Source organism: Thermithiobacillus plumbiphilus (genome assembly GCF_038070005.1).
Classification (GTDB): domain Bacteria; phylum Pseudomonadota; class Gammaproteobacteria; order Acidithiobacillales; family Thermithiobacillaceae; genus JBBPCO01.
In genome coordinates, this window is the sequence record NZ_JBBPCO010000010.1 from 1 (window position 1) to 112,982 (window position 112,982).

Annotated in this window: 109 protein-coding genes; 65 read left to right on the forward strand and 44 right to left on the reverse strand. The window is 61.6% G+C overall.

What is annotated here, in order from left to right:
- Positions 1 to 723 precede the first annotated feature (723 nt).
- The 12 genes from WOB96_RS10325 to WOB96_RS10380 form a co-directional block, all read right to left on the reverse strand.
- Entirely contained in the window at positions 724 to 3,411 is a 2,688-nt protein-coding gene (locus tag WOB96_RS10325; protein WP_341371213.1) for a sigma factor-like helix-turn-helix DNA-binding protein, read from the reverse strand.
- 8 nt (positions 3,412 to 3,419) lie between these two features.
- Positions 3,420 to 3,806: a hypothetical protein gene (locus WOB96_RS10330; RefSeq protein WP_341371214.1), complete on the reverse strand. Its 387-nt coding sequence runs from the start codon at positions 3,804 to 3,806 to the stop codon at positions 3,420 to 3,422.
- A 2-nt stretch (positions 3,807 to 3,808) separates the two neighbouring features.
- Entirely contained in the window at positions 3,809 to 5,788 is a 1,980-nt protein-coding gene (locus tag WOB96_RS10335) for a hypothetical protein (protein ID WP_341371215.1), read from the reverse strand.
- A complete protein-coding gene (locus WOB96_RS10340) occupies positions 5,785 to 5,982 on the reverse strand; it encodes a hypothetical protein (RefSeq protein WP_341371216.1) in 198 nt (65 codons plus the stop codon). The genes WOB96_RS10335 and WOB96_RS10340 overlap by 4 nt, the downstream gene beginning before the upstream one ends.
- On the reverse strand, positions 5,979 to 8,111 hold the full coding sequence (locus WOB96_RS10345; protein ID WP_341371217.1) for a DEAD/DEAH box helicase family protein: 2,133 nt from the start codon (positions 8,109 to 8,111) through the stop codon (positions 5,979 to 5,981). The genes WOB96_RS10340 and WOB96_RS10345 overlap by 4 nt, the downstream gene beginning before the upstream one ends.
- Positions 8,095 to 9,102: a DNA-methyltransferase gene (locus tag WOB96_RS10350; RefSeq protein ID WP_341371218.1), complete on the reverse strand. Its 1,008-nt coding sequence runs from the start codon at positions 9,100 to 9,102 to the stop codon at positions 8,095 to 8,097. Before WOB96_RS10350 ends, WOB96_RS10345 begins: the two co-directional genes overlap by 17 nt.
- 216 nt (positions 9,103 to 9,318) lie before the next feature.
- A complete protein-coding gene (locus WOB96_RS10355) occupies positions 9,319 to 9,906 on the reverse strand; it encodes a transposase (RefSeq protein WP_341371219.1) in 588 nt (195 codons plus the stop codon).
- Between the two features lie 68 nt (positions 9,907 to 9,974).
- Complete coding sequence (locus WOB96_RS10360; RefSeq protein WP_341371220.1) at positions 9,975 to 10,391, reverse strand: hypothetical protein; 417 nt, start codon at positions 10,389 to 10,391, stop codon at positions 9,975 to 9,977.
- An 82-nt stretch (positions 10,392 to 10,473) separates the two neighbouring features.
- A complete protein-coding gene (locus tag WOB96_RS10365) occupies positions 10,474 to 12,222 on the reverse strand; it encodes a hypothetical protein (RefSeq protein ID WP_341371221.1) in 1,749 nt (582 codons plus the stop codon).
- A 179-nt stretch (positions 12,223 to 12,401) separates the two neighbouring features.
- Entirely contained in the window at positions 12,402 to 13,547 is a 1,146-nt protein-coding gene (locus WOB96_RS10370) for a ribonucleotide-diphosphate reductase subunit beta (protein ID WP_341371222.1), read from the reverse strand.
- Positions 13,548 to 13,603: 56 nt separating this feature from the next.
- On the reverse strand, positions 13,604 to 16,390 hold the full coding sequence (locus tag WOB96_RS10375; protein WP_423229739.1) for a ribonucleoside-diphosphate reductase subunit alpha: 2,787 nt from the start codon (positions 16,388 to 16,390) through the stop codon (positions 13,604 to 13,606).
- Positions 16,391 to 16,715: 325 nt separating this feature from the next.
- Positions 16,716 to 17,072 (reverse strand): hypothetical protein, encoded by a 357-nt coding sequence (locus tag WOB96_RS10380; RefSeq protein ID WP_341371223.1) that lies wholly within the window; start codon positions 17,070 to 17,072, stop codon positions 16,716 to 16,718.
- 227 nt (positions 17,073 to 17,299) lie between these two features.
- Here WOB96_RS10380 and WOB96_RS10385 point away from each other — a divergent pair, with 227 nt between their 5' ends.
- Complete coding sequence (locus tag WOB96_RS10385; RefSeq protein WP_341371224.1) at positions 17,300 to 18,979, forward strand: cation:proton antiporter; 1,680 nt, start codon at positions 17,300 to 17,302, stop codon at positions 18,977 to 18,979.
- Here the strand turns inward: WOB96_RS10385 and WOB96_RS10390 are convergent.
- The 4 genes from WOB96_RS10390 to WOB96_RS10405 form a co-directional block, all read right to left on the reverse strand.
- Entirely contained in the window at positions 18,972 to 20,489 is a 1,518-nt protein-coding gene (locus WOB96_RS10390; RefSeq protein ID WP_341371225.1) for a YifB family Mg chelatase-like AAA ATPase, read from the reverse strand. The two genes, WOB96_RS10385 and WOB96_RS10390, sit on opposite strands and share 8 nt — an antisense overlap.
- Before the next feature lie 5 nt (positions 20,490 to 20,494).
- Positions 20,495 to 20,845, reverse strand: a complete 351-nt coding sequence (locus WOB96_RS10395; RefSeq protein WP_341371226.1) for an accessory factor UbiK family protein — start codon at positions 20,843 to 20,845, stop codon at positions 20,495 to 20,497.
- Positions 20,846 to 20,918: 73 nt separating this feature from the next.
- Positions 20,919 to 22,136, reverse strand: a complete 1,218-nt coding sequence (locus tag WOB96_RS10400; protein WP_341371227.1) for a UbiH/UbiF/VisC/COQ6 family ubiquinone biosynthesis hydroxylase — start codon at positions 22,134 to 22,136, stop codon at positions 20,919 to 20,921.
- Positions 22,123 to 23,367 carry an FAD-dependent monooxygenase gene (locus WOB96_RS10405; protein ID WP_341371228.1) on the reverse strand — a complete coding sequence of 415 codons (1,245 nt, stop codon included), beginning with the start codon at positions 23,365 to 23,367 and terminating at the stop codon, positions 22,123 to 22,125. The genes WOB96_RS10400 and WOB96_RS10405 overlap by 14 nt, the downstream gene beginning before the upstream one ends.
- Before the next feature lie 266 nt (positions 23,368 to 23,633).
- Between WOB96_RS10405 and WOB96_RS10410 the strand changes: the two genes are divergently transcribed.
- From WOB96_RS10410 to WOB96_RS10515, 22 genes are all read left to right on the forward strand, one after another.
- Positions 23,634 to 24,380, forward strand: coding sequence for a TorF family putative porin (locus WOB96_RS10410; RefSeq protein WP_341371229.1), 747 nt, complete (start codon positions 23,634 to 23,636; stop codon positions 24,378 to 24,380).
- Positions 24,381 to 24,416: 36 nt separating this feature from the next.
- Entirely contained in the window at positions 24,417 to 24,755 is a 339-nt protein-coding gene (locus WOB96_RS10415; protein WP_341371230.1) for a P-II family nitrogen regulator, read from the forward strand.
- Between the two features lie 14 nt (positions 24,756 to 24,769).
- Positions 24,770 to 26,185, forward strand: a complete 1,416-nt coding sequence (locus WOB96_RS10420; RefSeq protein ID WP_341371231.1) for an ammonium transporter — start codon at positions 24,770 to 24,772, stop codon at positions 26,183 to 26,185.
- A gap of 94 nt (positions 26,186 to 26,279) precedes the next feature.
- Complete coding sequence (locus WOB96_RS10425) at positions 26,280 to 27,074, forward strand: TatD family hydrolase (RefSeq protein ID WP_341371232.1); 795 nt, start codon at positions 26,280 to 26,282, stop codon at positions 27,072 to 27,074.
- Positions 27,049 to 27,786, forward strand: coding sequence for a tRNA threonylcarbamoyladenosine dehydratase (locus WOB96_RS10430; protein WP_341371233.1), 738 nt, complete (start codon positions 27,049 to 27,051; stop codon positions 27,784 to 27,786). The genes WOB96_RS10425 and WOB96_RS10430 overlap by 26 nt, the downstream gene beginning before the upstream one ends.
- A gap of 118 nt (positions 27,787 to 27,904) precedes the next feature.
- Positions 27,905 to 28,291 carry an SCP2 sterol-binding domain-containing protein gene (locus WOB96_RS10435; RefSeq protein ID WP_341371234.1) on the forward strand — a complete coding sequence of 129 codons (387 nt, stop codon included), beginning with the start codon at positions 27,905 to 27,907 and terminating at the stop codon, positions 28,289 to 28,291.
- A 17-nt stretch (positions 28,292 to 28,308) separates the two neighbouring features.
- Positions 28,309 to 29,142 carry a phosphate/phosphite/phosphonate ABC transporter substrate-binding protein gene (locus WOB96_RS10440; RefSeq protein ID WP_341371235.1) on the forward strand — a complete coding sequence of 278 codons (834 nt, stop codon included), beginning with the start codon at positions 28,309 to 28,311 and terminating at the stop codon, positions 29,140 to 29,142.
- A gap of 358 nt (positions 29,143 to 29,500) precedes the next feature.
- Positions 29,501 to 30,355 (forward strand): type II secretion system protein N, encoded by an 855-nt coding sequence (locus WOB96_RS10445; RefSeq protein ID WP_341371236.1) that lies wholly within the window; start codon positions 29,501 to 29,503, stop codon positions 30,353 to 30,355.
- 88 nt (positions 30,356 to 30,443) lie between these two features.
- Complete coding sequence (gene gspD / locus WOB96_RS10450) at positions 30,444 to 32,627, forward strand: type II secretion system secretin GspD (protein WP_341371237.1); 2,184 nt, start codon at positions 30,444 to 30,446, stop codon at positions 32,625 to 32,627.
- Positions 32,624 to 34,213, forward strand: coding sequence for a type II secretion system ATPase GspE (gene gspE, locus WOB96_RS10455; RefSeq protein WP_341371238.1), 1,590 nt, complete (start codon positions 32,624 to 32,626; stop codon positions 34,211 to 34,213). Before gspD ends, gspE begins: the two co-directional genes overlap by 4 nt.
- Positions 34,214 to 34,249: 36 nt before the next feature.
- Positions 34,250 to 35,464, forward strand: coding sequence for a type II secretion system inner membrane protein GspF (gene gspF / locus WOB96_RS10460; protein WP_341371239.1), 1,215 nt, complete (start codon positions 34,250 to 34,252; stop codon positions 35,462 to 35,464).
- Between the two features lie 43 nt (positions 35,465 to 35,507).
- Complete coding sequence (gspG, locus tag WOB96_RS10465; RefSeq protein WP_341371240.1) at positions 35,508 to 35,936, forward strand: type II secretion system major pseudopilin GspG; 429 nt, start codon at positions 35,508 to 35,510, stop codon at positions 35,934 to 35,936.
- A 14-nt stretch (positions 35,937 to 35,950) separates the two neighbouring features.
- Positions 35,951 to 36,466, forward strand: a complete 516-nt coding sequence (gene gspH / locus WOB96_RS10470; protein WP_341371241.1) for a type II secretion system minor pseudopilin GspH — start codon at positions 35,951 to 35,953, stop codon at positions 36,464 to 36,466.
- Positions 36,467 to 36,483: 17 nt separating this feature from the next.
- Complete coding sequence (gspI, locus tag WOB96_RS10475) at positions 36,484 to 37,041, forward strand: type II secretion system minor pseudopilin GspI (protein ID WP_341371349.1); 558 nt, start codon at positions 36,484 to 36,486, stop codon at positions 37,039 to 37,041.
- Positions 37,031 to 37,651 carry a type II secretion system minor pseudopilin GspJ gene (gene gspJ, locus WOB96_RS10480; protein ID WP_341371242.1) on the forward strand — a complete coding sequence of 207 codons (621 nt, stop codon included), beginning with the start codon at positions 37,031 to 37,033 and terminating at the stop codon, positions 37,649 to 37,651. Before gspI ends, gspJ begins: the two co-directional genes overlap by 11 nt.
- The gene (gene gspK / locus WOB96_RS10485; protein WP_341371243.1) at positions 37,648 to 38,574 is read left to right on the forward strand and encodes a type II secretion system minor pseudopilin GspK; all 927 of its coding nucleotides are present in this window, start codon (positions 37,648 to 37,650) and stop codon (positions 38,572 to 38,574) included. The genes gspJ and gspK overlap by 4 nt, the downstream gene beginning before the upstream one ends.
- Entirely contained in the window at positions 38,574 to 39,815 is a 1,242-nt protein-coding gene (gene gspL, locus WOB96_RS10490) for a type II secretion system protein GspL (protein ID WP_341371244.1), read from the forward strand. Before gspK ends, gspL begins: the two co-directional genes overlap by 1 nt.
- The gene (gene gspM / locus WOB96_RS10495) at positions 39,812 to 40,312 is read left to right on the forward strand and encodes a type II secretion system protein GspM (RefSeq protein ID WP_341371245.1); all 501 of its coding nucleotides are present in this window, start codon (positions 39,812 to 39,814) and stop codon (positions 40,310 to 40,312) included. Before gspL ends, gspM begins: the two co-directional genes overlap by 4 nt.
- A complete protein-coding gene (locus WOB96_RS10500; protein ID WP_341371246.1) occupies positions 40,309 to 41,106 on the forward strand; it encodes a type II secretion system protein N in 798 nt (265 codons plus the stop codon). Before gspM ends, WOB96_RS10500 begins: the two co-directional genes overlap by 4 nt.
- A 38-nt stretch (positions 41,107 to 41,144) precedes the next feature.
- Entirely contained in the window at positions 41,145 to 42,608 is a 1,464-nt protein-coding gene (ubiD, locus tag WOB96_RS10505) for a 4-hydroxy-3-polyprenylbenzoate decarboxylase (RefSeq protein ID WP_341371247.1), read from the forward strand.
- A 197-nt stretch (positions 42,609 to 42,805) separates the two neighbouring features.
- Positions 42,806 to 43,381, forward strand: a complete 576-nt coding sequence (locus WOB96_RS10510; protein ID WP_341371248.1) for a rhodanese-like domain-containing protein — start codon at positions 42,806 to 42,808, stop codon at positions 43,379 to 43,381.
- Between the two features lie 39 nt (positions 43,382 to 43,420).
- Positions 43,421 to 44,125, forward strand: coding sequence for an MBL fold metallo-hydrolase (locus WOB96_RS10515; RefSeq protein WP_341371249.1), 705 nt, complete (start codon positions 43,421 to 43,423; stop codon positions 44,123 to 44,125).
- A 78-nt stretch (positions 44,126 to 44,203) separates the two neighbouring features.
- On the opposite strand, the gene WOB96_RS10520 is transcribed toward WOB96_RS10515, so the two are convergent.
- The 13 genes from WOB96_RS10520 to gpmI all read right to left on the reverse strand — a co-directional run bounded on the left by WOB96_RS10520 (position 44,204) and on the right by gpmI (position 59,394).
- Entirely contained in the window at positions 44,204 to 45,859 is a 1,656-nt protein-coding gene (locus WOB96_RS10520; protein WP_341371250.1) for a diguanylate cyclase, read from the reverse strand.
- Positions 45,860 to 45,943: 84 nt separating this feature from the next.
- Entirely contained in the window at positions 45,944 to 46,336 is a 393-nt protein-coding gene (locus WOB96_RS10525; protein WP_341371251.1) for a response regulator, read from the reverse strand.
- A complete protein-coding gene (locus tag WOB96_RS10530) occupies positions 46,333 to 48,672 on the reverse strand; it encodes a response regulator (protein WP_341371252.1) in 2,340 nt (779 codons plus the stop codon). Before WOB96_RS10530 ends, WOB96_RS10525 begins: the two co-directional genes overlap by 4 nt.
- A 74-nt stretch (positions 48,673 to 48,746) precedes the next feature.
- Positions 48,747 to 49,763, reverse strand: a complete 1,017-nt coding sequence (locus WOB96_RS10535) for a hypothetical protein (RefSeq protein ID WP_341371253.1) — start codon at positions 49,761 to 49,763, stop codon at positions 48,747 to 48,749.
- A gap of 138 nt (positions 49,764 to 49,901) precedes the next feature.
- A complete protein-coding gene (locus WOB96_RS10540) occupies positions 49,902 to 50,225 on the reverse strand; it encodes a putative signal transducing protein (protein ID WP_341371254.1) in 324 nt (107 codons plus the stop codon).
- Between the two features lie 71 nt (positions 50,226 to 50,296).
- Positions 50,297 to 52,543: an ATP-dependent Clp protease ATP-binding subunit ClpA gene (gene clpA, locus WOB96_RS10545; RefSeq protein WP_341371255.1), complete on the reverse strand. Its 2,247-nt coding sequence runs from the start codon at positions 52,541 to 52,543 to the stop codon at positions 50,297 to 50,299.
- A gap of 6 nt (positions 52,544 to 52,549) precedes the next feature.
- A complete protein-coding gene (clpS, locus tag WOB96_RS10550; protein WP_341371256.1) occupies positions 52,550 to 52,858 on the reverse strand; it encodes an ATP-dependent Clp protease adapter ClpS in 309 nt (102 codons plus the stop codon).
- Positions 52,859 to 53,090: 232 nt separating this feature from the next.
- A complete protein-coding gene (locus tag WOB96_RS10555; RefSeq protein WP_341371257.1) occupies positions 53,091 to 53,420 on the reverse strand; it encodes a DUF3579 domain-containing protein in 330 nt (109 codons plus the stop codon).
- A 141-nt stretch (positions 53,421 to 53,561) separates the two neighbouring features.
- Positions 53,562 to 54,338 carry a peptidylprolyl isomerase gene (locus WOB96_RS10560; RefSeq protein WP_341371258.1) on the reverse strand — a complete coding sequence of 259 codons (777 nt, stop codon included), beginning with the start codon at positions 54,336 to 54,338 and terminating at the stop codon, positions 53,562 to 53,564.
- Positions 54,339 to 54,472: 134 nt separating this feature from the next.
- Positions 54,473 to 55,024, reverse strand: a complete 552-nt coding sequence (locus WOB96_RS10565) for a DJ-1 family glyoxalase III (protein WP_341371259.1) — start codon at positions 55,022 to 55,024, stop codon at positions 54,473 to 54,475.
- Positions 55,025 to 55,034: 10 nt separating this feature from the next.
- The gene (locus WOB96_RS10570; protein WP_341371260.1) at positions 55,035 to 56,510 is read right to left on the reverse strand and encodes a S41 family peptidase; all 1,476 of its coding nucleotides are present in this window, start codon (positions 56,508 to 56,510) and stop codon (positions 55,035 to 55,037) included.
- Between the two features lie 60 nt (positions 56,511 to 56,570).
- The gene (locus WOB96_RS10575; RefSeq protein ID WP_341371261.1) at positions 56,571 to 57,839 is read right to left on the reverse strand and encodes a murein hydrolase activator EnvC family protein; all 1,269 of its coding nucleotides are present in this window, start codon (positions 57,837 to 57,839) and stop codon (positions 56,571 to 56,573) included.
- A 7-nt stretch (positions 57,840 to 57,846) separates the two neighbouring features.
- The gene (gpmI, locus tag WOB96_RS10580) at positions 57,847 to 59,394 is read right to left on the reverse strand and encodes a 2,3-bisphosphoglycerate-independent phosphoglycerate mutase (protein ID WP_341371262.1); all 1,548 of its coding nucleotides are present in this window, start codon (positions 59,392 to 59,394) and stop codon (positions 57,847 to 57,849) included.
- A gap of 57 nt (positions 59,395 to 59,451) precedes the next feature.
- Here gpmI and WOB96_RS10585 point away from each other — a divergent pair, with 57 nt between their 5' ends.
- From WOB96_RS10585 to WOB96_RS10625, 9 genes are all read left to right on the forward strand, one after another.
- Complete coding sequence (locus tag WOB96_RS10585; RefSeq protein WP_341371263.1) at positions 59,452 to 59,913, forward strand: ArsR/SmtB family transcription factor; 462 nt, start codon at positions 59,452 to 59,454, stop codon at positions 59,911 to 59,913.
- 146 nt (positions 59,914 to 60,059) lie between these two features.
- Positions 60,060 to 61,457 carry a TolC family protein gene (locus tag WOB96_RS10590; protein WP_341371264.1) on the forward strand — a complete coding sequence of 466 codons (1,398 nt, stop codon included), beginning with the start codon at positions 60,060 to 60,062 and terminating at the stop codon, positions 61,455 to 61,457.
- Between the two features lie 33 nt (positions 61,458 to 61,490).
- Complete coding sequence (locus WOB96_RS10595; RefSeq protein WP_341371265.1) at positions 61,491 to 62,588, forward strand: efflux RND transporter periplasmic adaptor subunit; 1,098 nt, start codon at positions 61,491 to 61,493, stop codon at positions 62,586 to 62,588.
- Entirely contained in the window at positions 62,581 to 65,886 is a 3,306-nt protein-coding gene (locus WOB96_RS10600) for an efflux RND transporter permease subunit (protein WP_341371266.1), read from the forward strand. Before WOB96_RS10595 ends, WOB96_RS10600 begins: the two co-directional genes overlap by 8 nt.
- Positions 65,887 to 65,974: 88 nt before the next feature.
- The gene (locus WOB96_RS10605) at positions 65,975 to 66,391 is read left to right on the forward strand and encodes a rhodanese-like domain-containing protein (RefSeq protein ID WP_341371267.1); all 417 of its coding nucleotides are present in this window, start codon (positions 65,975 to 65,977) and stop codon (positions 66,389 to 66,391) included.
- Positions 66,392 to 66,402: 11 nt separating this feature from the next.
- Complete coding sequence (gene grxC, locus WOB96_RS10610) at positions 66,403 to 66,663, forward strand: glutaredoxin 3 (RefSeq protein ID WP_341371268.1); 261 nt, start codon at positions 66,403 to 66,405, stop codon at positions 66,661 to 66,663.
- 47 nt (positions 66,664 to 66,710) lie between these two features.
- Complete coding sequence (trxC, locus tag WOB96_RS10615; RefSeq protein ID WP_341371269.1) at positions 66,711 to 67,148, forward strand: thioredoxin TrxC; 438 nt, start codon at positions 66,711 to 66,713, stop codon at positions 67,146 to 67,148.
- Between the two features lie 54 nt (positions 67,149 to 67,202).
- Positions 67,203 to 67,658, forward strand: a complete 456-nt coding sequence (gene secB, locus WOB96_RS10620; RefSeq protein ID WP_341371270.1) for a protein-export chaperone SecB — start codon at positions 67,203 to 67,205, stop codon at positions 67,656 to 67,658.
- A 10-nt stretch (positions 67,659 to 67,668) separates the two neighbouring features.
- The gene (locus WOB96_RS10625) at positions 67,669 to 68,670 is read left to right on the forward strand and encodes an NAD(P)H-dependent glycerol-3-phosphate dehydrogenase (RefSeq protein ID WP_423229740.1); all 1,002 of its coding nucleotides are present in this window, start codon (positions 67,669 to 67,671) and stop codon (positions 68,668 to 68,670) included.
- Positions 68,671 to 68,676: 6 nt separating this feature from the next.
- Here WOB96_RS10625 and trmL read toward each other — a convergent pair whose 3' ends face one another.
- Together trmL and WOB96_RS10635 are read right to left on the reverse strand one after the other, a co-directional pair.
- Positions 68,677 to 69,141, reverse strand: a complete 465-nt coding sequence (trmL, locus tag WOB96_RS10630; protein WP_341371272.1) for a tRNA (uridine(34)/cytosine(34)/5-carboxymethylaminomethyluridine(34)-2'-O)-methyltransferase TrmL — start codon at positions 69,139 to 69,141, stop codon at positions 68,677 to 68,679.
- A gap of 10 nt (positions 69,142 to 69,151) precedes the next feature.
- Entirely contained in the window at positions 69,152 to 69,829 is a 678-nt protein-coding gene (locus WOB96_RS10635) for a double zinc ribbon domain-containing protein (protein WP_341371273.1), read from the reverse strand.
- Between the two features lie 130 nt (positions 69,830 to 69,959).
- On the opposite strand from WOB96_RS10635, the gene WOB96_RS10640 reads away from it, so the two are divergent.
- The 18 genes from WOB96_RS10640 (at position 69,960) to WOB96_RS10725 (ending at position 85,569) form a co-directional block, all read left to right on the forward strand.
- The gene (locus WOB96_RS10640) at positions 69,960 to 70,427 is read left to right on the forward strand and encodes a hypothetical protein (protein WP_341371274.1); all 468 of its coding nucleotides are present in this window, start codon (positions 69,960 to 69,962) and stop codon (positions 70,425 to 70,427) included.
- A gap of 3 nt (positions 70,428 to 70,430) precedes the next feature.
- The gene (bioB, locus tag WOB96_RS10645; RefSeq protein ID WP_341371275.1) at positions 70,431 to 71,477 is read left to right on the forward strand and encodes a biotin synthase BioB; all 1,047 of its coding nucleotides are present in this window, start codon (positions 70,431 to 70,433) and stop codon (positions 71,475 to 71,477) included.
- Between the two features lie 9 nt (positions 71,478 to 71,486).
- A complete protein-coding gene (gene bioF, locus WOB96_RS10650; protein WP_341371276.1) occupies positions 71,487 to 72,659 on the forward strand; it encodes an 8-amino-7-oxononanoate synthase in 1,173 nt (390 codons plus the stop codon).
- Positions 72,649 to 73,434, forward strand: coding sequence for a pimeloyl-ACP methyl ester esterase BioH (gene bioH / locus WOB96_RS10655; RefSeq protein WP_341371277.1), 786 nt, complete (start codon positions 72,649 to 72,651; stop codon positions 73,432 to 73,434). Before bioF ends, bioH begins: the two co-directional genes overlap by 11 nt.
- Entirely contained in the window at positions 73,431 to 74,309 is an 879-nt protein-coding gene (bioC, locus tag WOB96_RS10660; protein ID WP_341371278.1) for a malonyl-ACP O-methyltransferase BioC, read from the forward strand. Before bioH ends, bioC begins: the two co-directional genes overlap by 4 nt.
- Complete coding sequence (gene bioD, locus WOB96_RS10665) at positions 74,309 to 74,977, forward strand: dethiobiotin synthase (protein ID WP_341371279.1); 669 nt, start codon at positions 74,309 to 74,311, stop codon at positions 74,975 to 74,977. Before bioC ends, bioD begins: the two co-directional genes overlap by 1 nt.
- Before the next feature lie 94 nt (positions 74,978 to 75,071).
- Entirely contained in the window at positions 75,072 to 75,413 is a 342-nt protein-coding gene (locus tag WOB96_RS10670) for a DUF2173 family protein (RefSeq protein ID WP_341371280.1), read from the forward strand.
- Between the two features lie 23 nt (positions 75,414 to 75,436).
- The gene (locus WOB96_RS10675; protein ID WP_341371281.1) at positions 75,437 to 75,769 is read left to right on the forward strand and encodes a DUF2173 family protein; all 333 of its coding nucleotides are present in this window, start codon (positions 75,437 to 75,439) and stop codon (positions 75,767 to 75,769) included.
- Between the two features lie 21 nt (positions 75,770 to 75,790).
- On the forward strand, positions 75,791 to 76,129 hold the full coding sequence (locus WOB96_RS10680) for a DUF2173 family protein (protein WP_341371282.1): 339 nt from the start codon (positions 75,791 to 75,793) through the stop codon (positions 76,127 to 76,129).
- A 356-nt stretch (positions 76,130 to 76,485) separates the two neighbouring features.
- The gene (ccoN, locus tag WOB96_RS10685) at positions 76,486 to 77,922 is read left to right on the forward strand and encodes a cytochrome-c oxidase, cbb3-type subunit I (RefSeq protein WP_341371350.1); all 1,437 of its coding nucleotides are present in this window, start codon (positions 76,486 to 76,488) and stop codon (positions 77,920 to 77,922) included.
- A 64-nt stretch (positions 77,923 to 77,986) separates the two neighbouring features.
- Positions 77,987 to 78,964 (forward strand): cytochrome-c oxidase, cbb3-type subunit II, encoded by a 978-nt coding sequence (gene ccoO, locus WOB96_RS10690; protein ID WP_341371283.1) that lies wholly within the window; start codon positions 77,987 to 77,989, stop codon positions 78,962 to 78,964.
- Positions 78,965 to 78,973: 9 nt separating this feature from the next.
- On the forward strand, positions 78,974 to 79,204 hold the full coding sequence (locus WOB96_RS10695; RefSeq protein ID WP_341371284.1) for a cbb3-type cytochrome c oxidase subunit 3: 231 nt from the start codon (positions 78,974 to 78,976) through the stop codon (positions 79,202 to 79,204).
- Positions 79,188 to 80,096 carry a cytochrome-c oxidase, cbb3-type subunit III gene (ccoP, locus tag WOB96_RS10700; RefSeq protein ID WP_341371285.1) on the forward strand — a complete coding sequence of 303 codons (909 nt, stop codon included), beginning with the start codon at positions 79,188 to 79,190 and terminating at the stop codon, positions 80,094 to 80,096. Before WOB96_RS10695 ends, ccoP begins: the two co-directional genes overlap by 17 nt.
- Positions 80,097 to 80,234: 138 nt before the next feature.
- Positions 80,235 to 81,671 carry a cytochrome c oxidase accessory protein CcoG gene (gene ccoG, locus WOB96_RS10705; RefSeq protein ID WP_341371286.1) on the forward strand — a complete coding sequence of 479 codons (1,437 nt, stop codon included), beginning with the start codon at positions 80,235 to 80,237 and terminating at the stop codon, positions 81,669 to 81,671.
- The gene (locus tag WOB96_RS10710; RefSeq protein WP_341371287.1) at positions 81,661 to 82,167 is read left to right on the forward strand and encodes a FixH family protein; all 507 of its coding nucleotides are present in this window, start codon (positions 81,661 to 81,663) and stop codon (positions 82,165 to 82,167) included. Before ccoG ends, WOB96_RS10710 begins: the two co-directional genes overlap by 11 nt.
- A gap of 6 nt (positions 82,168 to 82,173) precedes the next feature.
- Positions 82,174 to 84,702, forward strand: a complete 2,529-nt coding sequence (locus WOB96_RS10715; RefSeq protein WP_341371288.1) for a heavy metal translocating P-type ATPase — start codon at positions 82,174 to 82,176, stop codon at positions 84,700 to 84,702.
- Complete coding sequence (gene ccoS, locus WOB96_RS10720) at positions 84,699 to 84,935, forward strand: cbb3-type cytochrome oxidase assembly protein CcoS (RefSeq protein WP_341371289.1); 237 nt, start codon at positions 84,699 to 84,701, stop codon at positions 84,933 to 84,935. Before WOB96_RS10715 ends, ccoS begins: the two co-directional genes overlap by 4 nt.
- 181 nt (positions 84,936 to 85,116) lie before the next feature.
- Positions 85,117 to 85,569, forward strand: coding sequence for a hypothetical protein (locus WOB96_RS10725; protein WP_341371290.1), 453 nt, complete (start codon positions 85,117 to 85,119; stop codon positions 85,567 to 85,569).
- Here WOB96_RS10725 and WOB96_RS10730 read toward each other — a convergent pair.
- From WOB96_RS10730 to WOB96_RS10750, 5 genes are all read right to left on the reverse strand, one after another.
- A complete protein-coding gene (locus tag WOB96_RS10730) occupies positions 85,566 to 87,971 on the reverse strand; it encodes a GAF domain-containing protein (protein ID WP_341371291.1) in 2,406 nt (801 codons plus the stop codon). The two genes, WOB96_RS10725 and WOB96_RS10730, sit on opposite strands and share 4 nt — an antisense overlap.
- A gap of 165 nt (positions 87,972 to 88,136) precedes the next feature.
- A complete protein-coding gene (gene prmB, locus WOB96_RS10735; protein ID WP_341371292.1) occupies positions 88,137 to 89,048 on the reverse strand; it encodes a 50S ribosomal protein L3 N(5)-glutamine methyltransferase in 912 nt (303 codons plus the stop codon).
- Positions 89,041 to 89,805: an exodeoxyribonuclease III gene (locus tag WOB96_RS10740; RefSeq protein ID WP_341371293.1), complete on the reverse strand. Its 765-nt coding sequence runs from the start codon at positions 89,803 to 89,805 to the stop codon at positions 89,041 to 89,043. Before WOB96_RS10740 ends, prmB begins: the two co-directional genes overlap by 8 nt.
- Before the next feature lie 6 nt (positions 89,806 to 89,811).
- Positions 89,812 to 90,126, reverse strand: a complete 315-nt coding sequence (locus tag WOB96_RS10745) for a DUF2322 family protein (RefSeq protein WP_341371294.1) — start codon at positions 90,124 to 90,126, stop codon at positions 89,812 to 89,814.
- Positions 90,127 to 90,172: 46 nt separating this feature from the next.
- Entirely contained in the window at positions 90,173 to 91,003 is an 831-nt protein-coding gene (locus WOB96_RS10750; RefSeq protein WP_341371295.1) for a 23S rRNA (adenine(2030)-N(6))-methyltransferase RlmJ, read from the reverse strand.
- A gap of 69 nt (positions 91,004 to 91,072) precedes the next feature.
- On the opposite strand from WOB96_RS10750, the gene WOB96_RS10755 reads away from it, so the two are divergent.
- The 12 genes from WOB96_RS10755 (at position 91,073) to hemH (ending at position 101,062) form a co-directional block, all read left to right on the forward strand.
- Positions 91,073 to 91,882 carry a tetratricopeptide repeat protein gene (locus WOB96_RS10755; protein ID WP_341371296.1) on the forward strand — a complete coding sequence of 270 codons (810 nt, stop codon included), beginning with the start codon at positions 91,073 to 91,075 and terminating at the stop codon, positions 91,880 to 91,882.
- Between the two features lie 63 nt (positions 91,883 to 91,945).
- Positions 91,946 to 92,566 (forward strand): DUF4124 domain-containing protein, encoded by a 621-nt coding sequence (locus WOB96_RS10760; protein ID WP_341371297.1) that lies wholly within the window; start codon positions 91,946 to 91,948, stop codon positions 92,564 to 92,566.
- 6 nt (positions 92,567 to 92,572) lie between these two features.
- Entirely contained in the window at positions 92,573 to 93,178 is a 606-nt protein-coding gene (locus WOB96_RS10765) for a glutathione S-transferase N-terminal domain-containing protein (protein WP_341371298.1), read from the forward strand.
- Between the two features lie 75 nt (positions 93,179 to 93,253).
- Entirely contained in the window at positions 93,254 to 93,499 is a 246-nt protein-coding gene (locus WOB96_RS10770; RefSeq protein ID WP_341371299.1) for a type II toxin-antitoxin system Phd/YefM family antitoxin, read from the forward strand.
- Positions 93,489 to 93,776, forward strand: coding sequence for a type II toxin-antitoxin system RelE family toxin (locus WOB96_RS10775; protein WP_341371300.1), 288 nt, complete (start codon positions 93,489 to 93,491; stop codon positions 93,774 to 93,776). Before WOB96_RS10770 ends, WOB96_RS10775 begins: the two co-directional genes overlap by 11 nt.
- The gene (gene rhuM, locus WOB96_RS10780) at positions 93,773 to 94,726 is read left to right on the forward strand and encodes a RhuM family protein (RefSeq protein ID WP_341371301.1); all 954 of its coding nucleotides are present in this window, start codon (positions 93,773 to 93,775) and stop codon (positions 94,724 to 94,726) included. The genes WOB96_RS10775 and rhuM overlap by 4 nt, the downstream gene beginning before the upstream one ends.
- Complete coding sequence (locus WOB96_RS10785) at positions 94,723 to 95,457, forward strand: HipA family kinase (RefSeq protein WP_341371302.1); 735 nt, start codon at positions 94,723 to 94,725, stop codon at positions 95,455 to 95,457. The genes rhuM and WOB96_RS10785 overlap by 4 nt, the downstream gene beginning before the upstream one ends.
- Positions 95,454 to 96,296 (forward strand): DUF3037 domain-containing protein, encoded by an 843-nt coding sequence (locus WOB96_RS10790; RefSeq protein ID WP_341371303.1) that lies wholly within the window; start codon positions 95,454 to 95,456, stop codon positions 96,294 to 96,296. Before WOB96_RS10785 ends, WOB96_RS10790 begins: the two co-directional genes overlap by 4 nt.
- A gap of 349 nt (positions 96,297 to 96,645) precedes the next feature.
- Positions 96,646 to 97,410, forward strand: a complete 765-nt coding sequence (gene xth, locus WOB96_RS10800) for an exodeoxyribonuclease III (protein WP_341371304.1) — start codon at positions 96,646 to 96,648, stop codon at positions 97,408 to 97,410.
- A gap of 197 nt (positions 97,411 to 97,607) precedes the next feature.
- Complete coding sequence (locus WOB96_RS10805) at positions 97,608 to 97,946, forward strand: hypothetical protein (protein WP_341371305.1); 339 nt, start codon at positions 97,608 to 97,610, stop codon at positions 97,944 to 97,946.
- Positions 97,947 to 98,073: 127 nt separating this feature from the next.
- Positions 98,074 to 99,810 (forward strand): bifunctional metallophosphatase/5'-nucleotidase, encoded by a 1,737-nt coding sequence (locus tag WOB96_RS10810; RefSeq protein WP_341371306.1) that lies wholly within the window; start codon positions 98,074 to 98,076, stop codon positions 99,808 to 99,810.
- Positions 99,811 to 99,964: 154 nt separating this feature from the next.
- On the forward strand, positions 99,965 to 101,062 hold the full coding sequence (hemH, locus tag WOB96_RS10815) for a ferrochelatase (RefSeq protein ID WP_341371307.1): 1,098 nt from the start codon (positions 99,965 to 99,967) through the stop codon (positions 101,060 to 101,062).
- Here hemH and WOB96_RS10820 read toward each other — a convergent pair.
- The 7 genes from WOB96_RS10820 to WOB96_RS10850 all read right to left on the reverse strand — a co-directional run bounded on the left by WOB96_RS10820 (position 101,031) and on the right by WOB96_RS10850 (position 109,173).
- The gene (locus tag WOB96_RS10820; RefSeq protein ID WP_341371308.1) at positions 101,031 to 101,969 is read right to left on the reverse strand and encodes a cation diffusion facilitator family transporter; all 939 of its coding nucleotides are present in this window, start codon (positions 101,967 to 101,969) and stop codon (positions 101,031 to 101,033) included. The genes hemH and WOB96_RS10820 overlap by 32 nt on opposite strands.
- Before the next feature lie 81 nt (positions 101,970 to 102,050).
- Positions 102,051 to 102,737, reverse strand: coding sequence for a phosphatase PAP2 family protein (locus WOB96_RS10825; protein WP_341371309.1), 687 nt, complete (start codon positions 102,735 to 102,737; stop codon positions 102,051 to 102,053).
- A 3-nt stretch (positions 102,738 to 102,740) separates the two neighbouring features.
- Positions 102,741 to 103,337, reverse strand: coding sequence for a DedA family protein (locus WOB96_RS10830; protein ID WP_341371310.1), 597 nt, complete (start codon positions 103,335 to 103,337; stop codon positions 102,741 to 102,743).
- Positions 103,334 to 106,375, reverse strand: coding sequence for an efflux RND transporter permease subunit (locus tag WOB96_RS10835; RefSeq protein WP_341371311.1), 3,042 nt, complete (start codon positions 106,373 to 106,375; stop codon positions 103,334 to 103,336). Before WOB96_RS10835 ends, WOB96_RS10830 begins: the two co-directional genes overlap by 4 nt.
- Entirely contained in the window at positions 106,372 to 107,394 is a 1,023-nt protein-coding gene (locus WOB96_RS10840; RefSeq protein WP_341371312.1) for an efflux RND transporter periplasmic adaptor subunit, read from the reverse strand. Before WOB96_RS10840 ends, WOB96_RS10835 begins: the two co-directional genes overlap by 4 nt.
- Before the next feature lie 10 nt (positions 107,395 to 107,404).
- Complete coding sequence (locus tag WOB96_RS10845; RefSeq protein ID WP_341371313.1) at positions 107,405 to 108,760, reverse strand: TolC family protein; 1,356 nt, start codon at positions 108,758 to 108,760, stop codon at positions 107,405 to 107,407.
- Between the two features lie 56 nt (positions 108,761 to 108,816).
- Positions 108,817 to 109,173, reverse strand: a complete 357-nt coding sequence (locus WOB96_RS10850; protein WP_341371314.1) for a PepSY domain-containing protein — start codon at positions 109,171 to 109,173, stop codon at positions 108,817 to 108,819.
- 138 nt (positions 109,174 to 109,311) lie between these two features.
- On the opposite strand from WOB96_RS10850, the gene WOB96_RS10855 reads away from it, so the two are divergent.
- The 3 genes from WOB96_RS10855 (at position 109,312) to WOB96_RS10865 (ending at position 112,666) form a co-directional block, all read left to right on the forward strand.
- Positions 109,312 to 109,971 carry a response regulator gene (locus WOB96_RS10855; RefSeq protein ID WP_341371315.1) on the forward strand — a complete coding sequence of 220 codons (660 nt, stop codon included), beginning with the start codon at positions 109,312 to 109,314 and terminating at the stop codon, positions 109,969 to 109,971.
- 1 nt (position 109,972) lies between these two features.
- A complete protein-coding gene (locus tag WOB96_RS10860) occupies positions 109,973 to 111,292 on the forward strand; it encodes an ATP-binding protein (RefSeq protein ID WP_341371316.1) in 1,320 nt (439 codons plus the stop codon).
- Between the two features lie 96 nt (positions 111,293 to 111,388).
- On the forward strand, positions 111,389 to 112,666 hold the full coding sequence (locus WOB96_RS10865) for a class I SAM-dependent methyltransferase (protein ID WP_341371317.1): 1,278 nt from the start codon (positions 111,389 to 111,391) through the stop codon (positions 112,664 to 112,666).
- Positions 112,667 to 112,724: 58 nt separating this feature from the next.
- On the opposite strand, the gene WOB96_RS10870 is transcribed toward WOB96_RS10865, so the two are convergent.
- On the reverse strand, positions 112,725 to 112,976 hold the full coding sequence (locus tag WOB96_RS10870; protein WP_341371318.1) for a GlsB/YeaQ/YmgE family stress response membrane protein: 252 nt from the start codon (positions 112,974 to 112,976) through the stop codon (positions 112,725 to 112,727).
- Positions 112,977 to 112,982 lie beyond the last annotated feature (6 nt).

Here is a 112,982-nt window from a genome sequence, read left to right on the forward strand (position 1 = left end):
CGCGAGGCCCAGCCGCGACTAACGAGGATTCCATGAATTGGAGCACAGGCGAAGGTGGAATGCCACTGCAACGATGATAGCAGTGCCCTGATGGCTGCCCAGCGGCAGCAGGTGTTTGTGATCTCCCGAGACGGTCAGCTCGGCGTGCGCTGCGATAGCAGCGGTGATCTCTTAGCCGTGATCAGCATCGGTGGTCATCACGCGCGGCACGGCGGCGGACTCGACGATCTCAATGGTCTCGATATAATCAGCCGGCACCTCGGGGCGGAGCGATCAATCGAAGCCAGCCGCTGGGTGCGGTGGCACTCGGCAAGAAGAAGATCGAACTGGAGCCCGCCTGAACAGGCTCCAACTCATGCCGGCGGGATGCGCCCCGGCGAACGGCGGTTATGCAGGCTACTCGCGACCGTAGCCAGATGATGGGCGGCAATACGCGCGACTCAATGATGCACGTCGTGACGCACGATGGCGCCGAGCAGGGCGTGTCGAAAAAATGCTAGTTATGCCGCCTCGTGGCCGACCACGGAGGTGATCAGAGTGATCAGAGCAAGCCGTAGCATAGGTCAGTTCTCGCCTTTAACATCCGTCTTCGAATAGTCTGGCCCACAGTCGCGGGATTAAACCGAAAGTTAAGTTGTAAACCAGCCTACTGTGCGAAAATAACACCAGATGATTTGCCAGTAACAATATCAATGATCAACCCGAGCCGGCCAGAATGCCAGCTTATGACCGGTATACCAAAGGGGGAGGATAGGATTCACCCATGACAACATCGGTAGGGTCCTCCAAAGCTTCCGCACTTTCCTCATAGTGGAACCACAGCCCTTTTTCTAAATTGTAAGTTCCTATCTTCATTAAAACGCTACTCGCAGCGTTATTGGCCACTTCTCTGCCTAGTAATTCGGAGGCTTTGTTAGCAACATCCGCCGCCAAAACTCCATCAGTAAATGTGTCGAAAGCTCTTTCAACAGCTTCGCCAATGGTCAAACGTCTCGGCCCTTCCCACTCCGTGAGATAGATATATCCGCCCTTGCCCGACTTGACCAGTTCCGAGCGGGTGGCTAAAGCAACCAGCAAAATGGGATTTGCCTTAGCTGCCAAAGCGTGATTTACCGTGAGCGATGAAATGATTTCTGAGAGGTGGATGCCAAATCCATTTTTATCTAGAATAGATATCATCTCGTCAACAATTGCATTCGCTTGGATTTCATCGAAGGGAATATCGCGCCAAAGAATTCCCCATTCGTTCTCACCAACGCGAATGAGTGGATCGGCCTGGTGAATCTGGAAGAAAGAGGCAAGACCTCGATCCCTGGAGATGATCTCCCGGATGTCAGATGCGTGCATTGGCGATCCATGTTGCTGGACCAAGATGACAATTTTTTGCCAAATATTCATCCGATCGGCAGTGCCCAAAGCATGATGTGTTCTAGCTACCCATACCATACGCCCCAAGTAGGCCAAGGTGGTGGACGATCCAAGGATCACATTGAGGTCATACTTCGACAGACGCCCCTCAAAATCTAAGCTTCGGGCCTCCAGCGCGTCGCAAATCTCCCCAGCATGCCACTGTCTTCCTGGAGCTTCAGATAGCATGTCTTCTACTTCCGCCAGAATACGTTCCTGCTCCCCCTTGGAAAGCTCGATGTGCTTTTCGAGCCCATAGATCCCTCTTCCAAGTAGAAAACCGACATTTGCAGCAGCGTTATGGGCCCGACGAAGATCAAAATTATGTCCTCTCCTAACGCAACGTTTCGCAATCTCAGAGTAGTGCAAAGGGGTGTCCGATCCCAACAAAATGGCTTCGACAACACTTTCTGCGCTCATTCCGAAACTCACTAGGAGTCTTTCTCCTAAAGGACCAACTGAGAAATGTGCCTGGCTTGTGGCGACTTCCCAAAGCATCTGCCTGAGTTCCTCCCCTTTCCCGACCAACTGGCACTCTACCAGTAGCCTGACCTCGGATTCAGGGGTATACGATTTACTTTTGGCGCATGTTGACAACAAGGTTTTGGCAGCCCTAACTGCTTCATCCCATTCATCCTGTCTCAACCTGGAGACATAAGCTTGTCCTGCAATGCGTATGATGTCGAACTCAGGCGGTTCGATGAGATGCCCAATCGAATACTCAAATGGCCAAAATAGAGTTTCAATCCCAGCAAACCAAGAATCCAGAATATCGAGCCCAAGAAGTGGGAGTGGCGTTTCCCTTCCGTCCAGCATTCTAACAAGGCTAGACCTAAAGCTGCCTACCCACATAGGCATTCTAGCTATAATCTTACTAGCTGCCTTTGACTCAATCTGCCTTACCCTTTCTCTAGTGAGAGAATAGCTCTTAGCTATCTCCTCAAGCGTCTTGCGGCTCCCACCAATCCCCATCCTTTGTTGCAAGACGGAGGCCTCTCTTTCGCTCAATAACGATAAGGCCGCCTGAAGTCCGTCTCGAAAAGATTGGGGCTCCAATGAATTTGCCATAGGTGTGGCTTCAAGGCAAACCTTGTCCAATATCTTAGGAGCCTTCCCTTGCTTAGGTTCTGCAGGGGGTGTCATTTCGAGGAGCTCCCCCTGCAAAAAGCCAGTGGAGGCGCAATAAGTGCTACCCTGCTCAAATGCCTCGAAAATCGCTACGGATATATCCATAAGGCTCTTCCGCCCAAGATTGTCTATCCGCATAAGTCCTGCGGCCCCGATGCGCGCTATGTCTGAGACTATGTTTGCTCCAACTGCGGCCATTCGGTTACGGACTCGCACGGGGAAATTAAGAGTGTTAACCGGCATCTGGAGGATCCAGGGTGGAGCGAACTTTAATCCATCTACCATGTTGTCGCGCGAAGGGGGGTGCCCAAAAAACTGCTTGAATCGATAGCCTGCCAAGCGATTCCTCGAAGTAGGCGGCATCAGCGATTCTCTCTTTTCGTATAAGGCTTCGCTCAGAATAAATAGCTTGGCGCATTCGCTAAATAGATCTGGATCATCTTCTTCAAGTGTCTTAATCCAATCAATTGGACAACTTGGAATCCTATCAGGAGGAGCGAGCATTGGCATCACAGGAATTTGATCCGCATGCAAGGTTGGATCTTCCTCGATCACGTAGCCCCACCCGGACAATGCCAAGTAGATTGGGAGTCCATCTTCGGTTAATACAGGATTGCTCGATGAGCGATATGAGGATGGCAATGCAAACCTGGCGGCGCCCGTCAAGAAGACTTTTCCCTCATCCCTTAAACAAGCTGTTTCAAATATGGAGGTGTCAGGTCTCCAGAATCCGACATGAATAATTGCTGAGGATTTATCGTTAATCGCGCGGACAGAATCCCACTCTTCCATCATTCCTTCGAGATTCCTGTGCGAGGAGACGCTCCATGATCCGTCAGGCCGGCGAACAAGCAGATAAGCTAACAGGTGAATCATGCTTGGTCCTACTCCCCCTCTTGGGATTTGGCCAATATTGATCCTATATCTAGATCACCCCGATCCGCCATGGAAGACATTTCGCGTACGCCCCATTCCGCCAGACGCTCCGCCCAGCGGTAGATAGGTGTGTCGCCTGTATTCACGAGGGACTTGATTGTTGTGTAGATATGCCGATCAGGATCCAGTGTCCCTACGTTGAAGATCGTCCGTTGGCCCGACACCTCTTCCGGCATGGCGCCATGTGCCAAGGCAAGGGCGATTCCGAAGCGATAAGCGTCCGCCATCTCCGCGAAGTTTCCATTTTGCTTATCCTCGGCCAAACGCTTGAGCATCGCGTGAGCTTGTTCGCTCAATCCTATGGTCGTGGGCTCCTTGAGGGAAATGTCCGTCATAATTACTGAACCTCAATCTTGGATTGGCGAGTAGATACCTCGCGAATTACATATTCCTTGCCGATTCTCGCAGCAACCGGGGCGAGATCTGTTTCCTTTCGCACCTCCCCGTCGTGTACGAGTAGCACCAACTGGCTAGTCGTCTCAGGCAAATAGCGCAAGATGTTCCCTCGATGCTTGAGGTCGAGGCGGCCAAATGGAGTATCCATCACAACAGGACCTGCGGCTCGCCCCGTCCTTGCCAAGCCGTCGATCAATGAGAGCGCAACGATCTGCTCAGCCCCGGCACTTCGAACACCGACTTTTTCACCATTCTCGTCGATAATCGTCAAGCCGTAGTTCTCATTGATCTCAAGTCCGAGGTACTTACCTTGAGTAGTCAGACGCTTGAAAGCGGAGGTCGCCTTGTCCTCGACCTTCGAACGGAGATTATCTCTGAGTCGCTCTACGCTTTCCGTAAAAGCCCTTACCAGTCCCTGGCACAGCTCAACTTTCGCAGTGCTTCGGCGTTCCCGAGCTGCTGGTTGGATCGATATCTGCTTTGACAGAATCTCCAACTCGCTGCGGGTTGCCCGAAGTTCTGCCTCGGCCTTACTAACCACTGTGTCCAGCCCGCCTTCTTGGCGGACAAGAGAATCTCGATACCTGCGCTTACTAGCAATGTCCTCCGTGTCGTATCCCCGAATTATCTCCTCGATTTTCTCGATATCATTATCGATCTTGGTCAACTCCACTGAAAGCTTCCGCTCCTCAGCTTGGAGATACAAGATCTTTTGCCCGACCCCCGGTCGCAAGAGCTTCTCAATCTCGCGTATCTCAGAGGAAATGGCGGCCAGTTCCGCATAGCCCTTCGACAAGCTAAGTAATTCACTCTCGCACTTTGCAAGCTCTGTTTGCTTGGTCGAACGGTTTTCGATCTGCGGAAGCTGGCCACAAGTGGGGCAAGGCTCGTTGCTCAAGAGCTTCTTGAGGCTTTCGATTTTGGATTCCAGCCGCCCACGCTTTTCCATGTTCTCATGGATGAGATCCTGCTCATCCTGCAAATGACCCTGGCGAACCCGTAGCTTTGGCTGGACCAAGTCAATCCATGCCTTTCGAACTAGGTCCATGCGCTCGGATGCGATTTGCTCTAATCGTTTGACGATCTCATCCTGACGCTTCTTGAGGGACTTTGATTCGGTTTGAGCTCGGTAAACCGCCTCGACCTTTTCAAGCTCATCGTCCAACCCTTCGCGCTGTGATCGTATCTCCGCTTGTTGCTGCTTAAGCGACTCGATCGAGCGCTCTTGGGCTCCTTGCTTTTCCTGTAGCGCGAGCTGGTGCTCCGCCAGCGAGGAAAGCCCCTTAATCTGTGCCATCTCTTTGGACTGCTGACGCTGCGCTGAGCGCAAGATAGTCTCGGCCTCCATCCGGCCACGGATGAGCATCGGTACGCCTAAGACCTGCTCGATGGCTGCCTTGATGTGCTTGCCTTGCTCGTTACCCTCCATGAGCAGTGTCTCGTATTCCTGAAGAAGCTCTCCGTCGAACAGAAAGAAGCGCGATACCTGTTCAGGAACATAGCGGTTGATCTCCGCCTCGATCAGATAGCCGGGGACAACAATATCGTCCTTCTGCAAACTCACTTGGACAACGAAATCCTCGGGGCGCGAAGGAATGGCTACATGCTCCCTTCGATCAATCCGTCTATGCAGAGAATAGGAGTGCCCGTCGGCCTCGAAGCGGATGCGCACCTCCATACAAAAATCACCCGCACTAGCAGCATCCTTGTTTAACAGGTCATTGAGCGGGATCTCGCGCAGATGGCGGCCGTATGCCCTGCCATAGAAGCCCCAGCGCAACGCATTAAGGAAACTGGTCTTTCCTCGCATGTTGTCCCCAAAGACGATCATGACATTGCGTTGCTCGTCTGTCGGAAAGTCAATGCGGCTTTCGCCCTTGTAAGGCATGAAGTTCGTCATCGAAACAGAAAGGATCTTCATTCCGAGCTACCTACCTGCTCATCGACCAGCCGCTCCATTAAATGAATCGACTCACTGCTGTCTTGGGAGAACTGGTGCTTTCTCTGTATCTCGTAGGCTTTTCGTAGAAACTCAACCGGAATCTGAGGGGCCACATCCTGGGCCGTTTCCAAAATAGCCTTCCATACCATGTCGTCTCGCTCTTCCGTGCTCACTCATCCTCCTCAATGCCCGTGTCGTCCGGAGCGTCTGGATCAAATCCCAAAGTGGCCGCGATATGTCGAAGTTCAACGGCGGCGTCCGCATTGATGGCGGACTGTGCGAACTCAATGGCCCGGATAAACTCGCTTTTCAATAGCGATGCCTGCTCTGGCTCATCCCCAAGACTCACCGGTACGACAACCGCGTCATGGATAACTGCGAGATTTTTCCATTTCGCCTTGCGCAGCACGCGCCCGCGGCGCTGGATGAACTGTCTCGGGTTCTGTGATGAGGCTAAAATTAACGCATGATCTACGGCTGGTATATCCACGCCCTCGTCCAGGCACTTGATCGAAACCATGATACCGCCAAATGTTTTAAAGTGGGCAAGCGTGGCGTCCTTATCTCCCTCCATATCAGTATGATATCGAAGCGGCTCTAGTCCCTTGGCTTTCAAGGCTTCGATAACATCTGAAAGTTGGGCTTTGTCTTCACAATAAACGAGCCAACGTTGTCCTACGGAGAACGATGACTTCAATATCTTAGAAGCCAGTGGAACTTTGTTGGCGGCCTTCTTCGCAATACGAGATCTTCGGATCAAGAGCATCTTCGCTGCCTCTGAAAGAGGATTCTTGCCGTCAGCGCCCTCGTTCTGGCGAGCCATCTCCCAACGGATCTTGAGGGTGAGAGCCTTCCATTCTTCACTCTCCTCGGTGGTAAGGCGAACGGTATGAGGCTTGTATTCGTATTCAACAAGGCGCCCGGCTTTAATAGCATCCTGCAACGTAACAGGAGGGGGGATGACCGGCCCGAAATAATCGAACATCTTTTGGGTTCCCTCGGGATCGCCATATCTGATGGGAGTGGCACTAAGCCCCAAACGGCAACCAGCCTTGAGTAAGTAGAGCTTCGAGTTTTGCTGGCTGCCAGTCTGGTGGACCTCATCGGCGACTACAAGAAGATGAGAGCCACTCTGGATCGTGGAGAGAAACTCATCGCTGGAGACCGTTTGCATCGTCGCGATGACAATTCTTTTCCCCAAGTCCGGAGAAGGGTCGGTCATCCCGTAAAGTCGCCGTGCTTGGCGCCATCGATCATGCCCGGCCCCTACTAAAAGGATGGTTGCCCCGGGAATTTCGTCTCTTGTCTCCACGCCCCACTGTTCAAGCAAAAGGCGGCTTGGAACAACTATCAAGGCGGGCATGCCCTTTTCGACGTGCTCCCGCACAGCCATCAACGCTGTGAAAGTCTTTCCGCTTCCGGTCGCATGCTCCAGCACACCTCGACACCCAGCAGCCTTCCAGTCCGCTATCGCTCGTGATTGATGACCTAGGGGAACCCTACCCTTGGCGCCTGGCTTCTCGATGGCCCTAATCTCTTCCATGTCCACCTCTCCCAGATCTCCCATAGCCACAGCGGAGATTCGTTTCCTGGCCGCCTCTGGAAACGCAATGACTTCTACACCTTTGGTCTGGCCACTCCACAACCTCTCGAAGTAGGCCTCATGCTTCTGGCATCTCTCGGCGTCAGATGGCCCAGCCCAATTGCAGAAAACCTCGATAGCCTCAAGATTTCCGCGCGCATGCCACCCTTTCCAAGTCTCGTTTGCCGATCCAAGAAAGCTAACCTTGTTTCTGAAGGCATCCGTAAATATGCCTATCTTTTCGTGATAGATGCCTTGATCATTTGGTCTAATTGCGATTCGGATATCCAAAGCTCCGACAGCAATCAAGGTGGCCAGCACCCTTGTTCGGTAGTGAGTCGTCTCGTCAGCCAAGAGGCAATCAATCTCGGTACACAAAGCCTCGTCCGTCTTGTCCTCCCTGAGAGAGTATCCTTCCTCAATGCTGCAGAGGTCCTCATCGGTTATTGACGGCGAGCAGATGAGTCTAATCCTCCCTCCCCGCTTTGCAAACTCGATTACCTCCTCGCCAATGATCAGGAAGATGGAAGAGCGAAAATAGCCTACGGCCCTTCGGTAATCGGTCGCCTGCTCTAGGCATGGCCGATAGAACTCGGCTACGGGATCTGCCTCTCCCGTCCGATATCCTGTCGCCAAATTAATCCCGCATAACCCTGCGCAAGACAGCATCGCCTTGTCTGTCGTGCCAATTGTTTGCTGATGCTCAACACTTCTTTTCATATGAATCTTGGCTATCGAACCTAATCAGCGACTGTTCTACATAGGTATCTTGCGCATCTATACTAACCCAGTGGCGCCCGGCGATCGCTGCTGAGTAGCCGGTGGTATTGCTGCCGGCAAAAGGGTCTAACACCAAGTCATCCTTGTCCGTTAGGAACTCAATGAAGAATGACGCCAAGCCCAATGGCATCCGGGCTGGATGAGGCGTGACCCCACGTTTCTTGCACTCTCGGTGAAAATAGTCGTTCGAGGCGCTGTTTGCCATTGAAAAGGCATTAGGTAGCCTGACTTCCCTCTCAGGGTCCAAGGCTTCGATCTCAAACAGGTTGTGGGCAATCGAGCCACCCTGATCATTGAAAAAGCTCGTTTCACTAATGACGTGCTCTGAAGGGCGCTTGCCGGCATTGTAACTGCCTCTTTTCAAAAGGTTCTTCATAGATTTGCTGTATGGGCGTAGCACCTTCGAGTTATCCGCTTTAGGAAAATCCGTCTTGGCGAGCCACCACACGTGTGTGAAGCTGTCCACTGTGCGGATGCGGTTTACGGTGACCCACTGGGCGGGCGACGGTAACCTAGAAGGGTTGTAGCACACAAACTGCTGGATGAGCCGCAAGCCAGCGTCCCTGTGGCGAACAAAGCCGAGTAGGGACTCCAAGTGCAATAAGGATTGGACTGGTCTACCTGACTCCCAAGCATTACCGATTTCAATTACAATGGAGCCGTCCTCCGTGAGCAGATCGGAGAATACAGGGGCGAGTGCTGTGAACCACTCCAAGTATTTATCCCCGTTCAGATTTCCGTAGCTCTTTTTGTTGTTCAGCGGGTAGGGCGGCGAGGTCAGGATCAGGTTGACTTTGCCCTTCAGGGTGGCGAAATCCTTGCTCGCAAGCAACTGCGCGGAGTCCCCTATGAAATAAATGCCACTGTTGCGCTCGTAGGCGGCATTGTTCTTTGGTAGTAGTGACAGAAAGTCCGTTGTTTGTTTTTTCATCATCTTCCCTGGCTTATAGCTACAAGCCCACCTCTCCGTGACTTGGTATTGACCTTACCTCGCCGAGTGTACCAGTGTTAAGGAACCTCTGAACAACTGCTGATTTCGGGCTCTGGACCCTGCAACAGTCCAAAATCCGGAGTTTTCAGTCGAGCTTCCCGGTTTATTTGTCTGTTTGCAGCCCGATTTCCGCCTGTTTGGCGGAGCTTGGGCGCATTACGCCCGTGATGGCAGGTATCTACTGCCGATCAGCAGGTTGGTAAAGGCTGCCAGCCAGTACAGCCGGTGGGTGTTCCTGGCCAGACCGCGATAGCGGACCTTCTCATAGCCAAATACCCGCTTGATGTAGCGGAACGGATGCTCCACCTTGGCGCGGATGCTGGCCTTGATGCACTCGCGCAGCATCAGGCCGTGCTGCGCCAGGTGCTGGTTCACCACGGCAAGCACGACCTGGCCCAGGTCATGGCGCTCCAGGAAATGACGGAAGTGGAGGATGGTGGTCTCATCGGGCAAGGGATCCGACAGGCGCAGCCCGGCGAAGAGACGCATGGAGGCAATCTCGTACAGGGCATCTTCCATGGCCGGATCGCTGAGATTGTAAAAGAGCTGCGGACAATGCACCCGGAGCATGACGGACAAGCGATACGGTGGCCGGCCCTGGCGCCCCTGGGGATAGTGGCGCCCGATCTGGGCTTCCAGCGCTGCCCAGGGAATCAGCTGCTCCATCCGCGCCAGAAAGATCTCGCGGCGGGTCCGGCGCTTCTTGCTCTGGTACACGGCTTCGGCAAAACTCAGCTGATCCATGACGCTCCTGTCCACACACTGGCCAATGACAACATTATCCACCATCCACGGAGTTTTTCAGAGACTCCTTAGGGCTTTCTTCCATCTATCTCGTTAATTATCGGCACCAAACCTTGAGCCACTATGATGCCAGCGAAAGCGAAGCTCAGGTTGTAAAACCAAGGCATTGAATTATTAAAGATGCCGTTTAAGAATGCCAACAAGCCAAGCAACGCCAAGAACAGAAGAGGAATTGATGACACAATGCGTAGAAGGCCTCTCTCTTCCCCGAGAATCGCGCCCCAGCCTCCGTGAATAACCTCCCAAAATAAATAACTCACAAACGCTGTCACAAACCCAAGAGCGTACCCTGCCAGGGTCGTCGCGCTTTGATCAAACCCCTTATCCTTCGCCAATTCCATCAGATGGAATGAGCCCAGCCATGCGATGCTCCCCCAGCCTCCAAGTTGGACCTGCCACGCTTTCATTGTTATTCCTTTGGTCATTGTGATGTCCTAACGACGCGCTCTGCGGCAAATTTGTAGCGCAGCGGAAAATTTGTCCGACAGCAGCGCCTTGTTAGCAACATTACTTAGCACAGTAAATTATTGGTCTTACGTTCATATCTTTCACCGCATGCGCGAAAGAAGAAACAATCCATAATAGCTGGACAATATTTCCTCTCACGGGCTGGCCTTCTTTTATCTTATTAAACTCCTTTGTAACATCTGAAATCGAAAGGAAAGAGCAGCATAGGATGCAGCTACGATTGAGCTTATAATCCTTAAGCAAGTTCGCCAGATAACTTTCAAAATCATCGATATTACCCTTACGTATTCTCGGGATTTTTGTCTGGACGCCTTTTCCTGACTTATAATTTTTTTTAAACGTTTTATCTAATTTCGACAGCATGGAGGGCGCATTAAAATACATGCTTCCAAGATTTTTAATTCCCTGACCTACGACATCATGTAAATTGCTGGCTGATGTGCTGGGATCGCCATGTTTTGAGTGAATAAAGCATATGTTTGAGTTCTCTTTATTAAAGGTTATATGGTCAGCCCACTCATCACCTAGATCATCACAGAATATGTAATCATCTTCGGCGTGAATTTTTTCAATGATGTCAAACATTGAGTCTTCTGAAAAATTCTCGCTTTCTTCCGTAAAACTACCTTTTTCCGAATCGACGGCAGGTATTTCCTCTATTGATTGAAATAGTTCGAGAATGTTGTCGATCTCAGACATACCAGAAGAATCTTCAAAACACGCCCCCATGAAGTACATGTACTTTGGGTCGCCAAAAGTAACGCTATAGAACCCATGTTTAACAATATATTTTTGAAGGGTTATTAATTTCCCGTTTTCAGGGACACGAAACTTTGCAAGGGATTTTGAATATAAAGTCAGGCTTTTCTTGTTGGCTCGAATCCGAGAACCGTCATTAACATCGGCAATGTTCAAATCTGGATCTATATCGTATACTTTTTCTAGTGCAGACTCGAGCTCTTTGTAGACGCGACTTGAAACACCAATGATTCTCCCCTTCTTTGTTTTATATTTTACTGGGACACCATCCTTCTTCAGACGATCAAACAAAGAAGAGCTCTCTATTAGGACAGCATTAGGCGAACAAATTTTTAAAACTTCATTTAGTTCCGATTTACTAGCGAAAGCATCTAAAAAGTTTGTATTGCTAGGAGATTCTATTAGGCCGATTTGCTCGGAAACCCATGCAGCTATATTGTCGATTGTCTCTCTACTAGATGACTCAATGACCCGACCAGTTCCTGATATAGATCTGGTCTTGGCTCCTTGTCGGAGCTTAAAGTAATAGGGGATTGATCTACCTGCTGAATGAGTAGAAAGTAATCCTTTTAAGTCAGCCGCCTCATACGATCTAGATCTCATTGCACGATCAGAAACCGTCATATTTCTAAGCGCCAACCTCTGAAATTCTACATCATCATCAGAGAATGAGGATGAAAACTCCTTGCTGCCGACGAGCGTAAAGTTTTCGTCCATTAGATCGAATATGTTTGCACAGCTCTTCTTTAGAATGGCAAAGTAGTCACCAATCTCAATGATCAATATAAATGCATAAACCTTGTCTTCGAAATCATCTTCCAAGAAATAAACTGGCCGACTAGAAGGAAATGCCTTGGCTGAATAAACAAAGCTTAAATTTTGTTCCTCTATATTCCGCTCCTGCCTAAATACATCAATTACAAACCCACTATTGGGGTTCATGTTCTCAGAGGCAGTGTCGAGGATATTTCTAACTAACTCATCTTCTGCAGGCTCGTTGACTCTATAAAACTGTGCATTCTTAGTCAATCTGAGTCTTCCTGGCACTCCCTGCCTCCTTGCTAACGTGAAGTGGACGTCCTAAATGACGCCTTATAACCCGTCAAAAACGAAACCTAATCCGATCAGGCCCCTTTGAAACACTGGGCTCTTCTGCCGCTCTGCCGGATTAGGCTCCATATAAAGTTGCTATCAGCCCGCAAAAACCCTCAATCCCAGCTCAACGCCCCGCCTGTCTGATACTCCGTCACGCGCGTCTCGAAGAAGTTCTTCTCCTTCTTCAGATCCATCATCTCGCTCATCCACGGGAAGGGATTGCTCACGCCGGGATACTGGGCGGGCAGGCCAATCTGCTGCAGGCGGCGGTTGGCGATGTAGCGCACGTAGTCGTGGAACATCTGGGCATTCAGGCCGAGCACGCCGCGCGGCATGGTGTCGACGGCATAGCGGTACTCAAGGTCCACGCCGGTCTTGAAGAGATCAATGATCTCGGCCTGGAATTCGGGCGTCCAGAGCTGCGGGTTTTCGAGCTTGATGGTGTTGGCGAGATCAATGCCGAAATTGCAGTGCATGGACTCGTCTCTGAGGATGTACTGGTACTGTTCGGCCGCACCGGTCATCTTGTTCTGCCGGCCGAGCGCGAGTATCTGGGTGAAGCCGACGTAGAAAAAGAGGCCTTCCATGATGCCGGCGAAGACGATGATGGATTTCAGTAGCTTCTGGTCGTTCTCGAAGCTGCCGGTGGTGAAGTTCGGGTCGGTGAGTGTGTCGATGAAGGGGATGAGGAATTCATCCTTGTCCCGGATCGAGGGGATCTCGTGGTACATGTTGAAGATCTCGCCTTCATCCAATCCTAAGGACTCCACGATGTACTGGTAGGCGTGGGTGTGGATGGCTTCCTCGAAGGCCTGGCGCAGCAGGTACTGGCGGCATTCGGGGGCGCTGATGTGGCGATAGGTGCCGAGCACGATGTTGTTGGCGGCGAGGCTATCGGCGGTGACGAAGAAGCCGAGGTTGCGCTTGACGATGCGGCGCTCGTCCTCGGTCAGGCCCTTGGGGTCCTTCCAGAGGGCGATGTCGCGTGACATCTGGATTTCCTGGGGCATCCAGTGGTTGGCGCAGCCGGCGAGATATTTGTCCCAGGCCCACTGGTACTTGAAGGGCACGAGCTGGTTGACGTCGGCGCGGCCGTTGATGATGCGCTTGTCCTCGACGTGCACGCGGCGGTCGTCGGCGGCGCGTACGCTGGTCTCAAAGCTGGGCTCGGCGGCCGGGGCGGGCTTGGCCGCTACCGGGCGGGCGGGTGCCGCGCCGTTCTGGCGCGGGGCGGGGATGACTTCATCAAAATCCAACATTGTTCTCTCCTGATCTTGTGGGGCGCCGCGTTCACGGCGCGCCTTGTGTTATGGCCTTACTGGCAGGCTTCGCAGTCGGGGTCCAGGATCGAGCAGACCTTGGGCGCCGGCTCGGCATGGGCCTGTACCGCGTTCAGGGTGCCGTTGGTGACGGTGGACTTCTCCGCGGCCGTCGCACCCAGGCTGCGCAGGTAGTAGGTGGTCTTCAGGCCTCGCAGCCAGGCGAGCTTGTAGGTCTCGTCGAGCTTCTTGCCCGAGGGCGCTGCGAAGTAAAGGTTTAGACTCTGGGCCTGGTCGATCCATTTCTGCCGGCGGGCGGCGGCCTCGATCAGCCATTGGGCATCGACCTCGAAGGCGGTCGCATACAGGGGCTTCAAATCAGCCGGGATGCGGTCGATGGGCATTACCGAGCCGTCGAAGTACTTCAGATCATGGACCATGACCTCGTCCCAGAGGCCGCGCGCCTTGAGATCCGCCACCAGATAGTCATTGAGTACGGTGAAGTCGCCGGAGAGGTTGGACTTCACGTAGAGGTTCTGGTAGGTCGGCTCGATGCTCTGGCTGACACCGACGATATTGGAGATCGTCGCGGTCGGCGCGATGGCGAGACAATTGCTGTTGCGCATGCCGTACTGGGCAATGTGCTCGCGCACCGGGGTCCAGTCGAGACGGCTGCTGCGATCGACCTGCAGGTATTCGCCGCGCGCCTCGGCCAGCCGCTCGATGCTGTCCTGGGGCAGGACGCCCTGACTCCACAGCGAACCCTCGTAGCTGGCATAGCGGCCGCGCTCCTTGGCAAGCTCCGAGGAGCCGAGGATGGCGTAGTAGCTGACCGCTTCCTGGCTGTAGTCGGCAAACTCCACCCCGGCCTCGGAGGCGTAGGGGATGCGCAGCTTCAGGAGTGCGTCCTGGAAGCCCATGATGCCCAACCCCACCGGGCGGTGGCGCAGGTTGCTGTTGCGCGCCTTGGCGACCGCGTAGTAGTTGATGTCGATGACGTTGTCGAGCATGCGCATGGCGACCTTGCAGGTGCGCGCCAGTTTGTCGAGATTCAGGCCATCGGCGTCGACATGGGCGACGAGATTGATCGAGCCCAGGTTGCAGACCGCCGTTTCCTTGTCGGAGGTATTGAGCGTGATCTCGGTGCAAAGGTTCGAGCTGTGTACCACGCCCACGTGCTGCTGCGGGCTGCGCAGGTTGCAGGGGTCCTTGAAGGTGATCCAGGGGTGGCCCGTTTCAAACAGCATGGTCAGCATCTTGCGCCAGATCGTGAGCGCCGGCACCCGCTTGAAGCGCTTGATCAGGCCCTCGTCGGCCATGCGCTCGTAGCGTTCGTAGGCCGCCTTGAAGGCCGGGCCATAGCTGTCATGCAGCTCCGGGACCTCATTGGGGCTGAACAGGGTCCACTCGCCATTCTCCATCACCCGCTCCATGAAGAGATCCGGGATCCAGTTGGCGGTGTTCATGTCGTGGGTGCGGCGCCGATCATCGCCGGTGTTCTTGCGCAGTTCCAGGAACTCCTCGATATCGAGATGCCAGGTCTCGAGGTAGGCGCAGACAGCCCCCTTTCGTTTACCTCCCTGATTGACTGCGACCGCCGTGTCGTTGACCACCTTGAGGAAGGGCACCACGCCCTGGCTCTTGCCGTTGGTGCCCTTGATGTAGGCGCCGAGCGCACGCACCGGGGTCCAGTCGTTGCCCAGGCCGCCGCTGAATTTCGACAGCAGCGCATTTTCCTTGATGGCGTCGTAGATGCCGTCCAGATCATCCGCGACCGTGGTCAGGAAGCAGGAGGAGAGCTGCGGACGCAGGGTGCCAGCGTTGAACAGGGTCGGCGTGGAACTGACGAAGTCAAAGCTCGAAAGTACCTCGTAGAACTCGATGGCGCGCGCCTCGCGGTCGATCTCGCTGACGGCCAGACCCATGGCGACGCGCATCCAGAAGGCCTGGGGCAGCTCGATGCGGCGCTCGTCCTTGTGGATGAAATAGCGGTCATAGAGGATCTGCAGGCCAAGATACTGGAAGTTCAGGTCGCGCTCGGGCTTGAGCGCCGCGCCCAGTACAGCAAGATCAAACTGGCCGAGCTTGGGATCGATCAGCTCATATTCGATGCCGGTCTTGATGTAGTCGGTGAAGTATTCCGGATAGCGCGCGCTCATTTCGGCGTGGGTCAGGGCCTCACCCATGACCTCGCGGCGGATCTGGTCGAGCAGCAGGCGGGCAGTGGCGTAGGTGTAGCCGGGGTCACGCTCGATCAGGGGACGGGCGGCGAGGATGTTGGCCTTGAAGAGTTCTTCTTCGGGGATGCCGTCATAGATGTTGTGCATCACCCCCTTGATGATCTCCGCCGGGGAGACCTGGTCGCCGAGGCCGGCGCAGGCCTCCTCGATCACGGTCTGCAGGCGCGCCTGGTCTATGGCCACTTCGCTGCCATCGGCGCGACGCATGCGCAGGCTGGGCTGGGGGCTGAGCTCAGTCGGCACGGCCTGGGCGCGTTCGCGGGCACGGGCCTCGCGGTAGAGCACGTAGGCGCGGGCGACTTCATGCTCGCCTGAACGCATCAGCGCAAGCTCGACCTGGTCCTGGATGTCCTCGATGTGGAAGTTGCCGCCGCCGGGCTGGCGGCGCATGAGGGTCTGCACCACCTGCTCGGTGAGCCGCGCCACCACGTCGCGTACGCGGGCGCTGGCAGCACCCGTGCCGCCCTCGACGGCGATGAAGGCCTTGCTCATGGCGACGGCGATCTTGCCGGGCTCGAAGGCCACCACGCCGCCATTGCGGCGGATCACTTTGTAAAGGGCGTACTGGCTTTGATCCGCTGTCGATGTGTCTGAAAAAGGCATGGCGCTGACCGGTCGGCTCATCTGAGGGTCCTCCTGTGTGGTGCGGTTCCGGGTGTTCGTTCACTAGGTTAGATAAATATATATAGGGGAAAGTTTTGTCAAGGTCACAAGATATTGTGTGTAAAGCCGTGCAGAAGCGGTGGGCAAGCAGTGGGAAAGCAGTGGATAAGTGGGAAAATGCTAGGCGAAATCAGGGCTTGAGTCCTGGGCAGGGATCCAACCAAAAGGGAATCGGACTTAGGGGGAAGAACAGTCGCTGCTGGGCACTGTTGGCGAATAAAGGTCAATGGAACAGGTGCTTGCCGGCCAGTTGCAGGCGGATGCGCTAACTCACGGCCTCGACCTGCTGCAGGGCCTCTTCGAGGCTGCGGATTTTATCTTCGAGCTCGCGCAGGATGGCAAGCAGCTTGTCGATGGCTTCCGGCTCGATATGGGCAGGATTCAGCACGATGCTGATGGTGCCCTTGTCGGCATTGAGGAAGTGGCCGATGGCGTGTTCGCGCTGCAGTTCCGTCAGCACGCGTTTGAGGATGTCCCCGGAGACCCATTGCACGACCTCGGGCCGGGTATGAATGATCACGCCCGCGAGATGCGGGCCGTCACTGGCACGCTTGGGCAGCCAGCCGACCCGCTGCGTACGGATCTTGCCAGTGGCATCGCGGACGGCGAGATCAACCTCCATAGTCCTCCCCAGGGCACGGGCGCGGCGGTACCGGCCAAGTCCGGCGAGCTGCTCCCATGATTAACGTCACAGAATGCGAAATTTCCAGACCGCATCTTCTATTGTAGACAGCTTGGATTGAAACAGCATCCGCGCGGGAGTATTTCGCTGCCGCTGGTGGCCTAAGACTTTGGAAGCAGGTGCATGGGGGCATGATCGGGGACTGCTCCCGCCACGGGAGCGTGACTGTGAGTTTCTACGACAAGGTTGCTGGATTGCTGCTGATGGCGTCGCTGCTGGGCGCTGTCGCCCTGGCTTTGCGCCAGCCGCTGATCGTGGCCTTCATCGCGACCGGCATCCTGGCCGGCCCGGTCGGGCTGGGACTGGTGACCGCCGAGAGTTCGCTGGACCTGCTGGCCAGTCTCGGTGTCACCATCCTGCTCTTTGTGGTGGGGCTCAAGCTCGACATTCATCTGGTCCGCAATCTGGGTTGGGTGGTGCTGCTGATCGGTTTCGGGCAAATCGGCCTGAGTTTCGCGCTCGGTTTCCTGCTGGCGCTGGCGCTGGGCATGATGCCGCTGACGGCCTTCTATCTGGCGGTCGCGCTGACCTTCTCCAGCACCATCATCGTCGTCAAGCTGCTGTCGGACCGGCGCGAACTCGATTCCCTGCACGGGCGCATCACCATGGGGGTGCTGATCGTGCAGGATCTGACCGTGGCCATTGCCATGATGGTCCTGAGCGTGTTCGGGCCCGATGCGGGGAACGGCATTGGGCCGGATGGCCTGTTGTGGCTGCCCCTGAAACTGGCCGTGATGTTGGCTGGCTTGCTGCTGTTGATGCGCTATGGCCTGCCCCGATTGCTGCACGTCATCGCCCGTTCCGGCGAACTGCTGATGCTGGTGGCGGTGGCCTGGGGCGCCACCCTGGCGAGCCTTGGGGAGATGCTGGGGCTGAGCCAGGAACTCGGCGCTCTGCTGGCCGGTTTCTCACTGGCCTCGACGCCTTTTCGGGAAGCCATCAGCACCCGTCTGTCGAGCCTGCGGGACTTTCTGCTGCTGTTCTTTTTCGTGGATCTCGGCGCCAATCTCGGCTTTCCCGCCTTCGGCTGGGCCCTGCCCGTGGCCTTGGCGCTTTCAATCTTCATCCTGTTGGGCAAGCCCCTGATCGTGATGGGGATCATGGGTTATCTGGGCTATCGGCGTTTTACCGCTTTCCAGACCGGGCTGGCACTGGCGCAGATCAGCGAATTCTCCTTCATCCTGGTGGCCCTGGGCGTGAGCCTTGGCCACATCCCGGCCGCCGTGGCGGGGCTGGTGACGCTCGTCGGCCTGGTCACCATCACCCTCTCCGCTTACATGATCCATTACGCGCACCGGCTCTATCCCGTGCTCGATCCCTGGCTCAAGCGCTTCGAGCGCCGGCATCCGCATCGCGAGGAAATCGAACTGGATGAGCAGCCAAAACAGGCCAGCCGCCCGGTGGACATCATCATCTACGGGCTTGGCCGCTACGGTCTGCATCTGGCGGAACGCCTGAGTCAGCGGGGGCTGCGGGTGGTGGGCGTGGATTTCAACCCGGATCTGCTGCGGTTCTATCGCGACCGGCCGCTGGAAGTGCGTTTCGGCGATGCCGAGGATCCGGATTTTCCGGAAACCCTGCCGCTCGATGAGGCGCGCTGGGTGGTGAGCACGCTGGCTTCCGGCGCGGTCAATCTGGCCCTGTTGCAGAACCTGCGCACCCAGGGCTATCGCGGCATGGTGGTGCTGACAGCACACAACGAGCGGGATGCCGGACGACTGTGTCAGGCGGGTGCCGACCGGGTGCTGCTGCCGTTCAAGGATGCCGCGAGCTTTGCCGCGGAGATCGTGGCGGATGACGTGCTGGTGGAGTCCTGCCCGGTGAGGCCCGGAAGGGACGCTAGCTGACCGCGGCGGCCGGGCGGTCGAGACGCCGGTACTGGATGGCCTCGGCGACATGCGCTGACTGGATCTGCTCGATGCCGGCGAGATCGGCGATGCTGCGGGCCAGCTTGAGAATGCGGTGATAGGCGCGGGCGGACAGGCCCAGGCGGGTCATGGCCGACTCCAGGAGCTTGCGGCCGGCGGCATCGAGGGTGCAGAAGGCATCGACCTCGCCAGCCGCCAGCAGGCCATTGGCGCGTCCCTGACGCGCGATCTGGCGGGCATGGGCGACCATCACCCGTTCGCGCACCTCGGCACTGCTCTCCGTGGCCTGACCGCCCGCCTGCAGCTCGTTCAGGGGCAGGGCGGGCACTTCCATCTGGATATCGATGCGATCGAGCAGGGGAGCGGAGAGCCGAGCGCGGTACTGCGCCACCTGGGCCGGGGTGCAGCGGCAGGCATGGCGCGGATCACCCAGGTAACCGCAGGGGCAGGGGTTCATGGCGGCGATGAGTTGGAAGCGCGCGGGAAAGCGCGCCTGGCGCCCGGCCCGGGAGATGTGGATCTCGCCGGTTTCCAGCGGTTCGCGCAGGGTTTCGAGCACTTGGCGCGGAAATTCCGGCAGTTCATCGAGGAACAGCACGCCATGATGGGCGAGGCTGATCTCGCCGGGCCGGGGGTTGGAGCCGCCGCCGACCAGCGCCACGCTGCTGGCGCTGTGGTGCGGCGAGCGAAACGGGCGCTGTCCCCAGAGCCGGGGATCGAAGCCCTGTGGGCTGCTGCTCTGGATGGCGGCGATCTCCAGGCTCTCCTCGCGCGGGGGCGGCGGCAGGATGCCGGGCAGACGGCTGGCGAGCATGGTCTTGCCGGTACCGGGCGGGCCAAGAAAAAGAATATGATGGCGACCGGCCGCGGCGATCTCCAGGGCGCGCTTGGCGCCAGCCTGGCCCCGGACATCGGCGAGATCGGCATGATGAAGCGCATCCAGCAGTCCAGGATCGCTCACGCCAGGCGGGATTCTTTCGAGATCGCGCAGATGGGCGCTGACTTCGGCCAGACTGCTGGCGCCAAACACCGGCGCACAAGCGGCCAGGCTCGCCTCGGTGGCATTGGCAATCGGCAGGAGCAGGGCGCGATCCGCTGCCCCAGCCGCCAGTGCCGCGGCCAGGGCGCCGCGCACCGGGCGCAGGCTGCCGTCGAGCGCCAGTTCCCCGAGGAATTCGCAGGCCCGCAGGCTCTCCAAGGGTATCTGGCCACTGGCGGCGAGAATGCCGAGTGCTATCGGCAGATCGAAGCCACCGCCTTCCTTGGGCAGGTCCGCTGGCGCCAGATTGACGGTGATGCGCTTGGCCGGAAAAGTGAAACCCGAGTTGTGGATGGCGGCGCGAACCCGGTCCCGGGCCTCCTTGACCGCCGCTTCCGGCAGGCCGACGATGGCAAAACCCGGCAGGCCGGGCGCGAGATCGACCTCGACGGCAACCGCTGCGGCGTGGATGCCGGTCAGGGCCCGGCTATGGACAATCGCTAATGCCAAACGCGTCAGTCTGCGCCGGGTTCGTCATTGGCCCACTGGCCGGAGGCCGCCGTGTTGGGGCGCTCCGGTTTGCGGCCAGTGGCGAGTCCGGCCTGCTCGGCATCATCCGGATCCGGCTGGCCGCCACCACCCATGGCATTGACCCGCTGTTCCAGCAGCTCCACCCGTTCGCGCAGCCGGCTGACCAGGGCCCGCTGCACTTCCATTTCGTCCCGGGTCACGACATCCAGGCGCTCCAGGCTGGCGGAGATCGTGGCGCGGACCTGTTTTTCGACATCGTCCTTGACCGAACCCAGTCTCACCACGGTTTCCGTGACGCCGCGGACCAGTTCATCAAGCAGGGTATTTCTCGTCATGGCCTTGCTCCTTATGCAATTGCCTTGCAGCAGTTTGTTGACAGGTATTGTAAGCCGCGCCAGCACAAAAGGGCTACGCCTTTTCGGGTAGATGGTTCCGTCCGCCAAGTCCCATGGCCTGGCGGATCAATACGCGCTTCAGGGGCGGCGTCAACTGTGTCGCCAGCATGCCGGCATTGCGCAGCCAGGCGAGCGGCCTGATGCGATTGGAAAAAAGCCGGTGGAAGCTGTCGGTGGCCGCCAGGGTGGCGAGATTGTCGGGACGGCGCGTGACCTCGTAGCGGCGCAGCAGTTCGCGCCGGCCCCAGTCCTCGCCGCGCCTTGCGGCTTCTCGCACCAGATCCGCCAGACACTCGGCATCGCGCAGGCCGAGATTCACGCCCAGCCCCGCCAGCGGATGCACGCCGTGGGCGCTGTCGCCCAGCAAGACGCTGCGCTCATCGATGTAGGAGCGGGCGTGCAGGGCACTTAAGGGGAAGGCGGCGCGCGGACCGATCCGGTACAGGCGGCCCAGCACCGGCCCGAAGGCGAGTTGCAGTTCCCTGAGGAAGGTCTCGTCCTCCAGCGCCATCAAGGCCCGCGCCCGGCTGTCGCGGGCGCTCCAGACCAGCGAGCAGCGCGGGCTGCCGTCGGGCGCGGGCGAAAAGGGCAGCATGGCGATCGGACCGGTCGGCAGGAATCGCTGGAAGGCGGTGTTGCCGTGCGGACGCTCGGTCCAGACCGTGGCGATGATGCCCTGTTGCTCATAGTTGCTGCGCAGGGTGGGGATGCCGAGCGCCTGGCGCAGTCCGGATTCCCGCCCTTCGGCGATGGCCAGCAGGCGCGTGCGCCAGTGTCGATCACCATCATCCACGCCGATTTCATCGCCCCGGGGCTGGGCTGACCGCAGGCGCGCGCCATAGGCCAGTGTGGCATTGCTGCGCGTGGCCAGCGCCTGGTGAAGCGTTTGCTCAAGCCGGCGGTTCTCGACGATGAAGCCGAGCTGGGCGGCGCCGGCTTCCTCGGCATCGAGCTGGATGCCGCCGAAGTGGTCGTCGTCCCAGACGCGCATGCGCTTGACCGGGGTGCCGATCCTGCCGATGTCGGTCCCGAGGGTTTGCAGGAAGCGTGCAGAGCCTTCGGCAATCAGACTGGCCCGCTCCAGCGGGTCGGGTTGCTCGATCAGGTGTAGCGGACGGGCTTCGGCAAGCCGGATTTGCAACAGCGAGTCGCTGAGGGCCAGGCCCAGGGCGGCGCCGACCATGCCGCCACCGGCAATGATGATGTCGGGTTCTTGTTCAGAGGCCAGCATGCAGTTCTCCGCTTGAAGGTGCATGCCCTGAACCGGGCGTCAGGGCCGGCGTGTGGCTGCCCGCGGGGATCTCCAAACCTGCGGCGCGTGCTGCCAGGCGGCGCTTGAGGGCAGGAACCTGGTCCATGGCCACCAGCCCGAGGCCCCGGGCCAGCTTCAGCGGCAGGATGGCATTGGAGAACAGCCGGTTGAGCCCTTCAGTGAGGCCGATGATCTCGCTGCGATCCTGCTGGCGGCTGGCCAGGTAGCGCTCCAGCAATACCGGACCGCCGATGTCCTCGCCGCGCTCGCTGGCGGCCTTGATCATGGCCGCCAGCGTGACGCCGTCGCGCAGGCCGAGGTTGAAGCCCTGGCCGGCGACCGGGTGCAGGGTCTGGGCGCTGTTTCCTACCAGGGCCAGGCGCTGATCCGGCTTGCCGAGCGTGCGCTGAAAGGCCAGCGGCAGCATGGCGCGAGGGCCCGTGGCGCGGATCCGCCCGAGCTTGCGCGGGGCCAGACGATTGAGCCGGTCCAGGAAGGCGGCATCCGAGAGAGTGTCGAGCTGCGCTGCCTCGCTTGGCCTCAGGCTCCAGACGATGCTGAAACGCTCCTGGCTGAAGGGCAGGAAGGCCAGGGGACCTGCTGGCAGGAAATGTTCATAGGCAATGCCCGCCGGCGGGCGGTCGGGGGTGACTGAGGCAATACAGGCAAAGCGGTTGTAATCCCAACTGACGCGGCGCAGGCCGGCGAGTTCGGCAACGCCACCCTGACCGCCGTCGGCGGCGACCAGCAGGCGTGCGCGCAACTCGCTGTCACGGCCATGCACCGAAACATGGTGAGCATGCTGTTGCAATGCCTGCACCGGCCCGAAAGGGATTTGCACCAGGTTGGTGCGGCCATGCAGGGCTTCGGACAAGCTGTCTCGCAGTTGTTCCAGTTCCAGCACGATTCCCAGATAGGGCGCGTCAATCAATGCACTATCGAGGTGCACGGTGCCCGGTGTGCCGCTCTGGCTGACCTGAATGCCGCTGATGGGCGTGCCCCTGATCTTGATGCCGAGATGTTCAAGGATGCGGGTGCTACCCAGCGACAGCGCCAGGGTTCTTTCCGGCGGGGATGAGCCGGGACGCGGGCCGGGCAGGGTATCCAGCAGGGCGACCGACAGCCCGCTGTCGGCCAGCGCCAGCGCCAGGCTCAAGCCGGCAGGGCCGTCGCCAAGGATGGCAATGTCACATTCGATTTTCTTGGTCATACACGTCCTCCGCTGCGGTAATCAGCGGTTTCGGGCGGGAATTCACTCTATCCGCATAGATAACACATATTGCCCGCCAGACCAATGTCATGGCGCCAAGGCTTTGCACAACTTTGGAGCACGAAACCACCTGAAACAGGGGGGGTATCCGGCAAAAGTCTTTGTCTATCTCGTAAGACATTGAAATTTCAAAATAAAAAATATTGGCATGGCTTGTGCTAGGTGATGCTACGGCAAGTCCACAAACAATTTCCTGGAGGAATAAGATGCGCAAACAAAACAAAACCCTTGTATCCCTCACATTGCTTGGCCTTGGTCTTTTCTCTGGTTCGAGCACGGCTTTCGCCGAAATCACCGGCAACATCGGCGCCGTGAGCAATTACATTTTCCGGGGATTCAATCAGACCGGCGGCGGCGCGGCGGTTCAGGGCGGCCTGACCTATAACCATGAAAGTGGGCTGTCCCTGGGTTACTGGGGATCGACCGTGGACTACACCGTGGTTGGTGGCCCGGCTTCCTACTCCGGCACGAGCTCAGCACAGATCACCGGCACCGAGAATGATCTGATTCTCAGCTATGGCGGCAAGGTCGGCGAATTTGGTTACGGCGTCGGCGTCATCGGCTATCTCTATCCACAGGCCAATCATAATAACTCCGCCGAGCTGAACCTCAAGCTGGCATACGGGCTGCTGACCTTCAATGCCTTCTATGCCCTGCAGGATGCTTACTGGACCAACCAGGGCGATGTTTATACGAATTTGGCCATCGCCTTGCCCATGCCCAACGATTTCACCTTTGGCGCCAATGCCGGGTACTACTTCTTTGAAAATGAAGGCGACTATCTAACTGGCGGCACCGAATCCAGCAACTTCACCGACGCCACCGTCAGTCTCAGCCATCCCTTGCCGATCAAGGGTGCGAGCATGAGCGTGAACTACACCATAGGCGGCAAGGATCGCTACGATACCGATATTGGCGACAATACCTGGCTGGGTCTGAACCTGGCGTTCTAGCGGCATGACGGCATTCCATCCTGAAGGAGGAAGCACATGAAACTCATCATAGCAATCATCAAGCCCTTCAAGCTCGACGATGTGCGCGAGGCGCTCTCGGAGATCGGTGTGCGCGGCGTCACGGTCACCGAGGTCAAGGGTTTCGGGCGCCAGAAGGGCCACACCGAACTCTATCGCGGTGCTGAATACGTGGTCGATTTCCTGCCCAAGGTGCGGCTCGATGTGGTGGTGCCGGATGACCTGCTGGACCAGGCCATAGAAGGCATCGAACGCGCGGCACGCACCGGCAAGATCGGCGACGGCAAGATCTTCGTCCAGCCCATCGAGCGGGCGGTGCGCATCCGTACCGGCGAAACCGACGGCGAAGCACTCTGAAAATGGAGGGAAAAATGAAAATAATGGCAAACGGCCTGGCCGGTACTTTACTGGCGTTCTGCCTGTTATCAGGCGCTGCACTGGCTCAGGATGCACCGGCCACCCCCGCGACCCCTGATGCCACGACCGAGGCCCCGGCTGCAATGCCTGCACCCGCTCCAAGCCCTGAGGCAGCCGCACCCGAGGCGGCGGCTGCTCCCGCCGAGGCGGACACGCCCACGCTGGATTCGGGCAACACTGCCTGGATGCTGGTGGCCACGGCGCTGGTGCTGCTGATGACCATCCCGGGCGTGGCGCTCTTTTATGGCGGCATGGTGCGTCAGAAGAACGTGCTCGGCACCATGATGCAGAGCTTCGCCATCACCGCCCTGGTGACCATCGTTTGGATGGTGGCTGGCTACAGCCTGGCCTTCAGCGAGGGCGGGCCCTTCGTGGGCGGCTTGAGCAAGCTCTTTCTCAATGGCATCGGCGTGGACAGTCTGAGCGGGACCATTCCGGAAACCGTCTTCATGACCTTCCAGATGACCTTCGCCATCATCACCCCGGCCCTGATCACTGGCGCCTTCGCCGAGCGCATGAAGTTCTCGGCCCTGCTGTGGTTCATGGGGCTGTGGTCGCTGCTGGTCTATGCGCCCATCACGCACTGGGTCTGGGCCTCGGATGGCTGGCTCTTCGCCAAGGGGATTCTCGACTACGCTGGCGGCACGGTGGTGCACATCAATGCCGGGGTCGCGGGACTGGTGGCCGCCCTGGTGCTGGGCAGGCGCATCGGTTACAAAAAGGAGCCCATGCCGCCCCATAACCTGATTCTGACCGTCATTGGCGCCTCGATGCTGTGGGTGGGCTGGTTCGGCTTCAATGCCGGCAGTGCGCTGGCGGCGGATGGCCGTGCGGGTATGGCCATGGCGGTGACACAGATCGCCACGGGCGCCGCGGCACTGGCCTGGATGTTTGCCGAATGGATGAGCCACAACAAGCCCAGCGTGCTCGGGATCGCTTCAGGTGCGGTGGCGGGCCTGGTGGCCATCACTCCGGCTTCAGGTTTCGTCGGCCCCATGGGCGCATTGGCCATCGGTCTCGTTGCCGGCGTGGTCTGCTTCTGGGGGGCGACCAGCCTCAAGAATGCGCTGGGTTATGACGACTCCCTGGATGCCTTTGGCGTGCATGCCATCGGTGGCATCGTCGGCGCGATCCTGACCGGTGTCTTCGCGGTCAAGGGCATCGGTGGTACGGCGGGCCTGCTGGAAGGCAATGCCGGCCAGGTCGTGACGCAACTCATCGGCGTCGGCGCCACCATCGGCTACACCGTGGTGCTCACCTTCGTCATCCTCAAGGTGCTGGACCTGGTGATGGGCCTGCGCGTGGCGGAAGAAGCCGAGCGCGAGGGTCTGGACGTCAGCCAGCATGGTGAACGCGTTTACAGTAGCTGACCCACGTCTCTCCTCAGCGTGGCTTGGGTGGACAGGTGACTGTCCACCCTTTTTATTGGCTTTCAGCCGGCATCGGCTATGGCATACTAGGGGCATGCGTCTTTTCGACAGCCATGCCCATTTCGACGATGACAGCTTCGACGCCGATCGTCCGGCTGCCCTGGCGCGCGCGCGTGAGGCCGGTGTGATCGCGCAGCTCGTGCCCGCCATCAGCGCCCGGCTCTGGCCGCGCCTGCGCGAGGTCTGCAATGCCGATGAGCATTTGTACCCGGCCTATGGCCTGCATCCGGTGTATCTGCCCGAGCACCAGCCGGCGCATCTGGATGCCCTAGGTGACTGGCTGGCGAGTGAGTCGGCAGTGGCTGTCGGCGAGATCGGTCTGGATCATTATCTGCCGGAGCTCGATCGTGATCGGCAGAAATACTATTTTGCGGCGCAACTGGGCATTGCCCGGGATCTGCATCTGCCGGTGGTGGTGCATGCCCGCCATGCCGTCGAGGATGTGTATCTGACCTTGCGGCGCTTTCCGGGCGTCACTGGCGTCATTCATAGTTTCGCCGGCAGCGAGGAGCAGGCGCGCCGGCTCATGGACCTGGGTTTTTGCTTTGGTTTTGGCGGCCCGCTGACCTACCCTGGCGCGCACCGCCTGCATCGGCTGGTCAAAAGCCTGCCGCAGGATCGTTTGCTGCTGGAGACCGACAGCCCCGACCAGCCCGACGCCGGGCATCGGGGTTGCCGCAACGAACCGGCCTATCTGCCCGCAGTGCTTGCCGCCCTGGCACAATGGCGCGAGGCGGATCCGGCAGAATTGGCCGAGGCCACGTTTCGCAATACCCTGAAGCTCTTTCACCTGGACGATCTCTATGAATCATCCCTTTGCCCGCACTGAAATCCTGATCGGTCCCGAGGGCCTGGCCCGGCTCGCCGGCAAGCACGTGCTCATCGCCGGTCTCGGCGGGGTGGGTGGGGCGGCGGCCGAAGCCATCGCCCGCAGCGGGGTGGGCGAGATCACCCTGCTCGATCATGACGTGGTCAGCATCAGCAATCTAAATCGTCAACTGGTGGCCCTGCATTCCACCCTCGGCCAGCCCAAGACCGAGTCAATGGCGGCGCGCATCAGGGACATCAACCCCGACGCCCGGCTGCATGTGCGTACCGAGTTTCTGCAAAAACAGGAAGCCGCGGCGCTGGTGGCAAATGGCAATTTCGACTTCGTGCTCGACTGCATCGACAGTCTCGCCTGCAAGACCGCGCTGGTGGTTGCCTGCCTGAGCCAGGGCGTGCCCGTGGCGTCGAGCATGGGGGCCGGCGGGCGGCTGGATCCGTCGCGCGCGCGGGTGAGCACCCTCGAAAAGACCAGTGTCTGCGGCTTGGCCCGGGAGATGCGCGCCAACCTGCGCAAGTTGCGCCTGCGCGCAAACTACCCGGTGGTCTACTCCGACGAGATCCCGCGTCCGCCGCTGCCGCCTCAGCCCATCGACGGCCCCATTCCGAGCCGCCCGCGTGCCGTCAACGGCACCATCTCCTACATGCCCTCGCTGTTTGGCTTCATGCTGGCTGGAGTCGCCGTGCAGCACCTGCTGTCAGGTTCGGATGCTTGAAAAAACGTGTCGGCATTTGACGGTCATGCATGGTAAAACCCGCAAAATAGGCTATAGCTAAGAAAAAGGCCAAAGCGCGGGGACTGCCAGTCAGGGTCGGTCCAGGGGGGAAGAAACAATGAAATTCATGAGTCCGGAGTGGATCCGCGCGGTGTCAAAACAGTGGAACACTCACGACGAAATGCAGAGCATGCTGAAAAACTTCAATGCCACCATCGAATACAGTGTCGAGGATCGGCCGGACATGCCGCCGGTGATGATGTTCGTGAAGGCCGGCAAGGCCATCTATGCCGGGCCCTCGGATGGTCGGCGGCGTGACTTCATCATCTCCGCGAAGCTCGAGAACTGGCAGAAACTCATTACCGGCGAGATGAGCGGCAAAATGGGGCTGATGACCAAGCGCATCAACTTCAAGGGCTCGATGATGACGGCCATGAAGTACATGACCCCTTTCAATATCCACATGAGCATCATGGGTGAAATCCCCGCCAGCTTCGATCTCTAGACCAGGCAGGAATCGCCATGTCCTTTCAGTTTACCGTCGATCCCAATTATTCAGGCAAGAACCTGCCTGGCTGGTATCTGATGAATACCTACCTGCAAAAGCAGCTTGGCATCGGCCTGCGCTTTTCGCCCTTCAATAGCTTTGACGAGGCCCGCAATGCCGTGCTCGCCGGCCAATTCGATCTGGTCTACGCCAATCCCTTCGATGCCGTGCAGTACATCCAGAAGCTCGGCTTTCAGTCCCTGGCCAAGCCCGCCGAGCACTTTGACGAGGTTCTGCTCTGCAGCCAGGCTGGAGGACCGCTGGGCAGCTATGCCGATCTGCCCGCCGAGATCCGGGTGGCCTCGGCCTCGGAAAAGACCCTGATACACATGGTCGGACTCTTCCTGCTCGACAAGGCGGACATCGACCGGGCCCGCCTGCGCTTTGAGTATACCGAGAGCTATCAGGGCGTGATCAAGGCCCTGATCCAGGGGCGGGCCGATCTCGGCTTCGTGTTCAATGAGGTGCATGGCGCGGCCTCGGGCCTGATCCGCGACCGACTCCAGGTGATCGACCAGTCCGATGACGCCTTCGCCTTTCATTCCTTCTGCATCAGTCCGCGTCTTGCCGAACATGCCGATGCCATCCGCGAGACGCTGGTGGGTATGCGTCAGGACGAGAAAGGCCAGGCGCTGCTCAAGGACATCGGTTTCCTGGGATTCGAGGCGGTAACGCCGGAGGAAATCGACTGCCTGACCATGCTGGCCGATGAGTACATCAGCGGGCACGAGGCCATCGATCTGGCCGCCACGTCCAGTCTTGCGCTGGATGCATCCGCCTTTGTCGTGGCACGCGAAGAGGATGACTGATCGGGAGGGAAATCCCGCCCTTTCAGACCGCCTGGGTATTTTCAGCCTTGGCCTGAGGCCGGTTCAGGCTGCATCCTGTCAGGGTGTCCATGACTCAGGCTAAAGTCCCAGGTAACGTTTTCACCTCTTGCCTCATTTCTGCTATATTCCAGTAGCTCTGCCATAAGGCTATTCTCATATCAGGACCCCGACTTGGGTCGGAACTCTGAGAAAATATGCTGGTCCAATTGCGCTTGATGATCCTGGATCTTCTTTGGTCCCGGTTATTTCTGTCCAGAGCCCGTCTTGCAGGAAGTTGTGACGCCTTTTGTGAAAATCGCGCGCGCTTCGGGCGCTGAACCTGAATAGGTCGCCTAATTTGAATATTGCCTTCTTGCGCAATCAGAACCTGACTCGCGGCTTTTCAGCCAAACCCGTTTTCCTGCAGAAAAGCCAGTCCCTGCCTGCGTGGCTGATTGCCGCGCCGTTGTTGCTGCTGCTCGTGATGCATCTGGCTTACTGGACCTGGACTTTCGCACAGCCCAGGGCGTCCGTCTCAGGGCGGTCTTCCACGCCGGCTGCCGTGTCGGTCAATGTCGATGCCATTCTCCAGAGTGGCCTTTTCGGCAGTTCCCGCAGCGAAGCCCCTGGGGCCGTTGCCGAGGTACCCGCCATCCCCCTGGAATTGCAGGGCGTTTTCAGTGGCAGCGGTCGCTTCCCGGGCTACGCCATCGTGAATGCGGAGGGCACGGCGCAGATCGTGCGCGAAGGCGGGGAGATCGCATCGGGCATCAAATTGCTCAAGGTGAGCCCGGATCGGGTGACCATCCTGCGCGGGAATAGGGAGGAGACCCTCGAATTCCCGACGGCGGCTGGCAGTCAGCCTGCAGATGTATCTGCCGTGGGCGCGCCGGCTGCTGCCCAGCCCAGGAACGTCACCGTGCCGCGCGCCCTGATCAACAGTGCAATGCGTGATCCGGCGCAATGGATTCGCGCCGGGGTGCTGGCGCCAAATCCCGGCGGCGGGCTGAAGGTGGTTTCGGTGGCGGGTGGCGGGCTCTACCAACGTCTGGGCCTGCAGGGTGGCGACGTCATCCAGTCCATCAATGGCCAGCCGGTGACCAGCCCGGATCAGGCCCTGACCCAGGCCCGCAATGGCATCAGCGCTGGCAGTCTGCGCATCGACGTGCTGCGCAATGGCAGCATTCAGCAATTGAGTTACAGCTTCAGCTAGCTTTGGCCAAAAATGTGGAAAGACATAAGGAGGCAAGAATGCAGGCGATCGGCTCCGGTAATGGTGATCTGATGAGCGTGGTGAACTGATGGTCAGCCAGATCAGGCGGGGGCTTTCCACGTTGTTTCTGCTGGGCGTGATCTGGCACGGAAGTGTCTGGGCCGCCCAGGACCGGGTCACGCTGAATTTTCAGAATGCCGACATCGAATCCGTGGTGAAGATGATGTCGCAGATCACAGGAAGGAATTTTCTGCTGGACCCGCGTGTCAAAGGCAACGTGACCATTATCTCCAGCACGCCCATCCCCCGCGACCAGGCCTATCAGGTGTTCCTTGCCGCCCTGCGTGTGCAGGGTTTCGCGGCCGTGCAGGGGAGTGGCGTGACGCGCATCCTGCCGGAAACCGATGCCAAGCTGATGGCGACTCCCACCTATCTGGGCAAACAGCCGGGCAGCCGCGGTGACCAGATCATCACCCAGATCTATCAGCTGCAGAACGAGTCCGCGGCACAGCTGATGCCGGTACTGCGGCCGCTGGTGTCGCCCAATAACTACATGGCGGCCTATCCCGGCACCAATACCCTGGTGATCACCGATTACGCCGACAACGTGCGGCGCATCACCAGCATCGTTTCCGCCATCGACCGTCCCCGTAGCCGCGCGGACATCAACCTGGTGCGGCTCAAGCACGCCTCGGCGGTGGACATGGCGCAGCTCCTGTCGCGGCTAATGACCGACAACAATACCCAGGGCGGGGGCGGCGCGCCGGTCCAGCCGGGTGCCCCCGCAGGTGCTGTGCCGGCACCGATGCCCGAGCTCGGGGGGGAGGCCAGTTCTCTGTCCATCGTGCCGGACATGCGTACCAACAGTCTGCTGGTGCGTACCCAGAATCCTGGCCAGTTGCTGCGCATCCGGGCACTGGTGGCAACCCTTGACGTGCCGGCCAGCGGCTCGGGCAACATCCATGTGGTTTACCTGCGCAATGCCGAAGCGGGCAAGCTCGCGCAGGTCCTGCAGGGGCTGATCACCGGTCAGATGCGCAACGTGCCGGCCGGAGACAGTGGTAACACCGATGCCGGTGGCGCCGGGGCGACACCGGCTGCAGCGCCGGGCGGGGCTGCTGGCGCGGCCGGGCGTCTCGCCGGACCGGAAACCGTGATGGTACAGCCCGATGAGGCGACCAATTCGATCATCATCACCGCGCCGGATGGCATGTACAACGCCCTGCGCTCGGTCATCGACAAGCTCGACGTGCGCCGCGCCCAGGTCTACGTCGAGGCCCTGATTGCCGAGGTAAGCGAGGAAAAGGCCGCCGAGTTCGGCATCCAGTGGCAGGGGACCCGGGATGTCGATGGCAATCTTGTGTTCGGCGGCACCAACTTCAATGGCCCCAGTGGCATCCGCGGCATCTCGTTCAATCCCGGTAATCTCGCCAATGTCGGGGATGGTCTGACCCTCGGCGTGATTCGCGGCAGCCTCAATATCGGCGGCCTCAATGTTGTGAATATCGCGGCACTGGCGCGGGCGCTGGAATCGGATGCCAATGCCAACATTCTCTCCACGCCCAATCTGCTGACCCTGGACAATTCCGAGGCCAAGATCGTGGTGGCCCAGAACGTGCCCTTCGTGACTGGCAGCTATGCCCAGGCGACCGCCACCGGCACCGGGGCCGCGGTCAATCCCTTCCAGACCATCGAGCGCCGGGATGTCGGCCTGACCCTGAAGATCCGGCCGCAGATCAGCGAGGGCGGCGGCATCACCCTGCAGATCTACCAGGAGGTGTCAAGCCTGGCTCAGGCCGTGGCGACCAACGTGCGTCCCGCCGACATCATCACCAACAAGCGTTCCCTGGAGTCCAAGGTCCGTGTCGACGACGGCAACATCATCGTGCTCGGCGGGCTCATTCAGGACAGCCTGGACGACGGCCGGCAATCTGTTCCCATCCTGGGACAGATCCCGGTGTTGGGCAATCTGTTCCGCTACAACACGCGCCGGCACAGCAAGACCAATCTGATGGTCTTCCTGCGGCCGGTGGTCATCCGTGATCCGGTGGTCGGGCAGGGTCTGACCCAGGATCGTTACGACTACATCCGCGGGCAGCAGATGAACATGTCCGTGGAAAGCCATCCCGTCCTGCCCTACGTGGCCCCGCCGCAGTTGCCGCCCTTCAAGGTCAATCCGCCTTCCCCGGAGAGCACCCGGGAGCCGCGTGACGACAGATCCGGCAGGGATGACGCCAGACAGCAGGGCGGCACTGAGGAACAAACGAAATGACCGAGTTGAACACATCGGCCCGGGCGGTGCCTCTCGAATCCGAGCGGGTGGCCGTGCGGATCGGCGCTGGTGAGGCCGGGCCCGTCGAGAATGGCCAGCCCAACACGCCGGACAGCCACTGGGCCCAGAAGCTGCCTTATCACTTCGCCCGCAACAAGGGCGTAGTGGTGGCGGGCGAGCATGACGGCCTGCTGGAAGTCTGGGCACGCGCCTATCCCGCACCCGCGGTGATGGCCGAGCTGCGCCGGACCCTGGGGCGTCCCCTGAGCGTGCGCATCCTCGATGTGGCAGCATTCGATACGGCGCTGAACCAGGCCTATGAGCGGCGCGACAATGCCGCCGAGCGCCTGATCGACGACATGGGCGACAATCTCAACCTGGAGCAGCTCGCCCAGGAGATTCCCGAGATTTCCGACCTGCTGGAAGCCGAGGACGACGCGCCGATCATCCGCCTGATCAATGCCCTGCTGACCCAGGCCATGCGCGAAAATGCCTCGGACATCCACATCGAGGCCTTCGAGGAAAGATCCGTGGTGCGCTTTCGGGTGGACGGCGCCCTGCGCGACATCGTCTCGCCCCAGCGTGCCCTTCATGCCGCCATGGTGTCGCGCATCAAGGTGATGGCGCAGCTCGACATTGCCGAAAAACGCCTGCCCCAGGATGGACGCATCGGCCTGAAGCTGGCCGGCCGGCCGGTGGACGTGCGCGTGTCGACCCTGCCTACCGGGCACGGCGAGCGGGTGGTGCTGCGTCTGCTCGACAAGCAGGCCGGGCGCCTGGACCTGGATCGCCTCGGCATGCCGGCGCCGACGCTCCGGGCCCTGGACAGCCTGATCCGCCAGCCACATGGCATCATCCTGGTGACCGGCCCGACCGGTTCGGGCAAGACCACCACGCTGTATGCCGCCCTGTCACGGCTCGATACCGAATCCCTCAACATCATGACGGTGGAGGATCCGATCGAGTATGACCTGTCCGGGGTCGGGCAGACCCAGGTCAATCCGCGCATCGATCTCAGCTTCGCCCGCGCCCTGCGCGCCATCCTGCGTCAGGACCCGGATGTGGTGATGATCGGCGAGATCCGCGATCTGGAGACCGCGCAGATAGCGGTGCAGGCCAGTCTCACCGGGCACCTGGTGCTGGCCACCCTGCATACCAACGATGCCGTGGGCGCCGTCACCCGGCTGGCGGACATGGGGGTCGAACCCTTCCTGCTGGCCTCCAGCCTGATTGGGGTACTGGCGCAACGCCTGGTGCGCAAGCTCTGCCCGATCTGCAAGGAGGCCTATCAGGCCGACGAGCGGGAACGCGCTGTCGTTGGCCATCCCCTGCCCGCTGGGCTGATCTATCGCGCCAAGGGTTGCCCGGCCTGTGGCCAGACCGGTTACCAGGGACGCAGTGGTATCTACGAGCTGATCACGATGGATGACACCCTGCGCCGGCTGGTCCATGACGAGGCTTCCGAGCAGGATCTGCGTGACCATGCCCGCAAGCAGGGCATGCTGTCGCTGCGCGAGGACGGCATGCGCTATGTTGCCGAAGGCGCGACCTCGATCGAGGAAGTCCTGCGCGTCGCCCGGAGCTAGGCCATCATTCCATGAGACAGGTGCCGAGGATTGCTGATGGCGGCCTTTGAGTTCGAGGCGATGGGGCAGAATGGCCGTACCCAGCGCGGCGTGCTGGAAGGCGATACCGCAAGGCAGGTTCGCGTGGCGCTGCGGGAGCGCGGCCTCATCCCAGTGCGGGTCGAGCCGATCCGCAGCGAGCGGAGTGGAAGTGGCGGCACGATACGCTTGCGCCGGGGCCTGCCCGCCGCGCAGCTGGCGCTCGTCACCCGCCAGTTTGCCACCCTGCTGGCGGCCGGCCTGACGATCGAGCAATCCCTGAATGGGCTCATCGAACAGAGCGAATCGCCCCGCGCGACACAGATTCTGGCCGGGGTTCGCACCGGCGTGCTGTCGGGCCAGTCCCTGGCAGTTGCCATGGGCGCCTATCCGGCGGCCTTTCCCGAGATCTATCGTACCCTGATCCGTGCCGGTGAGAGCTCCGGGCGTCTGGACTCGGTGATGCTGAGTCTGGCGGATTATACCGAGGACCGACAGGCCCTGCGCCAGAAGGTCGTGCTGGCCATGGTCTATCCTGCACTGGTGAGCCTGGTGGCCATCGCCGTGGTGCTTGGCCTCCTGACCTATGTGGTGCCGCAGGTGGTGCAAGTCTTCGAAAGTACCGATCAGGTCCTGCCGCTGCTCACCCGCATGCTGATCGGCCTGAGCGATTTCCTGCGTGCCACCGGCATCTACTGGCTGATACTCTTTGCGGTCCTGGCGGTGATTGGTCTGCGCCTGCTGAGAAAGCCCGCCTGGCGCTGGCGCCTGGATACCTTTCTGTTGAAGGTGCCGGTGGTCGGGCGCCTGATTCGCGGGCTCAATGCCGCGCGTCTGGCCAGCACCCTGAGCATCCTGGTCGGCGGTGGGGTGCCCCTGCTGTCGGCCCTGCAGGCCGCCCAGGGCGTGGTCAACAACCTGCCCATGCGCGAGGCCCTGGAAGAGGCCGAGCGCCAGGTGCGCGAGGGCGGCAGCCTGCATCGGGCACTCAAGCGCAGTGGCCGTTTCCCGCCGATGATGGTGCATCTGATCGGCAGTGGCGAGGCCAGTGGCCAGCTCGGCCCTTTGCTCAGCCGCGCCGCGGATCAGCAGCGCCGCGAGCTGGAGGGCTGGGTCGGCGCCCTGACCGCCCTGCTGGAGCCCATGATGATCCTGACCATGGGTGGCGTGGTGCTGACCATCGTGCTGGCCATCCTGATGCCGATCTTTGAAATGAACCAACTGGTAAAATAGGGAGCACGACGCAGTGAATGACCGTAACAGAGCGCCGAATGGCATGCGAATCACAGAGGGTGGTTTCACCCTGATCGAGATCATGGTGGTGGTGGTGATTCTCGGCATTCTGGCGGCGCTGGTGGTGCCCAAGATCATGAGCCGCCCGGATGAGGCCCGCATCGTCGCGGCGCGTCAGGACATCAGTGGCATCATGCAGGCGCTCAAGCTCTACAAGCTCGACAACTACCGCTACCCCACCACGGAGCAGGGTCTGCAGGCGCTGGTCAGCAAGCCCGGCACCCCGCCGGTTCCCGCGAACTGGAAGGCCGGCGGCTATCTGGACAAGTTGCCGCGCGACCCCTGGGGACAACCCTATCAATACCTCAGTCCCGGTGTGCACGGCGAGGTCGATGTGTTTAGCCTGGGGGCCGATGGCGCGCCCGGCGGCGAGGGCAGTGATGCGGATATCGGCTCCTGGAACACTCAGTAAGCTGGCCTGAGGCCATGTACCGTCAGCGCGGCTTCACGCTGATCGAGATCCTGGTCGTGCTGGTACTGATCGGTATCACGCTAGGGCTGGTGGGCATCAATCTCATGCCCGACCAGCGTCGTGAGCTCGGCGAGGAGGCGCAACGCCTGGCGCTCCTGATCGAACAGGCACAGGAGGAGGCCGTGCTGAGCGGCAATACCCTGGGTTTCGAGCTGTCCGCCAATGGCTACCGCTTCGTTCGGGAGAATGCAGCCGTGAGCGATGTTCCCGGAGACACGGACAAGCCGGCCTGGTCGGTAGTGGAGGACGATGAACTCCTGCGCCCCAGGCAGTGGCGGGCCGCGATAGCCGTCGAAGCGCTGAGCATCAACGGCCAGCCGGTACCCTTGCCGATGAAGTCACCCCTGCTGTTGAGTCCGACGGGTCTGGGCGAACCCTTCGAGCTCGATCTCGCGCTGGAAGGTTACCGGATCCAGCTGGCGGGAGATGGCCGACGCGTGCGGGTCGTCTCCGCGACGGCGCCGGGATGAGGTCTGCCGCCTTGCCAGTGCGCTCCGGCCCGGCGGCAGCCCGAGGCTTCACCCTGCTGGAGGTGCTGGTCGCCCTGGCCATTCTGGCGGTGGCCCTGGCGGCCGCCCTGCGGGCGACTGGCCTGGCCGCGGGCCAGACCGAGGCGCTGCGTGACCGCCTGGGCGCCACCTGGGTGGCCCAGAACCGGATGGCCTTGCACCTGGCCCTGCATGACTGGCCCTCCCCGGGCGAGTTCGAGGGCGATGCCGAGCAGGCCGGCATGCGCTATGTCTGGCAGGAGGTGGTCAGCAACACGCCGAACCCGGTCTTCCGCCGCGTTGTCGTGCGGGTCTATGCCGCCCAGGCGCCGGAGCAGGTGCTTGCGACCCTGATGGGTTATCTGGTGCGTGAGCCCGAAGATCCCGGCGCCCCGCCACAACAGGACGACCAGCAGCCCGATACCGAAGCGTCGCCAGGGACGGAGGCGAACAGCCCGGATGCGATACCCTCCGGATCCGAGGCGGATGCTGGAGGCCCAAGCCCTGAAGAGCTGCAGGCCCAGGAGCTTCGGGCCCAGGAACCCCGTGGATACTGAGTTCGCGGCCCGGCGCCCGACTGCCGGATTCACCTTGCTGGAAGTGCTGGTGGCGATCATGATCTTTGCCATCATGTCGGTGGTCGCCTACCGCGGGCTGGACCAGGTTCTGCTGGCCCGGGAACGGCTCACGGCCATCACCACGCAATGGCGTGAACTGGGCTTGCTGCTGGGTCAGATGGGCCGGAATTTTGCCACGGCGACGAGCTACGTACCGGCCAGGGAGGATGGCCAGCCCGAGCCGGTGTTCCTAGCCCAGGTGCAGCCGACGGATACCGAGGAAACGCTGCTGAGCATGCATGTCATGGGTGATCCGGCCAATCCCGCACCGGCCAGTGCCCTGCACCGGGTCGCCTACCGCTTGCGGGAAGGGCGGGTGGAGTTCCTGCTCTGGCCGGCCGCCAATCCCGGTCAGGCGCAGCCGGAGCCGCGGGTGCTCACCCTGGCGGAAAATGTGGAGGAATTTCGGTTGCGATATCTGGGACCGGACGGCAACTGGCGCGATGACTGGCCTGGCGACCAGAATACGACCCCTTTGCCCTGGGGCGTGGAAGTACAGGTCCGCCTGCGCGGCATGGCTCCCGTCACCCGGATCTTCTCGCTGCAATGAACGGACAGGGCTCAGTACGCGAGCAGGGCGTGGCGGTCATCACCGCCATCCTCATCATGGCCATGGCCGCCAGCGTAGCGAGTTTCCTGGCTTGGCAGCAAGGCATCTGGACCCGTCAGGTACAGAATATGCGGGATCAGGCACAGGCGGAAACGCTTGCCGCGGCTGGCGTGGAATGGGCACGCGGCATTCTGGCCGAGGATGCCAAGGAGGGCGATACCGATCATCCCGGCGAGGCCTGGGCCCAGACCCTGGCCGGCCTCGAGGTTGAAAACGGGCAGCTCGGTGGTTATATCCGCGATGCGCAGGCACGCTACAATCTCAACAACCTCAAGGGCAGTGGTCCGATACAGGAGAGAAACCTGGCTATTTTCAAGCGGCTTTTACAGAATCTGAAGCTCAACCCGGAAATAGGCGACCGGATCAGCGCCTGGCTGAATCCGGTAACGGCAAGCGGTGGCACGGCTGCGGCCCCGGTGGCGCCGACGCAGTCGGGCGCGACTTCGGGACGGCTGCTGTATTCAGCCAATAATCTCTATGCCGTGGAGGGCATCGCGCGGGATGACCTCGACCGGCTCTATCCCTACGTCATCGCCCTGCCAGCCACCTCTCCGACCCAGATCAATGTGAATACCGCGCCGCCCGAGCTGCTTTCCGCCGTACTGGAGCTGCCCCTGACCCAGGCACAGGCCCTGGTAAGGGCGCGCGAACGGGCGCCCTTCAAGGGCATCGAGGATTTCCGGGCTCGCCTGCCCGCCTCGGTGGCGGGCGTGGATGAAAGCCTGTTCAATGTCGCCAGCCAGTATTTTCTCGTCAACAGTCAGGCCATGGTGGGCCGGGTAACGATGCGCTATCGTGCCCTGCTCAACCGCCAGGGTGCTGCCTGGCCCAAGGTGATCTGGCGCGTACCGGGAGGTGCCTGATGTCTCACAGGATCATACAGGTCGGCCCCGACTGGCCGGAAACGCCGGAGCTGCGCTGGATACAGGTGGCGGACGGCGGTGCCGTGCAGGATGAGAGGGGTGAACGGCCGCCGGCAAGCTGGCAGGGACGCAGCAGTGCAACCCAGCTCTGGCTGCCGGCGGCGCGGGTGTTGCTCGGCACGGTGCGGCTGCCGACCCGCTCTGCGTCGAAAGTGCGAGACATTCTGCCCTTTGCGGTGGAGGATCAGCTGGCGGTCGATCCCGAACAGGTGCATGTCGCGCTGGGGCCTGAACTGCCAAATGGCGAAAGCGTGGTGGCCGTGGTGGATCGCGCCTGGCTACGCGAGCTGCTGGATCGCCTGGCAGGCTTTGGTATCCAGCCGCGCACTGCCGTGCCCGACGTGCTGGTCCTCCCGAATCTGGACCCACAGCGCTGGACGGTACTCTGGGATGGCCGAGAGGGCAGCCTGCGCCAGGCCGAGGCACTGGGCCAGCCGCTGGACGTGGGCACTGTCGACCGTCCGCCCCTGGGCCTGGTCCACGCCATCGAGGAGGCACGCACTTCAGGTGCTGCCCCGCTCGGGCTGGACATCCGGGCCACCGGCAAGCCCCTGCCGGACATCGCCAGCTGGTCCAGGGTCCTGGGACTGCCGGTGGTGCTGCATCAGGGTGACCCCTTCCTGGAGGCCGCGCGCAAGACTGGCCCCGCGCCCCTGAATCTGCTCCAGGGCAGTCTCATGCCCGCGCGGGGCAATGCGGGATGGTGGCCTGCCCTGCGCCCGGCGCTCATCATTCTCGGAATCATGCTGCTGGTGCAGGTGCTCGGAACCATCGGGCAGTGGTGGATGCTCAAGCGCGAGGCGAACCAGCTGCGTGCAGAAATGGCCAGCACCTTCCGCCAGACCTTTCCCAATGCGGCGCTGGTGGATCCGCCCCTGCAGATGCAGCGGCAGCTTGCCGATTTGCGTCAGCGGGCGGGCATGGCCGAGGCGGGTGACTTCCTCGTGCTCCTGAGCCGTGTCGCGCCGGTGCTGGCGGGCAGCAATGAGGTCGAAGTGCGTGCCCTGCGCTATGGCAATGATGTGCTGGAAGCCGATGTCCGCGCCCCCGGACCCGGCCAGACTGGTGCCCTCGTGAGTGCCCTGGGTGCCAATGGCGTGCGGGTTCAGGCGGGTCCGGAGCAGGCCGGGGATGGTGGGGTGAGTACCCGCCTGCAGATTCAGGAGGCTGGCGGATCATGAATATTGCAACCCTTGAGCAACTCTGGCGTGAGCGCAATCCGCGGGAACGCTGGCTGATCGGCCTGGGTTTGCCCCTGCTGCTGCTGGCCCTGCTCTACGCCTATCTGTGGCTGCCCGTACAAAAGGAACGGGCGCGCCTGCAGCGCACCCTGCCCGAACTGCGGGCCGCTGCGGCACAGTTGCGCCAGCAGGCCCAGGAAGTCCAGACACTGAGACAGCATGTGCCCGCCAGTGATGCCGCGACAAACCCCGCCGATCCGGTGACGGTCATGCGCCAGGCCGCAACCGAAGCGGGCCTGCCGGCCCCGCAGATCCAGCCAGACAATACCGGACGGCTACGGGTGCGCTTCGAGCAGGTGACCTTCAATCCGCTGATCCAGTGGATCGACATCCTGCAGCGCCAGCATGGCCTTAAGGTGGAGACGCTGGAGATGGGCGCTGCAAATGGGCCGGGCAGGGTTAATGCCCAGATCGCCTTTGCCGGAGGCGGTACATGAGCGCCATGTCGCAACGCAGCGCCAGCTTCTGGCGCACAGGCTCACTCTGGGTCTGGCTGCTGGCGGGTCTCATCCTGTATCTGCTGGCCCTGATCATCATGGCGCCAGCCAGCCTGGTACCCTGGTATCTGGCCCGGCAGGGTCCGCAACAGCCCATCATCCTGGAGGATGTGCAGGGCACGCTCTGGCAGGGCTCGGCCGCCCGGGCCTTCTGGCGTGGCCCGACTGGCCCCCTGGAGCCGCTCGGGCAGACGCAGTGGCGCGTGCATGTCCTGCCTTTGCTGGTCGGCAAGGTGAAAGTCAGCCTGCGCGTCAATGGTCCGGCCGGGCAGATGCGCATGGATCTGCAACCGCAGGGGCAGGCTTATCAGCTCACGGACGTGACTGGCAAGATTCCGATGACCTATCTGGCCTCGCGCCTGGGCCAGTTCAGCGCGCTCGACCCGAAAGGCACCCTGGTGCTTGATCTGCCCGAGCTGCAGTTCGGTCCCCAGGGGCTGCAAGGCCGGGGGCGGGTGGACTGGCAACTGGCCGGTTTTGGTCTGAGCCCCGTCAATCCGCTGGGCAATTACCGGCTGAACCTGCAGGAACGCCAGTTGCGCCTGGAGACCTTGAGTGGTCCCTTGCGGCTGAATGCCCGTGGCGAGATCGAGAGCGGCAGCCCGCGTCTGAGGCTCGATGGCACGGCCCAGGCCACTGGCCCACAGGCCGCGCAAATCCAGCCGGTGCTGTCCTTCCTCGGCCCGGACCAGGGCAATGGCGTACACGCCTTCAATTTCAATTTCAGCATGTGAAAAGCGCCAGCCAAGAGGCGCAGGAAGGGAGGGGATTCATGGCCTACCGCGATCTGCGGGACTTCATCCGCGATCTGGAGGGGCGAGGCTTGTTGAAGCGGGTCAAAACCGCCGTCTCGCCGCATCTTGAAATGACCGAAATCTGCGACCGCACCCTGCGTGCCGGCGGCCCGGCCATCCTGTTTGAAAACCCCACCGGCTTTGACATGCCGGTACTCGGCAATCTCTTTGGCACCACCGAGCGGGTGGCGCTGGGCATGGGGCGCCAGGACATCTCGGAGTTGCGCGATGTCGGGCGCCTGCTGGCCTACCTCAAGGAACCCGAGCCGCCGCGCGGCTTTCGTGACCTCTGGGACAAGATGCCGATCTTGAAGCAGGTGCTCAACATGGCGCCGAGCGTGGTCAAAAGGCCCGTCTGTCAGCAGAACGTGCTGCGCGGCGATGAAGTCGATCTCGCCCGAATCCCGGTCCAGCACTGCTGGCCCGAGGACGCCGGTCCATTGATGACCTGGGGCCTGACCGTCACCAAGGGGCCGCACAAACCGCGCGCCAACATGGGCATCTATCGCCAGCAGGTGATCGGCAGCAACCGCGTCATCATGCGCTGGCTGGCGCATCGGGGTGGGGCGCTCGATTATCGCGAGTTCCAGAAGGCCAATCCCGGCCAGCCCTTTCCGGTGGCGGTGGCCTATGGCGCCGATCCGGCCACCATCCTCGCGGCTGTCACGCCGGTGCCGGATACCCTGGCCGAGCACCAGTTTGCAGGCCTGTTGCGTGGTGCCAAAACCGAGCTCGCCGACTGCCTCACCGTGCCATTGCAGGTGCCAGCCAGCGCCGAGATCGTGCTGGAAGGGCATATCCATCCCGATGATATGGCCCCCGAGGGGCCGTTTGGCGATCACACCGGCTACTACAACGAGGTGGAAAGCTTTCCGGTCTTCACCATCGAGTGCATCACCCACCGCGACAATCCCATCTATCACAGCACCTACACCGGCCGGCCACCGGACGAGCCCGCCATTTTAGGGGTGGCGCTCAACGAGGTCTTCGTGCCGCTGCTGCAAAAGCAGTTCCCGGAGATCGTGGATTTCTATCTGCCGCCCGAGGGTTGCTCCTATCGCGTGGCGGTAGTCAGCATGAAGAAGGCCTATCCCGGGCATGCCAAGCGCGTCATGTTCGGGGTCTGGAGCTATCTGCGCCAGTTCATGTACACCAAGTTCGTGATCGTGGTGGATGACGACATTGATTGCCGCAAGTGGGAGGACGTGGTCTGGGCCATGACCACACGCATGGATCCGGTGCGCGATACCCTGCTGGTGGAAAATACCCCCATCGACTATCTCGACTTCGCCTCGCCCATATCAGGACTCGGCGGCAAGATCGGTCTGGATGCCACCAATAAACTGCCCGGCGAGACCAGCCGCGAGTGGGGCCGTCCCATCGTCATGGATGGCCAGGTGCGGGCGCGGGTGGATGAGATCTGGGCAGAGCTTGGTTTGTAAGGCCAGCCCTGTAGGCGCTTTATAAGACTATAAAGATACCTATATGTCCTTGATTTTCATTGCTTTTTCTTTCTGGCCTCATTGCATAAGTAATCGATTAAATTATAATGGGCCCCTGGGATACGCAGGCAAGAGCTGCAAGCGCGGGATCCCGATGCCAAGCCAAACCATTGATTATCAAGGCAAGAGGTGTCCAAATGACCGAAAAGCAGATTGACCTGAAAGACCTCAAGGAAATGATCGCCGCAGGCGATGGCAAGACCTTGTTTCTGGATGTCCGCAGCGCCGAGGAGTGCTACACGGCATTCGTCCCTGGCTTCGTCAACATTCCCACGGCGGAACTGGGCAAGAACGAGCAGGCCCTGGCCCGCTTTGATCGCTTCGTGGTGCTGTGTGCCTCCGGCATGCGCGCCAAGCAGGCGGCGAGCAATCTGGAGCAGCTGTTCCCGGGCAAGGACGTCGTGGTCCTCAAGGGCGGCCTCAACCTTGTCGCGCAAGGCGCCGAGAAGGACCTGCACCGGGCCGGGCGCATCCTGCCGGTGCAGCAGCAGATGCAGATCGGGGCCGGCAGCATGATCATCCTGGCCACCTTGGCAGGCACCCTGCTGCATCCCGCGGCCTATCTGCTGGCCGGTGGCATCGGCTTTGGCTTGCTGTATGCCGGCTGGACAGGCCGCTGCAGCGTGTCGCGCATGCTGGCACACATGCCCTGGAACAAGAATCTGCCTGCACGGGCCAGCAGCTTCGTGCGCCAGAACATGGCGCTGTCCTGATCAAGTCTCAGATGCCGCCCAGGCGGCCGGGGAGTGCATATGTTCTATTTTCGTCAGCTTTTTGACCCCACCAGCTCCACCCTGACCTACCTGATCGCTGATCCGTTCAAACTGGAAGCGGTGGTCATCGACCCAGTGCGCGAAATGGTCGAGCCGATTCTGGAGACCCTGCATGCCATGCATCCGCAGATGCGCCTGCGCTATATCCTGGAGACCCATATCCATGCGGATCATGTCACCGGCGCGGATCTCCTGAAACAGCGCACCGGGGCCCAGGCCGTGGTCAGTCGCCGGGGCGGCGCGCACTGCGCCGAGAACCAGGTGGATGATGGTGATCTGATCCTGTTTGGTTCCGAGCACATCCGCGTGCTCGCCACGCCCGGACATACGGAAGGTTGCGTGTCCTATCTTTGGCGTGACCGGGTGTTCACCGGCGACACATTGCTCATCGGCGGTTGCGGTCGCACCGATTTCCAGGGAGGTGATGCCGGCAAGCTCTACGACAGCATCACCGGCAAGATCTTCAGCCTGCCCTGTGAGACCCTGATCTATCCGGGTCATGACTACAATGGCCGCCGGGTCAGCAGCGTGGATCAGGAGCGTACCAGCAATCCGCGCCTGGCCGGCAAGACCCGCGATGAATTCATGGCTATCATGGATGCCCTGAACCTGCCGCGCCCCAAACTCATCGATGAAGCCGTGCCCGCGAATCTCCTGTGTGGCCGGTCCGGCCTCGCCGCCTGAGCCAACGCCCGCTCTAACTGGAAACGCCGCGATCTTCGCGGCGTTTTTTTGTGCCCGAATCCGACCTTGCGCCAGGCCTCAGGCGGGGTGGTGCTGGGAAGGCAAGGGGGGAATGCTGTCCCAGGCTGCGACCACCTGGTTGCGGCCTTGATGTTTGGCCTGATAGAGCGCCTGGTCCGCCGCCTCGTACAGGGCATCGCTGCCATCCTGCTGCGGCCAGCCGGTCACTCCGATACTGATGGTAGCGTGGAAGCTGTCGTCACTGGCCTGATGGCGAATGTGTGAGAACTGCTCGCGGATATCGTTCAGCACGCGGAAGCTATCGGCCAGATCCGCCCAGAGAATCACCGCGAATTCCTCGCCGCCATATCGACCAATGATGTCGGTCTTGCGCAGGCGCTGCTGCAATAAGCGGGCGAGGCTCTTGATGACGCGGTCGCCCACCGGATGCCCATATTGATCATTGACGGCCTTGAAAAAGTCGATATCGATCATGGCCAGACAGAATGGCTGCTGCTGCCGGCGCGCCCGGGCTACCTCGATGTCGAGCTGATCGGTGAAATGGGTGTGGTTCAGCAGCCCGGTGAGGCTGTCGCGGCTCATCAGGGCGCGCATGCCCCGTGCCCGATCGGCGCGGCTCGCCAGAGAGGCAGCCAGGCGGTCGGGATCGACCGGTTTGGTGATGAAATCATCCCCACCCAGGCGCATGGCATTCATTTGCTTGCCAAGGTTCCGCTCGGCGGACAGGAACACGATGGGAATGCCGGCATAGGTGGCCTGCTGGCGGATCACGGCGGCCAGTTCGAAGCCATTGCAGGCCCCGAGATAGAGGTCCATCAGGATAATGTCGGGCAGGAAATCCGTAAGTTCATCGAGTACCCGCAGGGGGGTGTCGAGACAACGTGGTTGCATGCCGGCCTGGCGTAGCAACAGGGCATAGTAGTCGGCCAGTGTGCTGCTGTCCTCGACGATCAGTACCCGGTAGGGCGCGCGTCCCGCCCGCGTCACGAGGCCGTCAATGGCATCAATCAGGGCCGTGGTGTCCAGAGGGCGCTGAAAAAAGGCGCTTCCGCCGAGGCGGACCGCCCGCAGCCGGGTGGCGAGATCTCCCTGCTGCGACAGGAACACCAGCGACATGTCCGGCTGGTCCGCTTGTGCAGATAGGGAGACGCCTGCATCCAGCAGATCGAGATCGATCAAGGCAAGGCCGCGTTCATCCGCTCTGAGCGCCTGCAGAGCCTGCCAGTTGGCAAGCGGCTCGATAGCATACCCAAAATAGGCCAGTTGCTGCCGCAGCTCCTGCATCTCCGGTGATGCTTGAGCCAACAGGTGGATGCGGGCCAGGGTGTCGCTGGCCGGGCTGGGGCTCTTGCCGGGAGGCAGCACTTCCATGGTGGTGGATGTCGCTTCGCTCTGATGCTCCAGAACGCCCAATAGCCGCCCGAGCCTTTCGACGGCGTTGCCGTCGGCTGACGAGGGTGAGGCGGTCAATTGCTGGATTGCCTGCTCCAGTTCACCGGCTGCCGTACTCAGCGCATGAAAGCCAAATGCACCGCCGGAACCATGCAGGCGATGCGCCAGGTGGTGCAATGCCTGCAAACCGTCACTGTCGGGCTCGGTAGCTGCCCTGGCCAGCGCAGCAGTCATCTGCTTCAGCTGTTCAGGCAACTGCTGCAGGAATCGGGCGCGCAGTATGGCAAGCTGGGCCTGGAAATCATCTTTCTGGTCTGTCAAGGCATGGTTTTTCCTGGCGGTTGCGGGAGAAGCTCTTGAAACAGGTACGGGCTGGCCATGGCGTGTCGCTCTGGGCATGTATGGCTATGTTTGCGCTGCCTGCCAGATCGCCCGGATCTGGTTGGAGATCTGCATGGGGTCAAAAGGCTTGGCCAGCACATCCAGGGCACCAAGGGACTTGTAGTGCAGGATCTCGGCTGGCTGCACCTTGGCGGTCATGAAGATGATCGGCACGCCGGTCAGCTCCGGCAACTCGCGCAATGCTTTCAAAGTGCTCGGGCCATCCATGTCCGGCATCATCACATCCAGCAGGATCAGGTCCGGCGCGAAGCCTGGCCCCTTTTCCAGCGCCTCGCGCCCGAGACTGCAGGTTGCCACGGTAAAGCCGCCCAGCGCCTCCAGCGCCAGCCGGGCTACGGCCTGGATATCCGGTTCATCCTCGATGTACAGAATCCGTTGCAGGGTTGTCTGACTCATGCAGTCTTCTCCGGAATTTCAGCAAGCATCGGTATTGCCTGGCGGTGCAACAGTTTGCGAATGCTGTCCAGCAGCAACTCATGCGAGGTGCGGCTCTTGATCAATAGTCCCGCGACCTGCTCACTGAGCTCGCGTGACAGTTCCTGCGAGGAGAACACCAGCACCGGCGTGAGCGGCTGGTATTGGCGCAGTTCCGCCAGCAGGTGAGAGCCGGGGTCGTCCGGCAGGCCCAGGTCGAGGATCACCAGATGATAACGCCGGGCGGCCATGGCCTGTCGCGCCTTGGCGGCGTCCCCGGCTGCAACGATTTCGGCATCATTGCCCAGCATGATGGCAATCAGCTGCCGGATGTCAGGATCATCCTCGACATGGAGAATACAGGGTTTTTCGGATGCACTGTACTTCAGAGCCTGATGCAGGCCATCCAGGAGCCTCTTTTGGTCGATGGGTTTGCTCAGCCAGTCGACGATGGCAAAGGCATCACCATTGAGTTCCTGCCTGCCTGCGGCGGCCTTCGCCGAAACGACCACGATCGGCAGGTGCCGCGTACTGGCCTGGGCACGTAGTTCCCGCAGGAAACTGATGCCATCCTGGTCAGGCAGCATGATGTCCAGGGTCATCGCCATGTATTTGCCTGTCGCAAGCTGTTGTTTCGCCTGGCTGGCCGAGAATGCCAGGTCGCAGGCAAAACCACCCTCGCGCAGCATCAGCGACAGCAGATGCGCTACATCCGGGTCATCCTCGCAGATCAGGATGCGCCCCAATTCCGGTCCGGCCCGCTCATGCAAGTGGTCCAGGCAGGGCAATTCGAGGTGGAAGCAGGCCCCGCCCTCGGGATGGTTGATGAAGCCGATCCTGCCCTGCATGGCTTGCGCCAGCGCCCTGCTGATGCTCAGGCCAAGGCCCGTGCCGCCCTTGCTGCGCGTGTCGGAGGCATCGGCCTGGGCAAATTTCTGGAAGATGCGCTCATGGAAGTTCTCGGGCACCCCAGGGCCTTGATCGCAAACCGTGATCCGTACCTGTCCCGCAACGGTTAGCTCGGTATGGACGCTGACCTGGCCGCCCTTGGGCGAGAACTTGGCTGCATTGGACAGGAGATTGGCCAGGATCTGCATCAAGCGGTCTGGATCGACGCGCACCTTGGTGTCCAGGAAGGATTCCTGCAGGACCAGCGTACAGTCAAAGGCACTGGCATAGCCGGCATTTTCCGTGACGGCCTGACGCAGGAGCGGCGCCAGCGGCAGCACCTGTGGTTGCAGTTCGAGCTTGCCCGACTCGATTTTCTCGATATCGAGAATGTCATTGATCAGATTGCTGAGTCGCTCACTGTTGCTGAGCGCGATCTTCACGAGCTGTTTGCTCTGCGCGGGGAGTTCGCCGGCCACCCCGCCGCTGAGCAAGCCCAGAGAACCGCGAATGGAGGTCAGAGGGGTGCGAAGTTCATGGCTCACCGTGGAAACGAATTCATTTTTCATGCGCTCCACCGCCTTGCGCTCGCTGATGTCGCGCATGATGCTGGTGAAATGCATCCCATCCGACGATTGCCAGTAGGTCAGCGACAGTTCCAGCGGAAACTCCTCTCCGGACTTGCGCAAACCCTCCAGTTCCACCTGCGTGCCCATGATGCGTCCCGGAGCACCAGCGGCGAATCGCTGCATATGGCCTTCGTGCTGCTCCTGGTAACGGGCGGGCATGAGCCGTGTGACGGACTGGCCGCGCATCTCTTCCGGGTCCTGACCGAACATCCGTCCGGCAGCAGCATTCATGTAGGTTATCCTGCCGTTGCTGTCGGCGGTCACGATGCCCTCGCGCGCGCTTTCCACCACGCTGCGGTAACGTTCCTCGCTTTGACGCAGTCGTTCATTGCTCTCGCTGGCCTGGCCCTCGGAGTGGACGATGGCTCTGAGCAGTGGCAGGGTCAGGCGACGCAGCAATAGGATGCCGCCCAGTACGATCGCCAGCAGCAGTGGTATGAGTAGCTGCATCTGCCGGCTGACGGGTGCATAGAGCTCAGCCTTGTCGATCTTGAGCACCATACCAAGCCCGCTGCTGCCAATGGGCGCGAAGGCGTCGATGACTTCATGGCGGCGGTAGTCCAGGGCCTGGATGACCGCCGCCCGTCCCTGAAATGCCTGAGTCATGGGTAGCTGCGTGCCACTGATGACATAGGGAGTGAGGGCGCCCTGCGGGCGGAAGCGGTGCGGCATGCACCGCATGTTTTGCGTATCAATCCGCCCCGCGATCAGACGTGGACCGCAGATGACCATTTCCCCGGTCCTGCCCAGCCCGAGATTGCTGGCAAACAGGCGGTTGATGGCGGGCAGCGGCATATCCATTGATACATGTCCCACGGAGCGCGCGCCATCGCGCAAGGGCAGGCGGAGGCGATAACGCCAGCCGTCCTGCCAGATCACCCACCGGCTTGCGGGCCCGCCAGGGGAATCGCGACTTCCTGTCCAGCTTCCCTGCTTTTACCCGCGCTTGCCAGCACTCGCCCCTGAGCATTCTCGAAGGCGAGGCTGCCAAAACCCGAGGGCAGGAAACTTTTTGCCGCCTGTTGCAGTTGCGCCCGTGCCGACCCATCACCCTGGGATGTAGAATCGATCAAGCGGGCCAGCACGGGCCGGCTGGCAATGATCGTAGCTGCCTGATGGGCCTGCTCCAGGGAATTTTCCACTACCTGTATGCGGCCCTGCAGGGACAGGGCCAGGGAGTTCTCCAGAGTCTGGCGGAAATGGCTGTCAAAGATCTTGAACACACCCAGACCGCTCAGCAGGGCAACCGCTGCCAATACCAGACCACCAATCAGGTTGATGCGCTGCTCCTCGGCTGGTTTGACCTGACTGGCGAAGCAGCCTCGTTGCAGGCAGGCAATATAGATGGCAGTGCTCGACAGCATGAATCCCAGCGCGGCCATGGCCGGCATCTGGCTATGCCGAAGGCTGTAAAGAAACTGCACATCAAGCAGGCGCCCGATCAGGGCAAAGCTGCCCAAGGCAAATACCGTGAAAAGCAGCATCTGCATCAGGATCTCGCCGCCCCGGGAATGGGTCCGGTCAAAACGCAGCAGCGCCAACCCACACAGGAGAAAAAGCAGTGCGGAATTCCAGGCCATTCGCCAGGGAGATTTTGGTAAGGCTTCCGTGCTGCTGGCAAGCAACTCGCTGAATCCCATGGCAAGCGTCAGCGCTACGGATAACATGATGGTAATGCTCAGCAGGGCACGCGCTTCACGCGCTCTGGGCTCGCCCTCTACAGGCAGGCGCAAGGCCAGGATTACCAGCACGAAATTGATTGCGCTGACCGGCGACACCTGCAATATCCCGGCCCAGGGTTGCCAGCCGAGCATCTGGCTGGCGTGAGCGGCGAGCACGGCAAGGGACAGCAGGGAAAGCAAGAGCAGGGATAACCGATAAAGTCTTGGCAAGTGTCAGTTCCGGGAAGCAGGAGAACTTCTATTGATAGTCGATCCTGGCAGGGATGCCAGTTGTGCAGTAGTCCCGGTCATCATCCGTGAGCAGTCAACGTCCGGTAGAGACCGGGCACTGTAGTGATAGAACCCGCTTCAGCAATCCTCTGCCAGTTCGGTGCCGCAATTCCAGCAGGAAGCAAAATTCCCAGGCACCATCTCGCCACACTTTTGGCAGCGGCGCTCGCATTGATTGCCAGCCTGCAGTTCCGCCTGGTATTCACCCAGTACCCGCAGCGCCAGATCCCAGTCATTATCCTCCAGGATCCAGACCTCGGGATAGATTTCCGTCACCGGCAGCGCGCCGGCCGCACTATGGGCATGGGCGTTGAAGACTTCAGCCCGCAGATGCGCCGCCTCCAGCCGATCGCGCAGGATCTGTGCCTCGAAGAGATTTGCCGCCTGATAGATCTTTCGCATATGCCCTCCCTGGCACATGAAAAAGGCGGTGTGCATGCACACACCGCCTTGCCTTCAGCGTGAGATCCCGTTCAGGCCGGGACCTTTTCCTTGTAGTCAAAGGCGATCCTGTCGTCTTTCAGATCCACCACCACCTCGCCGCCCTTGCTGAGTCTTCCAAACAGCAGTTCCTCGGCCATGGGCCGCTTGAGCTGTTCCTGGATCAGCCGCGCCATGGGCCGCGCGCCCATCTGGGCATCGTAGCCGTGCTCGGCCAGCCAGCGCCGGGCCGCCGGCGTGACAGTGATGACCACGCCCTTGTCCTGCAACTGCTCTTCCAGTTCCATCACGAACTTGTCCACCACATGGGCGACGACCTCGGACGAGAGCGGCGCGAAGGGGATCACCGCATCCAGCCGGTTGCGGAACTCCGGCGTGAAGGTGCGCTTGATCGCCTCGACATCATCCCCGCTACGGGTCGCGCCATGCCCGGTGAAGCCCATCACCGGCTTGGAGAGCTCGGAAGCGCCGGCGTTGGTGGTCATGATCAATACCACATTGCGGAAGTCGGCCTGCCGGCCGTTGTTGTCGGTCAGCTTACCGTGGTCCATCACCTGCAGCAGGATGTTGAAGACATCCGGATGCGCCTTCTCGATCTCGTCGAGCAGCAGCACCGCATGCGGGTGCTTGACCACGGCCTCGGTCAGCAGCCCGGCCTGATCAAAGCCGACATATCCCGGCGGGGCGCCGATCAGGCGCGACACCGTGTGCCGCTCCATGTACTCGCTCATGTCGAAGCGGATCAGTTCCACCCCAAGCGTCTGCGCCAACTGGCGGGTCAGTTCGGTCTTGCCGACCCCGGTCGGACCCGAGAACAGGAAGGAGCCGATCGGCTTTTCCGGATGCCCAAGACCCGCGCGCGACAGCTTGATGGCCGAAGCGAGCTGTTCGATGGCGGCATCCTGACCGAAGATGGTCAGCTTGAGGTCCCGCTCCAGATTGCGCAGTGACTCCTTGTCGGAGCTCGACACGCTCTTGGGCGGGATGCGCGCAATCTTGGCGACGATATCCTCGATATCCCGGGTGCCGATCACCTGCTTGCGCCTGGACTTCGGCGCCAGGGTCATGGCGGCGCCCACCTCGTCGATGACGTCGATGGCCTTGTCCGGCAGGAAGCGGTCATGGATGTGGCGCACCGAGAGCTCCACCGCCGAGCGCAGTGCTTCCTGGGTATAACGCACCCCATGATGCTGTTCGAAGCTGGATTTCAGCCCACGCAGGATCTTCACCGATTCCTCCACCGAGGGCTCGTGCACGTCGATCTTCTGGAAGCGCCGCGACAGGGCCCGGTCCTTCTCGAAGTACTGGCGGTATTCCTGATAGGTGGTCGCGCCAATGCACTTGAGTTCACCCGAGGCCAGCGCGGGCTTGAGCAGGTTCGAGGCGTCCATTGCGCCGCCGGAGGCCGCGCCGGCACCGATGATGGTATGGATCTCATCGATGAACAGCACCGCCTTGGGTTGCTTCTTGAGTGCCTTCAAAACCGCCTTGAGCCGTTCCTCGAAGTCGCCACGATAGCGCGAGCCGGCAATCAGGGCGCCCATGTCCAGTGAATAGACCGTGGCCCCATGCAACTGCTCGGGTACCTCGCCGGCCACGATGCGCCGCGCCAGACCCTCGACGATGGCGGTCTTGCCGACACCGGGCTCGCCGACATAGATCGGGTTGTTCTTGCGCCGGCGCACCAGGATCTGGATGGTGCGGGTGAGCTCATGCTCGCGTCCGATCAAGGGGTCGAGCTTGCCGGCCCGGGCCCGGGCCGTCAGATTCACCGTGAAGTTGACCAGCGGATCCTTGGAGTCCTCGGTTTCAGCATGCTCGGTGGCAGTTTCCTCGGGCTCCGCGGCCTTCTTGCGGATGCCATGCGAGAGAAAATTCACCACATCCAGCCGGGTGACCTCGGCCTTCTGCAGGAAATACACCGCATGGGATTCGCGCTCCGAAAAGAGCGCCACCAGGATATTGGCCCCGGTGACCTCATCCTTGCCCGAGGACTGCACATGATAGAGCGCACGCTGCAGGACCCGCTGGAAACCGATGCTGGGCTGGGTCTTGACCGTGTTCTCCGGACCAATGGGCCGGATGCTTTCATTGAGAAACTGGGCGATGTCATGACGCAAAGCGCTAAGGTCCGCCCCACAGGCTTCCAGCACCTCGGATGCGTGCGGATTGTCCAGAAGGGCGAGCAGAAGGTGCTCCACGCTGGCAAATTCATGGCCGCGGCTACGGGCGGCCTGGAGCGCCTGATTGAATGTCTGTTCGAGCGCCTTGTCAATCATCGGAATTTACTCCTTTTCCATGATGCACTGCAGCGGGTGCTCATTCCGGCGGGCGGCCTCGGTTACCTGGGCGACCTTGGACTCGGCAATGTCATAGGGATAGACCCCGCAGATTCCCTGGCCACGCTGATGAACGTGCAGCATGATCCGGGTAGCCTCCATCCGTGACTTCTGGAAGAACTCTTCCAGAATATAGACCACGAAGTCCATGGGCGTGTAGTCGTCATTTAGGAGGACAACCTTGTACATGCTGGGCTTTTTGAGCTCAGGCTTGTGTTCCAGAACTGTGCTGTGTCTTGGGCCGCGTGTGCTCATGGATTGTTCAAGAGATTATTTCATCTGCAAGCGCAAGGCTTACGGATCTTAGATTGGGATTGTGGGCGAAAATTCCAATAGCGGCCAAGGACCTCAGGACAGGACGGTACTTGTCCGGGCTGACCGAAACTGATCAGAAAGATCATTTGACCGCAGGCGCGTGGGTCAAGCAGGACCCGTAAATGATGTTACGCCTGCGGCAACGGGAAATCCACTGCCGAAAGGTGGGGGTTCAGCCGTTGGCGACCTGGGCGCCAGGCATCTGCTCGTCCTGCAGGTCCGCCACGGCACAGCTTTCCAGGACCTTGAGATTATTGTCCCGGATGAAATCCATGATCTGCTTGAAAGCCTTGGGGTTGACCTCCCTGAGCTGGGGATCGATGCGGATGGCGGCATTGCCCTCGATCAGGAGGGGTTCCACATAGGGCGAGTAATGGATCCGGTGGTCAGCGCCGACCCAGCACACCGATTCCGACAGACGTTCCGCCCAGTCGCTGGGGCGAAACTTCTTGCCGGCGTTAGTGACGCCGTTGACGAGGATCTTGCAATTTCTTTCAATCATCGAAGTGTTTGACCTCAAATAAACCTACCGCGCACTGAGATCCATGAGGGCCATTTTGGTTCCCGGAAGGCGCGGGGTTTTCGGGAATGGCCCTGAAATCAGCTGCTGACTGTGGTCGCTCGAGGCCCTGCTGGAACAGGATTAGCGCTTTGCCTCGATTTTAGCCTGTGCCCGGCGCGCTTCCACATACTTTTGGATCTCCTGCTGCTGCAGCTCGCCGCGCAGACGCTCCTTGACCGCATCGAAACTGGGCGGGTTGATCTTGCGGGTTTCTTCCAGCTGGATGATGTGATTGCCAAACTCGGTCTTCACCGGGCCGACCAGCGCGCCCTTTTTGGCACCCATTACCGCGTCTGCGAAGGGTTTTACCATCATGCCGGGCACGAACCAGCCGAGTTCGCCGCCCTTCTGGGCGCTACCCTTGTCGATGGACTTGGACTTGGCCAGCTTGGCGAAATCACCACCATTGCGCAGTTGTGTCATGATACTGTTCGCTTCGGCATCGGAACGCACCAGGATGTGCCGGGCACGGTATTCCTGGCTACCGAGTGACTTGATGAATTCCTGGTAGGCGCTCTTTAATTCGGCATCCGTCACCGGATGCTTTGACAGATAGTCTTCGATCGCGGCATTGGCAAGTACCTGCCGGTTGGCCAGGGCCAGGCGGGCCTGTACCTGCGGGTTCTTGTCTAGATTCTTGCTGCGCGCATCCTGGGCCAGCAGTTCCTGTGCCACCAGGCTGTCCACCACCTGCTCGGCGGCTTGCGGTGAGCGCGCCAGGGCCGGATTGCTGCCCATGACGGCCTGCACTTGGTTCTGGTCGATGGTGGTCCCGTTCACCACGGCGGAAGGGGCGGCCTGCAAGGGCAGGCTGAACGTGGCGAAAGTGGCCAGGGCAAGGATGGAACGCTTTTTCATGGCGAAACCTTATGTCGAGAGTTGGCGGATATTATCCATAAACGCGCGGGATGTAAAAGCCACGCATGTCAATAACATGTAAAGGATTGTCGGCGATGCGGTTGACCGGGGGGCCTCCTGCTCTGAGCCGCAGCTCAGGCTGGACGCATCAGCGAGCGCTCGACGCTGTCGCGCCGTTGCGGACCTTCCAGGAGGTCCACGAGGGTGAGGGCGAAGTCCATGGCCGTGCCAGGGCCCCGCGAGGTGATGATGCTGCCATCCACAACCACGCTGTCCTCACGGTATTCCAGGTCGGTGCGCGTGGCATCGATGGCCCCGGGAAAGCTGGTCGCGCGCTTGCCTGTCAGCAAGCCGACATCGGCGAGGATTCCTGGTGCCGCGCAGATCGCCGCCACGAACTCGCCCTGGTCCTGGCGCTGCAGGAGCAGCTTGCGGATGCGTGGATCGGCCTGCAGGTTGCGCGTGCCGGGCTGGCCGCCGGGCAGGACGAGCAAGTCGAATTTCTGTGCCAGCACTTCGTCGAGCTGGCTATCCGGCAGCACGCGCGTACCCCGCGCGCCCGTTACCGGCCCGGCCTGCAGGCCGGCGGTGACCATCTCGATCCCGGCACGTCGCAGGATGTCGATGATGGTCACGGCTTCGAGATCCTCGAAGCCCTCGGCCAAGGGTAGCAGTACGCGTGTCATCCCGGCGCCCTTACTGGCCCGCAGCCCTGGGCAGCAGCAGCATGGACAGGGACTCCGGTGCCTTGGCGGGCTTGCCCTTGTCGCTGACATAGGTCGCCGTGCCCTTGAGCATGTTGAGGGCCTGGCGCAGCTGGAAGTCCTTGACCAGGTCCGGTTTGCTGTTGCTGGCCTGCGGCAGTTCGGGCTCCTTGGCCTTGGCCTCGGGCGACGGCAGTTCCGAAGGCAGCGGCTGGATCATCAGGCGTGATTTCTCCTTGATCGGGCCATCCACCTGCATGACATCCTTATCCTCACTGTCGGTGACCAGATGCTGGCTCAGGTCCGCCTCGCGCAGCAGGTCCGCGGCGCTCTCCTGGTTCGCTGCTTCCTCCAGGGTGGGGATCTCCACGTCGGGCACGATGCCCCGGGCCTGGATCGAGCGGCCCTTGGGGGTGTAGTAGAGGGCGGTGGTCAGCTTCAGGGCCGCGCCATTGGCCATGGGCAGCACCGACTGCACCGATCCCTTGCCGAAGGTCTGCATGCCCGCAATCACGGCGCGCGTATCGTCCTGCAGGGCCCCGGCAACGATTTCGGAAGCGGATGCCGAACCCTCATTGACCAGCACCACGATGGGGGTGCCCTTGAGCAGGGCCGAGGGGCTGGCCTTGAACTGCATGTCGCTGTCGGCCACGCGGCCCTTGGTGTAAACGATCAGGCCCTTGTCGAGGAAGAGATCGGCCACCTCGACCGCGCCATTGAGCACGCCGCCGGGATTGTTGCGCAGATCGAGCACCAGGCCTTCGAGCTTGCCACCATTCTTTTTGACCAGGTCCTGCACGGCAATCCGTACGTCATGGCCGGTCTGCTGCTGGAACTGGGTGATGCGGACATAGCCGTAGCCGGGCGCAAGGCTGCTGCTCTTGACGCTCTGAACCCGGATCTGGTCGCGCACCATGTTGAAGGTCAGCGGCTTGGCCTGGCCCTCGCGCAACACCGTCAGGCTGATCTTGGATCCCGGTTCTCCGCGCATCTTGTCCACGGCCTGTTGCAGGGTCAGGCCCTTCACCATGGTATTGTCGATCTTGATGATGAGGTCTCCGGCATGCAGGCCGGCGCGGGCCGCGGGCGTATCATCGATGGGGGCAACCACCTTGACGAAGCCGCGCTCGGCGGTCACCTCGATGCCCAGACCGCCGAACTTGCCGTCGGTGACGATCTGGATTTCCTTGAACATGTCGGGCGTGAGATAGCCGGAGTGGGGATCGAGGCTCTCGACCATGCCGTTGATGGCCCCCTCCATCAGCTTCTTGTCCCCGACCGGCTTGACGTAATCGGTCTTGATCTTGCCAAAGATCTCACTGAAAGTGCGGATATCCTCCAGCGGAATCCCGGTATCCTGGCTCGACTTGTCGGCCTGTACCCCGATGGCCATGGACAGGCCGGTACCGATGACGATGCCGAGCGCGACGCTGGAAAGGGTTTTCGCGCGGGGAAAGCGGATGGACATAATGATTCTCCGATGTAGATTAAGTGCCGGAAAGCGGGGTCAAGGCTGTCTCGCATCATGCTAGCGTGACCGCAGATAGCTCTGAGGATTGACAGGCCGGCCGTTTTTCCGCAATTCAAAATATAGTCCTGATTCTTCCTGATCAGGATCTTGTCCGACAGAGGCAATCTGTTCACCTGCCGCTACGCGCTGACCGGTCTCCCGGAGCATACCCCGAATATGGCTGTAAAGGGAGAGCAGGCCATTGTCATGATCCAGGATCATGATCTGGCCATACCCCCGGAGCGAGCCGGCATAGACTACCCTTCCAGGTGCTATGGCGCGTACCGGGCTTCCGGCGGAGCTGCCGAACACCACGCCCTGCCAGCGCATCCCACCATTCATGCGCGGTGAACCAAAGCGGACCAGAATTGGACCACCAACAGGTGGGGAAAGTTGCGCCAGGGCAACAGCGGTCTTGGCCGGGCGCCGGCTTTCACTTCGCGCCTGCGTGCTGGTCTGGTGCTTTTTCGCGGCCTCGGCACGCAGCCGGGCCTGTTCCTGGGCCTTGATCCGGGCGCGGCGGGTAGCCTCGATTTTCGCCCGCTTGGCGGCCTGGGCAGCCAGCCGCTTGAGCAGGTGGTCCAGGTTTCTGGCATCCTTTTGCAAGCGGGTCAGGCGCTTTTCCTGTCCGGCAAGGGTCTTCTGCACTTCCAGGGCCAATTTCTGGCGCGCCTGCCGACCTTCCTCGAGCGCTGTCTGCTGGGTGGCGATCTGCCTCGTGTTCTCCTGCAGGCTGGCCTGGGCCCGGGCCAGTTCGGTGGATTTGCTGGCCACGGCCTGGGACGTGTTCCGGATGCTGTCGATCTGGTCCAGGCGCGCCTGGTTCAGGCGCCGGAAATACTCCATGCCGCGACTGGGCTCGGCCGGGTTTTTCTGGTTCAGCCAGAGCTGCAACAGGCTCTGTGGGCCCTGCATGTAGGCGGCACGCAGCTGCTTGCTCAGCAGCTTGCGCTGTTGGGCGAGCGACTGCGCCAGGTCGCGGCTCTGGCCCTGGAGTTGCTGCAGGCCCTGCTGCAGGACTGCCTGTCTGGTCTGCAATTGTTGCAGCTTTTCGCCCTGAGTCCGGATCTCCTGATCGAGCCGGCGCAGGTCCGCCTCGATTTCAGCCTTGCTGCGCCGGGTTTTCTTTACCGTCTGGCGCAGGTCGCCGATTTCCTTGTGCAGCTTCTTGAGCTTGTGCTGCTGGGTCTCTTGGGCGGTGCGGGCCTGCGCCTGTGGCGGCAGCCCGGTGATCAGGCCTGCGAAACCGATCAGGCACACCAGGACAAGGCGCTGCCATTTTTTCAAGGGCGGATCAGCCGTCGTTCAGCTGCACCAGGGAGCGTCCGCTCATCTCCGGCGGGATGGCTAGCCCACGCAGGTAGAGCATGGTCGGGCTGACGTCTTCGAGCGCACCGCCGGCCGCTACCTTGCCGGGCCGCCCGATGTAAACAAAGGGCACCAGGTTGCAGGTATGCGCCGTATGCGCCTGGCCCGTGGCAGGATCCGCCATCTGTTCGGCGTTGCCGTGATCGGCGGTGATCAGCACTTCGCCGCCCACGGCGCGGGCGGCCTCGACCACGCGGCCAAGACACTGGTCCAGGGTCTCGATGGCCTTCACCGCCGCCGGGAAGTTGCCGGTGTGGCCGACCATGTCGGGGTTGGCATAGTTGCAGATGATGAAGTCATATTGGCCACTGTGAATGCGCGCCACCAGTTCATCCGTGAGCTCGGGCGCGCTCATCTCGGGCTTTTCGTCGTAGGTCGCCACCTTGGGCGAGGGAATGAGCACGCGATCCTCGCCGGGAAAGGGCTGTTCCTCGCCGCCGTTGAAAAAGAAGGTGACATGGGCGTATTTCTCGGTTTCGGCAATGCGCAACTGGCGCAGACCGAGCTTCGAGACATATTCACCAAAGCCATTGTGCAGTCTGGTCGAGGGAAAGGCGACCGGGATATCGTATGCCTCATTGTATTCGGTCAGGGAGACGAAGGCGGCCAGTTGGGGCCAGACCTTGCGCTCGAAACCCTTGAACTCGCGGTTGATGAAGGCCTCGGTCAGTTCGCGGGCGCGGTCGGCACGGTAGTTCATGAAGATGACCGTATCGCCACCCTCGACGCAGGCCGCCGCACCGCCGTTCGGGCGGATGCTGGTCGGCTGCACGAATTCATCGCTCTCTTCGCGTGCGTAGGCGGCTTCCAGCGCCGCTTCTGGGCTGGCGGCAACCTGTCCTTTGCCCTGGGTGAGCAGGTCATAGGCAGCCTGCACGCGGTCCCAGCGCCTGTCTCGATCCAGGGCATAGAAGCGTCCGATCAGGGATGCGGTCTGGCCGGCGCCCAGCACGCCGAGCTTGTATTCGAGCATGTCGATGTAGCGTTTGGCGCTCTTGGGCGGGGTATCGCGGCCGTCGAGGAAGGCGTGCACATAGACGTGTTGCGCGCCCCGGCGCACTGCCATTTCCAGCATGGCGAGGATGTGCTCGATATGGCTATGCACGCCGCCGTCCGAAAGCAGACCGATGATATGCACGGCCTTGCCCTGCCGGCTCGCGGCATCCACGGCTTGGGTCAGCGCCGGATTCTCGTGGAAGCTGCCATCCTCGATCGAGCGATTGATGCGGGTGTATTCCTGATAGACGATGCGGCCGGCCCCAAGGTTGAGGTGGCCAACCTCGCTGTTGCCCATTTGGGCCGAGGGCAGACCGACGGCAGTGGCGGAGGCCTGGATCAGGGTATGCGGGCAACTTGCCCAGAGGCTGTCCCAGACGGGCTTGCGGGCGGCGAGAATGGCGTTGTCGTCACCATCCTCCCGGTATCCCCAGCCGTCCAGAATGAGAAGAACCACAGGGCGCGGCACAATAGACATGTCATCTCCGGTAAATCACTCAGGCAAGCGGCCTGGAAAGATTCGAAAAGTGCAATAATGCAGGATCTGCCCACCCTGAGGGTAGGGGCAAGGCTGAAACTTGGCATTCTGGACTTTCCAGCCGACTGGCGAAACATTAAAATTCATATATTCTTATCTACCGGAAAAGTATCAATTTCGACCGGGCTGGATTTCAACGTGAACGGAGTTCCCATGGAAGAGCTGTTGCAACGAGAGGAAGACATAGAACTGGCATCGCGGTCACTCAAGGCGATGGCCCATCCCCTGCGGCTGAAAGTTCTCTGCATTTTAGGGGGTGATGAGCTGAGCGTGCAAGAGATCGTGGATGCGGTCGGCACCTCGCAAAGCAATATTTCCCAGCATCTGGCCATTCTGCGCGACAAGTCCATCCTTAAGTCCCGTAAGGATGCCAATAAAGTTTACTATAGTATCAATGATCCTCGCACGCTTCGGCTGATTTCGATGATGCAACAGGTGTTCTGTTCCTGCGAGAAATAATGTTGTCCTGAGTCATGCCCCCCATGGGGCATGCAGCGATTTGCGCCGGTCCCGATATTTGGTATATTATCGTATTCTAATATGCGAACGCGGGGCGTGCCGTTCTGATCCCGCGCATCTTTACCAACACGCTGTGGGAGGGGGAAATGGCGGAGCAGCATGCATGTCTTGCCGGGCAGTCCCGGCCTGCCGTCCGGTTGCTGGCATTGGTGCTGGGCTTGCTGCCTGGCACGAGCCTGGCCCTGGACTTTCGGGAAAGTGTGGAACTGGCCTTGCGCCAGAATCCGGACATGCAGGTCAGCCAGGCCCAGCTTGCCCAGGCCGAGGCGGGCTTGCACCAGGCCCAGGCGAGGCGCTATCCGAGCCTGTCGGCTTCCCTGACCGGCACCTATACCAATGACGCCCTGAACGCCTTCGGGCTCAAGCTTTCCCAGCGCAATGCCACCTTCAATGACTTTGGCGCGGGTGAGTTCAATGGTCCCGGTAGCCTCTCCGTGGCACCCGGCAATCTCAATCATCCTGGCGGCACCGGCAACCTCGATACCCGCTTCGAGCTGAACATTCCCATCTATAACGGCGGCCAGATCCGCGGCTTCATCGAGCAGGCGCGCGCCCAGCTCCGGGCCGCGCAGCAGGGCGACGTAGCGGCGCGCCAGCAACTGATCTTCAATGTGGCCCAGGCCTATCAGGGCGTGCATGCCGCCCGGTCTTTCGTCGGCGTGGCTGCACAGGGCGTACAGGCGGCTGAGGCCTACGTGAAAACCAATGAAAGCATGCTGCGCCAGGGGATGATCGTGCGCAGCGATCTGCTGTCGGCGCAGGTGCGCCTGGAGGACGCGCGGATTCAACTGGAACAGGCCCGCAATGCCGAGGCGGCGGCCATGGATCAGCTGCACCTGTTGATTGGAATGCCCCTGGACGTACCGCTGACGCTTGGCCCGGACGCCGAGATCGCGGCTCCCGCCGGGAGCCTTGCGGATCTGCAGGCCGGTGCGGTAGCTGGCAATCCGCAGATCCAGGCCATGCGCCAGCAACTGGCAGCGGCCCAGGCCGGCATGCGGACGGCGCGCGCGGCCTATTATCCCCATCTCAACGCCATGGCCCGGCAGGACTGGAACAGCGGCGAACTCAGCCTGGGCGCGCCGTCCTATACCGTGGCCGGGGTGCTGTCCTGGCAGCTCTTTGATTTTGGCGCTAGCCGTGCCGGGGTGGCGCAGGCGGAAGCGAAACGCATGGAATTGCAGGCGCGCCTGCGCCAGGCGGAGGATGGCATCCGTCTCAAGGTGGCCGATGCCTGGCGCAAGGTGCGGGAAGCGGAGCGGCGCATCACCTTGCGCCGTCAGGCGCTGGTGCAGGCCGAGGAGGCGCAGCGACTGGTGGACAGGCGTTATCGCAATGGTGTGACGACCATGGTGGAAGTACTCGGCAACCAGGCGCAACTGGACAAGGCCCGGGCGGACCTGGTGCAGGCCCGCTACGATCAGGTGATTCAACGGGCGGTCCTGCGCCTGGCGACGGGATCGCTGGTCCCGGAATCATTTTAGCTTGCGCATGTGACTGTCGGACAAGGAGGAATAATGATAATGAACAAGGCCTGCCGTCGCATGCTGCCGGCACTTGTGTTCGGTGCGCTGCTGGCCCTGAGCGCCTGCGGCAGGGAGGAGCCGGCCAGCCGCGCGCCAGCCGCGCAAGCGCCTGCGGTAAGCGCCGAGATCATGCCGGTGGCCGCCACGCAGATTCAGCAGCTCAGCGAAGTGCCAGGGACGGTGATCGCTGAGGATCAGGTACAGGTTTCCTCGCGGTTGATGGGCTATATCCGCGATATCACGGTGCATGAGGGCGACCCGGTGCGCAAGGGGCAGCTGCTGTTCAGCATCGATCCGACCGATGTCCAGGCGCAGATCGGACAGGCGCGTGCCGGAATGGCCCAAGCCGAGGCTGGTCTGGCCGCCGCGAAACTACAGTTCGAGCGTTCCAGCGCCCTGCTGCGGGACGAGTCGATACCGCGGGTGCAGTACGATCAGGCCAAAACCCAGCTCGAGGTGGCGCGCGCTCAGATGGCCCAGGCGCGAGCCGCCATGCAGGCCGCCAACGCTCAGCTCAAGTACGTCCGGGTCGGTGCCCCCATCACCGGGGTGGTCACCCAGAAGCTGGCCAGTGCCGGTGATCTCGCCGCGCCGGGCAAGCCGGTGCTGGTCATCGAGAACCCCGACCGGCTGCAGGTGCAGGTGGCCCTGAGTGAATCCCTGCTGGCCGGGCTGAAACCCAATGATCCGGTACAGGTCCGGCTGGAAGGCGGGAACCAGGCGTTGACGGGGCAGGTGCTGCGCATCCTGCCCTCGGCAGACCCCACCACCCATTCCTATACCGTCAAGATCGGCCTGCCGGCGGGAACCGATCTGCGCAGCGGCAGCTATGTGCGGGTGGCCATTCCGCAGGGCACGCGGATCGGCGTGCGCGTTCCACAGTCGGCCCTCGTTGAACGTGCCGACATCACGGGCGTGTTCGTGGTGGATCAGCAGGGGGTGGCGCATCTGCGCATGGTGCGGACCGGGCAGGTGAGCGATGGCGCAGTGGAGATCCTGTCAGGCCTGAATCCGGGCGAGCGGATCGTCCGCAGCAACACGGCCACCCTGCAATCGGGCGATCGCATCGATGGGGGCGGGCATGGCTGAGCACGGCCCTTCTGGCGAGAAGCTGAACATCGCCGGCAAGCTCGCCGGCCTGTTCATGAAGTCCAAGATCACGGCGATGCTGATGTTGAGCATCACCCTGATCGGCGTGATGGCGCTGTTTGTCACGCCGCGCGAATACAATCCGCAGATCGTGGTGCCGGCGGCCAATATCATCGTCGCCCGTCCCGGCGCCGATCCCACGGAAGTGGCCAACATGGTGGTCAAGCCCCTGGAAGCCATCATGAACGCCATGTCCGGGGTGGATCACACCTTCGGCTATGCCGTGAACGACATGGGCGTGGTGACGGTGCAGTTCAAGGTGGGCGAGGATCAGGAGCGCAGTCTGGTCAAGCTCTATAACCAGCTCATGCAGAACCTCGACCGTATGCCGCCGGGCACCCAAGAGCCCCTGGTCAAGCCCATCAATGCCGATGACGTGCCGGTCATGGCGATTACCTTCGCCTCCCGGCAGTTTTCGGATGCCGAGCTGCGCGGCGTGGTGGAGCGGGTGCTGGAGCAGTTGCGCAATGTGCCCGGCGTGTCCTTCACCCAGATCGTCGGCGGCCGGCAACGCGCCGTCAATGTCTGGCTCGACCCGCAGCGCCTGACCGCCATGGGCCTGTCCCTGGACCAGGTCGACAGGATGCTGCAGGCGGCCAATGTCAGCCTGCCGGCCGGGGAGCTGAGCGGCGGCAATGTCAATGCCCCCTTGCGGGTGTCGGGCTATCTCGGGAATGCCGAGGAGATCGGCAAGGTGCTGGTGGGCGCGCCGCAGGGCCGGCCCATCTATCTCAAGGATGTCGCCCGCATCGAAGAGGGGCCGGGCGAACTGGAGCAGCTTTCCCGCTTCGCCTTTGGCCCGGCGGCGCAGGCCCGGCAGGCCCGGGGTGACATGGCGGCCGTGACCGTGGCCCTGGCGAAAAAGCCGGGCACCAATGCCGTAGTCGTGACCCGCGCGGTGCGGGAGCGGTTGGCCAGCCTCGAGCGCACGGTCATTCCCGAGGGCATCACTGCGGTGGTGACCCGCGATGATGGCGAGCGCGCCAATGATGCCGTCAATACCCTGGTGGAGCACCTCGGGATTGCCATCGGTTCGGTGGTGCTGATCCTGGTGCTGTTTCTGGGCTGGCGCGAGGCGGCCATCGTCACCCTCACGGTACCCCTGATTCTTTTCGTGGTGCTGGCAGTGGGACTGATGGCTGGCCAGACCATCAATCGCATCACCCTGTTCGCCCTGATCCTGTCACTGGGCCTGCTGGTGGATGCCGCCATCGTGGTGATCGAGAACATCCATCGTCATCTGCACCAGGGCGCGCCGCGGCCCTTTGATGCCGTGCTGGTGGATGCCACCAACGAGATCGGCAACCCCACCAATATCGCCACCATTGCCGTCATCGTGGCCTTCATCCCGATGGCCTTCGTCACCGGCATGATGGGGCCTTTCATGCGCCCCATTCCCTTCAATGTGCCGGTAGCGATGATCGCTTCCCTGCTGATCGCCTACATGGTCGTGCCCTGGGCCGCCTGGCGCTGGTTGTCGCGCAAGGCCGCCAAGCAGGCTTTGCGTAACAGGGAGAGCCTGGCAGAGCAGGGGCAGAACCATCAGGACTTCCTGCACCGGGGCTATGTCGCCGTCATTACGCCACTGCTGCGTAACGGGTTGGTGCGCAGCGTATTCCTGCTGACGGTGGTGCTGTTGCTGCTGCTGGTGATGCTGCAGCCGGCCTGGCAGTTCATTCGCCCGCAGGGCATGAACGGTCCGCTGAGCCCACTCGGGGTGGAACTGAAGATGCTCCCCAACGACGATGTCGACACCTTCCTGGTCGAGGTCGATACGCCGGCCGGCACGAGCCTGATCAGCACCGGCGAGGTGACGCAGGCCGTGGCGGATGTGATCGGTCGCCAGTCGCTGGTGACCAATTATCAGACCTTTCTCGGCATTCCCGCGCCGGTGGATTTCGCCGCACTGGTGCGCGGGGATCTGATGAAGCGGGGCAGCAATCTGGCGCAGATCCGCGTGAACCTGGTGGACAAGCATGATCGCTCGACCAGTTCGCACGAGATCGTGCGGTCCCTGGACCGGGACCTCGCGCCCCTGCGCAAACGTTTCCCGCAAGCCCGCATCAAGCTCTATGAGCAGCCACCCGGGCCGCCGGTGCAGGCGCAGATCCTGGCCCAGCTCTACGGGCCGGACTATGAGCGCCTGCGGGCATCAGCCACCGACGTCAGTGCGGCCTTCGAGCGGATCTACGGCATGGTGAATGTCGATGACTCGGTGACGGCCAATCTTGCCAGTTACACCCTCCATGTGGATCGGCAGAAGGCGGCACTCGCCGGGGTGGCGCCAGCCCAGGTGGCCAAGCTCCTGCATGACTACGTGTCGGGCTTTTCCATGGGCACCCTGCATGTGGCCGAGGCCCGCGAGCCGATCGATATCATCGTGCGGCTACCGCGCGAGAGCCGGGCCACACCGGCCCAGATCCTGTCGCTCTATGTCACCAATGCCATGGGCAAGCCGGTGGCGCTGAGTGCCATAGCGCGGATTTCCCCCAGCCTGAGCGCAAAGCCCATCTATTTCCGCGACCAGAATCCGGTGGTCTTCGTCAGTGGCGAGCTGCTGCGTTCCAGCCCGGTCTATGCCGTGCTCTCGCTGGATCAGATGCTCGATGGCCGCCGTCTGCCGCACAGTGGCGTCAGCTTCGAGACCGGCAATCTCGGCTTCAATGAGGTCAGCCCCGAAGCCTTCATGGGCTACAAGCTGCTCTGGGGCGGCGAGATGCGCCTGACCCTGGACGTGTTCCGCGATCTCGGCAGCGCCTTCATGGTGGCCCTGGTCTTCATCTATCTGGTGCTGGTGGCCTATTACAAGTCCTTCATGCTGCCTGTCATCGTCATGGGCGCCATCCCGCTGACCCTGATCGGCGTGTTTCCGGGCCACTGGATCACGCAGCAGGCCTTCACCGCCACCTCGATGATCGGGGTCATCGCCCTGGCGGGCATCGTGGTGCGCAATTCATTGCTGCTGATCGACTTCGTCCTCGACTATCGGGCGCGTGGCTATGCCCTGGAGGATGCCGTGATCGAGGCCGGCGCTGTGCGTTTCCGGCCGATCCTGCTGACGGCACTCGCCATCATCCTGGGCTCGGCCATCATGATCACCGATCCCGTGTTCGGGGGGCTGGCCGTGTCCCTGATCTTTGGCACCTTCGCCTCCACGGCCCTGACCCTGCTGGTGATTCCGCTGGCCTATTTCCTCTGGCAGCGGCGTCTGGGGGATGGGCGGCGAGCGGATGCGTGATTTTGGACAGTATTGCAGCGGCATTGTAGTATGATCAGGACCAATGATGGGCCCGGCATCCGCCGGCAGGCTGCGATAGGAGAAGGTCTTGCGTGATTTTGTAACCCAGAATGCGTTTTTGTTGCTGGCGCTGGTTTTCGTCGTGTTCATGCTGGCCCGGGGCAGCATCCGCAAGCGCCTGTCCGGCTTTGACGAGGTGGATCCCGGCCAGGCGACCCAGCTCATCAACCGCGAGGATGCCATCGTGGTCGACGTGCGCGAGCCCCAGGAATGGTCTCAGGGCCACATTCCCGGCGCGCGCCACATCCCGCTTGGCCAACTTCCCAAGCGTCTGAATGAGCTCGAAAAGTACAAGGATCGGCCCATCATCACCCAGTGCCGCAGCGGTATGCGTTCCGCAACGGCGGCCAGTACCTTGAAAAAGGCCGGTTTCACAAAAATATACAATCTCAAGGGCGGGATCACGGCCTGGAAGGGCGCGGGTCTGCCGCTCGATCGCAAATAGACGAGGATCCTATGGCCCAGGTGGTCATGTATGTGACAGGCATCTGCCCGTATTGCCATATGGCGGAATCCCTCTTGCGGCGCAAGGGTGTCAGCGTCCACAAAGTCCGGGTGGATCTCGATCCCTCGGAGCGCATGGTGATGCTCGATCGCAGCAATGGCCGCCGTACCGTGCCGCAGATCTTCATCGGTGACTTTCATGTCGGTGGCTTCGATGATCTGGCCGCCCTCGATCGCGCCGGCCAGCTCGATCCACTGCTGACCCAGCCCTGAAAGCCCCCCGTGCCGGGGTGGAATCAAATCCCATCCAGGAGGCCTGCATGTCCGATGTCCATGTCGTCTGTTCTTCCTGTCATGCCGTCAATCGCCTGCCGTCCGCGCGCCTGCGTGAGAATCCGCGTTGTGGCAAGTGCCACGCCCATCTCTTCGATGGTGATCCCGTCGAGCTCACGGCCGCCACCTTCAGCAAGCACATCGAGAAAAATGACCTGCCGGTGGTGGTGGATTTCTGGGCGCCCTGGTGCGGGCCCTGCCGCATGATGGCACCCCAGTTCAAGCAGGCCAGCGAGGACATGGCCGGGCGGGTGGTGTTCGCCAAGGTCAATACCGAGGCCGAGCAGCAGCTTGCAGCGCAGTTCGGTATCCGCTCCATTCCCACGCTGGCGCTGTTTCAGGGCGGGCGCGAAGTGGCCCGCATGAGTGGCGCGCTCGGTAAAAATGACCTGATCCGTTGGATCGAACAGCATTTGCGTTCATAATGGCGCCTCCCGGCCCAAGGGCCCGCATTCACGAAATCCACCAAGGAAGGAAACATGGCTGACGAGCAGGAAGTCGTATTCAATCTGGAGAAGATCTACCTCAAGGATGTCTCTTTCGAGGCGCCCAATACCCCGTCGGTGTTCCTGATCAATGAAACGCCGACCGTGGACGTGAATCTTTCCACCCAGAGCCAGCCTGTCGAGGGCATGGACGGCTTCGTAGAGACGGTGCTGACGGTTGGCGTCAGTGCCAAGCTCGATGAACGGACCTTCTTCATGGTGGAAGTGCAGCAGGCTGGCCTGTTTCGTATCCAGAATGTGCCGGATGACCACATGCCGGGATTGCTGGGCATACATTGCCCCAACATCCTCTTTCCCTATGCCCGCGAGGCGATTGCCGACCTGATCGGCAAAGGCGGGTTCCAGCCCCTGCATCTGAATCCCATCAATTTCGAAGCGCTTTTCCAGGCCAGCCTGGCCGAGCAGGAAGCTCAGGCCAGGCCGCAATAGTCCCTCCATGATGTCGGATCGTATCGCTGTCCTGGGTGCCGGGCACTGGGGTTGTGCCCTGGCGGTACATCTGGTGCGAACCAGTCACAGCGTGCGGCTCTGGGGTCATCGTGCCGCGTCACTGGAGCAAATGGCTGCCAGCGGCACGCTAGCGCCGGTATTTCCGGGGCTCCCGCTCCCTGAGGATCTACACCCGAACCCGGATCTGGCCGCGGTGCTGGCAGCCAGTGATGCCGTTCTGCTGGCCGTACCCAGCCGCTATTTCCGTGAGACCTTGCATCTCGTGCGCCCACATTTGCGGGAAGGCATGATTGTGGCCTGGGCCAGCAAGGGTCTGGAAGATTCGACCAGCATGCGGCTCGATGAAGTCGTGGCTGAGGCGCTGCCGACCGGCTGGCCCAGTGCCGTGATTTCCGGCCCGACCTTCGCGGATGAAGTGGTCAGGGGGCTGCCGGGCGCGCTGACGGTTGCCTCGCAGGATCTGTCAGTGGCCGAACGGGTGGCAATCTGGTTGCGTTCCGACTCCTTGCGCGCCTATACCAGCCAGGATGTCGCCGGGGTCTGCCTTGGGGGAGCCATCAAGAATGTCATGGCGATTGCGGCCGGCATTTCCGATGGCCTGGGCTTTGGCTACAACGCGCGCGCGGCCTTGATCACCCGCGGGCTGGCGGAGCTGCTGCGCCTGGGCCAGGCGCTTGGTGGGCATGCGGAAACCTTCATGGGGCTGGCAGGTGCCGGAGATCTGATCCTGACCTGTACCGGGGATCTTTCTCGCAACCGTACTGTCGGGCTGCGACTTGGGCGGGGCGAGCGCCTGCCGGACATCCTTGCCGATCTGCGGATGGAAGCCGAGGGGGTGCATACTGCCCGGGCACTTTACGAACTTTCCCGACGGCGCGGGATCGAGATGCCGATCGTGGAGCAGGTCTATCGTGTGCTGTTCGCGGGACAAGCGCCCCGGACCGCGCAGGAAAACCTCATGCATCGCCAGCCGCGGCGCGAGGATGGCTGAAACCGCTTAAACGGCGCCGGGAAAGCCCAGTTGGCGCCAGGCCTCATAGACCACCACCGCCACGCTGTTGGACAGGTTGAGGCTACGGCTGTTTGCTTGCATGGGCAGGCGCAGGCGCTGCTCCGGTGGCAGGGATCCAAGGAGTTCCACCGGCAGGCCGCGGGTTTCCGGACCAAAGACAAAACAGTCATCCGGCTGGAAGCTCACTGCGTGATAAGGCTGCCTTGCGCGGGTGCTCAGGGCAAGGATGCGTCGGGGCTGTACACTGCTTGTAAAGGCCTCCCAGCCTGGGTGCACGCGCAGCCGTGCCCATTCGTGATAATCCAGACCGGCCCGGCGCAGCTTGCTGTCGTCCAGCGCGAAGCCCAGTGGCTCGATGAGATGCAGCTCGGCGCCGGTGTTGGCGCACAGGCGGATGACATTGCCGGTGTTGGGTGGTATTTCGGGCTGATACAACACCACTTTGAACATGGTCGACCTTTCAGGTGTGCGGGTGAAGGGTTCGGGCCAGTACCCAGACATCCACCCGCTCGGCACCGGCTGTCAGCGCGGCGCGTGCCAGGGCGCTGACCGTACCACCCGTGGTCAGGACGTCATCGATGATGGCGACATGTCGGACGGGCAGAGGACGAACCTGGAAGATCGTCTCGCTGTCCTGCAGGCGTTCGCTGCGACCGAGGCGGGCGTGCTGCCGGGTGTGCCGCAAACGCTTGGCATAGTGATACAGGACCGGGATGTCCAGGGCGCGTCCCCAGTGGCGGGCCAGCAATCCGGCCTGATTGAAGCCCCGGCTGGCCAGGCGCCGCCAGTGCAACGGCACCGGCAGCAGGGCCTCCGGAAGCTCCGTCAGCGGCCCGACCGTTTCCAGCCAGCTTTCCGCCAGCACCCGGGTCCAGACCAGCCGGCCATGGTATTTCCATTGGTGAATGGCCTGATCCAGCGGCGCAGCATAGCTGAAAGCGGCGGTGCAGGCACTGAACGGCGGTGGGTCGAGCTGACAGCGGGCACATCGGGTGTTTGCCAGGCCCGTATGCGGGACGGCGCACTGAGGGCAACGTATCCTTGGCAGACGCGGCAGGGCGGCTAGACAATCCTGGCAGATAGCGCGGCCAGGAAGATGGCAGAGCAGGCAACGCGCGGGATAGAGAAAATTCAGCATGGCACGATTTGGTCCGGGAGCTTTGCATCCTAGCATGCACTTGTGCATGCATGTAAAGCCCGGTCACTGTTAACCACAAGTCTGGCTGAAGGTTGACAGCTTCGCCTGGCCAGGCCTATAAGGAGACATTATGGAAGCGACGACACAGACCAGGATCGTGAGTGGCGCCTCGGCTCGCCGGGCCGCCAGCGTTTTTCATTACGGCAACCTGGCCGCGGCCCTGATCCCGGGCTTCGCCATTCTGTGGTTTGGCATGTCGATGCTGGTCTTCGCGGTCAACAGTCACCATCCTGATCCCCGGGTGCTCGCCTTCAACCGACGCGCCGCACGCAGTTACTATCCGGTCATGGCCGTGGTGTTGCTCATCATCGCCGCTGGCTTTGGCGGTCTGGCCGAAGCCCTGGAACTGCCCCAGTTGCTTGAGGCCCTGGGGCTCGACTTCCTCGGCCGGCTGGGACTGGATCCTGACTTCGCATCGCTGCTCTTCGCCATGTGGTTTGTGTTGTTCATCGTGCTCGTACCCCTGAGCATTCGTGCCCTGATCGATATCCATCGCACTGACTGGCACGATGTGGTCGTGAAACCTGATGAGGAGTGAATGATGCAACAGGAGATCCTGAACCGGCTCAATGACATGGTCGAGCGGGTACTCGCCGGGGAACTACTCACGGAAGATGAGGGCCGCTGGCTGATTCGCCTGGATGCCGGCTACCTGCCGCAGCTCATGGCCGGTGCCGACCGCATACGCCGTCATTTCCGTGGGGAAGCGGTCGAGGCCTGCGGCATCAGCAATGTGCGCAGCGGCAACTGCAGCGAGAACTGCAGCTTCTGTTCCCAGAGCGGGCATCACAAGGCCGCCACCGCACCCGTCTATGGCTATATCGCCGAAACGGATCTTGTCGCCCAGGCCCAGCGGCTGCGCAGCCTCGGGGCCACGGATTTCGGCATCGTCTCCAAAGGTTGGGGCGTGCGCGGCAACAAGGAAAAGGGCAAGCTCCAGGATTATCTGGCGAATCTCAGGGAGCACAGCGACATCGGCCGTTGCGCCTCGCTCGGTGCGCTCGATGAATCCATGGCTCGCGAACTCAAGGCCATGGGGCTGGAGAACTATCATCACAATCTCGAGTGCGCCGAGTCGTTCTTTGAGAATGTCTGTACCACGCACAGCTATCAGGAAAACATCGATACCATCCAGGCCGCCCAGCAGGCCGGCATGCGCGTCTGCGCCGGTGGCATTCTTGGCATGGGCGAGAGCCTCGACCAGCGGGTCGAACTGGCCATGACCCTGCGCGCCCTGAACGTCGAATCCGTGCCCCTGAACTTCCTCAATCCCCAGCCGGGCACGCCCATGGGCCATCTGCCCAAGATGGAGCCACGCGAGTGCCTGCACATGATCGCGGTATTCCGTTACCTGCTGCCGCAGGCCGAGATCCGCATCGCCGGTGGGCGCACGCACATGCGCGATTTGCAGGCAATGATCTTCTACGCCGGTGCTTCCGGTGTCATGATCGGCGATTATCTCACTACCGCCGGGCGCAAGGTCGAAGACGACCTGCAGATGCTCAGGGATCTTGGCGTGACAATCCGTGGTGACACCTTCCAGCGCCGGGCGCAGCAAGCCCAGGAGCAGGCCACCGGGCTGTCCTGATCCGGTTTCATGGCGGATCTCGATGCATTCCTGAGGCAGGATCTGGCCGAGGCTGAAGCCCGGGGGCTGCGCCGGCGCTCGCAGGTGCTCGACCCGCTCGGGGGCCCTCGCTTTCAGGATGGCCGCCAGAAGCTGCTCTCCTTTTCCAGCAACGATTATCTGGGCCTGGCCCGCGACCCGGCCCTGCAGGAAGCACTATGCGCCGGCGCCAGGGCCTTTGGCACCGGCAGTGGCGCGGCCCACCTGCTCGGCGGGCACCGCAGCGCGCACGCCGCGCTCGAGCGGGATCTGGCGGCATTCACCGGCCGCGAGGCCGCTCTGCTGTTTGGCAACGGCTATCTCGCGAACCTCGGCGCGATCACCGCCCTGCTCGGGCGTGATGACCACATTTTCGCCGATCGCCTCAACCATGCTTCCCTGGTGGATGCCGCGCTGCTTTCGCGAGCCCGGCTGCAGCGCTATCGGCACAACGACCTCCAGCACCTTGAAGCACTCCTGCAGCGCACGCCCGCGCGTGGCCGGCGCCTGATCGTGACCGATGGCGTGTTCAGCATGGATGGTGACCTTGCCCCATTGACCGCGCTCGCGGAACTGGCCCGGCGTTATGATGCCTGGCTGATGGTGGATGACGCGCATGGCCTGGGCGTGCTCGGGTCAACAGGCCGGGGCAGCCTGGAAGCCTTCTCGCTGTCGCCGCAAGACGTTCCGGTACTGATGGGCACGCTGGGCAAGGCCTTTGGCGTGTATGGTGCCTTCGTGGCGGGCAGCCAGTCCCTGATCGATTTCCTGCAGCAGCGGGCGCGCAGCTATATCTACACCACCGCCCTGCCACCGGCTCTGGCGAGCGCCACGCAGGCGGCCTTGCTGCTGGTCCAGCAGGACCACTGGCGGCGCCAGCACCTGCAAACGCATATCCAGCGCTTGCGTCAGGGTCTCAAGAGTCTGGCCTGGAGCCTGATGCCCTCGGATACCCCGATCCAGCCTCTGCTGGTAGGCGAGGCGGAGGCCGCGCTGAATCTCAGCCAGCAGTTGCGCCAGCAAGGGTTTTACGTTCCGGCCGTGCGTCCGCCGACCGTGCCGCAAGGGAGCGCGAGGCTGCGCATCACCCTGAGCGCCCTGCATCAGGACCAGGACGTGGATGCCCTGATTGCTGCCCTGCAGGATTGTCATCATGCGTCCTGAATCCTGGGCCTACTCGCAGCACGGCCAGGGGCCGGATCTCGTCTGTCTGCACGGCTGGGGCACGCAGGGGGACATCTTTATCCCACTGGTGGATGAACTGGTGCAGGGTTTCCGGGTGACCACCCTGGACCTGCCAGGCCATGGCCATACGCCCTGTGGGGCCGGGCTGGACCTGGACCGAGCCGCCGCGCGGCTAGGCACTATTCTGGAAACGCTGGCAGGGCCCAAACCCTGGCTGCTGGGCTGGTCTTTGGGCGGCATGATCGCGCTTGATCTGGCGCGCCAGTCGCCGGATAGCCTTACCGGTCTGGTGCTGATCAGTACCACGCCACGCTTCGTCGCTGGCCCGAACTGGGCAGCGGGCATGGAAGCCGCTGCCTTTCAGCAGTTCGCCCATAATCTGCTCGACGATCCCCAGGCCACCGTCAAGCGTTTCCTGGCCCTGCAGACCCTGGACGACGGTGAGGGCCGTCGCGCCCTGCGACAGCTGCAGCAGGGTAGCCCCTGGCCGACGCCGGATCCTGATTGCCTGGCCGGCGGGCTGGACATCCTGCGGGAAATTGATCTGCGGCCAGCGCTCGATCAAATGCGCCTGCCCGTGCTGCTGATCCAGGGCGGCCGGGACCGGGTGGTGCTGCCGCAGGCGGCCGAATATCTGGCAGAACGCTTGCCCGACAGCCGTTTACTGAATCTGCCCCGCGCGGGGCATGCCCCCTTTCTGACGGCTCCCGCGGAATGCGCGCAGGCGATTCGCCGCTTTCTGGATGAACGATGATGGAAAACCCGCTCAATCTGATTGACAAGCAGGCAGCCCGGCGTGCCTTCAACCGCGCAGCCATTACCTATGAGGCCGCGGCCGTACTGCAGCGCGAGGTCGCCGACCGCCTGCTGGAGCGGCTCGACCTGGTCAAGCTCGATCCCGCCTGGATTCTCGATGCCGGCAGCGGCACCGGCTATGCCTGCCGACGTCTCAATAAACGCTACCCCAAGGCCCAGGTCGTCGCGCTCGACTTCGCCGAATCCATGCTGCAGCAGGCGCGCAAGGGCCGGGGCTGGTTTGCCAGGCAGCAATTCGTCTGCGGCGATCTCGAAGCCTTGCCCTTTCAGGCGCAGCACTTTGATCTGGTCTTCTCGAATTTCTCCCTGCAATGGTGCAACGATCTGGACGCGGTGTTCTCCGGCTTCCGGCATCTGCTCAAGCCCGGTGGCCTGCTGATGTTCACCACCTTTGGCCCGGATACCCTGCGGGAACTGCGACAGGTCTTTGCCGAGGTGGCGCCCGGACAGCCTCACGTCAGTGACTTCGTGGACATGCACGACATCGGCGACGCCCTGGTGCGCCAGGGCTTCGAGATCCCGGTCATGGATGTGGAACACTTCACGCTCACCTATGCCGAACTGCGCGCCCTGATGCAGGACATCAAGGCCATCGGCGCGCAGAATGCCACGGCCGAACGCGCGCGAGGTCTGCTGAGCCCTGCCCGTTGGCGCGCCCTGAACAGTGCCTATGAAAGCTTCCGTCGGGAAGGGCGCCTGCCAGCCACTTATGAAGTGGTCTATGGCCATGCCTGGGCCAGCACCCGGCCAGAAAATCGCACCCTGGATGACGGCAGCATCGCCGTGCCGCTGTCGCAGTTACGGCGGCGCTGATGCAGGGCTACTTCATTACCGGTACGGATACAGGCGTCGGCAAGACCCTGACGAGCTGCGTCTTCTTGCACGCGCTGGCGCAGCAGGGATTGCGGGTGGCAGGCTACAAGCCCGTCGCCTCCGGTTGCGAGCAGACCGCCGAGGGCCTGCGCAATGAGGATGCCCTGGCCCTGATCGCCCACAGCAATGTCCCGCTGGATTATGCCAGCGTGAATCCCTATGCCCTGGCCGAGCCGATTGCCCCGCATTGGGCAGCGAGACTCGCCGGCAAGGACATCGACCTGCCTTTTTCATTGCATCAGGCCCAGGCGCTTGGCGACCGGGTCGATCGCCTGATCGTCGAAGGGGCGGGAGGCTTTCTGGTGCCGCTCAACGAGCGGGAAAGCTTTGCTGATCTGGCCGAAGCGCTCCAGTTGCCAGTCATCCTGGTAGTCGGCCTGCGCCTCGGCGCCATCAATCATGCCCTGCTGACAGCAGAGGCCGTTCTCAGGCGCGGCCTGACCCTGGCCGGCTGGGTAGGCAACGCTGCCTGGCCCGAACCCATCCCCGCAGGCACCATCGAAACCCTGGAAACCCGAATGCCAGCACCGCGACTTGCCACCTTCTCCCACCAGTATGATCCAGACATCTCCAACCTGGCAGAAGCCTTGCGGCTCGATATGCTCTGACCCTTCCCCCTTGGTCCTATAGGTGGAGCAGCTAAACTTGTCTATGAAATAGATATGAGCTTTTGTTGCAGGGCCGGTCAGTCAGGAGATGCGTATGCCGAAGTTGAAGGCCATGCTGAAGCAGCCTGGGGTGCTTGCAGTCGGCAGGTTCTCCCGCAAGGGATTGCTGGATGATGTCTACGGCGAGCTCAGCGAAGAGGACGCCAGCCTGGCTGCCAGAATGTGTGCCGCCAATGCCATTGCCAGCGGCGTTCAGGGGCAATTGCTTACGGCGCTGTCCGGGCGGGAGGAGTTTGTAGACCATGTCGGCTGGACCATGCTTGGCGACGAGCTTGGAATGGTTGCCATCGAGGACATGTTCTGCCTGATCCGTCTGCGCGAAGCCTCGCTGGCTGAAACTGTCAGGATCATGCGTCAAGCCGCCGGCGTGGACTGAGCTTCGATCAAGGAGAGAGAAAGATGCCCACACTGGAAGAACTGATGTCTTTGCCGGGTGCCTTTGCAGCCATCGAGTATTCCTGCACCGGTGGCCTACGGGAATTCAAGGGGGAATTGGCCCAGGACAGTGCCGAGCTGCTGGCCGAGGTCTGTGCTTCCAATATTGCCATGTACCGCATGGAGGCGAGTGGCTGGGAGAAGCACACCGGTCAGCAAGGCTTTTTTCCGAGCAAGGGTTTTTCCCTGATCGGACTCGATCACGTGCTGGTGGCGAGTGATACCCATGCCGTGCTGGTGCATGGCAGGGATATCGACTATGACCGCTGTTTTCAGTCACTGTCCAGCGCCGGATAGCAGAAAGCCAGGAGAGGCCGCATGACACAGCTCAACCAGCTCATGGATATACCGGGAATGCTCGGCGCCATCCGTTTTCTCGACGATGGCAGCGTGGATGAAAGTATCGGCTCGATTGATCCGGAGCACGCTGTCCTTGCCGCCGAGCTGTGCTTTGCCAATACCCGCATCGCCCAGCAACAGGGGGATTTGCTGGTGGCGTTTACCGGCCTGGGTGGCTGGTCGCCGCCACGGGGCTGGGCCATGGCCGGGCCGGAAATATCCGTCTGTGGCATGGCATCAGTTGCTTGCTTCGTCAGCAACAAGGAAATATCATATAATACGCTGTTTACAGTGCTGTATCGCGTCGCGCACGCCTGAGCCTCTGGTGTCTTGCAGGAACCCCGCTTCCTTTTGACCTGATCTGCCCGCTTTCCGGGCATTCCGCCTGACCTTCCGTTAGAAATTCTCTATGACGAAAAGAATAATTTGATTAGCCCGGCTCGCAGCAATCAGGCAACATATTAGAGCATGTTGAAATGCCAGCCATTATCTTATGGGCCCCCAAGAAACCTTTGTGGGAATGGGCGTGCAGGCGGATTGACATAAAGATATTTGTGTCTTATTTTGCGCTTGGCAGCCCGTACTCCGCCTTTTGTCTGACGAGGTGAGTAGGTACAGGCTGGTCAGTTTGAAGATAACCTTTTGGAGGGCATATGGCCTCGGCTACGGCTACGATGACAGGTACAGCCGCTCCCGCACAAGCGGCGGTGGAGTACAATTTTGATATTGTAAAACGGTTTACCATCATGGCCCTGGTCTGGGCCGTGGTAGGCATGGCGGTGGGCGTCTGGATCGCGTCCGAGCTGGCTTGGCCGTTCCTCAATTTTGACAATCCCTACATTTCGTTTGGACGCTTTCGTCCAGTGCATACCACCACGGTGATCTTTGGTTTTGGTGGCAGCGCCCTGTTCGCAACCTCCTACTATGTCGTGCAGCGCACCTGTCAGGCGCGGCTGTTCAGTGATGCACTGGCCAACTTCACCTTCTGGGGCTGGCTTGCCGTCATCCCCCTGGCGCAGATCACCTACATGCTGGGCTTCAGCCAGACCCGCGAGTACGCGGAATTCGAGTGGCCGATCGATATCCTGATCGCGCTGGTCTATCTTGCCTACCTGGTCGTCTTCGTCGGTACCATCATGAAGCGCCGCCAGAAGCATATCTATGTGGCCAACTGGTTCTTCCTGGCCTACATTCTGGCGACCATCATCCTGCACATCTTCAATAACCTGGCCGTACCGGTGTCCTTCACCGGGATGAAGTCCTACCCGCTGTTCTCCGGGGTGCAGGACGCCATGACGCAGTGGTGGTATGGTCATAACGCGGTGGGCTTCTATCTGACCGCTGCCTTCCTCGGCATGATGTACTACTTCGTTCCCAAGCAGGCTGGCCGCCCGATCTATTCCTATCGGCTGTCCATCATCCACTTCTGGGCGCTGATCTTCATGTACATGTGGGTGGGCGCGCATCACCTGCACTGGACCGCCTTGCCTGACTGGACCTCCACGCTGGCTGCCACCTTCTCCATCATGCTCCTGTTGCCTTCCTGGGGTGGCATGATCAACGGCATCCTGACCCTGTCGGGTTCCTGGGAGAAACTGCGCACCGATCCCATCATGAAGTTCCTGATCGTGGCCCTGTCCTTCTACGGCATGTCCACCTTCGAAGGCCCGATGATGGCGCTCAAGAGCGTGAATGCCCTGTCGCACTACACCGACTGGACCGTGGGTCACGTCCATTCCGGTGCCCTGGGCTGGGTGGCCATGATCACCTTTGGCTCGCTGTATCATCTGGTTCCCAAGTTGTGGAACACGGAGATGTACAGCACCCGCCTCATCAATACCCACTTCTGGCTGGCTACCATCGGTGTCCTGCTTTACATCGTCGCCATGTGGATCAGCGGTATTACCCAGGGCCTGATGTGGCGCGCCTTCGATGAGTACGGCAACCTGATGTACCGCTTCGCCGAGTCCGTCTCTGCCATGCACCCCTTCTATGCCATGCGTGTGCTGGGTGGTGTTTTCTTCCTGACTGGCGCCATCATCATGGTCTACAACGTGGCGATGACCATCCGCCAGGCGAAGACTGTGCCGGCTGCGACCAAGGTCGCCTGAGTCCCAAGTCATCAATTGCCAATAACCCCGCGGCGCAGGGTCGCGGGCATCAAGGAATTGTGAAATGAAGCATGAGACCATAGAAACGAACATTGGCATCATGCTGGTGCTGGTGATGATCGTCATCAGTATCGGCGGCCTGGTGGAAGTCGTTCCGCTCTTCTTTATCGACAAGACCATCGAAAAGGTTGACGGGGTACGCCCCTATACCCCGCTGGAGCTTGCCGGTCGGAACATCTACCAGCGTGAAAGCTGCTTTTATTGCCACTCCCAGATGATCCGCCCCTTCCGCGACGAGGCCATGCGTTACGGGCATTACTCGCTGGCGGCGGAAAGCATGTATGACCATCCCTTCCAGTGGGGCTCCAAGCGCACAGGTCCGGATCTGGCACGCGTCGGTGGCAAGTACTCCAACGAGTGGCATGTGGCCCATCTGATTGCACCGCGTGAGGTGGTGCCGGAATCCGTCATGCCCAATTATTCCTGGCTGATGGAAAACCGCCTGTCCACCTCGGACATTCCGGCGGACATGCAGGCCCTGCGCAAGGTGGGCGTGCCTTATAGCCAGAGCGAGTCGGAGTTCATCGACAACGTTGCTAACTTCGGTGCCAAGACGGCGCTGGAACTGCGCATCAATGGCCGTGAACTGCGTGGTGCCGAGGTGGACCAGTTCATCAATGGTCTGAATGCCCAGATCGACCAGGTGGTCGCCAAGGCCCGCCGCGAGGTGGATGGCAAGCCGGCGCTGGTATTCAGTAGCTCCAAGGTGGTGCGCGAGGCGGAAATCCCGGCCTATGTGCAGCAGGTCAAGCAGGATGCCCAGACCGTATTCACCAGTCTGGTCAAGACCGGGGATGACGGCCAGAAAGTCCTCGCTCTTCCGGGCGCCATGGATAACCTCAAGGCCCAGGCCGAGGCCAATTTCGATGGCGACCCTGACCGTCTGACCGAGATGGATGCCATGGTAGCCTACCTCCAGATGCTTGGAACCCAGGTTGACTTCAAGAAGTATGACGAGGGCTACCTGTCCCAGTTCCGATAAAAGGTACGCATGGATCAGCTCTACGGTATTTTTGGGCCTTTCTATGAGGGGGGCCATGCAGGCCCCTTTCTGCTGATCATTTTTTTCGTGACCTTCGTAGGCATACTGATCTATGTGCTCGGGGGCAGGAAGAGGAGCCAGCGCATCGAAAACGAAAAGTACTCGATTTTCGATGAGGAAGGTGGCCCTGAACAACGCAAAAGCCACAAGGAAGATGCCAAAGATGGAAAAGAGTCATAAACCCAAGGTGGAAACGACGGGGCACGTCTGGGACGGCGACCTCGCGGAATACAACAATCCGTTGCCGACCTGGTGGGTCTGGGCTTTCTACGCAACCGTGGTGTTCGCGGTCGTGTACTGGTTCCTGTATCCGGCCTGGCCCGTGGGCAAGGGTTTCACCACAGGGCTCCTGCAGGAAGAGGTCAAGGTCAACGGTCAGACCGTGAGCTCGCACTGGAACACCCGTGTTGCCTATCTTGCCGACATGCAGGAAGGGCGCGAGGCCCAGTCCAAGTTCTATAACCAGCTCAATGGCATGAGCCTGGAGCAGATCAGCGCCAATCCCGAACTGATGGGATTCGTGCGCAGTGCCGGCAAGACCCTCTTCGGTGACAACTGTGCTGCCTGCCACCGCGCTGGCGGCCAGGGCAATCCGGGTGTGGCTCCCGCCCTCGTGGACGACGACTGGTTGTATGGTGGATCGCTCGAAAAGATCCAGGAAACCATTACCAGTGGGCGCCATGGTTTCATGCCGGCATTTGGCCCCGCGTTGCGGCCTGAGCAGATCTCTGCGCTGGCAGAATATGAGCTGAGCCTGTCCGGCCACTCGAAAGATGCCAGGCTGGCCCAGGCTGGTGAGGCCCTGTTCCACAGCAATGAGGTGGGTTGTTTCGGTTGCCATGGAGTTGCTGGCAAGGGCAACCAGATGATCGGCGCGCCTAATCTGACGGATAATATCTGGGTATGGGCGAAAGTGGACCCCAAACTCAAGTCACCGAGCCGGGAAACCCTGGAAGCGATCATCACCAACGGCCTGAACCGGGGTGTCATGCCCAGCTGGGAAGGGCGCCTGAGCCCGGATCAGATCAAGATCCTGGCCCTCTACGTCCACCAGCTTGGCGGTGGCCAGTAAGCGAACTTAAGAGTATAACTAAAGTCTAATTGACGAGTGGGCCCAAGGTAGGTTCTATCTTGGGCCTTTTTCATCCGGCGGCCCACCGATGCCCCACTCGTAACATCAGCGCCGCGCTATTTCCTTGTGGAGAAGGCAATGGCCACAGAGCATCCGCTCGTCTTTCATGATCCGCGCCAGCGGGTCTATCCCCGTTCTGTCAAGGGGACGTTCCGAAGCATCAAGCACGGCATTCTGCTGCTTGCCTATACGGTTTTCTTCCTGTTGCCCTATGTGCGCTGGGACCGGGGACCAAACTTTCCTGATCAGGCAATCCTGTTTGATCTGCCGCATCGCGCGTTCTACATTTTTGGCCTGACCATGTGGCCTCAGGAAGTGATCTGGCTTGCCATCTTCCTCTTGTTTGCCGCGGTTCTGCTGTTTTTTGTGACCGGCATCGCCGGGCGGGTGTTCTGCGGCTACTTCTGCTTTCAGACGCTCTGGACCGATCTTTACATGACCATCGAGCGCTGGGTGGAAGGGGATCGGACCGCGCGCATGCGACTGGACAAGGAACCCTGGAGCTTTCGCAAGCTGCGCTTGAAGTTCGAAAAACACGCACTCTGGATAGGTGTGGCCTTTCTGACCGGTGTCAGCTTTGCAGCCTATTTCACTGATGCATTCGATTTATGGCGTGACTTTTTCCTGCTGCAAGCGGCGCCCGCGGCCTATATCACGACCCTGATCCTTACGGCGACCACCTATACCATGGCGGGATTGATGCGCGAGCAGGTCTGCACCAGTTTCTGTCCCTATGGCCGGTTCCAGAGCGTCATGTTCGATGAGAACACGAAGATCGTGGCGTATGATGTCGCGCGTGGCGAGGGTTCGCAAGGCCGAGCAAAACCCAAAAAAGGGACGGGTCCGGAGGAAAGAAAGGCGGCCGGCCATGGTGACTGCATCGATTGCGGCTTGTGCGTGCAGGTCTGCCCGACCGGGATCGACATTCGAAATGGACTGCAGTACCAGTGTATCAGCTGTGGTCTGTGTATCGATGCCTGTAACAACGTCATGGATAGCGTGAAGCTGCCCAAGGGGCTGATCAGCTACACCTCGGAAAAGGAGCTGAGGAATGAAAAGGTGAACCACTGGACGCCGAAAACGCTGGGCTATGCGGCCGTGCTCCTGGCCGTGGCGGTGTGGTTTGCATTCAGCATGGCGAATCGCAGCACGCTGGTGGTCGATGTGCAGCAGGAGCGTCAGCCTCTCTACGTGCAACTATCGGATGGCCGCATTCAGAACAAATATGAGATCAAGGTGACCAACAAGCAGGGCCAGGCCGCAAGCTATGCCATCGATGTGCTGGGCCTGCCGCAGGCCGAGGTGCAAATCAGTCCGAACCCGCTGCAGGTCGGTGCCGGCAGGGCGCTGGGGACCACGGTCTATATCAAGGTTCCACCAGCCTCGCTGAAGGAGAGCAAGACCCATTTCAACTTCCGGATCAAGCAGCAGGGTAGTGGGGAAAGTGCTCGCTATGAAACGGACTTCTATGCACCCGAAGAGATGGTCGGTGGAGATGATGACGATGAAGGCTAGCTGGATGCGGGAATGGCGACCTTTGGTAATCGTTGCCGGTTTGACGATCGTCGTCTTGGTCAACATTCTGCTGTTTTATCTTTCGAACAAGGATTTTCCGGGAGTGGTCGAGAATGACTACTATGAAAAAGGTGTTTACTACAATGAATACCTGGCTCGTCTGGAGCAGCAGCGGGCACGTGGCTGGCAGTTGAACCTGGGTTGGGTGGCAGAGCCGCAAACCGGGCAGCCTGCCATCCTGCGTTGCGTGGCGAAGGACAAGACAGGCCAGCCGATCAAAGGGGCAAAAGTGGAGGTGAAGCTGTTGCGTCCTGGCGAACCCGCTGTGGATCAGCAGTTGCTCCTGGAGGAGGTGGCACCGGGCGATTACCAGGGCACGGTGAGCCTGCCGCGCCCGGGTAACTGGGACATGGTGCTGACCATGACCAAGGGCCAGGACCAGCATGAAAAGCAGGCGGAAGTCTGGGTGGTTCCTTCGGTGAGTGCCGGGGCGTAGCTTGGCATGGTGCCCGTCGTCACTTCCGAGCAGCAGGAACTTGCGGGCACGGCGCCAGAGGCCTGCTTCCATTGTGGCCTGCCCAATCCATCGGATGCCCGCTATCAGGCTCGTGTAGACGGGGCTACGCGCGAATTCTGTTGCGCGGGTTGCCTGGCAGTGGCACAGGCCATCGAATCCGCCGGTCTCGGGGAATATTACCGCCATCGCTCCAAACCGGCGGACCGGGCCGAATTGCTGCCGGATTTCCTGCAAAGTGCCACACTGTATGATGATCCGCTGGTACAGAAGAGCTTCGTGCGTAGCGCCGGAGAACACGAGCGCGAAGCCGCGCTGATCCTGGAAGGCATCACCTGCGCGGCCTGTGTCTGGCTCAACGAGCGCCATCTGCGCAGCCTGCCCGGGGTGCTCGAAGCCAACATCAACTATTCCACCCAGCGGGCAAGTGTGCGCTGGGATGATCGCCAGCTTCATCTTTCAGACATCATCCAGGCCATAGCCGCCATAGGCTATCACGCTCATCCCTATGATCCCGGGCGCCAGGCGGAGGTGCTGGAGCGGGAACGCCGTGGCATGCTGCGCCGGCTCTTCGTGGCAGGCCTGAGCATGGCCCAGGTGATGATGCTGGCGGTGGCGCTCTATGCCGGCGCATATTATGGCATGAGCCCGGAAATGGCTGAGTTCTTCCGCTATGTCAGCCTGATCTTCACCCTGCCGGTGGTGTTCTACTCCGCCTGGCCATTCTTTCTGGGGGCCTGGCGCGATCTGAAGCGCTTTCAGCCCGGCATGGATGTGCCCGTTTCGCTTGGCATCATCGCGGCGTTTGCCGCCAGTGTCTGGGCCACGCTCCAGCAGGCGGGCCAGGTGTACTATGACACCGTGACCATGTTCGTGTTTCTGCTGCTGGGGGCGCGCTTTCTGGAGATGAGTGCCCGGCGCCGGGCTTCGCACGCAGTGGAGGCCCTGAACCGGGTCATGCCGGCCCTGGCCCGGCGGGAGAGCGATGGGCAGGCGGACTGGGTGGCGCTGGGAGAGGTTCGCCCCGGCGACATTCTGCTGGTGCAGCCCGGTGAGACCATTCCACTGGATGGCGAGGTACTGGAAGGCCAGAGTGATGTGGATGAATCCCTGCTCACGGGCGAGAGTCGTCCGGTCCCGAAATATCCGGGGGCGCAGGTCATCGGCGGCACGATCAACCAGGACGGGCCTCTGCGGCTGAAAGTGCTGCGGGTCGGCGAGGACCTCGTCATCAGCCATATCGGGCGGCTGCTGGAGCGGGCCCAGGCGGAGCGTCCGCCGATCGCGCACATTGCCGACCGCACGGCACGCTGGTTCGTCTCGGCAGTGCTGCTGCTGGCCGCGGCTGCGGGCATCGGCTGGTATATGGTGGACCCGGCCAAGGCCTACTGGGTGGTGGTGGCCGTGCTGGTGGTGACCTGCCCCTGCGCGCTCGGGCTGGCGACTCCCGTGGCAATCACCGCGGCGACTGGCCGGCTGGCACGCGAAGGCGTGGTGAGCACCCGGGGGCATGCCCTGGAAGCCATGGCCCACGTCACCCATCTCATCTTCGACAAGACTGGTACCCTGACCGAGGGTCGGCACCGCCTGCACCATGCGCATGTCCAGGGTGACGAGGACGCGGCCTGGTCGGTCGTGGCGGCCCTGGTCCGGCTTTCCGAGCATCCCTTGAGCCGGGCCCTGCAGCGTAGCCTGCAGGGTCGCACTCTGGCTGCACCGAGCACCAGCGAACCGGTGAACTATCCCGGCCAGGGCATGGAGGCTCAGGTCGGGCAGCGCTGTTATCGCCTCGGGCAGCCAGCGTTTGTCGAGGCCCTGGCCGGCCCGATGCCGGCGCAATGGCAGCCCTTGCAGCAGGCTTATGCTGCCGAAGGCATGAGTCTGGTGGCTTGCGGCAGCAGTGAAGGCTGGCTTGGTCTGTTCGCACTGGGTGACCAGTTGCGCGAGGATGCCGGGCAGACCGTGCAGTTGCTGCAGGCGCGGGGCTACACGGTCTGGCTGCTCAGTGGCGATCACGAGGGTGCGGTGGCGCGCGCGGCGTCAGAGACCGGAATCAGATACTGGCGCGCGGCACAGGGCCCTGAGGACAAGTTGCAGGCCATGCGGGAATTGCAGCAGTCAGGGGCGGTGATCTGCATGGTGGGCGATGGCATCAACGATGCGCCGGTGCTTGCCGGGGCCCAGGTGAGCATCGCCATGGGGGCTGGCACGGCCGTGGCGCAGGCGGGCGCCGATCTGATCCTGCTCTCGAACCGGCTGCTGCAGATCCCGGCGACTCTCGACCTGGCCAGTCGTACCCTGCGCCTGATCCGGCAGAATATCGGCTGGGCAATTGGCTATAATGTGGTGGCCCTGCCTCTGGCCATCAGTGGCTGGCTCACACCCTGGATGGCCGCCATCGGCATGTCACTCAGCTCTCTGATCGTGGTTGCCAATGCGCTGCGGCTGACCGGTGGAGCAGGGAAGGGACAGCTACAGGCGGAGGGCAAGCGGATTGGCCCAAGGAGCCAGACATGAACATGATGTATTTTTTTGTCGGCGCGGCGGTGATTGGCGCCATAATGGTCGGGCTGGTCTTTCTGTGGGCCCTGCGCTCCGGACAGTTCGATGATCTGGAAGGGCCCGCCTACCGCATCCTCTTCGATGAGGATGACCCGATGTTGCCGGGCAATCGCCAGCGTGCCGAGGAGGCCCGCTCGCGGGCCGATCTGGAGCGGGGCAAGGATCAGGCACCGGGGCCGGACAGTTGACCTGAGGCGCTGAAAAATTTACAGTTGCCTCTCGTGCTATGTAGGAGAATACAGGTGAACGAAACCATGTTCAGAAAACTGCCCTTGATCGTTGTCTTTGTCCTGGTGGCAATGGCCTGGGCCAGTCTTGCGTCGGTGATTCTGGCCGGCTAAGCCGGGCCGAATGCCAAAAAGGGCTGCCTTGCAGCCCTTTTTTGTGCCCGCCGTTTTGCCGGGTGGTGGCGTCATCTGGCGTGCTATAGTCAGGGAGCCGGGCCAGCCCGGCAATGTCGTCAACGCCAGGAGGACTTGCGCCGTGGCAGCTCGTGATCTGGGACTGGAAGAGCGAATCTGCCTGGCCATTCAGAACCGGGAGGTGCTGCGTTTCCGCTATGACAACACCTTTGTCTATCGCCTTTTCGAGCCTTATGTCGTTTACCGTTCGGCTACGGGCCGGATGATGGTCAGCGGGCTGGAGCGGCAGCTTGGTGATAAGGTCTTTGAGGTGCCCGCGCCGGCAAAGTTTGAAATCATTCGCATTCGCAATCTCGCCCCAGCCGGGCAGACCTTCGACACCCTGCCGGATTTCAGTTCCTTCCGGGCCGAGTTTGGTCGGCATGTGCCCTGTGCGGTGGATCGCGCCCCGGAACGCTAGCTGAGCGTGAAATGGAAGGTGGCGCCCTGGCCCTCCTTGCCCTCGGCCCAGATCTGGCCGCCATGACGATGGATGATCCGGGCAACAGTGGCCAGTCCGATGCCCGTGCCGCGGTATTCCGTCATGGCATGCAGCCGCTCGAAGGGTTTGAAGAGTTTGTTGCTGTAGGCCATGTCAAAGCCCACCCCATTATCCCGCACATAATAGGCCGGTTTCCCACTCAGGGTGGTCCTGCCAAAGTCGATGTGGGATTCGGCGCGGCTGGCCGTGAACTTCAGGGCATTGTCGAACAGGTTCTGCAACACGTCATAGAGCAGGGTGGGGTCGCCTTTATCGATCAGATCGGGCTGGATGGTCCAGATGACCTTCCGACCGGCTGCCAGTTCTGCCTGAAGCTGGTCGATCACGCGCCCGGCGAGTTCGGTCAGATTGACGGTACTGCGTTGCATGTCCTGCCGGGTCAGGCGCGACAGGCTCAGCAGATCATCGATGAGATCACCCATGCGCTCGGTCGCGGCGCGAATGCGATCGAGATAATCCTGCGCCGGGCCATCGAGTCTGTCCGCGTAATCCTCGCTGAACATCTGGCTGTAGCCGTTGATGGCGCGCAGCGGCCCGCGCAGGTCGTGTGATACGGAATAGCTGAAGCTTTCCAGCTCCCGGTTGGCGCTCAGAAGCTCTGCGGTGCGTTCCTGGACCCTTTGTTCGAGGCTGGCATTGAGTTCGCGTATCTGCATTTCGGCCTTCTTGCGCTCCTCTATCTCGCGCGCGGCCTCCTGATAAAGCAGGGCATTGTCCACTGCTATGGCGCAGCGGTCCGCCAGCTCCTGGGCGAGCTGCAGATCCTTGCGTGTGTAGCTGCGGCCGGATTCGGCGCTGATGAAGCTGATGGCACCGAGTACCCGGCCACGCGAGATCAGCGGGGTACACATGAAGGATTTCAGGCCCAGTTCGATCAGCATCGCGCGATATTGCGGGTTTTCGATGAAGGCTTCCAGTAGCTCGGCAGTGATTTCCGGCATCAGTTCGGCCCGGCCGCAGCGCAGCACATAGCCAACGCCCCGAGCGCTGTCGATCCTGGGCGGAAAGCGCTGGACCAGATCCAGCGCCAGAGCTTCCTTGCCTGGGTCCACGTGCGCGGCCTTGACCCGCCTGATCGAGTCATCGGCCTGCAGGAGATCCACCACGAACCAGTCCGCCATCTCGGGCACCGCCAGCCGGGCCACGCTGGACAGGGTCTCCTCGTAATCCAGGGAGGAGGCAAGCAGGCCGGTGGCCTGGGCAAGAAAGGCGGCGCGCTGGCGGGCCTGCTGCTCCAACGTGAAGAGGCGGGCGTTGTCAATGGCGATGGCAGCCTGCGCGGCCAGACCACTGAGGAGGCGCTCGTGGCGTACCTTGAAGACGCCGGGTGCGCTGTGGCCGAAGATCATCGCGCCGATTGCCTCGCCCCGGCGCGAGGTCACCGGAATGGCCAGATAGCTGAGCACTGGCAGATGGCCCGGCGGCATGCCAAAGTGCGGCGCCTCCTGCCCAAAGCGGGGATCCTGGGTGATGTCATCGCTGCGCAGGGTGCACCCCTCCGTGAAGGTCGGATGAAACACGGGGGTCCGACGGGGCATGGGCAAATGCGCGAAGGCCGACTTTGGCGCACCCGAGAGGGTGTAAAGGGTCAGCTGCTCGCCAGCATCTCCCTCGGTGTTATAGAAGAAGGCACCGAATTCCGCGCCGGAGAGATTGGTGGCGGCATCGGTGACCATCTGCAGCAGGGTGTCCTGATTGAATTCCATGCTCAGGCTGCGCCCGATACGGTTGAGGATCTCCGCTTCGGCGCGGGCCTCCTTCTCGCGGGCCAGCAGGCGGGCGCGTTCGGCCTCGGCGGCCTTGCGCTCGCTGATGTCTTCGATGGTGGCGACAAAGACCGGCGGCTTTTCCTCACGCGAGAGTTGCAGGCGCACTTCGACCGGATAGCTGCTGCCATCCTTGCGCTGATGCACGGTCTCGAACTGTACCACTTCCTGGTCGCCGCGCCGCAAGGGCGCAATCAGGTCTTCAAATTCCGGTCTCGACATCGGCTTGAAGTCCACGGGTGTCATCTCGCGCATCTCGTCCATGCTGTAGCCGAGATTGTTCAGGGCACCCTGACTGACCTGCTCAAAGAGGAGCGTTTCTGCATCAAAGATGTAGATTTCGTTGGCGGATCGCTCGAGTATGCGTCCCAGGCGGCCAATGCTGCTCTCACGGAGGTGCAGGGCGTCGATGATTGCGTCCTTTTGCACCTGGCTCAGCTGAGCCGTCTGAGCGAGGGTGCCGAGCAGGATTTCCTTGTCGACGAATTGTCTCTGGGGTGACTGTTCGTGCTGGTCTGACTTGTTTTCGTTAAATGTAGGTTTCTTGTATGTCATTCGTCAGTTGGGATGTGAATGCCATCCACGGTGGATGGCGGGGCGCTCTGAGGACCCGCAGCGAAGACCAGTGCGCGCAGAAGAAGTGTTTCTGAATCCTGCCTGCAATTGGACTTGGTGTAAAAGTGGAAGTTGATTGGTGATGCTGCTAATACAGGATGAAGCTTAGAACCCGTGCTGGCGCAATTGTTCAGCGGTCAGCAGAAAAACCCCCGAACCGCCGGCGCTGTGCGCCAGCCAGAGGAAGGGCACATCCGGGTAACGCGCCTGCAGGGCGGCCTCGCTGTCGCCGACCTCCACCACCAGCACGCCCTGGTCATTCAAATGGTCGGCGGCCTGGCGCAGCAGGGGAATCACGCAATCCAGGCCATCGACGCCGGCGGCCAGCGCCAGCGCCGGCTCGCGCTGATATTCATCGGGCAGCCCGGCCATGGCGGCGGCGTCCACGTAGGGCGGATTGCTGACGATGAGATCGTAGCGGCGGCCCTGGAGGTTCTCAAAGAGATCGGATTGCACCGGATGCACGAAGTCCTGGACGCCATGCGCGGCGATGTTGCGGCGCGCTACATCCAGGGCATCCCCGGAAATGTCGGCGATGTCCACCTGCGCGCCCTCGAAGGCATAGGCCAGGCTGATGCCGATACAGCCCGAGCCGGTGCAAAGGTCCAGGATGCGTTCTACGCGAGTTGGGTCCACCCAGGGCTGGAAACCACTTTCGATGAACTCCTCGGTCAGGCTGCGCGGGATTAGCACCCGCTCATCGACATGAAACTTCAGGCCGCAGAACCAGGCCTCCTCGGTGATGTAGGCGGCGGGGCGATGTTCGATCTCGCGCTGGCGCAGGAAGTCGATGATGCGAGTCTTTTCGGCGGGCAGCAGGCGGGCGTCCAGAAAATCCTTCAGGTCCGCAGGCGCTAGCCCCAAGGCCCGGGCGATGAGGTATTCGGCTTCAGCGCGCGCGGTCTGCCGGCCCTGGCTGTAATCGAGCCCGGCCTGCTCGAAGCGGGTGATGGCCCAGCGCAGGTAATCGCGCAGGGTCTGGAAATGATTGAGGGTTTCGGTGCCGTATTCAGTCATGAAGTTCCAGCCAGACAGGACAATGATCGGCCCCCATGACTTCCGGGGAGATGCCGGCGGCCTTCACGCGCGGCAAGAGGCTTTGGTGCACGAAGAAGTAATCGATGCGCCAGCCGACGTTGCGCTCACGGGCGCCGGAGCGCAGGCTCCACCAGGAGTAGGCGTCGCGGGCCTCGGGGTTGCAATGGCGGAAGCTGTCCACCCAGCCGTGCGCGGTCCAGCGATCCAGCCAGGCGCGTTCCTCGGGCAGAAAGCCCGAGATCTTTTCGTTTTCGCGCGGACGGGCGAGATCCACGGCGCGATGCGCGGTATTCACGTCCCCGCAGAAGATGATGGGCTTTTCCTTGACGCGCGCGTTGATGTGATCGAGAAAGGCAGCGTAGAAGTCGAGCTTGTAGGCCAGGCGCTCGGGGCTGGCCTTGCCGTTGGGAAAGTAGACGTTATAGAGCAGGAAATCGCCGTGATCGCTGACCAGCACCCGGCCTTCGCGGTCGAAGCGCTCGATGCCAAGGCCGGTATCGCAGGCAAGCGGTGGCTGGCGACAGTAGGTCGCCACGCCGCTGTAGCCCTTTTTCTCGGCCGTGGCAAAGCAGCTTTTGAAGCCCGGCGGGTGCAGGATCTCGTCGGGCAGATCCGTGGGCGCGCACTTGGTCTCCTGCAGGCAGAGCAGGTCCAGGGGCGTGGCCTGCATCCATTCCAGCAGGCCCTTTTTGGCGGTACCGCGCAGGCCGTTGATGTTCCAGCTATAGAGCTTCATGCGGGTTTATTCGACCACCCGCACCGAGACGAAATCGCCGGATTCGATGATGCCAAACAGCCGGTCGATGTTGGGGTGCCGGCCGGGGTTGGCGCGGGCGTCCTCGGTATGCTCGGCGTAGAGTTCCAGGCCCTCGCGCGCGGCCTTGGGGCTGAGGGCACCGTATTTCACCGCCAGATGATAGTAAACCGCCACCGAGCCGCTCTGGCCGGGCTTGTTGTCGATTTCTTCGAGCAGCTCGGAATGCGTGCCGCCATAGAGCTGCAGTTTTTTGACGTTATCCACTTTGGGGAGTGTGGCGAGGTTGTCTGCAAAGGCCATGTCATTTCCAGAATTATGTTGGGATAGCACGTATTTTGCCTGACAATCAGCCGCCCGGCCAGCCATCCACCCGCAGCGACCAGATGCTGCCGGTGGCGGGGTCGGCGACCTGCGGGCCGATCTGCGCCAGGCTGGGCAGCAGCGGGTCGATGAACTGCCAGGGCGGATTGATGACCACCAGACCGCTGCCATTGAGGCGTTCGGGTTTGTCCTCGGGGTGGTTCAGAAATTCGATGACGGTGGCGGGCAGGCCGGCTTCGCGCAGCTTGCGATGAAAGGTGCTGATGAGGCCGCGCGCCTTGATCGGATACCAGGCGAGATATACTCCCTGCGGCCATTTGCGCCAGGCGCTTGCAAGCGTTTTGGTGAGGCGCTCGAACTCGTCGCGGGCCTCGAAGGGTGGGTCGATCAGGATCAGACCGCGCTTTTCCGGGGGCGGAACCTGCGCCAGAAGCCCCGCGTAGCCATCGTTCTGCAGGGCCTGCGCGCCCTTTGTCTTGCCGATGATGCGGCTCAGGCGCTGCAGGACCAGCGGCTGGCTTTCAAAGAGCACCATGCGGTCCTGCTCGCGCAGCAGGTGTCTGGCGATCAGGGGGGAACCGGGGTATTTGCGCAGTTCGCCACCGAGGTTGAGTGCCTCGACAGCCTCGAAATAGCCCTTGGCCAGCGGCAGGTTGGCCCGCTGCTTCCAGAGCGCGCCAATACCGCTTTCATGCTCGCCACCGGCATCGAGCCCATAGAGCCCAGCGCCGGCATGGGTGTCGATATAGACAAAACCCTTGTCCTTGCGCTGCATGGCCTGCAGGGCGAAGGTCAGGGCGAGATGTTTGAAGACATCGGCCAGATTGCCGGCATGGAAACTGTGGTCGTAGTTCATGGGAGCGCTTAGAATGAGGAGAAAGCACCATTCTACACCCTTTTGGCTGTAATCCCGCGAGGAGCGCACATGAGCGAACTGAACGAGGAAGAGATCGAGATCCTGCAAGGCCAGGCAGATAGTGGCGACCCCGAGGCCATGCGGCTGCTGGGACTGGCCTATGCCGCCGGTGAGGACCTGCCCCAGGACTATACCCAGGCCGCGCGCTGGCTGCGCGCCGCTGCCGAGGCCAATGATGCCGAGGGACAGTTGCACTATGCCATCCTGCTGCACAAGGGCTATGGCCTGCCCAAAAGCGAGAAGCAGGCGCTGGCGTGGTACAAGAAAGCCGCCGAACAGGGCCAGGTCGCGGCCATGCACAATCTCGGCGCCATGTACTATGAAGGGCAGGGCACGGCGGTGCAGCCTGAGGCCGCCATCTACTGGTTTGGCCGGGCCGCCGAGCAGGGCTATGCCGACGCCATGTTTCATCTTGGCGTGCTCTATGAGCAACTGGGCGATTACCCCAAGGCGGCGCACTGGTACGCCCAGGCCGGCGAAAACGGTCACGCGGATGGCGCCTTCAGCATGGGAGTGCTCTATACGGATGGGCGCGGGGTGCCGCAGCACGACGAATATGCCTATGAGTGGTTCCTGCACGCCGCCGAACTGGGCAACCGTCGCGCCATGTTCAACGTGGCCCTGGCGCTCGGGACCGGCAAGCTGTCACGTGAGCTGGATCTGAAGGCCAGCGGCCAATGGCTCAAGCGTGCGGCGGAGGCGGGCCACACCGATGCCATGGAGGTGCTGGCCACGGCCCTGGAGCAGGGGCAGCTCGGCTTCTTCCCGGACCCTGTGCAGGCCGAATACTGGAAAAGCAGGGCCGCGCAGGGCAGTTGAACTGGTAATTACGGCGCTGCTGGGCTATTTACTTCCTCATAATGATAAATGGGAGGAAGTGACATGCGCCGGTTTGGTATCGGCCTGATGTTCTGCGCCGGGCTTGCCGGCATGCCCGCCTCGGCGGGTGACGGCATCTATCGCTGGCAGGATAGTCAGGGCCGCTGGCATTTTTCCAATCACGCCGAAGTCGACCCCAATCAACAACCCGCTCCCGCGCCGCGTGCCTACCTGCCTGTCGCCAGACTGGCCGTACCGGGTGCAGCGGTGCTGCGCTCACCCGATGCCCTGCAGAGCTGGTTGTTGCGCTTGAAAAGCGACATGCGCCGTGTTCCGCCGGAACAGGAGAGCCGCTATCTATCGCGCGTTCGCTGGCCTACCGGGCCTGTGGTCTGGCGCGTGCGAGTGCAGGAGATCGTCAATACGGACCTCTTGCGTCCGGAACTCGGGCGCTATCAGATCCGCGCCCGCACCCTGTCGCCGGTGGCAACCGGTGGCCTGCCGGTGGTGCTCGATGGCGAGCTCCTGCATGGCGCGGGTGCGCCGCGAGTGGGCGAGCTGCTGCAGGTGCGCGGGCAGCTCAGCCTGCATCCTGATACCCTGCGGCTGATGGACCGCCATGGCTTCGTGTATTATCCCGTGCAGATTCTTCTTGCCGCGAGGCCCCTGTCGCTACGGGAGTAAACACGCATGCAATTGATCATGTCTCTGACCTCACCCTATGCCCGCAAGGTGCGGGTGGTCCTGCTGGAAAAAGCCCTGCCCTTTGAAGGCGTGGTGGATATCCCCTGGAATCCGGACACCCAGGTGCCGGATTTCAACCCGCTGGGCAAGGTGCCGGTACTGCATCTGCAGGATGGCACGATGCTTTATGATTCCCGCGTGATCGTGCAGTTTCTGGAGCAGTACCACCCCGAGCCCGCCCTGCTGCCCCAGGGCATGAGTCGCGTCCATGCCCTGCGTGTCGAGGCCCTGGCCGACGGCATCATCGATGCCTCCGTGGCCATCTTTCTGGAGCGCAAGCGCCCGCCTGCCATGCAGGACGCGGCCTGGATCAATCGTCAGGCGCAGAAGATCGAGCGCGGCCTGCTGGCTGCCGAGGGCGAGCTCGCCATGCATGCCTGGTGCGTGGATGGCTGTTTCGGGCTGGCGGACATCGCCCTGGGCTGCATGCTTGAATATCTCGATTTGCGCCTGGATCTGCCCTGGCGCGATCAGCATCCACGCCTGGCGAACCTGCTCGAGCGCCTGAACCAGCGTCCTGCCTTTGCCGAGACGGCGCCGCCCCGGCAGTGATGGGCCATCTCCTTGTTGCATGAGCCAAATTTAGGCTAAAATTTAGCTCTAAATTCAGCTTTGAAGGAGCTCGTCATGGAACTGCTCTACACCAACGCCTCGGTCAGTATCAGCGAGCTGAAAAAGAACCCCAGCGCTGTCATCGAAGAGGCGGGCGGCTTTCCTGTCGCCGTGCTCAACCATAACAAGCCCGCCGCCTACCTGGTGCCCGCCGCCGCCTTCGAAGCCATGATGGAAAGGATCGAGGACATCGAACTCGCCACACTCGTCAAGGAACGCGAGCACGAGCCCACCGTCAAGGTTTCAATGGATGAGCTATAGCCTCGAATTCCGGGAAAGCGCCTGGAAGGAGTGGCAGAAGCTCGACCGTAACCTGCGTGAGCAATTCAAGGCCAAGCTGCTGGAGCGGCTGGAAAATCCCCGGGTCGAATCCGCGCGGCTCTCCGGCATGCCCGATTGTTACAAGATCAAATTGCGCGCCGCCGGTTACCGGCTGGTCTATCAGGTCTTCGATGAACGTGTGGTCGTGGTCGTGGTGGCCGTGGGCAAGCGCGAAGACAGCGCAGTTTACCGCAAGGCCAGGGGGCGCTTGAAATGATCCGCGACTACATTGGCTGTATGAAACAGAGCAACCCATTGCCCGGCGGCGAGATCGCCCTGTTCCAGGCACCCGACGGCCAGATTCGCCTGGACGTGCGCCTGGAGCGGGAGACCGTCTGGCTCTCCCTGAATCAGATGGCCGAGCTCTTTGGTCGCGACAAGTCTGTGATTTCCCGGCACTTGCGCAACATCTTCGCCTCTGGGGAATTGGATCGGACGGTAACTGTTGCAAAAAATGCAACAGTTCAAAAAGAGGGTGGACGGGACGTGGTGCGCGAAATCGAATACTTCGACCTCGACGCCATCCTCTCCGTCGGCTACCGCGTCAACTCCAAGCGCGGCACCCAATTCCGCATCTGGGCCACCCGCACTCTGCGAGACCATCTGGTCCAGGGCTACACCCTCAACGAACGCCGCCTGCTCTGCTTCATCATCAAGAATCACCCGTTCTCGGACGGCAACAAGCGCATCGGCAGCTTTATGCTCCTGCTCTACCTCGACTACAATCAGCCCGATGACCTGCCAGTTTCGTTTGTTTCAATGCCTGCTGTTGGCGCAGGCGAAGGGTCAATTCGCGTGGGTGAAACACGCCCCGCCGGTGAAGTGAATAAGGGGTTTACTGCTCTCCTCGAAGGTGACGTGCTCTTTGCCAAGATTACCCCTTGTATGGAAAACGGGAAGATGGCCGTTGTGCCCAAACTGGTGAATGGCTTCGGGTTCGGCTTCACCGAATTTCATGTACTCCGCCTCAGGGCGAGCATGGAGGCCAAGTATCTTTACTACTACGTTTCAAGCCAATCATTTCGCAGGAAAGCAGAGCGACACATGACCGGGGCCCAAGTGGGCGCCACTCTCCAGCGCGCCGAGCGCCTGCGGCAGTCCACCTTGAGTCGCGTTTTCGCTGGCAGTCTTTGTCCTGTGGAGGAGATCCCAGAGGCCGCGGCGTGACCATCGAAATCGTTGAAATCATCGGCCGTTCTGAGCAGGGCATCACAAAACCCTTCATCTGTCGTGGCGATGACGGTCAGGTTTATTTCGTGAAGGGGCGGGGTGCGGGTCGGCGCAGCCTGATCTGCGAATGGGTCGCTGGTCAGCTTGGGCGGCGGCTTGGCTTGCCCATCGCGCATTTCGAGATCGTCCAGGTTCCGCAGGAGTTGCTTTCCATCGCCATGCGAGACGACCTGGTCGAATTGGGCGCGGGGAAAGCCTTCGGTTCGCGCAAGGTTCCGGTGGTTGAACTGACGGCGTCCCATCTTGATGATGTGCCCGGGGAAGTGCAGCGGGATGTACTGGCCTTTGATTGGTGGGTGCGTAACGGCGACCGCAGCTTGGGCGAGACCGGCGGCAATCCCAATCTGTTCTGGGATATGGAGAACCAGGACTTGATGGTCATCGACCACAATCAGGCGTTCGACCCGGATTTTTCGCCGCGGGACTTTGCCTGTCTGCATGCCTTCCACGTGGAATGCCCAGTTCTGTTCGGCGACCGGGTTTTGCAACAGATGTATGTCAAACGCTTCCTGGGTGCGCTGGCGGATTGGGAAACGATCTGCCATACTGTGCCGCCCGAATGGTGGTTCTTGGATGCCGAGCAGACCGTGCCGACGAATTTCGATGTCCGGGCCACCTATCAGTTGTTGATTCAATGCCAAACCGATGGGTTCTGGAGCTTGGAATGACGAGGACACCCTGCCTCTATTCGATCGTCCGATTCACGCCCTTCGTGGAGACGGGCGAGTTCGCCAACGTGGGCATCATCATGATGGCCCCTGAGCAGCGTTTTTTCGAGTTCAAGCTGATGGTCCAGCGGCATGCGCGCGTTACGCACTTCTTCGAGCAGCTTGAAGCCAAGGTATTTCTCGCGGCGATGCGCAATCTGCAAAAGGAACTGAACCGGGTCGCCGGGGTATTGCGCCGGCATGGCTTTGATAAGCGCCTCAAGACGAACAATGTCGATTTCGCCAAGGAGTTGTTCGCCGAGATCGTTCGGCCCCGTGAGACCGTCATCAAGTTCAGCGAGCCTCGGGCCATCCTGGCCGGTGACATGGAGGAAACGCTGACCGAACTCTACCGCCATTATGTCGAGCGCTCCTTTGTCACCCGCGAGTATCAGGAGACGGTATTGGAGCGCGGCATGCGGCAGTGGCTTTCCCAGGCTCGGATCGCTGACCGTTTCAATCTCGTGAAAGTGGGTGACGACGAGTATCACGTCAACTTCCCCTTCGTCGAGCAGCGGGGCGATCGTCCGGTGAAGGCTATCAAGCCCTTGCATCTTGCCCACGACCAACCGACCAAAATCATCGAGCATGGCGGCCAGTGGGTTTTGCGGATCCAACAGCTTCGCAAGCGCCGGTATTTGCCTGATAAGGTGTTGTTCGCTGTGCAAGGCCCGAGGGACGATGGCCCGAAAGGACGTGCTTACGATGAGGTAGTCCATGGGCTGCAGGATACCGGTGTGACGGTTTTGCCCTACACGGACAAGGAAGACATTTTGGCCTTTGCGGCCGGGAGTGCATGATCAGCTTCAATCCGGAGGTTTGAATCGACTCCGGCTCACCCTGAGCGACACCGTCGAGCGCGGCGACTTCTGGGCCACCATCTCGAACAAGCAACCACCTCGAACAAGCAACTCAACTTCGTCCAGCACGTGAAAACCCTGCTCAAGCAGAATGGCCGCGCCGCGCTAGTGTTGCCAAGTAACGTGCTCTTCGAAGGCGGTGCCGGGGAAACCATCCGCAGTAAGTCCTGTACGAGTGCGATGTCCATACCCCGGCGCCACCCTGGCCTGAAACTTCTAACGGGGGGAGGGGAATGGCACAATGCGGGATCCATCACTGTTGCCAGCATGAACAAGGTTTTGAAAGCCAATGAAAATCGCCACCTGGAACGTCAATTCCCTCAAGGTGCGCCTGCCGCAGGTGCTCGACTGGCTGGCAGCGCAGCAGCCGGACGTGCTCTGCCTGCAGGAAACCAAGCTCACCGACGCGCAGTTTCCGCGCGCGGAGATCGAGGCGGCGGGCTATCAGGTGGTGTTCAGCGGTCAGCCGGCCTATAACGGTGTGGCGATTCTGGCGCGCGCGCCCATGACTGAGCTGGAGCGGGACCTGCTGGCCGACGACCCGCAAAAGCGTCTGCTTGCGGCCACAATCAACGGCGTGCGGGTGGTGAACGTCTATGTGCCCAATGGTCAGGCAGTGGGTTCGGAGAAATATGCCTACAAGCTCGCCTGGCTCACCGCGTTGCGCGACTATCTCGCGGATGCCCTGAAGCAGCACGAAAAGCTGGTGCTGCTGGGGGATTTCAATATCGCGCCCGAGGACCGCGACGTGCATGACCCGGAGGGGCTGGCGGGGCAGGTGCTGTTGTCCGAGGCCGAGCGTGCCGCCTTTCGCGAGCTGACCGCGCTGGGGCTATGTGATGTGTTCCGGCTGCACCATCAGGAAGGCGGGCTGTATAGCTGGTGGGACTACCGTGCCTTCATGTTCCGGCGCAAGCTCGGGATCCGGATCGATCTGATCCTGGCGAGTCCCATGCTGGCCGGGTCTTGTTCAAGTTGCGAGGTGGATGTGGCGCCGCGCCGGCTGGAGCGGCCCTCGGACCACGCGCCGGTCTGGGCCGAGTTCGTGGTTTGAATGAATCAGGGCCTAGGCTCCCATCGTTCCAGAGATTGCTGGCCGGGTCAGGGAAATGTCGCATGCCGGCCCAGATCACTGAAGCGGAGTCAATAGATATTTGTATCTATGGGCTTTTGGGTTGGTGTCGATAGTATGCCATTCAGGTTTCTGGCTCTAGGATGTCCTTCCCCGGCTCTGCGGGGAGCAAGGTGGCAATGTTGATGCGCATTGTGGATGATTGGCAAAATGCCGGTATTTTCCTTCTGACCATCGCTATTTTCCTGGTTTCTCCCGTACATTACGTACTGGAAAAGTGGGATGCGGGCAGCATGATCTCCATTCATGTGGAGGATCATGGCGCACACCAGCCCTCGGCTCCGTCCAATGCTGTGGAAGACATCGAATATTCCTGCATGCAACAGGACTGTGTGATCAGCGCATCGCTGGCTTTGCCGGGTTTCATTGCGATTCATTCCGCTTTGTCAGCCTTTTCATTTTATGCCCGCCATTATTCTACGCCTGACTTGAAGCCCCCGTCCGTGTCTATGGTTTGATCCTCGGCAATGCCGGGAAACACCAATTGATCGAACCTTGTCCTCGTCTGCTGCCGGCTGCTTTGCGGAGCGATGGCGTTACGGTGGCGACCCACGGCAGGATAACTTCTTCAAAAGGCAGAATGCTATGAAATTCGGTAAAATGCGGTTTACGGCCACGCTGTGCGTGGCGCTTTCTTCCATTTCGCTGGCGCAGGCGGGTAGCGGCAACGGCGAAGTCACTTTCATTCACATGGGCGACCTGCATGGTCACCTGATTCCTCACCCGAATGTGCGCAGCGACGGCAACGGCCAGAGCGAGGGCGGACTGGCACGCATCTACAGTCTGGTCCGGGAGATCCGGCAGGCCAAGCCACGGCAGACGTTACTGGTGAACACCGGCGACACCTTGCACGGTGGCGCGGAGGCCCTGTTCACCCAGGGCGAGGCGATGATCAAGGTGCTCAACGCCTTTCGCATCGATGCCTATGCCCCAGGCAACTGGGATTACGTCTACGGCGCGGACAAATTCATCGACTACTTCGCCGACAGTAAGCCCAAGGCCAACTGGCATGCGGTGATATCCAACCTTTACTATGACAACTATCCCGGTGCCGAGGCCAGGACCGGGCAGCACGTCGCCCCACCCTATATGATCAAGACCATCAACGGGTTGCGCGTGGGCATCCTGGGCTTCACCTCTGATCGCGGTCCGCAGGCCGGTGATCCGAACATCACCAAGGGGCTCAAATTCACCAACGGTGAGGCCGAGTACGAGAAATATGCCAAGCTGCTGCGCGAACAGGAAAAGGTGGATCTGGTGGTGGCCATTTCCGAACTGGGGCTGCACGGGAATCTGACCCTGGCCGACCGGATCCCGGGGGTGGATGTGATTCTCTCATCCGATAAGCACGAGATCACGCCCAAACCCATCGTGTCCAGGCACGGCACGCTCATCGTCGAGCAGGGCATGGATGGTCAGGTGGTCGGTGAACTGACCGTGCGGGTGAAAAATGGCAAGGTGGTCGACAAAAAATACGTGTCCCACCGCATTACGAACCGGCTCAAGGAGAATCCCGCCGTCGCTGCGTTGATCAAGTCCGTGCGCCGGCCCTACGTGGCGGGGCCGCAGTTCCGGCCGGGGCAGTTCAGGAACCCCATCAGCGGCGCCCCCCTGCGTTATCCCATTGATAGCGTGATCGGCCAGACCCAGGTCGCGCTGTATCGCAGCAATTTCAGCGATGAGGCCATGCCCGGCGTGATCGAGGGCAGCTCCCATGATTTCCTGACCGACGCCTTCCGCGTCATGACCGGGGCGCAACTAGGTGGTATCACCGGCTTCCGTTACGGTACCACGGTGGCGCCAGGGCCGATCAAGCTGGAGGATCTCTATCATTACATGCCGATCGGACCGCAGATCGCCAAGGGCGAACTGACCGGCGCGCAGATCAAGAAGACCCTGGAGGGCAATCCACAAGGGGAGCAGGGCCGGGTGAACGAATGGATCAACGGCTGGACGGCGGGCTACAGTGGCCTGACGGCGGATTTCGACCCGCTGGCGCCGCAGGGGGAGCGCGTCAGGAACATCCAGGTCAATGGCCAGCCGCTGGACTTGAACGCCAGCTACACGGTCGCCGGTTTCTACTTTGACCTGATTCCAGGCCAGATCAACCGGGTGCCGGCCAAGAATGTCACGGTGCTCAAGGACAAGGATGGCAGTCTGCTGGATGGCACCGATGTGGTGAAGCGTTATATCGAGTCCCTGCCGGCCAGCACAGTAACCGCCGATAATCTGCGCCTGAATCGTATCCGGCTCGTCAACCCGCTGCCGAAGCCGGAGCACGGCATCCGCGAGATCCAGCCGCTGGGTTCGGTGGCCAAGTAAGCGTTCCGGCGTGGTTCCTTCAAGCATGAGGCGGCCTTCGGGCCGCTTTTTTTAGTTAAATACCCGGATGACTGGATCACCTGGCCGCGGCCCCTATTCTTTCCATTCTGGATCATCCCTTTTAAGATGGTTCGCTTCATGCCGAGGAGCCCTTATGCCCCGTTTTCTGCCAGAACAACCATTAACTGAAGCCACTGCCCGAACAGGCATCCTGCTCGTCAACCTCGGCACGCCCGATGCCCCGACCGCGCCTGCGACGCGCCGCTATCTGAAAGAATTCCTGAGTGATCCGCGCGTGGTGGAGATCCCCCAGGCGGTCTGGTTGCCCATTCTCAATGGCGTCATTCTCAATACCCGTCCGGCGCGCTCGGCGAAACTCTACCGCAAGATCTGGCTGCCGGAGGGTTCGCCCTTGCTGGTGTATTCCCAGCGTCAGGCACAGAAGCTGGCGAGCGTGCTGGCGGATGGCGGCACACCGGTGACGGTGGAACTTGGCATGCGCTACGGTAATCCTTCCATCCCTGACGCCATGGCGCGGCTGAAGGCGGCCGGTTGCGATCGCATCCTGGTTTTGCCGCTCTATCCGCAGTATGCGGCGAGCACCACGGCATCGACCTTCGATGCCGTCAGCCGGGAGCTGACGCGCTATCGGCGGATACCTGCGCTGCGCATGGTCACCCGCTATCCGGATCATCCGGGCTACATCGATGCGCTGGCGGCCAGCGTGCGCGAGCACTGGGCGGCCCACGGCAAGCCCGAACGCCTGCTGATGTCCTTTCATGGCCTGCCCAAGCGCAGTATTGATCTCGGCGACCCTTACTATCACGAATGTCAGTTGACCGGGCGATTGCTGGCCGACGCCCTGGACCTGCCGGAAGATGGCTATCTGATCACCTACCAGAGCCGCTTTGGGCGAGCGGAGTGGCTGCAGCCCTATACCGTCCCGACCCTGGAGGCCTGGGCGAAGGCGGGGATCAAGCGGGTGGATGTGATCTGCCCGGGTTTTCCGGCGGACTGCCTGGAGACCCTGGAGGAAATCGCCATGGGCGGCAAGGAGAGCTTTCTGGCCGCTGGCGGCGAGCAGTTTCGTTACATCCCGGCGCTCAACGAGCGCGAGGACTGGATTGCCGCGCTGGCGCGGATCGCCCGCGAGGAACTGGGAGGCTGGCTGGAGGCCTCGCCAACTGGCAATCCCGAATCGATAACGGGTATCCGGGCTGTCAGTGTTGGTGTCCAGGACGAGTGGGCCTGAATTCGCCGCGCTCCAGCGGAAACACGGCGGTTTCGGGTTGAAGCGTGACGTGATCGATGCCGTATCGCTCCTGCAGCATCTGGCGCAGGCCTTCGAGGGTTTCCAGCCAGAGGGCCATGTCCTGCATCACCACGTGCGCGGACAGGGCGATGGAGCCCGAACTCACGGTCCAGATATGCAGGTCGTGCACGGACTTCACCTGCTTGACTTCGGCCATGCTGCGCCCGACCTCGGCCATATCGATCTGCGCCGGCACGCCTTCCATCAGCACGTGCAGGGCCTCGCGCAACAGGCGCACGGTGGAGAGCAGGATCAGCACCGAGATGGCGATCGACAGGATGGGATCGATCGGCGTCCAGCCGGTGAAGAAGATCACGGCTCCGGCCACCAGTGCCGCCACCGAGCCAAGCAGATCGCCCATGACGTGCAGGAGTGCGGCGCGGGTATTGAGGTTCTCCTCACCCTGCGACAACAGCCAGGCCACCAGGATGTTCACGCCCAGGCCGATGGCGGCCACGATCATGACTGCGCCACCCTGAACCGGCTGCGGATTTTGCAGGCGTTGCACGGCTTCATAACTGATGCCGGTGATCACCGCCAGCATGAACAGGGCATTGACGAGGGCGATCAGCACCTCGGCGCGCGCCAGGCCAAAGCTGTGGCGGGCCGAGGGCGGGCGCTTGGCGATCCAGGCCGCCAGTGCGGCGAGCCCCAGGGCACTGGCATCGGTGACCATGTGGCCGGCGTCACCGAGCAGGGCCAGGGAGCCCGACCACCAGCCGGCAATCGCTTCGACCAGGGCAAAGCCAAAGGTCAGCAGCAAGCCCCAGCGCAGGCTCTGACCGGCACTGTGGCTGTGTCCGTGGGCATGGGAGTGCCCGTGCGCGTGACCGTGGGAATGGGCCATTCTGCCCCCGCCTGTTTTATGGAATGGCCCTATTGTTCCACAGTCCGCGGGGGCTTGTCAGTGATCCGCGTCGGATGCGGTTCAGCCGCTGTCATCCAGGCGTCTGGCGCGCTGCTGGAGTTTCTCGAAAAAAAGTTCGTTCAGGCCCAGCACCCAGGCAAGCGAAGCCATCCAGCCGGCCAGCACGTCAGATGGGTAGTGCACGCCCAGGTAGAGCCGTGACAGGCCGATCAGGAGCACCAGCGGAATCCCGATGAGCAGGGCGGCCCCGCGCCAGCGCGTGGGCCAGAGCAGGATGATGAGCGTGAGCGCCAGCGCCATCGAGACCATGGCGTGCCCGCTGGGGAAGCTGTAGGTGCCCAGCGGTGCCAGGGACTGCCAGAGATCGGGCCTTACCCGCGCGAAGAAGAGCTTGATGCCCTGATTCAGGGCCAGCGCTCCGCCCACGCCCAGCAACACGAAGGTCGCGTCCGCCCAGCAGCGGCGCCAGAGCAGCCAGAAAAACAGCCCCGTGCCGACCACCAGTGGACCGATGAAGCCAATCCGGGTGAAAAACAGCATGATCTGGTCCAGGGCCGGCGTGGCCTGGGCGTGCAGATACAGGAGGGTGGCCTCATCCCAGGAGAATGACTCCTTTTCCCAGACATCCTCGGCCAGGGCGCCGAAGAGGTAGAAAGGTAACAGCACCCCGGCAAACAGCAACAACAGGCGCCCGCGCCGGGCCTTGAGCAATCCCAATAGCGCCTGCATTCTTTGATCCAATGCCATGTGTCAGGCCTTTTGCCGTATCCGCAGCAGGAGGAAGGCGGTCACACCCAGGATGAGCAGCCCCAGCAGCAGGATTTCCGCATGCTGGATGCGGCTGAGCAGCAGCTTGAGGCTGGCGCTGAAGAGATAGCCCAGGCCGGCTATGACAGCACTCCAGAGCAGGGAGGCCGGCAGGTTGATGATGGCAAAGCGCAGGCGCGGATAGCCCTGGCTGCCGAGCAGCAGTACCGCCACGGTACGCACCCCGTACATGAAGCGAAACAGCACGGCGGCAAGATCACCGTAACGGGCGATCACCTGCCGAGCCTTGGGGGCATTGCGCTGCAGCCGCGGAAAGCGTTCGAGCAGACGGGGGCCATAGTGATGCCCGACCAGGAACAGGCCCTGTTCGACGATGCTGCTGGCCACCCAGGCAGTCAGGATGACCTTGATCAGGTCCATGTGTCCGGCATGAGCCAGCGCCCCGGCCAGTGCAAGAATGGCCTCGCCTTCGGCCAGTACACCCAGAAAAAGCAGCAGGTAGCCGTGCTGCTGCAAAAAATCATGCAGCAGTGCTAGGCTGTCCGGGCCGAGTCCCAGTGCTTCCAGCAGTTCGTTCATGCAGCCTCCGGTTTCTGGCGGCCCTGCATCAGCAGATACAGGGCGGGCATGAGCAGCAGCACCAGCGGCACGGCCAGCAGCAGGCCCGAGATGATGGCGATGGCCAGCGGCGTCTGCATGGCCGAGCCCGTGCCGATGCCGAGCGCCAGTGGCAGCAGGGCCAGGATGGCAATCAGCGAGGTCATCAGGATCGGCCGCATGCGCTGGGTGCCGGCCTCGATCAGGGCCGGGCTGTCGTGATGGCCTTCCAGGCCGAGTTCGGCGAAGTAGAAGATGGCGACCTCCGTGACGATGCCGATGATCATGGTCATGCCCATCATGGCGGAAATATTGAGTTCGGTACCGGTCAGCCACAAACCCACAAAGACTCCGCTCACCGCCAGCAATACCGTGGCGAGAATCGCCAGCACCACGGCGAAACGCTCATAGAGAAAGAGCAGCAGCACCGTGACCAGCAGCAGGGCGGCGGCGAAAACCACGCTGAGATCGCGGAAGGACTGCTGCTGTTGCTGGTAAAGACCGCCATACTCGATATATACCCCGGCGGGCAGATTGAAGTTGCGCAGGCCGGCCTGCACGTCCTTCATGGTGGAGCCGAGATCGCGGCCCTCGATGCGGGCGGTGACCGCCACCATCGGCTTGAGGTCTTCGCGCACGATCTGCGCCTGGCCCTGGCTGATGCTGACCGTGGCGATGCGGCTCAGGGGCAGGACATGACCGTCCGGGGCTTGCAGGCGCAGACCTTCGAGTTGCTGCACGCGCGCGCGCAGGTCGGCAGGCGTCCACACGCGCAGGCCGATCATCTTCTCGCCGGCCGGGATCTGGCTCGCCACGTTGCCGGCGAGCAGGTCCTTGATCTGGCGCGTGGCGGCTTCGGGATCCAGCCCCTCCAGGCCGGCACGAACCCGGTCCACGCGGATGTCGATGGCGTCCCCCGCGATGACCACGCCACTGAGCACTTCCACCACGCCCTGGACCTTGCCGATGCTTGCTGCGATCTGCGGCGCGAGTTGCTGCAATTGCGCCTGATTGTCGCCAAACAGCTTGACCTCGATGGGCTGGGGCACGGCGGTCAGGTCACCGATGAGATCCTCCATGAGCTGGGCGGTTTCGATCTGCAGGCCCGGCACCTCGGTTTCGACGCGTTGTCGCACCTCGCTCATGATGCTTTCGATATCGCGGCGCGGCATGGGTTTCAGGTGAATGAAGAAATCGCCCTCATTGGCCTCGGTGAGCCCGCCACCCAAGGCGGTTCCGGTACGGCGCGAGTAGCTGTCCACCTCGGGTGTGGCGCGGACAATCGCCTCCACCTGGCGCAGCAGGCGGTCGGTCTCGGTGAGCGAGGTGCCGGGTGGGGCCTTGTAGTCGAGAATGAAGCCGCCCTCGTCCATTTTTGGCATGAAGCCCGAACCCGTGTGGCTGAAGGCGAAATAGCCGATGCCGACCAGCACCAGCATGGGCAACAGCACCAGCACGGGGCGGCGCAGCAGCCAGCCCATGCCGCGGCCATAACCATGGTGAAGCCGGCTCAGCAGGGGCCCGCGATGCTCCAGGCGGGCGGCGGTTTCCGGTTTGATCCAGAGATGCGCCAGCAGGGGCACGGCCAGGAAGGCCACGAAAAAGGAGATGATGAGGCTGGCGGCCATGGTCAGCGCCAGGGCCTTGAAAAACCCGCCGCTGACACCGCCGAGAAAGGCCAGCGGCGCGAAGATCACCACCGTGGCCAGCGAGGAGCCCGCCAGCGGGCGGGCCATTTCCATGGCTGCCTGAAGTACTGGCGTCCCGCTGTCTTCCCGGGATTCGCTCAGCCGGCGCATGATGTGCTCGATCATCACCACGGCATCATCGACGATGAGCCCCACGGCGGCCGCCATGCCGCCCAGGGTCATGATGTTGAAGCTCATGTTCAGGACATTCAACAATAATACCGTGGCGGCCAGCACGCCCGGCAGTACCAGGGCGACGATCAGGGTGATGCGCAGGTTACGCAGAAAGAGCAGCAGGATCACCGCGGCCAGCAGGGCGCCGATGCCGATGGCGTCGCGCACGCTCAGGGCCGAGGCGACCACCAGTTCGGATTGGTCATAGTAGGGCTTGATCTGGATGTCGGCCGGGATCTGATGAGCAAAGCTCGCGAGTTTCTGCTTGACCGCCTGGGTGATGGCGACGGTATTGGCGCCGCGCTGCTGGCGGATGTTGACCAGCACGGCATCCAGGCCGTTGGCGGTGACACGGGTCCATTGCGGCGCCACGGCGGGGACCACCTGAGCCACATCGTCGAGTTCGACCACGCCCGTGCCACCGGTACGCAGCACGGTATGGCGGATCTCGTCGAGATTGTGCAGGCTGGTATCGGAGAGCACCAGATACAGCCGGTAATGATCCTCCAGCCGGCCGACCGCGCTCAGGACATTGCTGGCCGAGAGCGCGGTGGCGACGTCCTGCAGGGTGAGGTTGTAGGCCTGCAGGCGCGCCGGATCGACGCGCACCTGGTACTCCGCCTGACGCCCGCCGAGCACGTCCACCCGCGCCACGCCGGGGATGGCGGTGAGCAGGGGGCGCAACTGAAAGTAGGCAAAGTCGCGCAGGGCGACCGGGTCACGTTGCTTTGAAGTCAGGGCCAGGCCGAGCACCGGAAACACGGTGGGGTCCATGCGCCGGGCCTCGAAGCGGGTGCCGGCCGGCAGCTCCGGCAGGGACTGGTTCACTGCCGCCTGCACCTGCAGCAGGGCGGCGATCATGTCATGGCCCCAGCCGAAGTTCACCGACAGTTCCGCCGAGCCACGGCTGGAGGTGGAGCGGATGCTTTCCACGCCCGGCACGGCTCGCAGGGCCTGCTCCAGTGGCTGCGTGACCTCCAGCACCATGCGGTTGACTGGCCGGTCGCCGGCATCCACCGATACCACGATACGCGGAAAATCGATGGTGGGAAACAGCGAAACCGGCAGCTTCATGGCCGCCAGCGCGCCGCCAATGGCCAGAATGGCCAGCAAGAAGAGCAGGGAGCGTGCATGGCGCTGCAGCCAGGCCCCCATCATCGCTTGCCCCCATCGAGCCGCAGCGCCATGCCGTTTTTCAGTTCGTAATTGCCGAGTATGACCACGCGTTCACCGGGCTGCAGACCGGCGCGGATCTCGATCACCTGCCCGGTATCCTGGCCGATGCGGACCCAGCGCTGCCAGGCGCGTCCCTGCCGCGCCACGAACACATAGGGCCGGCCCTGCTGGTAGAGCACGGCGCTGCGCGGCACGGTCAGGGCCTGGGCCTGGCTCAGGATGATCTCGCCGCGCACCATGGCATTGGCCAGCAGGCCGGGACCGCCGGCCAGGGGCACGACCACCTCGGCCAGGCGGGTCCTGGGATCGACCTGGCGGTAGATCTCGCGCACCGCACCGGTGACCGGCTTGGCGCCGGTATACAGGGCCTGCACGCGCACCGGCATGCCGGTGCGGATGCGGTCGATGTCCTCGGGCTCGACGCCAAAGCGCACGCGCAGGCGGTTGCCCTGGGCCAGACGCAGCAGCGGGGTGCCAGGGGCGGCGATCTCGCCGGCGCGCAGCATCACCTGTTCCACCACGCCATCCATGTCCGCGCGCAAGGTGCGCACCGGGCTGGCCCCGAGGCGCTTGCGGATACTGGCGAGCATTGCCTGGGCCTTGGCCAGGGCCTGATCGGCGGCCTGAACCTCGGCATTGGTGGCGAGCTGACGCGCGCGCAGGTCACGCAGGCGCTTGACTTCCTTGCCGGCGAACTCGACCTCGATCTCGGCATTACGCCGTTCCAGCCGGGCGTTGGCGGTATTTTCCAGCTCGATCAGGGGATCGCCCTTATGCACCGTCTGGCCCGCCGCCACGAACACCCGCCGCAGCAGTCCCTCGCCCTGCACGTCCACGGTCTGGCCGTGCTCGGGCGCATATTCGACCGTCCCAAAGGCGGTCAGGGTGTCCTGGATGGTCCGGGTCGAAGCCGGCGCGAGCCGTGACAGCACGCTGGGCGCGGCCCAGGCCGGTGTGCTCAGCAAGAGCATCGTCAGGATCAGAGGGCGGGCAAGGGGCATCGATTCTCTCCTAGGGCTGAAGCGGCGCGCCGACTGCGATATCCAGCGCGGCGCGCTGTTCGGCGATGTTCTGATCGAGGCTCAACAACTGCAGTTGATAGCTGAGCAGGCTGGCGCGAATGGTTTCGTAACTCAGCAATGGCACGTCGCGGCGCTGGGAGGCTTCACGCAGCACGGATTCGGCGTGCTCCAGACTCGGCAACTTGCTGGCGAGCGCCGTCCGCTCGCGCGCCAGGCGCATCAGATCCGCCGTGATCTGGCTGATGTCGGCGCGGGTTTGAAAGAGGCGCGTGCTGTATTCGGCAAAAAGCTGTTCGCGCGTGGCGCGGGCCAGGGCGATATTGCCGCGATTGCGATTGAACACTGGCAGGTCCAGGCTGACGCTGGCGCCTATGGTGCGGATGCCGGAGGTGTCGCTGGCCCGGGAAAGGCCAAGGTTGAAGCGCGGGAACTGGCCCAGCACGGCGCGATAGAGCGTCGCCTCCTGGCTGGCGTAGCCGGCCTGCAGGGCCAACAGATCCAGGCGCTCGTGACGGGCACTGGCGAAGAGCTGCGCGGGATCAGTGGCCTCGGGCTCGGCAGCCGGCCGGATGCCGAGCTTCAGCATCTGCTCCGGCGGCAGCCCCAGATTGCGATTGAGGTCCTGGCGGTTCTTTTCGATCTCGCGCTGCAGGGCCAGCAGGCGGTCGCGGGCATCGATCAGGGCGGATTCGCGCAGGGCGAACTCGTCGAGCTTGATGTCGCCGCGCTTTAGATTGCGCCTTGCGGCCTGATACAGGCTGTCCGCCACCTGTTCCGCCTGGCCGGCAATGCCCGCCTGGCGCTCCAGATAGCCCAGGCGCACCCCGAGCAGGCGTGCCTGATTGGCGGTCAGCCATTCCTGCCAGGCAATGTCATAGCGTACCTGCTGCGCCTGGGTACGGGCGATGCGCTGCTCGGCGTGGCGGGTGATGAGTCCAAAGATGTCCCAGGACAGGCCCAGATTGTAGGCGTTGACGAGATCCGGCCCGCTGCTGGTGGGGTGATCGAGGCCGGCGCTCAGTTGCGGGTCGGGCAACAGGCCGGCGCTGAACACCTGGGCACTGGCCACGCCGGCGCGGGCGCGCTGGGCACGCAAGTCGGGACTGGCAATGACGGCGATGACCGCCAGCTCGCGATCGGTCAGGGGCTTGCTGAAATCGAGTGTCAGGGGTGGCAGACGCGGATGTTTCAGCTCGGACGCCATTTTCTGCAGCAACGCGGGTGAGGGCGCCGCCAGGCTCTCTTGCATGGCGGCGCTGTCCAGCGGTTTGGCCTGATAGCTGGCGCAGCTGCTCAGCAGCACAGTGCTCAGGACGAACAGCAGGATTCCCGGGGCATTTGGCATTGTTGTTCCCCTGTAAAAACCCGCGCCGACTGGCGGCGCGGGGAATGGGTATGGTATCAGTCCTTGTCGTCGTGGCTTTCGGCCTTTTCTTCATCGGCCTCGGACACGGCCTTGAGGATGTTGCCGGTCTGGGTATCGACCTCGACCGCCATCACGCCGCGGGCACTGGCGACCTCCACTTCATAGACCGGCTTGCCCTTTTCCATTTCGAGCTCGGCGGCCAGGGCCTTGCCGCGCACATGCTGCTCAGCGGCATTGACGGCCTGGGCCAGCCCGACACGGGCCTGCTGGAGCGCGGCGATCTCCTGCCGGTCTTCCTGCGCCTCGCGATCCGGCTGGCTGGCGTAAACGATCCCCGCACCTGAAAGCGTCAAGGCACCCAGTACTGCGACAATCCATGATTTATTAAGCATAATCAACTCCTGTCGGCAATCTGGCAAAGCATGATTGCCCTGCCTGAGCCGCTATCTTCCAGTCGTCTGCTTAAGGGCGGCTTAAGGTGCGCGCTGCAATATCGCTCTTGTTGCGGCGAGTCTGAAGAGGAGAAAGAGATGCGTATCCTGCTGGTGGAAGATGATGCCCTGCTCGGCGATGGCGTGCGCCAGGGCCTCAAACTGGAGGGCTATGCCGTGGACTGGCTGCGCGATGGTGCACAGGCTGATGCCGCCCTGCAGAGCGAGTCCTATGAACTCCTGCTGCTGGATCTTGGCCTGCCGCGCCTGTCCGGCCTGGAATTGTTGAAAGCCCTGCGAATCCGCGGCCAGACCCTGCCGGTGCTGATCCTCACCGCCCGCGATGCCGTGGCCGACCGGGTGCAGGGGCTCGACGCCGGCGCCGATGATTATCTGGTCAAGCCCTTCGATCTCGATGAGCTCGCCGCCCGCGTGCGCGCCCTGCTGCGCCGGCCCGCTGCTCAAGCCGGCAGCCAGCTCGTGCATGGCGATCTGGTGCTCGATCCCGCCACCCACACCCTGTCGCGCGCTGGCCAGCCCGTCAATCTGTCCGCCCGCGAATACCAGCTCCTGCACACCCTGCTGAGCAAGGCCGGGCGCGTGCTCTCGCGCGAGCAGCTCGAAAGTGCGCTCTATGGCTGGGACGAGGAGGTCGAGAGCAATGCCGTCGAGGTGCACATCCATCATCTGCGCAAAAAGCTCGGCACTGAGCTGATCCGCACCGTGCGCGGTGCCGGCTACGTGATCGACAGGGCCTGAGATGCATTCCCTGCGCCTGCGCCTGCTGCTCTGGCTGATTCCCTCGGTGTTGCTGCTGTGGATCGGCGCGCTGGGCTTCAGCTATGTCGACAGTCGCCGCGAGATGCAGGACGTGTTCGACCGCTATCTGCTGCAGATCGCGCAGAGCCTGCTCAGCCAGGGCGCCACGCCCGCCGCGCTGTCGCCGGAAATCGCCGAAGAAATCGAACATGAGGACGAGCATCAGCTCGTATTCCGGGTTCTCGATAGGGCCGGGCGGGTCATAAGCCAGTCCGCAGGTGCTCGCGTGTTCCCGCTGCAGACCCCCGAAGGTTTTTCCCGCCTGCGCGTTCATGGTGTACAATGGCGGGTGCTCACCTTCAATGAAGCCGGCAGCCAGCGCCGGGTGCTGGTGGCCGAGCCCCAGGACGTGCGCGACGAGATGTTGCGCGAGTTCATCTGGGATACTTTCATGCCGGTGGTGCTGGCCCTGCCATTTCTGGCGCTGCTGATCTGGCTTGGGGTGGGCCGCGGGCTCAAGCCCCTGCGCGAGCTGGCGCGCACTCTCAAGACTCGCGCGCCGGATTCGCTAGCGCCGGTGCAACTCGAAAATCCCCCCGCCGAACTGCAGCCCTTGCAGGTGGCCCTCAACGAACTACTCGGCAGGCTGGCGGAGGCCTTCGCGCGCGAGCGGCGCTTCACTGCCGATGCCGCGCATGAACTGCGCACCCCGATTGCCGGCATCCGCCTGCAGGCTCAGGTGGCCCTGCGCAGTACGGAAGACGATGCCCGGCGTCAGGCCCTGCGCCAGGTGATTCAGGGCGCGGATCGCGCCACGCATCTGGTGGCGCAGTTGCTGACACTGGCGCGGCTGGAACCGGGGCATGTCCTGGAGAAAGCGCCGGTGGATCTCTGTGCCCTGACCGAGGAAAGCGTGGCCAGTCTCGCCCATGATGCCGCCGCGCGCGGCACCCGGCTTTCCCTGCGCTGCGAGGCCCCGATATGGGTGCAGGGCGAGGCCGGCAGCCTGGGCATCCTGCTGCGCAATCTCATCGACAATGCCATCCGCTACGGCGGATCGCAGGGCTCGGTCGAGATCGATATCAGGCAAGGGGAGCCCGGAATCGAGCTGTCCGTGATGGATGCGGGACCCGGCATTCCGCCTGAGGAGCGGCAGCGGGTACTGGAGCGTTTCTATCGGCGCCTGGGCACGGAGGAGGAGGGCAGTGGGCTCGGACTGTCGCTGGTGGCGCGCATTGCCGCCATGCATAGTGCCAGTCTGCAACTCGGCGCGGGCCTGAACGGACGCGGGCTCGGAGTATTCATCCGCTTTCCGGGCTGAAAATGGATGACGGGTCCGATTGACATCGGCTTCCTTCCGTCCCTTAATGGTTGTTAGCAAACTAGCAATTTGCCTTCGGATGCGGGAGGGTTGCGTATGTGGCTGGAGCAGCGGGTATTGCAGCAGGTTGGGCGGCGGCTCTCGGATCAGCAGATCCCACTACGCGTGGTGCTCTGGAATGGCGAAAGCCATGAACTCGGCCCGCAGCCGAAGGTGGATCTGCACCTGAAATCGCCTCGCGCAGTGCGCCATTTCCTGCGTCCGAATCTGGATCGGCTGGGCGAGGCCTATGTCGAAGGCGAGATCGACATTCGTGGTCCGCTGGAACAGACCCTGCACATTGCCGAGGCGCTCTGCCCGGGGACCGGCAAGGGCCGTACCCGCCCCCTCCTGAGCCACCTCATCCACCGCCACAGTCGCCAGCGTGATGCCGAATCCATCCAGCGGCATTATGACATCTCCAATGATTTCTACGCGCTCTGGCTGGACCGCAACATGGTCTACTCCTGCGCCTACTACAGGAGCGGCCAAGAGGACATCCACCAGGCCCAGGAGCAGAAGCTCGACCACATCTGCCGCAAGCTGCGCCTGCAACCCGGTGAACAGTTTCTCGACATCGGTTGTGGCTGGGGGGCGCTGATTGTCTGGGCGGCTAGGCATTATGGCGTGCGCGCCACTGGCGTGACCCTCAGCCAGGGCCAGTATCAGCATGCCCGTCAGCGCATCCGCGAGGAGGGCCTGGAAGGACAGGTCGAGGTCCGCCTGCAGGATTACCGCGACATTCCGGGCGATGCGATTTACGACAAGATCGCTTCGGTGGGCATGTTCGAGCACGTCGGCATCAAGCAGCTACCCGTCTATTTCGCCAGCATCCAGCGCCTGCTCAAACCAGGCGGGCTGGTGCTCAACCATGGCATCACCACCTGCGACCCAGATCCACGGCACGCCGGGGTGGATGCCGACAGCTTCATCCATCGCTATGTCTTTCCCAATGGCGAACTGGCGCATCTGAGCCTGGTGCTCAATGCCCTGGAGCGGCAGGATCTCGAAACACTCGACGTCGAATCCCTGCGGCTGCACTACGCCAAGACCCTGATGCACTGGGTGAGTCGGCTCGATGCGCAGCAGTCACGCGCACTTGAACTGGCGGGTGAACGCAGTTTCCGCATCTGGCGCATTTACATGGCCGCGTCCGCGCATGCCTTCCTGCGCGGCTGGATCTCGATCTATCAGGTGCTTGCGACCCGTCAGGAGACCAGCGGGCTGGTCCGTCATCCCTGGACCCGCGAGTATCAGTACGCCAATCCGATGGCGCACAACCAGCCCGAAGAGGAGTTGCAAGCGGCCGCAAGTTCCCAGCCCTTGCCAATGTGAGCAGGAAATCGGGCATGAAAAAGCCGGGCACGAGGCCCGGCCTGATGAAGTTGCCAGCTTAGGTTCTTCGCACCGATCGATAGATGAAGAGCAGTAGTATCGCGCCCAGTATGGCGATGATCATGCTGCCCAGCGTAAAGCTGTTCGCCGTTCCCAGACCGATGGCGCTGGCGATGAAGCCACCCAGCAGGGCGCCGGCAATGCCCAGCAGAATGGTCATGAAGATGCCGCCTGGGTCATTGCCCGGCATGATCCACTTGGCCAGTACACCCACGATCAGCCCAAACACGATCCATCCAAGAATGCCCATGATTCA

What these genes read in the sequence shown, in the direction of transcription:
- WOB96_RS10755 (WP_341371296.1), top strand. Translation starts at nt 91,073, where the DNA reads ATGAGCGAACTGAACGAGGAAGAGATCGAGATCCTGCAAGGCCAGGCA.
- WOB96_RS10325 (WP_341371213.1), bottom strand. Translation starts at nt 3,411, where the DNA reads ATGATTCACCTGTTAGCTTATCTGCTTGTTCGCCGGCCTGACGGATCA.
- WOB96_RS10570 (WP_341371260.1), bottom strand. Translation starts at nt 56,510, where the DNA reads ATGTCCATCCGCTTTCCCCGCGCGAAAACCCTTTCCAGCGTCGCGCTC.
- WOB96_RS10740 (WP_341371293.1), bottom strand. Translation starts at nt 89,805, where the DNA reads ATGAAGCTCTATAGCTGGAACATCAACGGCCTGCGCGGTACCGCCAAA.
- WOB96_RS10360 (WP_341371220.1), bottom strand. Translation starts at nt 10,391, where the DNA reads ATGACCAAAGGAATAACAATGAAAGCGTGGCAGGTCCAACTTGGAGGC.
- WOB96_RS10400 (WP_341371227.1), bottom strand. Translation starts at nt 22,136, where the DNA reads ATGCTGGCCTCTGAACAAGAACCCGACATCATCATTGCCGGTGGCGGC.
- WOB96_RS10790 (WP_341371303.1), top strand. Translation starts at nt 95,454, where the DNA reads ATGACGAGGACACCCTGCCTCTATTCGATCGTCCGATTCACGCCCTTC.
- gspM (WP_341371245.1), top strand. Translation starts at nt 39,812, where the DNA reads ATGAATATTGCAACCCTTGAGCAACTCTGGCGTGAGCGCAATCCGCGG.
- WOB96_RS10425 (WP_341371232.1), top strand. Translation starts at nt 26,280, where the DNA reads ATGCGTCTTTTCGACAGCCATGCCCATTTCGACGATGACAGCTTCGAC.
- WOB96_RS10435 (WP_341371234.1), top strand. Translation starts at nt 27,905, where the DNA reads ATGAAATTCATGAGTCCGGAGTGGATCCGCGCGGTGTCAAAACAGTGG.
- WOB96_RS10410 (WP_341371229.1), top strand. Translation starts at nt 23,634, where the DNA reads ATGCGCAAACAAAACAAAACCCTTGTATCCCTCACATTGCTTGGCCTT.
- WOB96_RS10415 (WP_341371230.1), top strand. Translation starts at nt 24,417, where the DNA reads ATGAAACTCATCATAGCAATCATCAAGCCCTTCAAGCTCGACGATGTG.
- WOB96_RS10805 (WP_341371305.1), top strand. Translation starts at nt 97,608, where the DNA reads ATGTTGATGCGCATTGTGGATGATTGGCAAAATGCCGGTATTTTCCTT.
- WOB96_RS10560 (WP_341371258.1), bottom strand. Translation starts at nt 54,338, where the DNA reads ATGAAAAAGCGTTCCATCCTTGCCCTGGCCACTTTCGCCACGTTCAGC.
- WOB96_RS10625 (WP_423229740.1), top strand. Translation starts at nt 67,669, where the DNA reads ATGTCGGATCGTATCGCTGTCCTGGGTGCCGGGCACTGGGGTTGTGCC.
- WOB96_RS10420 (WP_341371231.1), top strand. Translation starts at nt 24,770, where the DNA reads ATGAAAATAATGGCAAACGGCCTGGCCGGTACTTTACTGGCGTTCTGC.
- clpS (WP_341371256.1), bottom strand. Translation starts at nt 52,858, where the DNA reads ATGAGCACACGCGGCCCAAGACACAGCACAGTTCTGGAACACAAGCCT.
- WOB96_RS10760 (WP_341371297.1), top strand. Translation starts at nt 91,946, where the DNA reads ATGCGCCGGTTTGGTATCGGCCTGATGTTCTGCGCCGGGCTTGCCGGC.
- WOB96_RS10335 (WP_341371215.1), bottom strand. Translation starts at nt 5,788, where the DNA reads ATGAAGATCCTTTCTGTTTCGATGACGAACTTCATGCCTTACAAGGGC.
- WOB96_RS10590 (WP_341371264.1), top strand. Translation starts at nt 60,060, where the DNA reads ATGGCGGAGCAGCATGCATGTCTTGCCGGGCAGTCCCGGCCTGCCGTC.
- WOB96_RS10770 (WP_341371299.1), top strand. Translation starts at nt 93,254, where the DNA reads ATGGAACTGCTCTACACCAACGCCTCGGTCAGTATCAGCGAGCTGAAA.
- WOB96_RS10830 (WP_341371310.1), bottom strand. Translation starts at nt 103,337, where the DNA reads ATGAACGAACTGCTGGAAGCACTGGGACTCGGCCCGGACAGCCTAGCA.
- WOB96_RS10355 (WP_341371219.1), bottom strand. Translation starts at nt 9,906, where the DNA reads ATGGATCAGCTGAGTTTTGCCGAAGCCGTGTACCAGAGCAAGAAGCGC.
- ccoP (WP_341371285.1), top strand. Translation starts at nt 79,188, where the DNA reads ATGGAAAAGAGTCATAAACCCAAGGTGGAAACGACGGGGCACGTCTGG.
- ccoO (WP_341371283.1), top strand. Translation starts at nt 77,987, where the DNA reads ATGAAGCATGAGACCATAGAAACGAACATTGGCATCATGCTGGTGCTG.
- WOB96_RS10775 (WP_341371300.1), top strand. Translation starts at nt 93,489, where the DNA reads ATGAGCTATAGCCTCGAATTCCGGGAAAGCGCCTGGAAGGAGTGGCAG.
- gspH (WP_341371241.1), top strand. Translation starts at nt 35,951, where the DNA reads ATGTACCGTCAGCGCGGCTTCACGCTGATCGAGATCCTGGTCGTGCTG.
- WOB96_RS10810 (WP_341371306.1), top strand. Translation starts at nt 98,074, where the DNA reads ATGAAATTCGGTAAAATGCGGTTTACGGCCACGCTGTGCGTGGCGCTT.
- WOB96_RS10440 (WP_341371235.1), top strand. Translation starts at nt 28,309, where the DNA reads ATGTCCTTTCAGTTTACCGTCGATCCCAATTATTCAGGCAAGAACCTG.
- rhuM (WP_341371301.1), top strand. Translation starts at nt 93,773, where the DNA reads ATGATCCGCGACTACATTGGCTGTATGAAACAGAGCAACCCATTGCCC.
- WOB96_RS10695 (WP_341371284.1), top strand. Translation starts at nt 78,974, where the DNA reads ATGGATCAGCTCTACGGTATTTTTGGGCCTTTCTATGAGGGGGGCCAT.
- WOB96_RS10640 (WP_341371274.1), top strand. Translation starts at nt 69,960, where the DNA reads ATGGAAGCGACGACACAGACCAGGATCGTGAGTGGCGCCTCGGCTCGC.
- WOB96_RS10825 (WP_341371309.1), bottom strand. Translation starts at nt 102,737, where the DNA reads ATGGCATTGGATCAAAGAATGCAGGCGCTATTGGGATTGCTCAAGGCC.
- grxC (WP_341371268.1), top strand. Translation starts at nt 66,403, where the DNA reads ATGGCCCAGGTGGTCATGTATGTGACAGGCATCTGCCCGTATTGCCAT.
- WOB96_RS10530 (WP_341371252.1), bottom strand. Translation starts at nt 48,672, where the DNA reads ATGGATATGCCGCTGCCCGCCATCAACCGCCTGTTTGCCAGCAATCTC.
- WOB96_RS10375 (WP_423229739.1), bottom strand. Translation starts at nt 16,390, where the DNA reads ATGCCTTTTTCAGACACATCGACAGCGGATCAAAGCCAGTACGCCCTT.
- WOB96_RS10585 (WP_341371263.1), top strand. Translation starts at nt 59,452, where the DNA reads ATGCAGGATCTGCCCACCCTGAGGGTAGGGGCAAGGCTGAAACTTGGC.
- WOB96_RS10855 (WP_341371315.1), top strand. Translation starts at nt 109,312, where the DNA reads ATGCGTATCCTGCTGGTGGAAGATGATGCCCTGCTCGGCGATGGCGTG.
- clpA (WP_341371255.1), bottom strand. Translation starts at nt 52,543, where the DNA reads ATGATTGACAAGGCGCTCGAACAGACATTCAATCAGGCGCTCCAGGCC.
- ccoS (WP_341371289.1), top strand. Translation starts at nt 84,699, where the DNA reads ATGAACATGATGTATTTTTTTGTCGGCGCGGCGGTGATTGGCGCCATA.
- WOB96_RS10380 (WP_341371223.1), bottom strand. Translation starts at nt 17,072, where the DNA reads ATGGAGGTTGATCTCGCCGTCCGCGATGCCACTGGCAAGATCCGTACG.
- trmL (WP_341371272.1), bottom strand. Translation starts at nt 69,141, where the DNA reads ATGTTCAAAGTGGTGTTGTATCAGCCCGAAATACCACCCAACACCGGC.
- gspG (WP_341371240.1), top strand. Translation starts at nt 35,508, where the DNA reads ATGCGAATCACAGAGGGTGGTTTCACCCTGATCGAGATCATGGTGGTG.
- WOB96_RS10715 (WP_341371288.1), top strand. Translation starts at nt 82,174, where the DNA reads ATGGTGCCCGTCGTCACTTCCGAGCAGCAGGAACTTGCGGGCACGGCG.
- WOB96_RS10675 (WP_341371281.1), top strand. Translation starts at nt 75,437, where the DNA reads ATGCCCACACTGGAAGAACTGATGTCTTTGCCGGGTGCCTTTGCAGCC.
- gpmI (WP_341371262.1), bottom strand. Translation starts at nt 59,394, where the DNA reads ATGTCTATTGTGCCGCGCCCTGTGGTTCTTCTCATTCTGGACGGCTGG.
- WOB96_RS10525 (WP_341371251.1), bottom strand. Translation starts at nt 46,336, where the DNA reads ATGAGTCAGACAACCCTGCAACGGATTCTGTACATCGAGGATGAACCG.
- WOB96_RS10500 (WP_341371246.1), top strand. Translation starts at nt 40,309, where the DNA reads ATGAGCGCCATGTCGCAACGCAGCGCCAGCTTCTGGCGCACAGGCTCA.
- bioC (WP_341371278.1), top strand. Translation starts at nt 73,431, where the DNA reads ATGATGGAAAACCCGCTCAATCTGATTGACAAGCAGGCAGCCCGGCGT.
- ccoN (WP_341371350.1), top strand. Translation starts at nt 76,486, where the DNA reads ATGACAGGTACAGCCGCTCCCGCACAAGCGGCGGTGGAGTACAATTTT.
- WOB96_RS10750 (WP_341371295.1), bottom strand. Translation starts at nt 91,003, where the DNA reads ATGAACTACGACCACAGTTTCCATGCCGGCAATCTGGCCGATGTCTTC.
- WOB96_RS10835 (WP_341371311.1), bottom strand. Translation starts at nt 106,375, where the DNA reads ATGATGGGGGCCTGGCTGCAGCGCCATGCACGCTCCCTGCTCTTCTTG.
- WOB96_RS10330 (WP_341371214.1), bottom strand. Translation starts at nt 3,806, where the DNA reads ATGACGGACATTTCCCTCAAGGAGCCCACGACCATAGGATTGAGCGAA.
- WOB96_RS10870 (WP_341371318.1), bottom strand. Translation starts at nt 112,976, where the DNA reads ATGGGCATTCTTGGATGGATCGTGTTTGGGCTGATCGTGGGTGTACTG.
- WOB96_RS10395 (WP_341371226.1), bottom strand. Translation starts at nt 20,845, where the DNA reads ATGACGAGAAATACCCTGCTTGATGAACTGGTCCGCGGCGTCACGGAA.
- gspK (WP_341371243.1), top strand. Translation starts at nt 37,648, where the DNA reads ATGAACGGACAGGGCTCAGTACGCGAGCAGGGCGTGGCGGTCATCACC.
- WOB96_RS10845 (WP_341371313.1), bottom strand. Translation starts at nt 108,760, where the DNA reads ATGCCAAATGCCCCGGGAATCCTGCTGTTCGTCCTGAGCACTGTGCTG.
- ubiD (WP_341371247.1), top strand. Translation starts at nt 41,145, where the DNA reads ATGGCCTACCGCGATCTGCGGGACTTCATCCGCGATCTGGAGGGGCGA.
- WOB96_RS10555 (WP_341371257.1), bottom strand. Translation starts at nt 53,420, where the DNA reads ATGATTGAAAGAAATTGCAAGATCCTCGTCAACGGCGTCACTAACGCC.
- WOB96_RS10370 (WP_341371222.1), bottom strand. Translation starts at nt 13,547, where the DNA reads ATGTTGGATTTTGATGAAGTCATCCCCGCCCCGCGCCAGAACGGCGCG.
- WOB96_RS10710 (WP_341371287.1), top strand. Translation starts at nt 81,661, where the DNA reads ATGAAGGCTAGCTGGATGCGGGAATGGCGACCTTTGGTAATCGTTGCC.
- prmB (WP_341371292.1), bottom strand. Translation starts at nt 89,048, where the DNA reads ATGACTGAATACGGCACCGAAACCCTCAATCATTTCCAGACCCTGCGC.
- gspE (WP_341371238.1), top strand. Translation starts at nt 32,624, where the DNA reads ATGACCGAGTTGAACACATCGGCCCGGGCGGTGCCTCTCGAATCCGAG.
- WOB96_RS10670 (WP_341371280.1), top strand. Translation starts at nt 75,072, where the DNA reads ATGCCGAAGTTGAAGGCCATGCTGAAGCAGCCTGGGGTGCTTGCAGTC.
- WOB96_RS10820 (WP_341371308.1), bottom strand. Translation starts at nt 101,969, where the DNA reads ATGGCCCATTCCCACGGTCACGCGCACGGGCACTCCCATGCCCACGGA.
- WOB96_RS10600 (WP_341371266.1), top strand. Translation starts at nt 62,581, where the DNA reads ATGGCTGAGCACGGCCCTTCTGGCGAGAAGCTGAACATCGCCGGCAAG.
- WOB96_RS10595 (WP_341371265.1), top strand. Translation starts at nt 61,491, where the DNA reads ATGATAATGAACAAGGCCTGCCGTCGCATGCTGCCGGCACTTGTGTTC.
- WOB96_RS10865 (WP_341371317.1), top strand. Translation starts at nt 111,389, where the DNA reads ATGTGGCTGGAGCAGCGGGTATTGCAGCAGGTTGGGCGGCGGCTCTCG.
- WOB96_RS10350 (WP_341371218.1), bottom strand. Translation starts at nt 9,102, where the DNA reads ATGAAAAAACAAACAACGGACTTTCTGTCACTACTACCAAAGAACAAT.
- bioH (WP_341371277.1), top strand. Translation starts at nt 72,649, where the DNA reads ATGCGTCCTGAATCCTGGGCCTACTCGCAGCACGGCCAGGGGCCGGAT.
- WOB96_RS10745 (WP_341371294.1), bottom strand. Translation starts at nt 90,126, where the DNA reads ATGGCCTTTGCAGACAACCTCGCCACACTCCCCAAAGTGGATAACGTC.
- WOB96_RS10515 (WP_341371249.1), top strand. Translation starts at nt 43,421, where the DNA reads ATGTTCTATTTTCGTCAGCTTTTTGACCCCACCAGCTCCACCCTGACC.
- bioD (WP_341371279.1), top strand. Translation starts at nt 74,309, where the DNA reads ATGCAGGGCTACTTCATTACCGGTACGGATACAGGCGTCGGCAAGACC.
- WOB96_RS10680 (WP_341371282.1), top strand. Translation starts at nt 75,791, where the DNA reads ATGACACAGCTCAACCAGCTCATGGATATACCGGGAATGCTCGGCGCC.
- WOB96_RS10405 (WP_341371228.1), bottom strand. Translation starts at nt 23,367, where the DNA reads ATGACCAAGAAAATCGAATGTGACATTGCCATCCTTGGCGACGGCCCT.
- WOB96_RS10860 (WP_341371316.1), top strand. Translation starts at nt 109,973, where the DNA reads ATGCATTCCCTGCGCCTGCGCCTGCTGCTCTGGCTGATTCCCTCGGTG.
- WOB96_RS10510 (WP_341371248.1), top strand. Translation starts at nt 42,806, where the DNA reads ATGACCGAAAAGCAGATTGACCTGAAAGACCTCAAGGAAATGATCGCC.
- xth (WP_341371304.1), top strand. Translation starts at nt 96,646, where the DNA reads ATGAAAATCGCCACCTGGAACGTCAATTCCCTCAAGGTGCGCCTGCCG.
- WOB96_RS10430 (WP_341371233.1), top strand. Translation starts at nt 27,049, where the DNA reads ATGAATCATCCCTTTGCCCGCACTGAAATCCTGATCGGTCCCGAGGGC.
- WOB96_RS10635 (WP_341371273.1), bottom strand. Translation starts at nt 69,829, where the DNA reads ATGCTGAATTTTCTCTATCCCGCGCGTTGCCTGCTCTGCCATCTTCCT.
- WOB96_RS10765 (WP_341371298.1), top strand. Translation starts at nt 92,573, where the DNA reads ATGCAATTGATCATGTCTCTGACCTCACCCTATGCCCGCAAGGTGCGG.
- WOB96_RS10565 (WP_341371259.1), bottom strand. Translation starts at nt 55,024, where the DNA reads ATGACACGCGTACTGCTACCCTTGGCCGAGGGCTTCGAGGATCTCGAA.
- WOB96_RS10540 (WP_341371254.1), bottom strand. Translation starts at nt 50,225, where the DNA reads ATGCGAAAGATCTATCAGGCGGCAAATCTCTTCGAGGCACAGATCCTG.
- bioB (WP_341371275.1), top strand. Translation starts at nt 70,431, where the DNA reads ATGCAACAGGAGATCCTGAACCGGCTCAATGACATGGTCGAGCGGGTA.
- gspF (WP_341371239.1), top strand. Translation starts at nt 34,250, where the DNA reads ATGGCGGCCTTTGAGTTCGAGGCGATGGGGCAGAATGGCCGTACCCAG.
- secB (WP_341371270.1), top strand. Translation starts at nt 67,203, where the DNA reads ATGGCTGACGAGCAGGAAGTCGTATTCAATCTGGAGAAGATCTACCTC.
- ccoG (WP_341371286.1), top strand. Translation starts at nt 80,235, where the DNA reads ATGGCCACAGAGCATCCGCTCGTCTTTCATGATCCGCGCCAGCGGGTC.
- WOB96_RS10730 (WP_341371291.1), bottom strand. Translation starts at nt 87,971, where the DNA reads ATGACATACAAGAAACCTACATTTAACGAAAACAAGTCAGACCAGCAC.
- gspL (WP_341371244.1), top strand. Translation starts at nt 38,574, where the DNA reads ATGTCTCACAGGATCATACAGGTCGGCCCCGACTGGCCGGAAACGCCG.
- WOB96_RS10345 (WP_341371217.1), bottom strand. Translation starts at nt 8,111, where the DNA reads ATGAAAAGAAGTGTTGAGCATCAGCAAACAATTGGCACGACAGACAAG.
- trxC (WP_341371269.1), top strand. Translation starts at nt 66,711, where the DNA reads ATGTCCGATGTCCATGTCGTCTGTTCTTCCTGTCATGCCGTCAATCGC.
- hemH (WP_341371307.1), top strand. Translation starts at nt 99,965, where the DNA reads ATGCCCCGTTTTCTGCCAGAACAACCATTAACTGAAGCCACTGCCCGA.
- gspD (WP_341371237.1), top strand. Translation starts at nt 30,444, where the DNA reads ATGGTCAGCCAGATCAGGCGGGGGCTTTCCACGTTGTTTCTGCTGGGC.
- WOB96_RS10850 (WP_341371314.1), bottom strand. Translation starts at nt 109,173, where the DNA reads ATGCTTAATAAATCATGGATTGTCGCAGTACTGGGTGCCTTGACGCTT.
- WOB96_RS10840 (WP_341371312.1), bottom strand. Translation starts at nt 107,394, where the DNA reads ATGCCCCTTGCCCGCCCTCTGATCCTGACGATGCTCTTGCTGAGCACA.
- bioF (WP_341371276.1), top strand. Translation starts at nt 71,487, where the DNA reads ATGGCGGATCTCGATGCATTCCTGAGGCAGGATCTGGCCGAGGCTGAA.